104 protein-coding genes and 1 tRNA gene (1 of these 105 cut by a window edge) are annotated in these 114,415 nt (G+C 62.2%); 58 read left to right on the top strand and 47 right to left on the bottom strand.

Going from position 1 to position 114,415, the window contains the following annotated elements:
• Window positions 1-1,144, bottom strand: the 5' portion of a protein-coding gene (oxlT, locus tag ACTJLB_RS12210) for an oxalate/formate MFS antiporter (RefSeq protein ID WP_020068051.1). Its footprint begins 203 nt before the window's first position; only the first 1,144 of its 1,347 coding nucleotides appear in the window; its start codon is at window positions 1,142-1,144; the stop codon falls past the left edge of the window.
• Window positions 1,145-1,507: 363 nt separating this feature from the next.
• Between oxlT and ACTJLB_RS12205 the strand changes: the two genes are divergently transcribed.
• Together ACTJLB_RS12205 and ACTJLB_RS12200 are read left to right on the top strand one after the other, a co-directional pair.
• Window positions 1,508-2,455 (top strand): LysR family transcriptional regulator, encoded by a 948-nt coding sequence (locus tag ACTJLB_RS12205; protein ID WP_027777430.1) that lies wholly within the window; start codon window positions 1,508-1,510, stop codon window positions 2,453-2,455.
• A 96-nt stretch (window positions 2,456-2,551) separates the two neighbouring features.
• Window positions 2,552-2,857, top strand: coding sequence for a hypothetical protein (locus ACTJLB_RS12200; RefSeq protein WP_131320457.1), 306 nt, complete (start codon window positions 2,552-2,554; stop codon window positions 2,855-2,857).
• A gap of 104 nt (window positions 2,858-2,961) precedes the next feature.
• Here the strand turns inward: ACTJLB_RS12200 and ACTJLB_RS12195 are convergent, their stop codons facing one another.
• The 7 genes from ACTJLB_RS12195 to ACTJLB_RS12165 all read right to left on the bottom strand — a co-directional run bounded on the left by ACTJLB_RS12195 (window position 2,962) and on the right by ACTJLB_RS12165 (window position 11,738).
• Window positions 2,962-4,008 (bottom strand): NAD(P)(+) transhydrogenase (Re/Si-specific) subunit beta, encoded by a 1,047-nt coding sequence (locus tag ACTJLB_RS12195; protein WP_440783402.1) that lies wholly within the window; start codon window positions 4,006-4,008, stop codon window positions 2,962-2,964.
• 63 nt (window positions 4,009-4,071) lie between these two features.
• Window positions 4,072-4,893 carry a fumarylacetoacetate hydrolase family protein gene (locus ACTJLB_RS12190; RefSeq protein ID WP_408163569.1) on the bottom strand — a complete coding sequence of 274 codons (822 nt, stop codon included), beginning with the start codon at window positions 4,891-4,893 and terminating at the stop codon, window positions 4,072-4,074.
• Between the two features lie 82 nt (window positions 4,894-4,975).
• Window positions 4,976-7,171, bottom strand: coding sequence for an acetate--CoA ligase family protein (locus ACTJLB_RS12185; protein ID WP_020068046.1), 2,196 nt, complete (start codon window positions 7,169-7,171; stop codon window positions 4,976-4,978).
• Window positions 7,172-7,272: 101 nt separating this feature from the next.
• On the bottom strand, window positions 7,273-8,520 hold the full coding sequence (frc, locus tag ACTJLB_RS12180) for a formyl-CoA transferase (RefSeq protein WP_020068045.1): 1,248 nt from the start codon (window positions 8,518-8,520) through the stop codon (window positions 7,273-7,275).
• Window positions 8,521-8,544: 24 nt separating this feature from the next.
• Window positions 8,545-10,308, bottom strand: coding sequence for a thiamine pyrophosphate-binding protein (locus tag ACTJLB_RS12175; RefSeq protein WP_020068044.1), 1,764 nt, complete (start codon window positions 10,306-10,308; stop codon window positions 8,545-8,547).
• 514 nt (window positions 10,309-10,822) lie between these two features.
• Window positions 10,823-11,542, bottom strand: a complete 720-nt coding sequence (locus ACTJLB_RS12170) for a GntR family transcriptional regulator (RefSeq protein WP_027777423.1) — start codon at window positions 11,540-11,542, stop codon at window positions 10,823-10,825.
• Window positions 11,520-11,738 (bottom strand): hypothetical protein, encoded by a 219-nt coding sequence (locus tag ACTJLB_RS12165; protein ID WP_020068042.1) that lies wholly within the window; start codon window positions 11,736-11,738, stop codon window positions 11,520-11,522. The genes ACTJLB_RS12170 and ACTJLB_RS12165 overlap by 23 nt, the downstream gene beginning before the upstream one ends.
• A 353-nt stretch (window positions 11,739-12,091) precedes the next feature.
• Here ACTJLB_RS12165 and shiA point away from each other — a divergent pair, with 353 nt between their 5' ends.
• The 3 genes from shiA to ACTJLB_RS12150 all read left to right on the top strand — a co-directional run bounded on the left by shiA (window position 12,092) and on the right by ACTJLB_RS12150 (window position 15,322).
• Window positions 12,092-13,408: a shikimate transporter gene (shiA, locus tag ACTJLB_RS12160; RefSeq protein WP_440783401.1), complete on the top strand. Its 1,317-nt coding sequence runs from the start codon at window positions 12,092-12,094 to the stop codon at window positions 13,406-13,408.
• A gap of 371 nt (window positions 13,409-13,779) precedes the next feature.
• Window positions 13,780-15,183, top strand: a complete 1,404-nt coding sequence (locus ACTJLB_RS12155; RefSeq protein WP_204523078.1) for an L-lactate MFS transporter — start codon at window positions 13,780-13,782, stop codon at window positions 15,181-15,183.
• A gap of 10 nt (window positions 15,184-15,193) precedes the next feature.
• Window positions 15,194-15,322 carry an MFS transporter small subunit gene (locus tag ACTJLB_RS12150; RefSeq protein ID WP_020068039.1) on the top strand — a complete coding sequence of 43 codons (129 nt, stop codon included), beginning with the start codon at window positions 15,194-15,196 and terminating at the stop codon, window positions 15,320-15,322.
• Between the two features lie 75 nt (window positions 15,323-15,397).
• Here ACTJLB_RS12150 and ACTJLB_RS12145 read toward each other — a convergent pair whose 3' ends face one another.
• From ACTJLB_RS12145 to ACTJLB_RS12135, 3 genes are all read right to left on the bottom strand, one after another.
• A complete protein-coding gene (locus ACTJLB_RS12145; RefSeq protein WP_440783400.1) occupies window positions 15,398-18,256 on the bottom strand; it encodes a YadA-like family protein in 2,859 nt (952 codons plus the stop codon).
• A 386-nt stretch (window positions 18,257-18,642) separates the two neighbouring features.
• Window positions 18,643-19,068, bottom strand: a complete 426-nt coding sequence (locus ACTJLB_RS12140; protein ID WP_440783399.1) for a DUF3830 family protein — start codon at window positions 19,066-19,068, stop codon at window positions 18,643-18,645.
• Window positions 19,069-19,574: 506 nt separating this feature from the next.
• A complete protein-coding gene (locus ACTJLB_RS12135) occupies window positions 19,575-20,498 on the bottom strand; it encodes a helix-turn-helix domain-containing protein (RefSeq protein WP_440783398.1) in 924 nt (307 codons plus the stop codon).
• Window positions 20,499-20,673: 175 nt separating this feature from the next.
• On the opposite strand from ACTJLB_RS12135, the gene ACTJLB_RS12130 reads away from it, so the two are divergent.
• Window positions 20,674-21,669 (top strand): helix-turn-helix transcriptional regulator, encoded by a 996-nt coding sequence (locus ACTJLB_RS12130; RefSeq protein ID WP_027804632.1) that lies wholly within the window; start codon window positions 20,674-20,676, stop codon window positions 21,667-21,669.
• 80 nt (window positions 21,670-21,749) lie between these two features.
• On the opposite strand, the gene ACTJLB_RS12125 is transcribed toward ACTJLB_RS12130, so the two are convergent.
• The gene (locus ACTJLB_RS12125; protein ID WP_020068034.1) at window positions 21,750-22,511 is read right to left on the bottom strand and encodes an ABC transporter permease; all 762 of its coding nucleotides are present in this window, start codon (window positions 22,509-22,511) and stop codon (window positions 21,750-21,752) included.
• Window positions 22,508-23,434 carry an ABC transporter ATP-binding protein gene (locus tag ACTJLB_RS12120; RefSeq protein WP_027804631.1) on the bottom strand — a complete coding sequence of 309 codons (927 nt, stop codon included), beginning with the start codon at window positions 23,432-23,434 and terminating at the stop codon, window positions 22,508-22,510. The genes ACTJLB_RS12125 and ACTJLB_RS12120 overlap by 4 nt, the downstream gene beginning before the upstream one ends.
• Window positions 23,435-23,847: 413 nt before the next feature.
• Here ACTJLB_RS12120 and ACTJLB_RS12115 point away from each other — a divergent pair, with 413 nt between their 5' ends.
• Window positions 23,848-24,234: a hypothetical protein gene (locus ACTJLB_RS12115; RefSeq protein WP_020068032.1), complete on the top strand. Its 387-nt coding sequence runs from the start codon at window positions 23,848-23,850 to the stop codon at window positions 24,232-24,234.
• Window positions 24,235-24,427: 193 nt separating this feature from the next.
• Here ACTJLB_RS12115 and ACTJLB_RS12110 read toward each other — a convergent pair whose 3' ends face one another.
• Both ACTJLB_RS12110 and ACTJLB_RS12105 read right to left on the bottom strand, forming a co-directional pair.
• Window positions 24,428-26,113: a tannase/feruloyl esterase family alpha/beta hydrolase gene (locus tag ACTJLB_RS12110; protein WP_440783397.1), complete on the bottom strand. Its 1,686-nt coding sequence runs from the start codon at window positions 26,111-26,113 to the stop codon at window positions 24,428-24,430.
• The gene (locus ACTJLB_RS12105; protein ID WP_408130023.1) at window positions 26,110-27,216 is read right to left on the bottom strand and encodes an OpgC domain-containing protein; all 1,107 of its coding nucleotides are present in this window, start codon (window positions 27,214-27,216) and stop codon (window positions 26,110-26,112) included. The genes ACTJLB_RS12110 and ACTJLB_RS12105 overlap by 4 nt, the downstream gene beginning before the upstream one ends.
• Window positions 27,217-27,757: 541 nt before the next feature.
• Between ACTJLB_RS12105 and ACTJLB_RS12100 the strand changes: the two genes are divergently transcribed.
• Window positions 27,758-29,002 (top strand): acyltransferase family protein, encoded by a 1,245-nt coding sequence (locus tag ACTJLB_RS12100; RefSeq protein ID WP_440783396.1) that lies wholly within the window; start codon window positions 27,758-27,760, stop codon window positions 29,000-29,002.
• Window positions 29,003-29,076: 74 nt separating this feature from the next.
• Window positions 29,077-29,331 (top strand): hypothetical protein, encoded by a 255-nt coding sequence (locus ACTJLB_RS12095; RefSeq protein WP_087753314.1) that lies wholly within the window; start codon window positions 29,077-29,079, stop codon window positions 29,329-29,331.
• A 43-nt stretch (window positions 29,332-29,374) separates the two neighbouring features.
• Here the strand turns inward: ACTJLB_RS12095 and ACTJLB_RS12090 are convergent, their stop codons facing one another.
• Window positions 29,375-31,279 carry an AAA family ATPase gene (locus tag ACTJLB_RS12090; RefSeq protein ID WP_088175845.1) on the bottom strand — a complete coding sequence of 635 codons (1,905 nt, stop codon included), beginning with the start codon at window positions 31,277-31,279 and terminating at the stop codon, window positions 29,375-29,377.
• A gap of 525 nt (window positions 31,280-31,804) precedes the next feature.
• On the opposite strand from ACTJLB_RS12090, the gene ACTJLB_RS12085 reads away from it, so the two are divergent.
• Entirely contained in the window at window positions 31,805-32,428 is a 624-nt protein-coding gene (locus ACTJLB_RS12085; protein WP_440783395.1) for an ABC transporter ATP-binding protein, read from the top strand.
• A gap of 38 nt (window positions 32,429-32,466) precedes the next feature.
• On the opposite strand, the gene ACTJLB_RS12080 is transcribed toward ACTJLB_RS12085, so the two are convergent.
• The 3 genes from ACTJLB_RS12080 to ACTJLB_RS12070 form a co-directional block, all read right to left on the bottom strand.
• Complete coding sequence (locus ACTJLB_RS12080) at window positions 32,467-33,474, bottom strand: zinc-dependent alcohol dehydrogenase family protein (RefSeq protein WP_440783394.1); 1,008 nt, start codon at window positions 33,472-33,474, stop codon at window positions 32,467-32,469.
• Between the two features lie 120 nt (window positions 33,475-33,594).
• Window positions 33,595-34,554, bottom strand: coding sequence for a hypothetical protein (locus tag ACTJLB_RS12075; RefSeq protein WP_440783392.1), 960 nt, complete (start codon window positions 34,552-34,554; stop codon window positions 33,595-33,597).
• A 133-nt stretch (window positions 34,555-34,687) separates the two neighbouring features.
• The gene (locus ACTJLB_RS12070) at window positions 34,688-36,241 is read right to left on the bottom strand and encodes a tetratricopeptide repeat protein (RefSeq protein ID WP_440783391.1); all 1,554 of its coding nucleotides are present in this window, start codon (window positions 36,239-36,241) and stop codon (window positions 34,688-34,690) included.
• Between the two features lie 259 nt (window positions 36,242-36,500).
• On the opposite strand from ACTJLB_RS12070, the gene ACTJLB_RS12065 reads away from it, so the two are divergent.
• Together ACTJLB_RS12065 and copM are read left to right on the top strand one after the other, a co-directional pair.
• Complete coding sequence (locus ACTJLB_RS12065; RefSeq protein ID WP_408190099.1) at window positions 36,501-36,704, top strand: heavy-metal-associated domain-containing protein; 204 nt, start codon at window positions 36,501-36,503, stop codon at window positions 36,702-36,704.
• A gap of 42 nt (window positions 36,705-36,746) precedes the next feature.
• Window positions 36,747-37,145 (top strand): CopM family metallochaperone, encoded by a 399-nt coding sequence (gene copM / locus ACTJLB_RS12060; protein WP_440783390.1) that lies wholly within the window; start codon window positions 36,747-36,749, stop codon window positions 37,143-37,145.
• An 80-nt stretch (window positions 37,146-37,225) separates the two neighbouring features.
• Here copM and ACTJLB_RS12055 read toward each other — a convergent pair whose 3' ends face one another.
• The 4 genes from ACTJLB_RS12055 to prpC form a co-directional block, all read right to left on the bottom strand.
• Window positions 37,226-37,690 carry a hypothetical protein gene (locus ACTJLB_RS12055; protein WP_440783389.1) on the bottom strand — a complete coding sequence of 155 codons (465 nt, stop codon included), beginning with the start codon at window positions 37,688-37,690 and terminating at the stop codon, window positions 37,226-37,228.
• A 255-nt stretch (window positions 37,691-37,945) separates the two neighbouring features.
• Window positions 37,946-39,127, bottom strand: coding sequence for a 2-methylaconitate cis-trans isomerase PrpF (gene prpF, locus ACTJLB_RS12050; RefSeq protein ID WP_440783387.1), 1,182 nt, complete (start codon window positions 39,125-39,127; stop codon window positions 37,946-37,948).
• Between the two features lie 25 nt (window positions 39,128-39,152).
• Window positions 39,153-41,750 carry a Fe/S-dependent 2-methylisocitrate dehydratase AcnD gene (gene acnD / locus ACTJLB_RS12045; protein ID WP_440783385.1) on the bottom strand — a complete coding sequence of 866 codons (2,598 nt, stop codon included), beginning with the start codon at window positions 41,748-41,750 and terminating at the stop codon, window positions 39,153-39,155.
• Between the two features lie 190 nt (window positions 41,751-41,940).
• Window positions 41,941-43,110: a bifunctional 2-methylcitrate synthase/citrate synthase gene (gene prpC / locus ACTJLB_RS12040; protein ID WP_310068771.1), complete on the bottom strand. Its 1,170-nt coding sequence runs from the start codon at window positions 43,108-43,110 to the stop codon at window positions 41,941-41,943.
• Between the two features lie 222 nt (window positions 43,111-43,332).
• On the opposite strand from prpC, the gene prpR reads away from it, so the two are divergent.
• Window positions 43,333-45,348: a propionate catabolism operon regulatory protein PrpR gene (gene prpR / locus ACTJLB_RS12035; protein WP_440783384.1), complete on the top strand. Its 2,016-nt coding sequence runs from the start codon at window positions 43,333-43,335 to the stop codon at window positions 45,346-45,348.
• Here the strand turns inward: prpR and ACTJLB_RS12030 are convergent.
• From ACTJLB_RS12030 to ACTJLB_RS11985, 10 genes are all read right to left on the bottom strand, one after another.
• Window positions 45,305-45,715, bottom strand: a complete 411-nt coding sequence (locus ACTJLB_RS12030; RefSeq protein WP_020071310.1) for a helix-turn-helix domain-containing protein — start codon at window positions 45,713-45,715, stop codon at window positions 45,305-45,307. The two genes, prpR and ACTJLB_RS12030, sit on opposite strands and share 44 nt — an antisense overlap.
• Window positions 45,712-46,881, bottom strand: coding sequence for an NAD(P)/FAD-dependent oxidoreductase (locus ACTJLB_RS12025; protein WP_440783383.1), 1,170 nt, complete (start codon window positions 46,879-46,881; stop codon window positions 45,712-45,714). The genes ACTJLB_RS12030 and ACTJLB_RS12025 overlap by 4 nt, the downstream gene beginning before the upstream one ends.
• Window positions 46,878-48,269 carry an FAD-dependent oxidoreductase gene (locus tag ACTJLB_RS12020; RefSeq protein ID WP_440783382.1) on the bottom strand — a complete coding sequence of 464 codons (1,392 nt, stop codon included), beginning with the start codon at window positions 48,267-48,269 and terminating at the stop codon, window positions 46,878-46,880. Before ACTJLB_RS12020 ends, ACTJLB_RS12025 begins: the two co-directional genes overlap by 4 nt.
• Window positions 48,254-48,568, bottom strand: a complete 315-nt coding sequence (locus tag ACTJLB_RS12015; protein ID WP_440783380.1) for a (2Fe-2S)-binding protein — start codon at window positions 48,566-48,568, stop codon at window positions 48,254-48,256. The genes ACTJLB_RS12020 and ACTJLB_RS12015 overlap by 16 nt, the downstream gene beginning before the upstream one ends.
• Window positions 48,565-50,409, bottom strand: coding sequence for an ABC transporter ATP-binding protein (locus ACTJLB_RS12010; RefSeq protein ID WP_440783609.1), 1,845 nt, complete (start codon window positions 50,407-50,409; stop codon window positions 48,565-48,567). The genes ACTJLB_RS12015 and ACTJLB_RS12010 overlap by 4 nt, the downstream gene beginning before the upstream one ends.
• Entirely contained in the window at window positions 50,409-51,356 is a 948-nt protein-coding gene (locus tag ACTJLB_RS12005) for an ABC transporter permease (protein WP_408416035.1), read from the bottom strand. The genes ACTJLB_RS12010 and ACTJLB_RS12005 overlap by 1 nt, the downstream gene beginning before the upstream one ends.
• Complete coding sequence (locus ACTJLB_RS12000; protein ID WP_020071316.1) at window positions 51,353-52,306, bottom strand: ABC transporter permease; 954 nt, start codon at window positions 52,304-52,306, stop codon at window positions 51,353-51,355. The genes ACTJLB_RS12005 and ACTJLB_RS12000 overlap by 4 nt, the downstream gene beginning before the upstream one ends.
• Before the next feature lie 134 nt (window positions 52,307-52,440).
• Window positions 52,441-54,057 carry an ABC transporter substrate-binding protein gene (locus ACTJLB_RS11995; protein ID WP_408416037.1) on the bottom strand — a complete coding sequence of 539 codons (1,617 nt, stop codon included), beginning with the start codon at window positions 54,055-54,057 and terminating at the stop codon, window positions 52,441-52,443.
• 71 nt (window positions 54,058-54,128) lie between these two features.
• Entirely contained in the window at window positions 54,129-55,403 is a 1,275-nt protein-coding gene (locus ACTJLB_RS11990) for an NAD(P)/FAD-dependent oxidoreductase (protein ID WP_440783379.1), read from the bottom strand.
• A 27-nt stretch (window positions 55,404-55,430) separates the two neighbouring features.
• Window positions 55,431-56,099: a haloacid dehalogenase type II gene (locus tag ACTJLB_RS11985; protein ID WP_088175860.1), complete on the bottom strand. Its 669-nt coding sequence runs from the start codon at window positions 56,097-56,099 to the stop codon at window positions 55,431-55,433.
• A 482-nt stretch (window positions 56,100-56,581) separates the two neighbouring features.
• On the opposite strand from ACTJLB_RS11985, the gene ACTJLB_RS11980 reads away from it, so the two are divergent.
• The 4 genes from ACTJLB_RS11980 (at window position 56,582) to ACTJLB_RS11965 (ending at window position 60,551) form a co-directional block, all read left to right on the top strand.
• Window positions 56,582-57,460, top strand: a complete 879-nt coding sequence (locus ACTJLB_RS11980; protein WP_440783378.1) for a GNAT family N-acetyltransferase — start codon at window positions 56,582-56,584, stop codon at window positions 57,458-57,460.
• A 6-nt stretch (window positions 57,461-57,466) separates the two neighbouring features.
• Window positions 57,467-58,393, top strand: coding sequence for a 2-hydroxyacid dehydrogenase (locus ACTJLB_RS11975; protein ID WP_440783377.1), 927 nt, complete (start codon window positions 57,467-57,469; stop codon window positions 58,391-58,393).
• A 185-nt stretch (window positions 58,394-58,578) separates the two neighbouring features.
• Complete coding sequence (locus tag ACTJLB_RS11970; protein WP_440783376.1) at window positions 58,579-60,000, top strand: aspartate aminotransferase family protein; 1,422 nt, start codon at window positions 58,579-58,581, stop codon at window positions 59,998-60,000.
• Window positions 60,001-60,053: 53 nt separating this feature from the next.
• The gene (locus tag ACTJLB_RS11965) at window positions 60,054-60,551 is read left to right on the top strand and encodes an Lrp/AsnC family transcriptional regulator (RefSeq protein WP_020071324.1); all 498 of its coding nucleotides are present in this window, start codon (window positions 60,054-60,056) and stop codon (window positions 60,549-60,551) included.
• 6 nt (window positions 60,552-60,557) lie between these two features.
• On the opposite strand, the gene ACTJLB_RS11960 is transcribed toward ACTJLB_RS11965, so the two are convergent.
• Window positions 60,558-61,481: a LysR substrate-binding domain-containing protein gene (locus tag ACTJLB_RS11960; protein ID WP_020071325.1), complete on the bottom strand. Its 924-nt coding sequence runs from the start codon at window positions 61,479-61,481 to the stop codon at window positions 60,558-60,560.
• Window positions 61,482-61,616: 135 nt separating this feature from the next.
• Here ACTJLB_RS11960 and ACTJLB_RS11955 point away from each other — a divergent pair, with 135 nt between their 5' ends.
• From ACTJLB_RS11955 to ACTJLB_RS11925, 7 genes are all read left to right on the top strand, one after another.
• Complete coding sequence (locus tag ACTJLB_RS11955) at window positions 61,617-62,699, top strand: tartrate dehydrogenase (protein ID WP_027780318.1); 1,083 nt, start codon at window positions 61,617-61,619, stop codon at window positions 62,697-62,699.
• Between the two features lie 33 nt (window positions 62,700-62,732).
• Window positions 62,733-63,722: a succinylglutamate desuccinylase gene (locus ACTJLB_RS11950; protein WP_440783375.1), complete on the top strand. Its 990-nt coding sequence runs from the start codon at window positions 62,733-62,735 to the stop codon at window positions 63,720-63,722.
• Between the two features lie 35 nt (window positions 63,723-63,757).
• Complete coding sequence (locus tag ACTJLB_RS11945) at window positions 63,758-64,102, top strand: cupin domain-containing protein (RefSeq protein ID WP_440783374.1); 345 nt, start codon at window positions 63,758-63,760, stop codon at window positions 64,100-64,102.
• A gap of 349 nt (window positions 64,103-64,451) precedes the next feature.
• The gene (locus ACTJLB_RS11940) at window positions 64,452-65,810 is read left to right on the top strand and encodes an MFS transporter (RefSeq protein ID WP_440783373.1); all 1,359 of its coding nucleotides are present in this window, start codon (window positions 64,452-64,454) and stop codon (window positions 65,808-65,810) included.
• 136 nt (window positions 65,811-65,946) lie between these two features.
• The gene (locus ACTJLB_RS11935) at window positions 65,947-66,153 is read left to right on the top strand and encodes a hypothetical protein (protein WP_440783372.1); all 207 of its coding nucleotides are present in this window, start codon (window positions 65,947-65,949) and stop codon (window positions 66,151-66,153) included.
• 86 nt (window positions 66,154-66,239) lie between these two features.
• Window positions 66,240-66,569, top strand: coding sequence for a hypothetical protein (locus ACTJLB_RS11930; RefSeq protein WP_440783371.1), 330 nt, complete (start codon window positions 66,240-66,242; stop codon window positions 66,567-66,569).
• Window positions 66,570-66,854: 285 nt separating this feature from the next.
• Window positions 66,855-68,330 (top strand): NAD-dependent succinate-semialdehyde dehydrogenase, encoded by a 1,476-nt coding sequence (locus tag ACTJLB_RS11925; protein WP_088175868.1) that lies wholly within the window; start codon window positions 66,855-66,857, stop codon window positions 68,328-68,330.
• 14 nt (window positions 68,331-68,344) lie between these two features.
• Here the strand turns inward: ACTJLB_RS11925 and ACTJLB_RS11920 are convergent, their stop codons facing one another.
• The gene (locus ACTJLB_RS11920) at window positions 68,345-69,064 is read right to left on the bottom strand and encodes a haloacid dehalogenase type II (protein ID WP_440783370.1); all 720 of its coding nucleotides are present in this window, start codon (window positions 69,062-69,064) and stop codon (window positions 68,345-68,347) included.
• Window positions 69,065-69,143: 79 nt separating this feature from the next.
• On the opposite strand from ACTJLB_RS11920, the gene ACTJLB_RS11915 reads away from it, so the two are divergent.
• The 5 genes from ACTJLB_RS11915 to ACTJLB_RS11895 all read left to right on the top strand — a co-directional run bounded on the left by ACTJLB_RS11915 (window position 69,144) and on the right by ACTJLB_RS11895 (window position 73,645).
• Window positions 69,144-70,043 carry a LysR family transcriptional regulator gene (locus ACTJLB_RS11915; RefSeq protein WP_440783368.1) on the top strand — a complete coding sequence of 300 codons (900 nt, stop codon included), beginning with the start codon at window positions 69,144-69,146 and terminating at the stop codon, window positions 70,041-70,043.
• Window positions 70,044-70,170: 127 nt separating this feature from the next.
• The gene (locus ACTJLB_RS11910) at window positions 70,171-71,493 is read left to right on the top strand and encodes an MFS transporter (RefSeq protein ID WP_440783367.1); all 1,323 of its coding nucleotides are present in this window, start codon (window positions 70,171-70,173) and stop codon (window positions 71,491-71,493) included.
• A gap of 36 nt (window positions 71,494-71,529) precedes the next feature.
• Window positions 71,530-72,570, top strand: a complete 1,041-nt coding sequence (locus ACTJLB_RS11905; protein ID WP_440783608.1) for an amidohydrolase family protein — start codon at window positions 71,530-71,532, stop codon at window positions 72,568-72,570.
• Window positions 72,567-73,235 (top strand): RraA family protein, encoded by a 669-nt coding sequence (locus tag ACTJLB_RS11900; protein ID WP_440783365.1) that lies wholly within the window; start codon window positions 72,567-72,569, stop codon window positions 73,233-73,235. The genes ACTJLB_RS11905 and ACTJLB_RS11900 overlap by 4 nt, the downstream gene beginning before the upstream one ends.
• Before the next feature lie 11 nt (window positions 73,236-73,246).
• On the top strand, window positions 73,247-73,645 hold the full coding sequence (locus ACTJLB_RS11895) for a hypothetical protein (RefSeq protein ID WP_087753008.1): 399 nt from the start codon (window positions 73,247-73,249) through the stop codon (window positions 73,643-73,645).
• A 36-nt stretch (window positions 73,646-73,681) separates the two neighbouring features.
• Here ACTJLB_RS11895 and ACTJLB_RS11890 read toward each other — a convergent pair whose 3' ends face one another.
• The gene (locus tag ACTJLB_RS11890; protein WP_394340551.1) at window positions 73,682-74,644 is read right to left on the bottom strand and encodes an ABC transporter substrate-binding protein; all 963 of its coding nucleotides are present in this window, start codon (window positions 74,642-74,644) and stop codon (window positions 73,682-73,684) included.
• A 1,005-nt stretch (window positions 74,645-75,649) separates the two neighbouring features.
• On the opposite strand from ACTJLB_RS11890, the gene ACTJLB_RS11885 reads away from it, so the two are divergent.
• From ACTJLB_RS11885 to ACTJLB_RS11815, 15 genes are all read left to right on the top strand, one after another.
• Window positions 75,650-75,823 (top strand): Flp family type IVb pilin, encoded by a 174-nt coding sequence (locus ACTJLB_RS11885; RefSeq protein ID WP_020071341.1) that lies wholly within the window; start codon window positions 75,650-75,652, stop codon window positions 75,821-75,823.
• A 109-nt stretch (window positions 75,824-75,932) separates the two neighbouring features.
• Complete coding sequence (locus ACTJLB_RS11880) at window positions 75,933-76,106, top strand: Flp family type IVb pilin (RefSeq protein WP_027805140.1); 174 nt, start codon at window positions 75,933-75,935, stop codon at window positions 76,104-76,106.
• A 94-nt stretch (window positions 76,107-76,200) separates the two neighbouring features.
• Window positions 76,201-76,725 carry an A24 family peptidase gene (locus tag ACTJLB_RS11875; protein WP_440783364.1) on the top strand — a complete coding sequence of 175 codons (525 nt, stop codon included), beginning with the start codon at window positions 76,201-76,203 and terminating at the stop codon, window positions 76,723-76,725.
• An 89-nt stretch (window positions 76,726-76,814) separates the two neighbouring features.
• Entirely contained in the window at window positions 76,815-78,200 is a 1,386-nt protein-coding gene (locus ACTJLB_RS11870; protein WP_440783363.1) for an ATP-binding protein, read from the top strand.
• Between the two features lie 39 nt (window positions 78,201-78,239).
• Window positions 78,240-79,076, top strand: a complete 837-nt coding sequence (cpaB, locus tag ACTJLB_RS11865) for a Flp pilus assembly protein CpaB (RefSeq protein ID WP_020071345.1) — start codon at window positions 78,240-78,242, stop codon at window positions 79,074-79,076.
• Window positions 79,077-79,154: 78 nt separating this feature from the next.
• Window positions 79,155-80,882, top strand: a complete 1,728-nt coding sequence (locus ACTJLB_RS11860) for a type II and III secretion system protein family protein (RefSeq protein WP_440783362.1) — start codon at window positions 79,155-79,157, stop codon at window positions 80,880-80,882.
• Window positions 80,883-80,903: 21 nt separating this feature from the next.
• The gene (locus ACTJLB_RS11855; RefSeq protein WP_408163522.1) at window positions 80,904-81,248 is read left to right on the top strand and encodes a hypothetical protein; all 345 of its coding nucleotides are present in this window, start codon (window positions 80,904-80,906) and stop codon (window positions 81,246-81,248) included.
• A gap of 72 nt (window positions 81,249-81,320) precedes the next feature.
• Window positions 81,321-82,532, top strand: a complete 1,212-nt coding sequence (locus ACTJLB_RS11850) for an AAA family ATPase (RefSeq protein ID WP_440783360.1) — start codon at window positions 81,321-81,323, stop codon at window positions 82,530-82,532.
• 19 nt (window positions 82,533-82,551) lie between these two features.
• On the top strand, window positions 82,552-83,919 hold the full coding sequence (locus tag ACTJLB_RS11845) for a CpaF family protein (protein ID WP_204523115.1): 1,368 nt from the start codon (window positions 82,552-82,554) through the stop codon (window positions 83,917-83,919).
• 41 nt (window positions 83,920-83,960) lie between these two features.
• Complete coding sequence (locus tag ACTJLB_RS11840) at window positions 83,961-84,944, top strand: type II secretion system F family protein (RefSeq protein ID WP_440783359.1); 984 nt, start codon at window positions 83,961-83,963, stop codon at window positions 84,942-84,944.
• Between the two features lie 40 nt (window positions 84,945-84,984).
• Window positions 84,985-85,941 carry a type II secretion system F family protein gene (locus ACTJLB_RS11835; protein WP_440783358.1) on the top strand — a complete coding sequence of 319 codons (957 nt, stop codon included), beginning with the start codon at window positions 84,985-84,987 and terminating at the stop codon, window positions 85,939-85,941.
• A gap of 63 nt (window positions 85,942-86,004) precedes the next feature.
• Window positions 86,005-86,487, top strand: coding sequence for a TadE/TadG family type IV pilus assembly protein (locus ACTJLB_RS11830; protein WP_440783357.1), 483 nt, complete (start codon window positions 86,005-86,007; stop codon window positions 86,485-86,487).
• 59 nt (window positions 86,488-86,546) lie between these two features.
• Window positions 86,547-87,599 carry a TadG family pilus assembly protein gene (locus ACTJLB_RS11825; RefSeq protein ID WP_440783356.1) on the top strand — a complete coding sequence of 351 codons (1,053 nt, stop codon included), beginning with the start codon at window positions 86,547-86,549 and terminating at the stop codon, window positions 87,597-87,599.
• A gap of 254 nt (window positions 87,600-87,853) precedes the next feature.
• Window positions 87,854-88,435, top strand: a complete 582-nt coding sequence (locus tag ACTJLB_RS11820) for a DUF3005 domain-containing protein (RefSeq protein WP_440783355.1) — start codon at window positions 87,854-87,856, stop codon at window positions 88,433-88,435.
• 129 nt (window positions 88,436-88,564) lie between these two features.
• A complete protein-coding gene (locus ACTJLB_RS11815) occupies window positions 88,565-90,394 on the top strand; it encodes an ABC transporter ATP-binding protein (RefSeq protein ID WP_440783354.1) in 1,830 nt (609 codons plus the stop codon).
• Window positions 90,395-90,438: 44 nt separating this feature from the next.
• Here the strand turns inward: ACTJLB_RS11815 and ACTJLB_RS11810 are convergent, their stop codons facing one another.
• Window positions 90,439-90,642, bottom strand: coding sequence for a hypothetical protein (locus ACTJLB_RS11810; protein ID WP_227471264.1), 204 nt, complete (start codon window positions 90,640-90,642; stop codon window positions 90,439-90,441).
• A gap of 258 nt (window positions 90,643-90,900) precedes the next feature.
• On the opposite strand from ACTJLB_RS11810, the gene ACTJLB_RS11805 reads away from it, so the two are divergent.
• The 10 genes from ACTJLB_RS11805 to ACTJLB_RS11760 all read left to right on the top strand — a co-directional run bounded on the left by ACTJLB_RS11805 (window position 90,901) and on the right by ACTJLB_RS11760 (window position 100,058).
• Window positions 90,901-91,797 (top strand): LysR substrate-binding domain-containing protein, encoded by an 897-nt coding sequence (locus ACTJLB_RS11805; protein WP_440783353.1) that lies wholly within the window; start codon window positions 90,901-90,903, stop codon window positions 91,795-91,797.
• 209 nt (window positions 91,798-92,006) lie between these two features.
• Window positions 92,007-92,756: an SDR family NAD(P)-dependent oxidoreductase gene (locus tag ACTJLB_RS11800; protein ID WP_131320231.1), complete on the top strand. Its 750-nt coding sequence runs from the start codon at window positions 92,007-92,009 to the stop codon at window positions 92,754-92,756.
• A 76-nt stretch (window positions 92,757-92,832) separates the two neighbouring features.
• Complete coding sequence (locus tag ACTJLB_RS11795) at window positions 92,833-94,161, top strand: MFS transporter (protein WP_288830123.1); 1,329 nt, start codon at window positions 92,833-92,835, stop codon at window positions 94,159-94,161.
• Between the two features lie 38 nt (window positions 94,162-94,199).
• Window positions 94,200-95,045 (top strand): transketolase, encoded by an 846-nt coding sequence (locus tag ACTJLB_RS11790; protein ID WP_440783352.1) that lies wholly within the window; start codon window positions 94,200-94,202, stop codon window positions 95,043-95,045.
• Window positions 95,042-96,043 carry a transketolase family protein gene (locus tag ACTJLB_RS11785; protein WP_408172535.1) on the top strand — a complete coding sequence of 334 codons (1,002 nt, stop codon included), beginning with the start codon at window positions 95,042-95,044 and terminating at the stop codon, window positions 96,041-96,043. The genes ACTJLB_RS11790 and ACTJLB_RS11785 overlap by 4 nt, the downstream gene beginning before the upstream one ends.
• A gap of 110 nt (window positions 96,044-96,153) precedes the next feature.
• The gene (locus ACTJLB_RS11780; protein ID WP_392394718.1) at window positions 96,154-96,474 is read left to right on the top strand and encodes a DUF1330 domain-containing protein; all 321 of its coding nucleotides are present in this window, start codon (window positions 96,154-96,156) and stop codon (window positions 96,472-96,474) included.
• 111 nt (window positions 96,475-96,585) lie between these two features.
• A complete protein-coding gene (gene selD, locus ACTJLB_RS11775) occupies window positions 96,586-97,650 on the top strand; it encodes a selenide, water dikinase SelD (RefSeq protein WP_440783351.1) in 1,065 nt (354 codons plus the stop codon).
• A gap of 126 nt (window positions 97,651-97,776) precedes the next feature.
• Entirely contained in the window at window positions 97,777-98,844 is a 1,068-nt protein-coding gene (gene mnmH / locus ACTJLB_RS11770) for a tRNA 2-selenouridine(34) synthase MnmH (RefSeq protein WP_440783350.1), read from the top strand.
• A 24-nt stretch (window positions 98,845-98,868) separates the two neighbouring features.
• On the top strand, window positions 98,869-99,927 hold the full coding sequence (locus tag ACTJLB_RS11765; RefSeq protein WP_408416084.1) for a permease: 1,059 nt from the start codon (window positions 98,869-98,871) through the stop codon (window positions 99,925-99,927).
• Window positions 99,924-100,058 (top strand): hypothetical protein, encoded by a 135-nt coding sequence (locus tag ACTJLB_RS11760; protein WP_020071366.1) that lies wholly within the window; start codon window positions 99,924-99,926, stop codon window positions 100,056-100,058. The genes ACTJLB_RS11765 and ACTJLB_RS11760 overlap by 4 nt, the downstream gene beginning before the upstream one ends.
• 82 nt (window positions 100,059-100,140) lie before the next feature.
• Here the strand turns inward: ACTJLB_RS11760 and ACTJLB_RS11755 are convergent, their stop codons facing one another.
• Both ACTJLB_RS11755 and ACTJLB_RS11750 read right to left on the bottom strand, forming a co-directional pair.
• Window positions 100,141-101,445: an MFS transporter gene (locus tag ACTJLB_RS11755; RefSeq protein ID WP_020071367.1), complete on the bottom strand. Its 1,305-nt coding sequence runs from the start codon at window positions 101,443-101,445 to the stop codon at window positions 100,141-100,143.
• A gap of 163 nt (window positions 101,446-101,608) precedes the next feature.
• Entirely contained in the window at window positions 101,609-102,352 is a 744-nt protein-coding gene (locus ACTJLB_RS11750; protein ID WP_440783349.1) for a GntR family transcriptional regulator, read from the bottom strand.
• Between the two features lie 163 nt (window positions 102,353-102,515).
• Between ACTJLB_RS11750 and ACTJLB_RS11745 the strand changes: the two genes are divergently transcribed.
• Complete coding sequence (locus tag ACTJLB_RS11745) at window positions 102,516-103,820, top strand: MFS transporter (protein ID WP_440783348.1); 1,305 nt, start codon at window positions 102,516-102,518, stop codon at window positions 103,818-103,820.
• A 2-nt stretch (window positions 103,821-103,822) separates the two neighbouring features.
• On the top strand, window positions 103,823-104,713 hold the full coding sequence (locus tag ACTJLB_RS11740) for an amidohydrolase family protein (RefSeq protein ID WP_440783347.1): 891 nt from the start codon (window positions 103,823-103,825) through the stop codon (window positions 104,711-104,713).
• Between the two features lie 92 nt (window positions 104,714-104,805).
• Here ACTJLB_RS11740 and ACTJLB_RS11735 read toward each other — a convergent pair.
• The 8 genes from ACTJLB_RS11735 to ACTJLB_RS11700 all read right to left on the bottom strand — a co-directional run bounded on the left by ACTJLB_RS11735 (window position 104,806) and on the right by ACTJLB_RS11700 (window position 112,509).
• Window positions 104,806-104,882, bottom strand: a tRNA-Val gene (locus ACTJLB_RS11735).
• 82 nt (window positions 104,883-104,964) lie between these two features.
• Entirely contained in the window at window positions 104,965-106,464 is a 1,500-nt protein-coding gene (locus tag ACTJLB_RS11730) for a M81 family metallopeptidase (RefSeq protein ID WP_440783346.1), read from the bottom strand.
• Complete coding sequence (locus ACTJLB_RS11725; RefSeq protein ID WP_440783345.1) at window positions 106,461-107,759, bottom strand: Zn-dependent hydrolase; 1,299 nt, start codon at window positions 107,757-107,759, stop codon at window positions 106,461-106,463. The genes ACTJLB_RS11730 and ACTJLB_RS11725 overlap by 4 nt, the downstream gene beginning before the upstream one ends.
• Window positions 107,760-107,791: 32 nt before the next feature.
• Complete coding sequence (locus ACTJLB_RS11720) at window positions 107,792-108,493, bottom strand: ABC transporter ATP-binding protein (RefSeq protein ID WP_088175899.1); 702 nt, start codon at window positions 108,491-108,493, stop codon at window positions 107,792-107,794.
• The gene (locus tag ACTJLB_RS11715) at window positions 108,490-109,257 is read right to left on the bottom strand and encodes an ABC transporter ATP-binding protein (protein WP_020071374.1); all 768 of its coding nucleotides are present in this window, start codon (window positions 109,255-109,257) and stop codon (window positions 108,490-108,492) included. Before ACTJLB_RS11715 ends, ACTJLB_RS11720 begins: the two co-directional genes overlap by 4 nt.
• Window positions 109,254-110,318, bottom strand: a complete 1,065-nt coding sequence (locus ACTJLB_RS11710) for a branched-chain amino acid ABC transporter permease (RefSeq protein WP_440783344.1) — start codon at window positions 110,316-110,318, stop codon at window positions 109,254-109,256. The genes ACTJLB_RS11715 and ACTJLB_RS11710 overlap by 4 nt, the downstream gene beginning before the upstream one ends.
• Window positions 110,315-111,175 carry a branched-chain amino acid ABC transporter permease gene (locus ACTJLB_RS11705; RefSeq protein WP_027780285.1) on the bottom strand — a complete coding sequence of 287 codons (861 nt, stop codon included), beginning with the start codon at window positions 111,173-111,175 and terminating at the stop codon, window positions 110,315-110,317. Before ACTJLB_RS11705 ends, ACTJLB_RS11710 begins: the two co-directional genes overlap by 4 nt.
• A 125-nt stretch (window positions 111,176-111,300) precedes the next feature.
• Window positions 111,301-112,509, bottom strand: coding sequence for an ABC transporter substrate-binding protein (locus tag ACTJLB_RS11700; protein WP_087752980.1), 1,209 nt, complete (start codon window positions 112,507-112,509; stop codon window positions 111,301-111,303).
• 242 nt (window positions 112,510-112,751) lie between these two features.
• Between ACTJLB_RS11700 and ACTJLB_RS11695 the strand changes: the two genes are divergently transcribed.
• Entirely contained in the window at window positions 112,752-113,600 is an 849-nt protein-coding gene (locus ACTJLB_RS11695) for a FadR/GntR family transcriptional regulator (protein WP_440783607.1), read from the top strand.
• Between the two features lie 131 nt (window positions 113,601-113,731).
• Complete coding sequence (locus tag ACTJLB_RS11690) at window positions 113,732-114,196, top strand: hypothetical protein (protein ID WP_440783606.1); 465 nt, start codon at window positions 113,732-113,734, stop codon at window positions 114,194-114,196.
• Window positions 114,197-114,415: the final 219 nt, after the last annotated feature.

Below are 114,415 nucleotides of genomic sequence, written 5' to 3'. Positions count from 1 at the left end.
ACAACACCGACGCGACCGGCACCAGCAGCGAAGCCGTGCCCTTCGCCGTGTAAAGCGTGCCGGCATTCGCCGCCGCGTACTTGCTGCCGAACGTGTCCGCGCAGATTGCCGGGAAGATCGAGAAAATTTCGCCCCAGAAGAGGAAGATCAGCGCGGCAAACGTCATGAACGCATACGGGTTCGTGCCGTACTCCATCATGCCGAGCAACGCGAGCCCTTCGCCGATAAAGATCGCGAACATCGTGTTTTCACGGCCGATCTTGTCGGAGATGAAACCGCACAGCGGACGCGTGAAGCCGTTGCAGATATTGTCGATGGAAAGCGTGGCTGTCAGCAGCGGCAGCGTAACGCCGAAGATTGTCATGGGAATGCGCGCAAGACCCCAGTCTTTTGCGATCGGGCCAATCTGCGCGGTTGCCATCAGGCCGCCGGCAGCCACCGCCACGAACGAAACGTAGATCACCCAGAACACTGGCGTCTTGATCATCTGGCCGGGCGTGAGGTCCACCTTCGACACCGCGAATTTCTTCTTTGCGGGCACATGCTTGCGCAACACAGGCTTCACCAGCAGCATGGCGAGAAGCAGAATCGCGACGCCCTGCAAGATACCGAAGAAGAAGAACGTGTGCTCGTAGCCGGAGCGGGTGATCATGTTCGCGATCGGAATCACCGTCACTGCTGCGCCCGCGCCGAAGCCGGCCGCGGTCAGGCCCGCAGCGAGGCCGCGGCGGTCGGGAAACCATTTCAACGCGTTGCCCACGCAGGTGCCGTACACGCCGCCCGCGCCAATCCCGGCGATAACCGCGGAGACGTAAAGCATCGGCAAGGTCGTCGCGTACGAATTCATGACCCATGCAATGCCCGCGCACACCGCGCCGCCCGCCACCACTGGCCGTGGACCGAACTTGTCGACGAGCCAGCCTTCCAGTGGAACGAGCCAGGTTTCCGTAAGGATGAAGATCGCGAACGCCATCTGAATCGAGGCCTGGCCCCAGTGATGCCGCGCGTCCATCGGCGCGACGAACAGCGTCCACGCGTACTGCAGGTTCGCCACCAACGCCATGCACACCATGCCGATGACGAGCTGCCACCAACGGTTCGCCCAGAATACGCGGGCCGTGGTCTGTTGAGTGATATCGTCCATGTGCCTTGTCTCCGCAATTATTTAGTGCAGCCGGCCAATGCGCCGTGCTGTATGTGTCCCGCCTTATCGTTATGACCCGAAAAGCCTTGCAATTCGGGAATTTTTAATCTCTGCGTCTTTAAATCGCTTCTTTTAATTAGCGAATTAATCATCGCCTTTTGGGAAGTTCTTAATTCCGACCAATTCTTTCTGCTGCTTTCCGCCGATCCCCTATCGGTCCCGCCACGCCTGAATCCAAGCGTTAACCCGAGTGTGAGGCCGGCAGCTTCGTTTTTCTTTACAAACTCATGCTAGGGTCATTGCTGAATTACTAATAATTAAAGTTTGTTATTATGTTGATTCACGTTTGCTTATACATCGGCCATGACGATGCGCAATGCCACGCTCCGGCAGTTGAAGGTATTCGAGACCGTGGCGCGCCACCTGAGCTTTTCGCGCGCCGCCGAGGAGTTGCACCTCACGCAACCCGCCGTTTCCACACAGGTTCGTCAGCTTGAAGAGCACGCCGGCTTGCCGCTCTTCGAACAGCTGGGCAAGAAGATTTACCTCACGCCAGCCGGCACCGAAATGCTGCACTACAGCCGCGCGATCATTCAGCAGTTTCACGAAGTCGACGAAGCCATGAGCCAGTTGAAAGGCGTCTCCGGCGGCAAGCTGAATGTGGCGGTCATCAGCGCGGGCGACTACTTCTTTCCGCGGCTGCTCGCCGAGTTCACGCGGCGCTACGCGGGCGTCGTGCTGAATCTTGCGGTGCACAATCGCGAGGAGTTGCTGCATCAGCTCGCGACTAACCAGACCGATCTCGCGGTGATGGTGCGCCCGCCGCATGAAATGGACGCCACGAACGAGCCGTTCGCGCCGCACCCATATGTGATCGTGGCCGCCCCTACGCACCCGCTCGCGCAAAAGCGCAACATCAGGATGAGCCAGTTGGCGAACGAGGCATTTATCGTACGTGAGCGCGGCTCGGACACCTGGAACTCCATGGAGGAAGGCTTCGCCGGTCGCCTCTCCAATCTGAAAATCGCGATGGAGATCAAGAGCACCGAGACGATCAAGCAGGCGGTCATTGCCGGCATGGGCATCGCATTTCTGTCCGCACATACGATCAGTCTCGAGTTGCAGTTGGGCCACCTGGTCGTGCTCGATGTCGAGAGCTTCCCGGTCATGCTCAACTGGTATGTCGTTCATCGGAAGAACAAGCGTCTGCCGCCCGTTGCCGTGGCGTTCAAGCGCTTCCTGATGGAAGAAGGCGCGAGCCTCATCGAGAAGATCACTCGGGTGAAGGAACTGAGCGTGTATAAGCAATAGCCTATGGAAATCCAATAAAACTTTAACTATTGCAAATCGATCAGTACTTCTATGCTGCAAGCGAGTTCCATCACTTGTCAGCCCAGGAGGCCGATCATGAACCACGCTTCGGTTGCGACTCATGCCAGCGCACGGACAACCCGCGCTACCGCCGACCATCCCAACGACCCGCATCTGAGCGCCTACAACGCCGCGTTCAGTGATCTGGGTCTGCGCTTTCGCTGGGACCACGCCACACTCGACATTCTTAGCGAGTTCAACAGCGAAGCCGCTCGCATCACCGCTTTTATCGAGCGCTTTCACGCGCATCTTCACCGCGCTTATGACGCCGATTTCCTCGCTCAACTGATCCTGCAGAAGAAAGCGCAGTACTACAGCGAATTTGCCGCTACTGGCGAATGAGCGGCACGGCGGGAACATGTTCCCGCCGAATAGAGACTCTGTGGTTCCCGTTCCCTCTGCTGACAGATAGGCCGTCGAGGTCTGTGCTTTCATCGTGGCGGGCTTCATGGCTGTCGGCTTACCGGGAATCGGTTGGGCAGGCGGCGCGCCGCAGATGCGCGAGTGTGCGGTTGCCCGTTGCCGCTGTTATGCCAGCCTCGACGGTGACGGTATGCTGCCGCGCGCACCATGCCGGCGTCCCACACCTCACGCATGTCTTCGGGCTGTGCGTCATGTCGCCACTCCGACGCGACAGCCATGCTGCGAACGCCGCGCGCGGCATGGGCATGCGCGTGGACGTTCGGACACTCGCAAAACTCCGAATACCCGGAACACTCGGAATACTCGGAACGCTCGGAATACTCGCGACTGAGCATCGCATGCACGCCTATTGACGATGCAAGCGCGCTGATTGCGAGCAGCGCGGCGAGTCCGAACGGCTGTACCGCTTCGGTCGCGAACCCGTAGCCGAGCCATCCACATAACAGAAACGCAGCGACGTTGACGACGTCGTGGCCCCGACGCGCCGCCACACGAAGCGGCAACACACCGCGAAATTTGCAGAATGCAATCGCCGATGTGGCAAAGATCAACGCGCCGGCGAACACGGCCATGCAAAGCTCGATCCGCCCCAAGACCGCCTCGATCGACGACGGTAGTGACGATGGCGGCGATAAATAACGGACAACGCCGACGACCACGATCGCCAAGCCCATGCCGCTCGCCACCAGCGCGACGAGCGCGGGCTGCCGTGCTAGAAGATTGCGCCGACGCACGAGCTGCGCACCGGCAAGGGCGCCTGCAACTGCCGCGCAAATATCGGCGACACCAGCACCCAGGCCCGCGGCGAACACGCCGGAAACGGTGGCGGCCAACGCGGCGGCACGCCAGCAAGGCTGACTTCCGGACGCCGCATTCGAGCACGACCGCGAGCGCGAGTGATGAATCGGCATCCGCGGCAAGGGCCGCAGCATCTCAGGCAGTCCGTGTAACGGCAATTGCCCGAGCGCCGCGAGCACCGAGCCGAGCGCACAAGCCAACAGCCCGGCGAGCGTCGCCGTCAACGGTACGAACATCCCCAGCCACACGGTACTGTCTGACGCTTGCGACACGCGTGCTCCTTCGTGTTCTCGATGCAACTCCGCGCGCTCGTGGCCCGCGGACCGACCCACCGTTCAAACGAGTCCCGCTACGACGCCTGGTTTCGGCGTCTCTGAACCGGCCGCGCGTGCCGCGTTCAGTGTGTTGCGCAACGTGCCGATCCCGTCGATAGAAACCGACACCGTCGCTCCGTCCTTGATCGAACCCACGCCTATCGACGTACCGCATGCGATGACGTCGCCGGGTTCAAGCGTGAGGTCTTGCGAAATGAGGCTCACCTGCTCGGCCGGCGAAAACACCATGTCGGAGAGCGGATAGTTCTGCCGCTCGACGCCGTCGAGCATCGTCACCAGACTCGCGCTTTGCCAATCGAAGCCTGAGACGATCGCCGGGCCAATGCAGCAGAAAGTATCGAAGCCCTTGGCGCGGCACCATTGCGGAAAATGCGGATTCTCGTTGAGCAGATCCGCAGCGGTTACGTCGTTGACGAGCGTGTAGCCGAAGATCGCCTGAGCGGCCTCTTCGACGTCGGCATCCCGGCAACGCCGGCCGATCACGATGCCCAGCTCGCCTTCATAGACGATCTTGCCCGCGTAGCTGGCCGGGCGGCGGATCGGCTCATCGGAGCCGATCACCGAGCCCGCCGGTTTCAGCAGAAAGAGCGGGTGCGTCGGCACCGGCTTCTCGAGCTTTGCGGCAAGCGCGTGATAGTTGTTCCACAGCGCGACGATCTTGCCGGGCGCACAAGGTGCGAGCGGCGTCAGTGCGCGCGTGGACAACACCACGCCGGTCGGCACCGGCTGATCGAGACTTTCGTACTCGTGCAGATAGGCACCTTCGACGCGGCCGAACACTACACCGCCGTCGTTCGACATGAAACGCATCCACGTATCCATATGCCGCTCCTTGAGCGCTTCGGCACGATCTTCGTCGCTCATCGCGATGAAAACCGTGCCGCCTCCCGTTTTACGCGTCAGGTCAGATCAACCCGGCACCGCGCGCCCACTGATACTTCGCACCCAGCACCGCGACAGGAATTTCCGTCGAATACGCGTACGCGGGAACACCATGCGCATACAGGTACTCGGCCGCCTCTTCCACCTGCACGTCGCCCGCAAGCGATGCGACGATCGGTTTCTCGATGCCGCGCGCTTTCATCTCTTCCTTCACCTCGACAACGAGTCGCGCGAACACCATCGGCGGCGTGATGATCGTGTGCCAGTAGCCGAGAATGATGGAGTGAATGCGCGGATCTTCGAGGCCGAGGCGTATCGTGTTCTGATACGTCGACGGCGGCTCACCGCCTGTGATGTCGACAGGATTCCCTGCGGCACCGAACGGAGGAATGAACTTGCGGAACGCGGCGTCGAGATCGGCCGGCATGGTCATCAGCGACAGGCGGTTGTCCACGCAAGCATCGGACAACAGCACGCCCGAGCCGCCCGCCCCGGTGATGATCACCACGTTCTCGCCCTTCGGCGTGGGTAGTTTCGGAATGCCTCGCGCAAATTCCAGCAGGTCGCGTAGAGAGCGGGCGCGTATCACGCCGCACTGCTTGAACACGTCTTCGTAGATGCGGTCGTTGCCCGCAAGCGCGCCCGTGTGCGAGCTCGCAGCGCGCGCACCGAGACTCGTGCGGCCCGCTTTCAACACCACCACCGGCTTCTTCTTCGAGACACGCGCCGCCGTCTCCGCGAATGCGCGACCGTCTTTCAGATCTTCGCAATGCTGCGCAATGATGTCGGTGTTCTCGTCCTGTTCGAAGAAGGTCAGCAGGTCGTCTTCGTCGATATCGGACTTGTTGCCGAGACCTACGATTGCCGACACGCCCATCTTCGCCGAACGGGAGAAGCCGATGATCGCCATGCCGATACCGCCGGACTGCGAAGACAACGCCGCCTTGCCCTGCACATCGTACGGTGTGCAAAACGTTGCGCACAGGTTCTTGGGCGTGTAGTAGAAGCCGTAAATATTCGGGCCCATCAGGCGAATGTCGTATTCGCGTGCAATCGCAACGATTTCCTGCTGGCCCTCCACGTTGCCCGTTTCCGCAAAACCCGAGGGAATCAGCACCGCGCCGGGAATGCCTTTCTTGCCGACTTCCGTCAGCGCGCCGGCGACAAATTTTGCCGGAATCGCGAATACGGCAACGTCGATATCGCCCGGCACGTCCAGCACGCTTTTATAAGCCTTGCGTCCCATGATCTCGTCGGCCTTGGGGTGGATCGGATAGATCTCTCCCTGATAGCCGCCGTTGATCAGGTTCTTCATGACGGAGTTGCCGATCTTGCCGTCTTCCGCCGACGCGCCAATGACAGCGACGCGATCCGGCTTCATGATGCGGTTCATCTGCCGCACGATGTCTTCCTGACTCGGCCGGTAGCGCTCGACTGGCGGCTCGAAGTCGAGCACGATCCGTACGTCGGCGGCAATCGCGCCACGCTTGCTCGCGAACACCGGGTTCAGATCCAGCTCCGATATCTCCGGGAAGTCGGATACGAGCCGCGACACGTTTTCAATCAAGCCCGCGAGCGCCTCGCGATCGACCGGCTCGCCGCCGCGCACGCCTTTGAGCATCTCGGCTGCCGCAATGCCGTCGAGCATCGAACGCGCGTCGTCGCGTGTAGCCGGGGCGAGGCGGAACGTAATGTCCTTCAGCACTTCGACGAGTACGCCGCCAAGGCCGAACGCCACCAGCTTGCCGAACGACGGATCGGTGACTGCGCCGACAATCACTTCCTGGCCGCCGCCGATCATCTGCTGCACCTGCACGCCGAGCAGGTTCGCCTGCGCGTTATAGCGCTTTGCGTTCTCCATGATCGTCGCGAAGCCCTGCACGACATCGGCAGCATTCTTCACGCCGACGAGCACGCCGCCCGCCTCCGTCTTGTGGAGAATTTCGGGCGAAACGATCTTCAGCACGACCGGGAAGCCGATCTCGGTCGCAAATTGCGCGGCTTCGGCCGCGGTCGTGGCGAGCGCTTCTTTCGGCACCGAAATGCCGTAGACGTCGCACACGAGCTTGCCTTCCGGCGCGGTGAGCGAGGTGCGGCCTTCCGCTTTGGCGTGATCGAGAATATGCCGCACGACGTCCTTGTTGGCGACCTGCGCGTGGCCGTCGGGCGTATGGGCGGTGCCGCGTTCTTTCAGTGAGAGCGTGTCTTCGTATGCCATGTCCTGCCGTCTCCAATGCGGGTTCGAAAGGCGCCGCCCGGCACCGCGCTCGCCTGAATGGCGAGCGGCGGGCGGCTTGCACTACGGTTTTTCTAATGCGCCTAGATGGCGCCGGCGGTACGCAATGCGCTGATCTGTTCGGGTGAATAACCCAGTTCAGCCATGACTTCGTCGGTATGTTCGCCAAGCAGCGGCGAGCGCTTGACTTCGGTGGGACTGTCGGACAGTTTGATAGGATTGCCAACCGTCAGATATTTACCGCGAGTCGGATGATCGACTTCGACGATCGTGCCGGTTTGACGCAGCGAGGGCTCTTCCGCGATCTCCTTCATCGAAAGAATCGGCCCGCACGGAATGTCGTACTTGTTGAGGATCTGCATGGCCTCGAACTTGGTCTTGGTCATGGTCCAGCGTTCGATCTCCGCGAAGATATCTTTCAAGCGCGGCAGCCGCGCGGCGGGCGTCGCGTAGTCGGGGTCGGTGGCCCACTCTTCCTTGCCGATCACGTTGCAGATCTTCGCCCACACCGGCGCCTGCGTGATGAAGTAGATGTATGCGTTCGGATCGGTCTCCCAGCCTTTGCACTTCAGAATCCAGCCGGGCTGACCGCCGCCGGACGCATTGCCCGCGCGCGGCACCGCTTCGCCGAACTTGCCGTTCGGATACTGCGGATACTCTTTCATCACACCGGTGCGTTCGAGCCGTTGCTGATCGCGCAGTTTCACGCGGCACAGATTGAGCACGCCGTCCTGCATGGCGGCAAGCACGCGTTGCCCCCGGCCGGTTTGGGTACGCTGATAAAGCGCGGTGACAATGCCGAGCGCGAGATGCAACCCCGTGCCGCTGTCGCCGATCTGCGCGCCGGTCACGACAGGCGGGCCGTCGTCGAAGCCCGTGGTGGATGCCGCACCGCCCGCGCATTGGGCGACGTTCTCGTACACCTTGCAGTCCTCATACGGACCAGGGCCAAAGCCTTTCACCGACGCAACGATCATGCGCGGGTTCAATTCCTGAATGCGCTCCCACGTAAAACCCATGCGATCGAGCGCGCCCGGCGCAAAGTTCTCCACCAGCACGTCGCATTTCTGGATCAGTGCTTCGAGAACCTGTTTGCCTTCGGGGTTCTTCGTATCGATCGTGACCGAACGCTTGTTATGGTTGAGCATCGTGAAGTACAAGCTGTCCACGTCCGGAATGTCACGCAGTTGTTCACGCGTGATGTCGCCTGCTCCGGCTCGCTCCACCTTGATCACGTCCGCGCCGAACCACGCCAGCAATTGCGTGCATGTCGGGCCCGATTGCACATGCGTGAAATCGAGAATGCGCACGCCGTCGAGTGCTTTGCCCATGTCGTGTCTCCTAAGGTGTCCGTATTACTTGTACATGGTCTGGTTCTTCGTGCCCGGCGCGTACTCGCGCGGGTCGACCCAGATGTTGACGACAGCCGAGCGCCCCGTGCGATGAATTGCTTCGCGTGCACGCTGCAATGCGCCTGCGATCTGCGCTGGGTCGCGCACTTCCTCGCCGTGGCCGCCGAGCATTTCGGCAAACTTGCTGAAGGGGACGTCGCTCAGCAGGTTGCCGACATTGCCGCGCTCGTCGCCGTATTTCGCGAGCTGGCCGTAGCGGATCTGGTTCATTGCCGAGTTGTTGCCGATCACCGCGAGGTACGGTGCGCCGAAGCGGTTCGCCGTTTCCATGTCGAACGCGGTCATGCCGAACGAACCGTCGCCGTAGTAGCACAGCACTTCTTTCTGCGGATGCGCGATCTTGGCCGCAAGCGCGAATCCGGTACCGACACCAAGCGAGCCGAGCGCGCCCGGGTCCATCCATTGGCCAGGACGGCGCGGACGAACGGCTTGCGCGGAGATCGTCACGACGTCGCCGCCGTCGCCGATATAAACGGTGTCGTCGGCGAGAAACTCGTTGAGCTCGTAAGCCACGCGATACGGATGAATCGGCGTGCTGTTCGACTTGAAGAGCGGCATGAGTTTTTCAGTTGCCGTCGCTTCGGCGTCCTGCAACTGCGCCATCCACTTGCGGCGTGCCTGGCGTTTGTCGTCCTTCAGGCGGCCGCTTGCGGCTTGCAATACAGCGGCGAGGATCGCACCCGGATCGCCGACCAGACCGAGGTCGATATCGCGGTTCTTGCCGACAGTCCGGTAGTCCATGTCGATCTGCACAAGCGTCAGTTCCTTACTGATGCGCTTGCCATACCCCATCCGAAAATCGAACGGCGTGCCGACGACGATGAGTACGTCCGCATTGGCAAACGCCTGCGAACGCGTCCGGTCGAAGTGATGCGGATCGCCCGGCGGCAGCAGCCCGCGGCTTGCGCCGTTGAAATAGCCGGGAATGTCGAGGCCGCGTAGCAGCGCGATCGCTTCCTCATGACCGCGCGCGGTCCAAACCTGCTGTCCGTACAGAATCGCGGGGCGCTCGGAATTGACGAGAATATCCGCGAGTTTCTCGATGTCGCGCGGGTCGCCAATCGATTTGGTCGACGCGCGATAGTGACCCGGCTGCGGCACGACCGCGCGCGAGAGGTCGACTTCGCGGTCGAGCACGTCACGCGGAATTTCCAGGTATGCCGGACCGGGCGCGCCGTTGAAGCACTCGCGCGCGGCCATCGAGATCATGTCGGCGACCCGCTCCGTGCTCGACACGCTGGCGGCAAACTTCGTGATAGGCGCCATGATGTCGACGTGCGGCAGGTCTTGCAGCGATCCCATCTTGTGTTGCGTCAGAGCTCCCTGTCCACCGATGTGCAGAATCGGGCTCTCCGAACGGAACGCGGTCGCGATGCCCGTCACGGCGTTCGTGCAGCCGGGCCCCGCGGTGGTGACCACGCAGCCGAGCTTGCCGGTCTGCCGTGCATAGCCGTCTGCCGCGTGCGCGGCGACCTGCTCATGGCGCACGTCGATGATGCGAATCCCTTCGTCCACACAACCGTCGTAAATGTCGATGATGTGGCCGCCGCACAGCGTGAAGATAGTATCGACCCCTTCGTTTTTCAGCGCCTTCGCGACCAGATGGCCGCCCGAGACGACGCCCGCGTTGCGCGTCTTCTGCTTGAGCGTGTCTTCGGCGGTGGTGCTGGCTGTGCTTGGGTTCAGGGATGAAACAACTGCAGACATGGTCGTCTCCTGTGTGTCGACCGGAGCCCGCGCTCTTGCGCTCGGTCCGGTCCCATGCTTTGGCATCGATGGAGGTCTACGCGTGAGCGCTTACTCCGGTCCCATGAAAGACTGCTGCTTGGTGGTTCTGTAACGGTTATCGACTGATGCCCCGTTCCGGGACTCGCCCTCGCGTTTTAGCCCGACCTCTCCACATACGGTATGTGATATATCAACAAGAGGCAAGAGTTATCCAACGGCCTTTTCAACATCTACATTTCCCTGCAGAGCCTTACGGGACAAGCGATTTCCGCTTATCGCGGCTCGTCCCGAACACCGGTTCGAGGGAAAACACTGAGCGGACCTCATAAACGCTCACTGTTGATATATCACATACCACATTTCACAAGCCGTCAAGCGCGGTGTTTCCCTACGCGCCACGCGCCAAATGAAAAAAGCCCGCGGCGTGCGAACACCGCGGGCTTTTTGCTACTGATGCAAGACCGCTGGCAGCGGCCTCGTCTAACTTAAGTTGTCAGTCGAGAAAATCGCAATTTTTTTCCACGAATGCCGCCAGGTCGAGCGAATGCTGACGCGTGAGACGTTCCGCCAGTTCCGTGTCCCGCTTTTCCAGGGCCTCGATGATGCGTAAATGGTCGACGATCGACCGCGACGCGCGATCGCTCTGTGAGATCGTCATGCGCCGGATCGCACGCACGTGGATAAAAATATTCTTGATGGTGTCGAGAATGATTTGAGACTTCGACAACTCGACGATCGCCTGGTGAAAGGCGATGTTCGCGTCCGAATACTCGGCAATGTGCTCGGCCGGCGTCGCGTCGCGGAAATTGTCGAACATGTGCCGCAGGCGGGCGATTTCCTCGTCTGTAGCGCGCTGCGTCGCGAGACGCGCAGCCATGCTTTCAAGCGCGGCCCACATGTGGATCATTTCGACGATCTCGCGCTTGCTCTTGCGCACGATGTAAATGCCGCGACGCGGGACCATGCGCAGAAAGCCCTCCTGCTCGAGCAGCGTCATTGCCTCGCGCACTGGTGTCCGGCTTACTCCGAGCGTTTCGCTCAGCACGCGCTCGTCCAGACGGATTTCATCCCGAGTCTGGTAGATGTCCGCGTCGGCAATAGCCTGACGCAACATTGCGTAAGCCTGATCGCGCAAGCTCGCGCTTGCGCCGATAGGCTGTAAAGACAATGTCAAAGGTGTTGCCACTGCTTCAGTTTGAAGTTCCGACGACATTCATCGCCTCTTGTTGAACATGCATACGATAAGGCACCGCCGCTTCCGCGCGCTGCTCATCAAGGCCGATGAAGCGGCCATGTTGCGCTGCAAGTTGTGCGACCGGCTGCGGAATCCAGCGGGCCAGCAGAACGGTGGCGGCAGAGCCCAAGCCAACAACAGCGGCAGCCAGCAGCGAGAGAGGAACAAATTCCATTTGTAGCTCCAAACGATTGAGTGAACGAATGACTCAATCATATGCTGCATCGCCGCAAAAATCAATATTCGGTATGTGGTATATCAGTTACTGTTGTTTTCACATCACCTCTTACGGTAGCACGCACCGCTCCGTCCCGCCTGCCCTTCAATTAAACTCGCGCCGCTCCGTGTATACGCGGAAAACGCGCGCTATGCGCGCAGCAGCGTCCGATCGCGCAATATCGCCGAATTGCGGATCGTTCGGCGCCTGCCTCGTATTAATCTTCCGCACATCCTGCAACCGATCAGCCACGCCCGCATAAGCCGCGACGGCGCCGGTCGGCAGTCGTTTCGAGAACCCAAGGAGACCGTATGAGCACCACCCTCTCGCCGGCCGCAGTGGCCGACAATCGCGCGGCGCGCAACCGGGCACGCAAAGCGGCGCTCGGCAGCTTTGTCGGCGCTGTCGTCGACTGGTACGACTTCCTGCTGTACGGGATTGTTGCAGCACTGGTCTTCAACGCCGAGTTCTTTCCGAAAGTAAGCCCGGCGATGGGCACGCTGGCCGCCTTCGCCACATTCGGCGTCGGCTTTCTGTTCCGCCCGCTCGGCGGCTTTGTATTCGGCCACTTTGGCGATAGGCTCGGTCGCAAGCGCATGTTAGTGCTCACTGTCATGATGATGGGCCTTTCTACCGCTGCAATCGGCCTATTACCGTCGTTTTCGACGATCGGCTGGCTCGCGCCGGTGCTGCTCGTCACGCTGCGCGCGATTCAGGGCTTTGCGGTCGGCGGCGAATGGGGCGGCGCAGCGTTGATGGCGGTCGAAAGCGCGCCGGAAAAGAAAAAGGCGTTTTACAGCAGCGGCGTTCAGGTCGGTTACGGCGTGGGCCTCGTGCTGGCGACGGGCCTCGTCGCGCTGATCAGCCGCTCGATGGATAACGCGTCGTTCATGAGCTGGGGCTGGCGCTTGCCGTTCCTGTTCAGCGTGGTGCTGGTGCTGATCGCGATGTGGATTCGCTCGAGCATGGAAGAGTCGCAGGAGTTCGTCGAAAAAGTCGGCGCGCGCGGCGAGCGCAGTGTGCGGCTGCCGATTGTCGAAGCTCTGCTGCGTCATCCGAAGGCGTTCCTGCTGATCATTGCGCTGCGTCTCGCCGAGCTGTTCACGATGTACATCGTGACCGCGTTCGCTCTCAACTACTCGACGGCGAATCTTCACATGCCGCGCGAATTTTTCCTCACGATCGGCCTGCTCGTCGGCGCCGTGAGCTGCGTGACGATTCCGCTGTTTGCCATGCTCGCCGACCGTTTCGGCCGCCGCCGCGTCTATATTGTCGGCGCGCTCGTCGGCATGTTCAGCGCGGTGCCGTTCTTCCTTGCTCTCGAAGCCCGCTCGACCGTATGGATCGTCGTGTTCGCCGTGATGCTCGCGAACATCGCGCACGACATGGTGGTAAGCGTTCAGCAGCCGATGTTCACCGAACTCTTCGGCACCGAATATCGCTTCAGCGGCGCGGGTGTCGGCTATCAGGTAGCAAGTGTGGTCGGCGGCGGCTTCACGCCGTTCATCGCGGTCGCGCTGGTCAGTTTTGCCGGCGGTTCGTGGCATCCGGTGGCGGGCTATCTCGCGATCGGCTGCCTGATTTCAGTGCTAGTCGCCGCGAAGATGAAAACCGGGCGCACTGTCTGAACGACCGACCGCAGTTAAGAAAAGCCGGCGTGGCGCGATGGCCACCGCCGGCTTTTTTTACTTTATGCACCAGGTCGAACGGCTCTCTTCGGTAGGCCGTACCTCGAGTTGACTCGTTGGCTGCCGCGATGTGACAGATCTCCGTCGCATTTCCTCGGGCAATGCCTTATGCAGTTCTATCTCATATTGCCAACCCGGGCCTGCCGCCCTATCGTTCGACCAAGCAAGTTTTCAGCGAAATTTGCGCGCGTTCATATGAAGCTCAGCCGCATATATGAACCAGCATCCGATAGCAATTTTTACGCCGCCAACACTAAAGCATTCGGTCTGATGCGCCGATAACAAAGACTTCGCTTTCCGGGAGACCGACCATGAGCAGTATCACCGAGCCGCAGCACAAGTCAGGCTCCGCGCCATTCTTTTCCAAGGAAGCCACCATCGCAAAACCCGGGTTTTCGCGCTGGATGGTTCCGCCCGCGGCACTTGCCGTTCATCTCTGTATCGGCCAGGCCTATGCGTTCTCCGTGTTCAACGGCCCGCTGACCAAGGTTATCGGCATCACGCAATCCACTGCGGACGACTGGTCGCTGACCTCTCTCGGCTGGATCTTTTCGCTCGCGATCGTATTCCTCGGCCTGTCGGCGGCGTTCGCCGGCAAGTGGCTCGAACACGTCGGCCCGCGTCGCACGATGTTCACGGCTGCCTGCTGCTTCGGCGGCGGCTTCCTTATTTCCGCGCTGGGCGTGTACTTGCACCAGATCGTGCTGCTGTATCTCGGCTATGGCGTGATCGGCGGGATCGGGCTCGGCTTGGGCTACGTATCGCCGGTGTCGACGCTGATCCGCTGGTTTCCGGACCGCCGCGGCATGGCGACCGGCATGGCGATCATGGGCTTCGGCGGTGGCGCGATGATCGCGGCGCCGCTGTCCGTCGCGCTGATGAATCACTTCCGCAGCGCAACGAGCATCGGCGTAGCTGAAACGTTTATCGTGCTCGGCATTGTGTACTTCATCTCGATGTCGATCGGCGCGTTGGCCATTCGCGTGCCGCCGGCGGACTGGAAACCGGCAGGCTGGACTCCGCCGCAAACCTCGCAACAGAAGATGATCACGCGCAACCACGTGCACATCGACGAGGCCCTGAAGACGCCGCAGTTCTATCTGATCTGGCTCGTGCTGTTCCTGAACGTCACTGCGGGCATCGGCATTCTCGGCCAGGCTTCGGTCATGATCCAGGAAAGCTTCAAGGGCACCGTGACGGCGGCCGCCGCAGCCGGCTTTGTCGGCCTGTTGTCGCTGTTCAACATGGGTGGCCGCTTCGTGTGGGCATCGGCTTCGGACTGGATCGGCCGCAAGAACACCTACTTCATCTTTTTCGTGCTCGGCGCGGTGCTGTACTTCCTGGTGCCGAGTTTCGCCGCGTCCGGTCAGATGGCGCTCTTCGTGCTGGCCTACTGCATCATCCTCACGATGTACGGCGGCGGCTTCGCGACGGTGCCCGCCTATCTCGCCGACATGTTCGGCACGGCATTCGTCGGCGGCATTCATGGACGTTTGCTGACCGCGTGGGCCGCGGCTGGCGTTGCGGGCCCGGTGCTGGTCAACTACATCCGCGCCTATGAAGTCGCGCACGGCGTGGCAAAAGCCGACGCCTACACGATGACGGTTCACATCATGGCCGTGCTGCTGGTGATCGGCTTCATCTGCAATCTGTTGGTCAAGCGTGTGGACGACAAGCATCACATGACCGACGCACAAGTCGCCAAGGGCGCATAAGGAGACTCGCATGTCGACCGTTCAACCCGTACACCCGACCAACAAGGTCAAGCTCGCCGTATTCTGGCTGTATGTGATGGTTCCTCTTGCGTGGGGCGTGTACAACACGCTCGCGCAAGCGATGAAACTGTTCCAGTAAGCCGCACCCGCACCCCGCCGTTTGCACGGTGGGGTGCCCGCCACCGGCACCCTCTCGCCGCTTGGCTTCACCTTCTCACCACTGATACGCGGCGCCGGCGCCCACCGAGGTCGTCACCGAGCTAATGCCCGCGCTCAGCTTCACCTTGAAATTCTGCGCGACGCGCGCCGACAGGCCTACCGCCACCGCCTGATAACCCATGTAGCCCGCTGTGCCCACGCCGATTGCGAGGTTCTTCGTCGCATCGACTTCGGGAACCATGTTCATCGCCATTGCCGAAGCCGTTCCGGCATAGGCGCGCCGGGCGAGATCGCCCATGCCGCTTTGGAGCTGCTGCATGTTGACGGCGTCGCCCGCCGCCTGTCCCGGCGCGAGGTTGGTGATACGTCGCTCGTTGCCCGGCGAGCCTACGGAGACCGTGTCCGGCTGATCCGCGACCGACCCTTCGCCAAGCGCGACCGTGTTTGCAGCCGATGCTTTCGCGCCGCCGCCCAACGCCAGCGAACCGTTTCCGGTGGCCTGCGGAGCTTCTGCGGAACTGTTGACGGCCATGTAGGCATTGCCAGTGGCCGCATAGTTCTTGACGCTCTTGTCGATACTGCTGATCTGCTGGTTGGTTTGCCACAGCTGCGCGCCGGTGACCGCGTCGCTGCTGGTTGCCGAGACCTCGCCGTTCTTCAGGTTGGTCAACTGCACTGTCGGAGCGTTAGCAGATATGCCGCCGAGCGTCACCTTGTCATGGGCCGAGCCGTCGTACTGAAGTGCGTTCGCGACCGTTCCGCCGATGCGGCCGACCGCGCTTTGCAAGCCGGCGATATCACCGCTGTTCTGCGTGACGCGGCCATCGAGATTGCTGAGCGCGCCGCCGACAGTGTTCACCACCTGGCCGCCCACCCTGTACGACGGCGCGCTAATCGAGCCGTCGGCATTTACCGTGGACCCGCCGCCTAGCGCCGTGGCCGTACTCGCCGCCTGCGCGAAGAGTTGCGAGCCGTTGACCGCTTCGGTACTCGCCGCGTTCAGCGAGCCCCGCGCGACGCCGGTCACCACGCGATTGCCCAGCGTGCCCGCCACGCTGATTGCCCGGCCGTCCGCCAACGCACCGATCTGGATGACGCGCGAGGCCGGGTCTTGCGTTACGAGGCCAATGCCGCCCACCTCGACTTTTTGCTGCAAGGTGGTCAACCCGTTGTCGAGCGAGCCGAGCGCATCGCCGACGTTGCTCTGCGTCCTGCCTTGCACGTGATACGACGGAGCAATCACCGAACCGTCGATGCCGATCTGTGCGCCGCCGCCAAGTCCGGCCACGACCGGACTGAACTGCGCGAAGTTGATCGCCGACGTGTCCGTGCGGCCCGCCGCGACGCCCGTCAATTGGCGTGCGCCGCCGGTGCCCGCAAAATCGACGCGTGCGCCATTCGTATTCTGTCCAACGCTGATGATGCGCGACACCAGGTCTTGCTGCACGACCCCGATCTCGCCGTTCGTGATCTGGTTCGCAACGTTTGTGAGGTTGCCCTCGAGCGTGGTGGTGCGCGTGTCCAGCCCGGCGATTTTCGTTGTGTTCACGTTCACGCGCTGATCGAGATTGGCGATATCCGTCGTGTTGGCGCCGACGCGCCCGTCGAGGGTCGCGATGTTGTCGCTGTTCAACGCGATCGCCCGATTGGCTGCGAACAGTTGCCCGCCGTTTACTGCGTCCAAGCTGTCGCTCGTGAGTTGCCCAGCGCTGACGTTGGTCACGCGAACCGGCGCGCCGGCGCTGCCGAGCGTCATGCTGTCGTGCACGGAAGAGTCGTATTGGACCGAATTGGCGGTGGCCGCCGCGATCGCGCTCGCGCCTGCCGCCGTACTCGTCGCGGTACTGGTTGCAACGCTCGTCGTGACGGCTGCCGCCAGGGCCGATCCGACGTCGCCATATGTAACTCCGCCGATGTTGTACGCAGGGGCCTTTGCGGTGCCATCTACATTGACCGCCGACCCGCCGCCCAGCGCCGCGGCCACACTCGCCGCGTTGCCGTACAGTTGCGCACCGTTCACGGCGTCGGTGCTCGACGCGCCGATCGCGCCGCGCGACAGGCCGGTGACCGCGCGGTTGCCGTTCAAGCCCGCTACGTTGACCCGAATACCTGTAGACGACGGCCCAACCAGGATGTCGCGCGTACCAAGATCCTGTTTGACGAGGCCGATGCTGCCGGACACGATTTGCGACTGCAGCGACGTGATGCCCGCGTCCAACGAAGTAAGCGCGTTGCCCACGGTGGTTTGCGTGGCCGACTGCACGTAGTACCTCGGGCCGACTGTCGAGCCGCTTGCACTGACGGATGCGCCGCCGCCCAGTGTCGACACGACCTGCTTGAGTTGGGTCACATTGACCGCCGACTGCGCTCCGGTGCCCGCCGCGACGCCGACCAGTTCACGCGGCCCGCCGAGTCCGCTGAAGTCCACGGAACGGCCGTCAATGCCTGCGCCAACGGTGAGATTGCCTGTACCGAGGTCCTGCCGAACCAGCCCGATCTGGCCGTTGTCGAGATTGCTGGCGAGGCTGGAAAGGCTTGCCGAATTCTGCGAGACCGCGTCATTCGTTGCGTGGAGTTGCGCGCCTGTTACCGCATCGGTGCTGTTCGCGTTCAGCGCGGCTTGCGCCAGGTTGGTCAGCTTGACGGGAGTACCCGAGTTGCCGAGCGTTACCATGTCATGTGCTGCGCTATCGTAGAACAACGCGTCGGCCACATTCGCGCAGCCGGCTGGCGCGCATTCCTGAGCGCCAGCCGGCTGCGCAAACACCAGCGCGCCGACCAGACCAGCGCTCGCAGCGGCCACGGCCCGGCATACCGAAGCGCATCTCGCGCCGCCGCTCCTCGCTGCTTCAGACGCCGCCACATACACGCGCCTCGCTTCGTTCCATACAGTTTTATAGGTCTTGTTCAACATTCCTCCCACTCGGAATCGATTAATTTTTGCCAATATTTTCTTATGTCATCCTAAGTATCATTTGCAATAAAGAGACTCAGGACGCCCCGGATTAACCGGCAAACAAGGCTTAAACCGCGAGTGTGCAGTCGCCTCCAGGATTCGCGAATACGATTAATCCTAAAAGCTAATTTTTAGCTTTAATTAGCTAAAAGGCATAATGCGATTCAGACGGAAACTGCCAAATGTCTTAATCCGGAATCTGCGTAATTAAGCGGCTTTAAGTGGAATGCTGAGAGTGGCCGAGAACCGGCCTGGAAGAAATACGAGCCAGTCAATGCTGGCTCGTAAGTAGAAAAACTGTGGCGCTGCGAGCGTCGCGGCGCGGTGCCAAATGTTGGACGCGCTCAGATCTTTTCGAAGAGTACGTCTTGCGCGCCTTCCCACAGCACTTTGACGCCGACTTCGCGCAAGTTCTCCTTGCCTTCGACAATGGTCAGGAAATGGTTGCCCGCGAGTTGCCCCATCTTGCTCGCGAAGCAACACGAGCCATAGGCGATGAGGAGTTCCGTTTCGCTGTAGCCGCCCGGATAAAACAGAACGTCGCCGACCGACGGATGGCTCGTGTGATTCTCGAAACCGACCACCGCGCCGTCGTTCTCGAGCTTGAACTCGCCGAGCGGCACCCAGCAGCCTTCGCCACTCCAGCGCACATGGATGATCTTCTGCCGGTACGGCAACAGCTTCAGGAAGGCGGCCACGGTTTGCGGCGCGTCGGGATTCGTTTCGGCGATAAAGACGTGGCCGCAGGAGGTGATTCGAAGTCGGGTCATCGCTAGGTATCCGGTAAGTCGGTGAGATGAGGTGAGGATGAGGATGGTCGGTCGGATGCGGCTCGGGCCAAGCCGTGGGCCGGTCATTCTGTCGTCCCGTGCAAGGCTTAGACAGATACAGTTCGCAACCCGCCTGTCAGGCCAGTTCGACCCGCAACGCCCGGCGCCAATCACAGCGTGCGCGGGTGGCGGCGGCACCCCCCGTGCCAGATTCGCCCTCCGTAGCGCCACGAATGTTCGTAGTTTGCAAGCCGCGCAATGCACAGCACACTTCGAAAGGTGCGTGATTCCTACAGACGGCATTCCGGCTAAGCCTTCCCTTGCACGGCGCAGTCGACCGGCCGCCAACCCAAAGCGCGAACGAAAGGCGCAGCGCCGCCAGGCTTCGGAGGGCGCCGCTTGCACCTGCGAGTGCAGCGGTCCCCGTTTCTCACCGGCCGTTGCCGGAACCCCGCCTACGGCTACACTGTCCACTTGCCCGCCGTTGCTGGCGCGCCATCCGCCTGTCAGCCGCGCAGCCGGTAGCCAAGCGGTGTGACGCCGTAATCGCGCTTGAACTGTACGGAGAAGTGACTGGCATTCTCGTAACCAACCGCAATCGCAATCTGCAGCACCGTCTGATCGGTCGAACGCAGCAGCTTCGCCGCTTGTTCGAGTCGCAAGCGCGTCACGTACTGGTGCGGGGTTTCGCCAGTTTCACGGCGAAACACGCGGGCAAAGTGGAAGCTGCTTAAACCAGCCTGCGCGGCGAGACCGCCAATGGCCAGATCCGCGCCAAGGTTCGCGCGTATGTAGTCGGTCACACGGCGGATGCGGCGCGGCACCAGCCGTTCGGGCTGCGCGAGGCGCGCCGTCCCCGCTTGCCGGCCGCCTGAATAATGTTGAAGAAGATGCGCGGCAAGCGCGTGGATCAGCGCATCGACATAAAGCCGCGAGTCGGCCGGATCGCTGGCGGCGCGGTGCAATGCGTTCAGCATGGCTGCGACCAGCGGGTCGCGGAACCGCATTGCCTCGCTGAGCGATAGCTCGCGGCGCGATCCGTCGAGCTCCATCTGATCGGCCACGCTGTCGATCAGGCTGCGCTCAATATGTAAATGGACGGTCGACAGCGGCTTATCGCTGATCGAACGCCACCGCCAGGAGACCGGCGCGGGCGGCACGTACCAGACGTCGCCCACTCGAAGGTCGGCGCTTTCCCAGCGCCCGTTCAGATTGCGCTCGAGATGCTCGGCGCCGCTCGCGAGCGTCATCAGCGTGAGGTCTTGCAGACCGGGTGCTTCCAGCAGTTCCTGCTCGTCCGGTTCGAGATAGGAGCGCAACACCAGGTGCCGCCACGGGCGATCCACGCTCGACACCAGTTTTTGGCCCGCCATGTAGCGGTCGTAGGCAAGCGTCGTTGTCAGCTTTGGAATTCGTGTCATCACGTCCATTCCCAAGGAGGTGCCGTATGCAAATGAGAGAACTCTGTCACACCCGCGTTACCGGTCGGCTGTCAGCGCAAGATCGCGAAAATGATAGCAAGGAACCGGCTACCGCAGTTTTCGGAAATAGCTAATCATTAGGGTGTCGTCTTTCACGCGTTTCGAACGCCGGAGCTACCGTTTCATGGAACACGAATGCGATACGCTGCCGCATTGGCTGACCGGTTCGCCGCAGGGCGAATCCGGCCATGCATCCGCAGCATACAACCCGGCGGTCACCGCACAACCGGCCTACCCGGCCGGCACGCGGCAGCCCGCCAAGTCAGCCCACGCGGCTGACGCATCGATGGTATCGAGCCGCGCGGCAACAGGCGCGGCGCCCGCTGGTTTCCTGACCCTCTTCACCGAGGAGGAGATCGGCACGCCCGCGCCCGCCGCACGGCGCGCGCCCGTCATCAGTCCGCTGGTGCGTTTTGGCAGTGCGCAGGACCGCATCGAATTCGTGCGGCAACGCATCAGGCAACTGGGCTTCAACTCGTTCAGCTATACGGCCACGCGCACGTTCGCGCATCGAAAGACCATGTTCGTGCTGACGAGCTACGAGTCGCAAAGCTGGCTGACGCGCTATTTCCGCGAGCGCTATTTCGAACTCGATCCGCGCGTGGCGCTGGCCTCGCCGACCGGCATGCCGTTCCTCTGGAACACGGTCGACATGCGCGCAGACCTGCCGCGCGCGCAAATGCGCAGCGAGCGGCTCGGCGGCCTGATCGACATGCTGGAGGAGACCGGCCGGAAGAGCGGCATTCTCACGCAGATGCCGCTGCCCGAGCCGGAGTTGAGCGCGAGCCTGTGCTTCAATTCGGAGATCGGCAACCCACGCTGGATGACCGAATCGATCGTCGCGGAAACGCTGATGTTCGCGCACACGATTCATGAATTCATCTGGACGCACGCGAAAAGCGTAATCGGCATGACGCCCGAGCAGCAACGGGTCACGCTGAGCGAGTTGCAGCACGCGGTACTGAAGGCGGTAGTTCAGGGGCAGCGCGACAAGGAAATTGCGTATTTCCTCGGGCTGTCGCCGCATAACGTCGACTATCACTTGCGGCGTCTGCGGCAATTGTTCAATGTTCGCAACCGCGTGCAGCTGATCAATGTCGCGAAAGCGTACGTGTCGTAGATCGGGGCGGTACTGCAGCAACGCATGCGAACGGCATGACGGCGAGCGCCGTCATGCCGTTCTCTTTTCAGCAGAAGTAATCAGCTCTTGAGCCGGTAACCCGTCTTGAAGATCCACGCAACGATCGCAAGAAACACGGCCAGAAAGAGAGCCGTCATCGCGAGGCTCACCTCGACATTGACATCTGCGAGACCGTAGAAACTCCAGCGGAATCCGCTCACCAGATAGACGATCGGATTAAACAGCGTCACGACTTTCCAGAACGGCGGCAGCATGTTCACCGCATAAAAGCTTCCGCCGAGAAACGTGAGCGGCGTAATGATCAGGAGCGGAACCAGTTGCAGCTTCTCGAAGCTATCCGCCCATATGCCGATAATGAACCCGAGCAGGCTGAAGGTAACCGCCGTCAGCACGAGGAACAGGATCATCCAGAAAGGATGCTGCACTTGCAGCGGCACGAACAGGCCCGCTGTCGCGAGAATGATGAGCCCTAGCAGAATCGACTTGGTCGCCGCCGCGCCCACGTAGCTCACGACGATTTCCAGATACGACACTGGCGCCGACAACAACTCGTAGATCGTGCCGGTGAAACGCGGAAAGTAAATGCCGAACGACGCGTTCGAAATACTCTGCGACAGCAACGACAACATGATTAGTCCCGGCACGATGAACGCGCCGTAGCTAATGCCGTCCACTTCCTTGATACGCGAGCCGATGGCCGCGCCGAACACGACAAAGTACAGCGATGTGGAGATCACCGGCGCGATGATGCTTTGCATCAGCGTGCGCCAGGTGCGCGCCATCTCGAACTTGTAGATCGCGCGAATGGCGTAGAGATTCATTGATTACCTCGAAGCAGACTCACGAAGATGTCTTCAAGCGAACTCTGCGTGGTGTGCAGGTCCTTGAAACGGATGCTGGCGTCGTCGAGCGCCTTCAGCAGCGCAATGATGTCGGTGCGGCCGCCGTCGCCTTCATACGTGTAGATCAACTCGTTGCCGCCCTTCGCGACGTCGAGGCCGTAGCCTGCGAGCGCCGCCGGCAACGCGGAGAGCGGGGTTTCCAGCTGCAGCGTCAACTGCTTTTTGCCGAGCTTGCGCATCAACTCCGTTTTCTCTTCGACGAGCATGATTTCGCCGCCGTTGATCACGCCGATGCGGTCAGCCATTTCCTCCGCTTCGTCGATGTAATGCGTAGTGAGGATGATCGTCACGCCGCTTGCCGCAAGCGAGCGCACGAGCTTCCACATATCGCGGCGCAATTCGACGTCGACGCCCGCCGTGGGTTCGTCGAGGAACAGTACGCGCGGTTCGTGCGACAGCGCCTTTGCGATCAGCACGCGGCGCTTCATGCCGCCGGACAGCGTGATGATCTTGCTATCGCGCTTTTCCCACAGCGACAGGTCGCGCAGCACCTTCTCGATATATGCGGGGTTCTTCGGCTTGCCGAACAGGCCGCGGCTGAACGACACGGTCGCCCATACGGTTTCGAACGAATCGGTGGTGAGTTCCTGTGGCACGAGCCCGATTAGCGAGCGAGCGCCGCGATAGTCGGCGGCGATATCGCGGCCGTCGACCGTCACGCTGCCTTCGCTCGCGTTGACAATGCCGCAGACGATGCTGATGAGCGTGGTCTTGCCCGCCCCGTTCGGCCCCAGAAGGGCAAAGATTTCTCCCCGGTTGATCGCCAGATTGATGTTTTTTAGCGCCTGAAAACCGCTGGCATAGGTTTTCGACAGATTCGTGACTGAGACGATTGGCTGCATGGATTCGACGATGGCAGACACCGCTGTGAAAGTGGAGAAAATGACGCGCAAGCGCGACCGCACCCGCAATGTAATGGAATCTGCGAAAGCGTGCAGCGAAAGGATCGCGCCGCAGTGAAAGCCTCCTCGACGGTGCATGCTGCGATTCTCGGCGCCGAGGCCTTCGCTGCGCTGCAAGAAAGTTCGGTTTCCGTAGCGATATCAGCTGGGCGCAACGGCAATGAGAGCGCCGGTCCAGGACGTGCATAACACATGGCCCGCGCCGTCCCAGGAACGCGTCATGCTCGATTCCTCGCCATGCTGCTGCGCCGGCGCATCTAGCGCCGGCACTTAAGGCACAGTGCTTGCGGCAGTCTTGGCATGTGAGTGCGACGCGCTCGCGTGACATCGATCGACTCTAATGGAGATGAACCATGAAACGCTTTACCAAGACGATTTTCGCTTCGGCGCTTGTAGTGGCACTCTCGGGCGGAGCCTTTGCCCAGGCGGGCGGCGGTGCCGGTGGCGGCGGTGCGGGCGGTGGCGCTGGCGCGGGGGCAGGCGGCTCGGGCGGTAACGGTGTGGGCGCCGGCGGCGGCACTACGGGCGGCGCAGGGGGAACTGCAACCCCGGGTGTGGGCCCCGGCACGATGAAGCACCCGGGCGACTCGGGCTATGGCTCGCCGGGCGTGACCGGCACCGGTGGCGGCATGGGCACGGGTACCGGTGCGTCGCCGAATAGCGCGACCACCAACCGCTCCAGTAACGGCATGAGCAACGGTACGGGCAGCACCAACGGCACGATGAAGAACGGCCAGTAACGAAGGTCGATGTTCGTGCAGCTTATAACGCTGCACGAGTGGCGTTAAGAAGGACGGCGGTGCCGCTGCGCGGCATCGCCGTCCTTTTGTTTTTTGAGCTGCGCTGCGACGCTTGCAGCCAGTTAGTGGATTTTGCAACGGCTCCAATGTAAAGAAGTCGCGCGTTGCATCGAAGCAGAATCGCAGAACATGGTCAGGGTTCCGTGCACACGAAGCTGCTTGCGAGATTCACATTGCCCTTACCCGTATAGCGTGGAAACAGCGGATAGCGGCACAGTGGGCGCGAGCGTCCATTGGTCGCCGCGGCGATGTCGGTGGCGATCAAAGTCTCCGGCGACGCGCCGCGCGTCACCCAGCTATCGAGCGCACCGAGCAGGTCCACCGAAGGAATGAATGCGCCGCTACCGTGCTGAAAACCCGGCACCATGTAAAGACGCATGAAACGATTGACCTGGTCCACGCCGTAGCGATCGACCAATGCCTGATGGTAAGCAATCGTCTGATTCGGGCTAATGACTTCGTCGGCGAGACCTTGCAGCGTAATGAGCTTGCCGCCGCGCGCGATGTAGCGCGCAACGTCCGGATTCATCGCGCCGATGGTTTCGGAAAGCGCGGTCAACTGTGCGCGATATTTGCCCGGACGTTGCGGGTCGAATCTGAGCGAGTCGAAGCCCGCGTCACGCGCAACGAAGTAGCGTATGTAGCCGTCGCCTTGCGCGAACAGATAACCGTTAGCAAAAAACCTGGGCACGGCGAGACGCTCCGCTTGATGTCCCAACCCGAGCGAGCCTGTCAGGTGCGTACCTTGGAACACGTTGTAGCCGCGATAGCCGGCGACATCCCAGGCGAGTTTGTACGGCAGCGACAAGCCGTCGCGCATCACCATCAACGTGGCAAGTTGCGACTCGCTCAGGCATTGCTCGTTCGAAGGCGAGCGTCCCGCGCAACGCAACGACTCGATGATTTCCGATTCATGCTCGCGGCAGGCGGGGACGTCGCTCACAATACCGTCCGCGGCACCGTCCAGCCTGTCGCAAACGCTGAGCGTGCGTTGATAGACCTGCTCCAGCAGCAACGGCGGAACATAGCCGCCCGGCGTTGCATATTCCGCCTGGCCGAGCTTGACGCCGATCAGACGAACGCCCGAAAAGTTGAGCGCGGGCGAATTGGCGATCACGCCGTCGTAGTCGTCGGGAAAGCGCTGTATCACCGTGTAGCCTTCGCGGCCACCCGTTGAGCCGCCGCCAAAGTACATACGCTGCGGCGGCCGGCCGTAAGCGCGCGCAATCAATGCGAGCGCGGCGTCGTGTGTCTTCTTCAGATGCGCATAGCCGAAGTTCGTCACGGCTTCGTCGACGAGACCGAACACCGCGAGCGAGGAATCGCCGACATGTCCGGAATCGTCGCCGAAGGTCGCATAGCCTTGCGCGAGCGGCGCGCGATCGGGCGAGAACGGCATCACGCCCGTGCCGCTCACCACGACGCCGTTATAGCCCCCTCCGCCGATTTGCAGCGCGCGGCCATTCCAGCGCCGCGGCAGATTCAGGTCGAAGCGGATGTCGGGTGTAGTCGCTTTGAGCGCCTTGATGCGACCCGTGATGCGGCAATACTCGCCGCCTTGCTGATTGCCCGGCGCGGTTGCGCCGACCATCGACGCGCTCTCGATCTGCGCGCCGGCCGTGGGCAACGCGATCACTTCCGGCGGCAACACGGCACCCGCGAATTCGGCGCAACGCATGGCGAGCGGCGCATCCTTCTGCGCGGCGAACACCGTATGAGCGCGGGGCCCGAACAGAGTACCGGCAACGGTGGCCGCGAGCGCGCTGGCGCGGACACTTCGAATTCGCATGAAACGCATGCGGCGCGACAACGCCCTCATCCGCAACGCGCGCCGCTCGCAGCCGCACGCAACTGCTGTCCCTTCCAGCCGTGCCAGCCGCGCGCAAGCATGAGCAGCGCACCAATGGCGACGAAGTCTCCGGCCAGTCCGATCAACACGCCGCGAAAGCCGTGAAACGTATGCGGCGTCGCTGTGTCCACGATCAACGACACCAGAGTGCCGCCGACAAAACATACGAGGCCGGTCCGGCCCACGGTGACCACGGCGGGCAACCGCTGCGCGAGCCGCGCTATGGCGCCCATGCGCACGAGCCGCGCGGCAAGCCAGGCAATGACAATGAAGTTGATCACGCGATCCACGGAAAGATTCTGTTTAAGGGTGCCGGCCAACGGCTGCGTCAGCACGAACAGTTTGACGGCGGCAAACGCGAGCACCGCGGCAACGGCGGCACGCGTGAACCAGCGCGCCGCCTCGCCGGCATGAAACTGCTCGCTGATGGGTGCGAGCCGGCACACAATGCCGAGCACGAACATCAGTTGCCATGCAAACGGATTAAAAGCCCACTCGGCCATGTCGTCAATGCTCAATAGCCCGGCCAGCGGCCGCGCGAGCCACCACACAACCGTGCTGAGCAGGAGCGCCGCGATGCGCGAGCGCAGCGCCAGAGGCACCACGAGGGGCACGCAGAGCGCGAAGAACAGGTACATCGGCAACACGCTCGACAGGTAGGGCTGCCGTCGCAACACCGCGATTTCAAACGTCTGATGCAGCGGTTGGATGGCGAACGGCGGCCAGCCGGTAAGCTCGACCATCGGGTGATTCAGTCGCAGAAATGCCAGCGCCGCGCCCGAGAGCAGCGTGAGTACTGCCGTCAACAGATAAGCCCGGTAGATTTCCCAGCAGCGTCGCACGAAGCGCAGCTTGGCGGCCCGCTCTCCGCGGGCCGCAACCACCGCTGTATATGCCGCCGCCGACGCATAGCCGCCGAGGAACACGAACACCTCGGCCGAATCGCACAATGCGTACGCATGCAGCATCAGATGAGAAAGCGTGCTGCTGGGCATGTGGTCCAGCACGATGACGATCAGCACGACGCCGCGAAAGAAGTCCACTTCGAGGGAGCGTCCGCGGCGAATTTCCATTCATGTTCTCGCAGGAAAGTTATCCAGCAACGCGTCAAGATATCGCCTTCCTGCCGATGCCGTGCGGTCACGTTGTATGTGCTGACAAGCAGCCTGTCTTTTCGGGCGCCGCGCTGGCAATCTGAAAACCGCTTGTCGGCATGCGGTAAGAGTGATTCGCCGCGCATTGGATTTGCAGCAACTTTTGCGGCTTTCATGTGGAACGAGCAAAGACGGCCGACTCGCGTCGTAGAAAAAAATCGGCTCATCGCACGATGCGATTTTTTTCGCTTTTTTTCCATCGTAGGATGAATTCATGCATGACCGTCGGAGTTCGCGCAACCCGCGCGACAGGTTTCTCCGCACGGCGGCCACTCATGTGGACCGGACACACTTGCCCGCCGACCTGCGTCTGGCGGGCGCGTTGAGCGTCAGTGCGACGCCTTCTTTTTGCCGCTGCTCGTTTGCGTGATCGAGCTTTCATTTGCGCGGCACCGGTCCTTCCATTACCGACCTGAACGGTCGCGCGCCGCGCACCGCCCTCGCATTGGAAGACACTCACATGAACAACAGAATTGCCGGCTTCGACGGACTGCGCGCCATTGCAGTCCTGATGGTCTTTCTGCAACACCGGCTATTCGGCGATATCGGCGAGATAGGCCATCTGGGCGTATGGATCTTCTTCGCGCTGAGCGGCTTTCTGATCATCCGCATTCTGTCGGCCCAGCGGCAGCGCATCGAGCAAGGCGGCAGCGGTTTCGGAGCAGAACTCAAGCGCTTCCTGTTTCGCCGGACGCTGCGAATCTTTCCGATCTACTACCTGATGCTCACGGTGATGAGCGCGCTGATGCTCGTGGGCATGGCGAGTCCGGAACTCGCGAGCGGCATGCCGTATCACTTTGCCTACCTGTCGAACTTCTGGATCGGCTCGGTGCTGCACTACTGGCCGGGGCGCTACTCGCATTTGTGGAGTCTTGCCATCGAGGAGCAGTTCTATCTCGTGGTCGCACCGCTCCTGTTGCTGCTCGCAGCGCGGCGGCATCTGGCGATATGCACGCTGATCGTCATGACGGGACTGGTTTCGCTTCTGGCGATGCGCGCCGCGCATTGGCAGGAGATCACGATCTACACGCATCCGTTGAGCAACTTCTGGTTGCTGGCGCTCGGTGGAATGGGCGGCTTGATGATTTCGGAGAACGCCGGCGGCGCAGACGGTGCACGCGGTTCACGCGGTTCACGCGGTGCACGTGGTGTGCGGGCCTTGCTCGGACACGGCGCCACGCTGTTTGTTTTAAGCCTTTGTCTCGTGGGCTTTTGTGCAACCGAGCCGGCGTGGAGCGACATCGAGAATCCTTTGGTCTTTACCGTCGTCAGCGGCGCGTATGGGCTGTGCATAGCGGCGCTGGTGTGTTCGATTGCGTGCTGCCGGAATACGGTCGTGCTGGCTCTGCTGGAAGCGCGCTGGCTTGCAGGCCTCGGACGCATCAGCTATGGCTTCTATCTGTATCACAACCTCGTTCCGGACCTGACGCGCAATCATCATGCGCAAGCGCTGTTCGGCGGTGTGGTACCGCTGTGGGCGCATGTGGCCGGGATTGGGGCGTCGTTTGCGATTTCGCTCGGCTTGGCGGTGCTGTCGTGGCGAATCATCGAAGAACCCATTCTTCGTTTGAAGACGCGGCGTGGCGCTTCGGACGAGGTAAGTGCTGATTCGAGGCACGCGGCAACGCTTACGTCCGCTTCACCGGAGAAGCAGCATAGCCGGCGTGCGTTGACAGACGAAGGAACCGCTTCGGACGCCGCATGAGGTTGCATAAGGTCGCACTCGTGGCACAACGGTTGCTGACAGATGACATGACCGTTACCAACTGGAGATGCGCCGTGGCCACTCAGCCCAATAGCCCGAACGAGCATGACCAGGACAAATCGGCAGACCCGGGCGGTCCGCCCACCGAGGTTTCGAAGCCCATTGGCGATGCAATCCCGACACCGGTCGAACCGGGGCTCGACCAGCCTCTGCCGGAAAAAGGCGCCGACTCGCTGCCTGCCGACGACGACGAAGCCAAGCGCGACCCTTTGGGTGAGACAGAAACGCCTCCCGGCGTTCCGCCTCCAGGACCGTCGGACTTCGCGTAGCGCGGTGGTGTCTAGCCGCTCAACCGTGGTAGTGCGTGGCCGCTCAGGCCGCCTCGGGCTCGTGCACGATCTTCAGCGTGCTCTTGTGCTCCTTGATCAGGCGGTACACCGTTTCGCCCGGCACCGTTTCCTGCTCGAGAAGTTCGTCTGCGATAGCGCGCAGCACTGGTTCATACGCGTGCAGCAGGCTATAGCACTGCTCGTTCAACTCCTTGAGCAGCACGTTCGCCTGCTCGATCGCGCCCTTCATCTGCAAACCCGCGTACTGCGAGGGCAACGCGGCGAGGCTAAACAGATTGCCGTCGCTGTTGAAGCCGAACTTCGACACCATGTCGAGGCTGATACGCGACGCTTCCTGCAGATCGGAGGCCGCACCGCTGGATGCTTCGGAAAACGCCAGGATCTCCGCGTTACGGCCGCCGAGCAAGACCTTCACTTCATTGCGAATCTCGGTCTCACGATAAAGATGCTTGTCCTGCGCCTTGGTGATAAGCGCGACGCCCAGCGCGCCGCCACGCGGCAGAATCGTGACCTCCTCGAGTACGCCGGTGCCGAGCAGCGCCGCAACCAGGCCATGCCCGGCTTCGTGCACGGCAATACGCGTGCGTTCGTCCTCGGTCAATGCGCGTTCCGCGCCGCTCACGTCGCCGATCCGCGCGATCTTGATCGCCTCGATGAAATGCTTCGCCGCGATTTCCGTGTCGCCGGCTTTGCGCGCGACGAGCCCCGCCTGATTCACGACCATCGCGACGGTCGCCGGCGACAAGCCTGTGGTAAGGCGCGCGAGTTGATCGTAGTCGATGTCCGCCGCCTTCGACTTCAGCCTCTCGGCATAGAAACGGAAAATCTTCGCGCGGTCCTCGCGATCGGGCAGGCGAACCTGCACGGTGCGATCGAAACGGCCGGGCCGGCGCAACGCCTCGTCCAGATTGTCCGGATGATTGGTGGCCGCAACGATAATCACGCCTTCGTTCGAGGCAAAGCCGTCCATTTCCGCAAGCAACTGATTAATGATGCGGTTGCTCTCCGCTTCGACGGGACCGCCGCCCGTGTCGGTGCGCTTCGCGAGGCCGTCGGCTTCGTCGATGAAGATCACCGTGGGCGCGTTCTTGCGCGCCATTTCGAACAGATGTTTGACCTTCTGGATGCCCACGCCGTAATACTTTGCGCTGAAATAGCTGCCGGTGATCGAGATGAAGCTCGCGCCGCATTCTCCTGCCAGCGCCTGTGCGAGCCGGGTTTTGCCCACGCCGGGGCCGCCCACCATCAGGATGCCGCACGGCGCTCGTACGCCCATCGACGTGAACTGCTTCGGGTTCGACAGATAGCCGCGAATGTCCGCGAGCGCCGCCTTCGCTTCCCCGGCGCCGATCACGTCGTCAAAGCGCAGCGTGGGCGCCTTGCCGAGCAGCGTCGCGCCGCCGCGCATCTCACGGCGCATGAACCACACCATGCCGCCGATCAGCAGCAACGGCAACAGCAGGCTGATTACGTCGCGCGTCTGGTCGAAAGCCTGCACCCAGTTCGAACCGCCCGTGCGGATGTCCGCGTCGGGCAGCCACACCAGCTGGTATGAAGCCGCGTCGCCGTTCTTCGGCTCGCCGAGTAACAGCGCGTGCGAAAAGGTCGCGTTGTGGTCGGTCACGAAATACTTGGAGCCGTCGCGCTTCGACACGAGAATCGCACTGGGACTCACGCCGATTGCGGCAACCTTCGCGTCATGAATGTCGCGCAGCATTTGCGACGCGTCTTTCTCCTCGCGCGTCCAGGCCGACGTGTCATGGCGCATCTGGTTGGCGACGCCGGTCAGCGCGGGCGCAACCTGCGCGGAGCGCTGCTGGTAATGCCACAAACTGAATGCGAGCGTCAATGCGACAAGCGCCGCTGCCGCCGCAATGACGAATTTGCGCGTGCGTGTTTTCCCAAGCGAATTCTTTCCCGGCTTCATGAGTCACTTCCAAAAACGGGCTCAAGCGAGCCCCGATACATATCGAATTAGAGAGGATGAGCGGTTGGGAGAGGAATCGGCAATTGCGACGCCATGCCTGCCTGGAAGAAAGGACACCCAACCATGCGTCCCTTTTTCACCCACCGCGTATAAGCCAGTATGCCGTGCGGCTGCTTCTTCCAAATCGCAGAAAAGGCCTGTTTCTACCGCTTATCCCGCAGGTTGAGGCTGGCGGAAATTGGGGGCGCGAGTGGCGCATGGGTGCGGAAGAAAACTGCTCCGGCGCACAGTTTAGCAGCGCAAAAAAGGCCGCGTATTCTGTAGACCTATCATTTCACCCCGCCCTATTTTTTGTGAAAGCGATGCAGTTTTGAGATTAAGGGCTAGCGGTATGGCGATAACGCCGTCAACACGCGGAAAATCGGAACAATCGTCCGGTTTTTGATAGGCTTCGCCATCCGTCTAAAATCGCGCGCGCTCCTCACAATGGACGTTGCGTAGCGATTCACACTACACGTCACACTCATGCTTCGTTTCGAAAACCTCAGCAAGCGCTATGGCGACCTCGTCATCTTTCAGCGACTGTGGCACGACTCTGCCGCAGGCTGCGTGGCGCTCAACGACGAGTCCGGCAGCGGTAAATCGACTTTGCTCGGCATGCTTGCCGGCGTAATCGAGGCTGATGAAGGGGAAATCTGGATCGGCAACCTTCCACTGCGCACGGCGCGTAAAGCCGCGCAATCGCTGCTGACGTACGTGCCGGAGGATTGCATGCCGTCGCCTGATCCGACCGGTCGCCAATATCTGCAACGCGTGGCTTCGGCGAGAAACGCGGTGGTCAGCGACGCGACGCTGGCGCTTGCCGACCGCTTCGGACTCACGCCGCATCTGGAAAAGCGCTTTGAACAGATGTCGTTCGGCACGCGCAAGAAGTTTTTTCTGACGAGCGCGGTGATTGGCGAAACGAAAGTGCTGATCGCGGACGAGCCCGTTGGCGGACTCGACGCCGCCGCGCGTGCGGTGCTGGTGGATCTGTTCACGACGCTCGCGCAAACCCGCACCGTGTTCTTCTCCAGCTACGACGAAGCGTTCACCGCAGCATGCGCGGCCAGAAGCGTCACATTCGCAGATCTCGCGCAGCGCGGTTGAGCGTCACCGCGTTGCGCGGACGCTCAACCGCGTCGTGCTCAGATCGATACGCAAATCTTTCCGAAGTGTGCGCCCGCCGCTTCATGCCTGAACGCGTCGCCGAGCTTCGCGAGCTCGAACGTGCTGTCGATGACAGGCTTGATGCCGGTCACTTCGAGCGCGCGGGTCATGTCGCGCTGCTCCTGCCGGCTGCCGACAATCAGCCCCTGCAGTCGCTGTTGCCGTGCCATCAGCGCCGCGGTGGGCACCGGGCCCGCGCGTCCGGTCAGCACGCCGATTAGCGCGATATGACCGCCTATCCGGCAGGCGGTGATCGACTGCGGTAACGTGCCCGGACCGCCCACCTCGATCACGTGATCGACGCCTCTGCCCCCGGTCAATGAGCGCACCGTTTTGCCCCACTCGGGATTCTCGCGATAGTTGATCGTATGATCGGCACCGAGCGCGCGAAGCTTTTCGAGCTTCGCATCCGACGAGGACGTCGCGATCACCGAGGCGCCCATCGCCTTGGCAAGCTGCAAGCCGAAGATCGACACGCCGCCGGTGCCGAGCACGAGCACCGTCGCACCGGGTTTCAACTGACCGTCGACGATCAGCGCGCGCCATGCCGTCAGTCCGGCCGTGGTGAGCGTCGCGGCTTCGGCGTGGCTGTAGCCTTTCGGTGCATGCGTAAAGTAGTGGCTCGGCAGCACGACGACTTCGCGCGCATAGCCGTCAATGCCGTCGCCGGGTGTGGTTTTGAAGTCGCCAATCGTGGGCGTACCGTTCTCCCAGAACGGGAAGAAGCACGACACGACATGGTCGCCAGCCTTGAATTCGCCGACGCCTTCGCCGACTGCTTCGACGACACCCGCGCCGTCCGCCATTGGGATACGCCCGGCGTCGGCGGGCAACACGCCGCTTACGACGCCGTAGTCGTGAAAGTTCAACGAGCTGGCGTGGATACGCACGCGGACCTGGCCCGGGCCTGGCTGTCCCGGATCGTCGATATCGACCAACTGCAGATTGTCGACGCTGGCAGGCGTTCCGATCTTGACGGCTTTCATGTTGCGAGTCCTTTGTGATGTGCTTGAGCGCTCAGTGCGCGGCTTGTCACAAAAGCATATCGCAAGCCGCTCGAGCATGTCGCGAGGTCGGGCAGTCGCGCGGGGTCAGCGACGCGGCATTCAAGCCGCTTTGTCGTGCGCCGCCTGCTCGAGCCACAGCCGGCTGTCGGGAAACCAGAACGCATCTGGCCGCGGTGGAGCGACGAGCTTGACAGGCAGCGCCGGGTTGAAGATTCGCGACCACGCGGACAGATAAGATGGCGTTTTGACCAGATAGCCGCAGCGCGACAAAAGCAGACTGGACACCAGCGCTTCGCGCCCGACTTCCAGCCCCGGAAAGCCGCTGAAATGAACCGGCGTCGCACCGTTCGCAAGCAGCCTCGCGGGCGCGACGCTCACCGGCTTGCTGAACGGCCATGCGACGAAGTAATCGACAAAGGCCTGTTCGTCGCTTGAAATGAAAACGTGGTTCAAACACGGATTTTCCGCTAACGTCGTTTCGACGTGACGGCAAAAGTCTTTCCACGAAACGGGAACCGCTTCGAGCGTTTTGTCAGTGCCTCTGAAGTGCGCGCCCAGTGTGAAGGCGCCGATGCCGAGCTGCTCGCAGACTGCATCCACCTCGCGAAGAATATGCTGCGCCGGCCGATAGTATGCAAAGAACAGTTGACTCGCGCTGCCGAGTTCCAGCAAGTGCTCGTAACGTTGCCGGAAGCCCAGCTGCACGAGGTCACGAACAGTCGAAGTCCTGAGCTTGCGCGCGAGCGGCAAGGCAGCCGGAGCGCGTACCGGTTCGAAGAACGCGGAGAACCAGTCGACCTTTCCATCGGCATCGCCATACAGGCCGCCGCGAGCACTAATGCGCGGCGTCAGGCATTTTTCCTCACAAAACATGAGGATGAACAACACCATTTGCATGACGGAGAAAAAGCCGGAGTTCTCCTTGATTTCGATCGCAAAGACGCCCCGGTTGAGGCGCTGCATCGCATGAAGCGATATGCGGCGAGGCGTGGCGACGGAATGCTTGAATCGCTCGCTCCTTCGGATCTGTTTTGCCCTGTCGACGACTTTTCTCAACATGCCTGGCCCCTGTTAATCGATTATTTTGGCAAACGGCACCCGCCTCACCGGCGAGAGAAACCACAACACGACAGCGCCCGAGCTTAGCACCCCGAACTCACCATCCAGTAAATCTGGCGCGGCGTTGAGTTAGCTAGCGCACAAAGGAACGGTAAGTTATGCCCGGTTCATAACGCTGCTTCAATTGCGCCGCGACGCGCTCGATTACTTCGTCCCAATTGCCCCGTTGCGGTTGCGTGAAAATGCGCACTGTCGGATACCACGGGCTGTCCTCGCGATTGCGCAGCCACCGCCAGCAACCGGCAAAACGATTCAGCAACCAGACCGGCTTGCCCATGGCCGCTGCCAGATGAGCGACCGACGTATCGACCGAAATGACGAGGTCCAGGTTGTCGATGATCGCGGCAGTGTCCGCAAAGTCCGACACGCCGTCCATCCAGTCGGTGAGATACGCTTTTGTCGAGGGGCTCGCACGCTTCGCGAGGTCGTCGGCTTTCTGCAAGCTGATCCAGCGAATCCGCGACAAAGAAAGCAATGGGGCGAACTGCGCCGATGTGAGGCTGCGCGCACGATCTTCGGCGAGCCCGGAGTGGCCGCCTGCCCATACGACACCGACGCGCGGCAGGTCCGGCCGGGACAACTCGCCGAGTTTTGCACGCCACTCGGCGGAACGCTGCGGCTCTGCGCGCAGATACGGCTCTGCTGGGATGTTGTCGAGGCGCGTGCCGAATGCGAGGGGCAACGACATCAACGAACATTGCCAGTCCCACTCTTTGGCATCAGGCATGACGTCGTCGAGCATGACGAGGCCCGGCCAGCGCGCACACAACGACTCTTCATAAAGGCGCCGCAGCGAGGGCGGGCAGATGTAGCCCACCTGGGCAAAACGTTCGAGTGCGAGCGGCAGGTAACGCACGAATTGCAGGCTGTCGCCGTGACCTTGCTCCGGCAGAACGAGCAGGCGCGCGCCGCCCGCCACGCCGGGGTCCGCGCCCTTCCACTGCGGCCATGGGAGTTCCGGCCGCTGCGATACGGGCTGCCCGTCGGCATCGACGAAATTGGCCCAACGGTCTTCGAAGTACGGCCACGCTTCTTCGTATCGGCCCGCTGCCAGCAGCACCTGACTGAGACTTGCGCGGGCGCCGCGATTGGACGGGTCTAACGTCATGGCGTGCCTGAGGTGCTGCTCGGCCTTGCTCAACGAGCCCAGGTCTTTCACGACGACGCCCAAGTTAGCGTGCGCCTGCACATAGTCCGGCTTGAGTTCGATCAACCTGCGATAGACTGCTGCCGCCTCTTCCGCGCGCCCTTGCAACTGCAGCGCGACGCCGAGGTAATAGTGAAGCGAAAGCGAATCCGGCTGATACGTCAGCCCCGCGCTGGCAGTGTGCACAATGCTCGCGAACGCGCGCAGTCTGATCTGGACGAGGCACAACATATCGAAGAACGGCGGCTGCGGCTCGACTTCTACCGCCCGCTCGATCCAGCGTTGCGCCAATGGCAGCTGGTCCTGTGCGAGCGCCACCAGTCCGCGCGAGTAAAGCGCGGCCGCGTGCGCCGAGTCATGCACAATGATTCGATCGAGAAGCGCCTGCGCCGTGTCGAAGCGACCTGCGAGGCGTGCTTCTTCCGCTTCGTTGAACCAGAGCGAAATGGCTTGGGGTGATACAGGGGACTGGTTTTGCATGAGCGCGCGAATGATTCTGCGTGGATGAGTCTGCGTGGATGAATCGTGAGACCTCGACTGGCGCAGGCTGCGAACGCTGGCCTGCGCATGAGGTGACGCCGATTATCGACGTCCAAGACGAGCGCCTGTGTAGGACCGTTCCCAATGACGGGCACAGATTGGCGTCAGCGGTAAAGGTAAAGACGCATGCTCGCAGGCTTGACCTTACCGCCGTGGGAAGGTGCAAGATCGTCTTGAGACTTGTCTCAGGAGATTGGAAATGAAATTGGAAATAGCCGTTCCGGATATGTCTTGCGGTGGATGCGCAAACGCGATTGCTCGAGCGATTGCCGGTCTTGATCCGGCTGCCGCGGTCGACATCGACGTGTCCACGAAGATCGTCAAGGTCGCGTCGACGCTAACATCCACGCAACTCACGGAAGCAATCGCGGCGGCGGGGTTTCATCCGTCGGTGAGGGACTGATAGCCGCGCGTCGCTCGAACAACTTTTTAATGGGAATCGACTATGAAGAAACTTCGCGCTTTTCGTGCATTGTGCGTGTTCGGCGGTGTGGCATGTGCCGTCGCCACTGCGCCTGTTCACGCGCAACACACGGCCTCCATGCCCGGCATGGACATGTCTTCCTCTGCCGGTGCAGCGTCCGGCGACTCGACGCCGGCGTTCAAAGCCGCCGACGAAAAGATGATGAACGACATGAGCGCGCCGACCTACACCGGGGACGCCGATAAAGACTTCGTCGCGCACATGATCCCGCACCATCAGGGCGCGATAGACATGGCGCAGGTCGAACTCAAGTACGGCAAAGACCCTGAGTTGAAGCGCCTGGCGAAAAACATCATCAAGGCGCAGCATGACGAAATCGGCTTCATGCAACGCTGGCAGGCCAAACACGGGTCGAAGTAAGGCTGCGAAGGCGACGTGCAGTCAGACGGACATCCGCACGGAGAACGGCGGCATTCAGTCGCCGGCAACGCTGTGTGTGTTCAATGGCGCGTGACGTCGGCGCCGGGTCCGGCCTCCACGTCGTCGCTTGACGCTTCATCGAGGCAAGCGGTTTCTTGCGGACCGGTGCTCATGTCGGGCACCCGCGGCGCGGGCTCCTTTGCTTCCTGAAGCAGGCGCGCCGCCCGGCTCGCCGTGATGCGCTTCTTAGCCACTCCTTTTGCATCGAGTGCGATCACCTGGAAGAGTTCGCGGTCGCACGCAAGCTCCTGCTGATATTGCTCGCCGGTGCTGATGAGCAATTCCAGCATGGTCTGCTGCCGGCGGCGCTCGTCAATCGTGACGGCAGGATTCCTACATATCGTGGACGCAAGCGTGATCAACGAGTCGAGCTTGCTCATCTGCCGGTCACAGAGATGGAAAGCCGAGAGCGCAAGCTTTTCGTACTGGAGAGCGTCGACGGGTGGCCGGGAATCGGCTTGCGATCGGCGTTTATTCTTACTCATTGTGCGATCTCGCTAAGACTTCAGTAGGTCGGCGGGCATTCGGTTGAGACGGGCAACACAGCCCAGCAGAGGCAGACGCATGCCTCATGTGCGTGGTTACGATCACAGCTTCCAGACCTGACCGTTGAGTGTTTCTCGATGGCCCGGGGATTATAACCAGTGCGAAGCCACGCACGTTCAACCGGGCGCGCTAAAAGTCCACGTCCGAGTCTGAGTTCGACGCCACGCGTCCGGCCAGCACCGGAGCGCCTCTGCCTAGCCCTGCACCCTGACCCAACCCTCCATCAAAACTCTCGCACTGCGACTCATCACCGCCTTCCTGACAACCCACTCGCCACCGACAACTGCAGCCTCCGCCCCCACCCGCAGCGTGCCCGACGGATGCCCGAACCTCACCGCTTCACGCTCACCGCCGCCAGCCGCCAGATTCACCAACGTTCCCGGAATCGCCGCCGCAGTACCGATCGCCACCGCGGCGGTGCCCATCATCGCGTGATGCAGCTTGCCCATCGACATCGCGCGAACCAGCAGATCCACGTCGCCCGAGCCGATCCGCTTTCCGCTCGACGACACGTAGTCGGCCGGCTTGGCCACGAACGCGATCTTCGGCGTGTGCTGGCGCGTCGCGATCTCGTCCAGATGCTTGATCAGCCCCATGCGCAGCGCGCCGTGTGCGCGAATCGTCTCGAACATTGCGAGCGCCTTTTCATCGCTATTGATGGCGTCCTGCAACTCCGTGCCTTTATAGCCGATCGCCTCGGCGTTCACGAAGATCGTCGGGATGCCGGCGTTGATCATGGTCGCCTTGAGCGTGCCGACACCCGGCACCTCGAGATCGTCGACGAGATTGCCGGTCGGGAACATCGAGCCGCCGGCGCCGTCTTCTTCCGCGGCAGGGTCCATGAATTCGAGCTGCACTTCCGCCGCCGGAAAGGTCACGCCGTCGAGTTCGAAGTCGCCCGTTTCCTGCACTGCGCCGTCGGTCATCGGCACGTGCGCGATGATCGTCTTGCCGATGTTCGCCTGCCAGATCCGCACGGTCGCCACGCCGTCGCGCGGAATCCGGTTGGCCTCGACCAACCCCGCGTTGATCGCGAAAGGGCCCACTGCAGCAGAAAGATTGCCGCAATTGCCGCTCCAGTCGACAAACGGCTTGTCTATCGACACCTGTCCAAACAGGTAGTCCACATCGTGATCGGGCTTGCTGCTTTTAGCGATGATCACCGTCTTGCTCGTGCTCGACGTCGCGCCGCCCATGCCGTCAATGTGCTTGCCGTACGGGTCCGGGCTGCCGATTACGCGCAGCAGCAGCGCGTCGCACGCGGCGCCGGGCATTTGCGCCGCATCGGGCAAGTCCTGCAAGCGGAAGAACACGCCTTTGCTCGTGCCGCCACGCATGTAAGTGGCCGGAATTCTGATCTGCGGTTTATGCGCCATGAAACAGTGTCCTGAACGATATTGATTAAGCCGCCGCCTTCGACGACTCCAGAAAGTCCTGCGCAAAACGCTGCAGCACGCCGCCGGCCTCGTAGATGGAAAGCTCTTCGGCCGTGTCGAGCCGGCAGGTCACCGGCACCTGGACGCGCTCACCGCTTCGGCGATGAATGACCAGCGTCAGATCCGTGCGCGGCTTGCGTTCGCCGATTACGTCGAAGGTTTCGGTGCCGTCGATTGCCAGCGTAATGCGGTTCACGCCCGGCTTGAATTCGAGCGGCAACACGCCCATGCCGACAAGATTCGTGCGGTGAATCCGTTCGAATCCTTCGGCGACAATCGCTTCCGCGCCGGCAAGGCGCACGCCCTTGGCCGCCCAGTCACGCGACGACCCCTGGCCATAGTCGGCTCCGGCGATCACGATCAGCGGCTGCTTGCGTTCCATATAAGTTTCGATCGCTTCCCACATGCGCGTGATCTTGCCCTCCGGCTCGATGCGTGCAAACGAACCGGCCTTCACCTTGCCGTCTTCAATCACCATTTCGTTTTTGAGCGTCGGGTTCGCGAACGTGGCGCGCTGCGCCGTCAGATGATCGCCGCGATGCGTCGCGTACGAATTGAAGTCTTCTTCGGGCAAACCCATTTTCGTCAGGTATTCGCCTGCTGCGCTGTCCGGCAAGATTGCATTCGACGGCGACAGGTGATCGGTCGTGATGTTGTCGCCGAGCACGGCGAGCGCACGCATGCCCTGCAGCGTGCGCTCGCCCGCAAGCGCGCCCTCCCAATACGGCGGACGGCGTATGTACGTGCTCATCGGACGCCAGTCGTAAAGCGGGTTCGCTTTCTCCTGCGTGTCCACCGACACCGCGAACATCGGCTCGTACACTTTGCGGAATTGCTCGGGCTTGACGCTCGAAGCCACGATTGCGTCGATTTCTTCGTCAGACGGCCAGATGTCCTTCAGCGTCACGTTATTGCCGTCGGCATCGACACCGAGCACATCCTTCTCTATGTCGAAGCGAATCGTGCCCGCAATCGCATAAGCCACCACCAGCGGAGGCGAAGCAAGAAACGCCTGCTTCGCGAACGGATGAATGCGGCCGTCGAAATTGCGATTGCCCGACAGCACGGCAGTCGCATACAGGTCGCGCTCCACGATCTCCTTCTGGATCGCCGGGTCGAGCGCGCCGGACATGCCGTTGCACGACGTGCACGCATATGCGACGACGCCGAAGCCAAGCTGTTCGAGTTCGGGCAGCAAGCCGGCTTCTTCCAGATACAACGTGACGGCTTTCGAGCCAGGCGCGAGCGACGTCTTCGCCCACGGCTTGCGCGTGAGCCCGCGCCGGTTCGCGTTACGCGCGAGTAGGCCGGCCGCGATCATGTTGCGCGGATTGTTGGTGTTCGTACAGCTCGTGATTGCCGCGATGATCACCGCGCCGTCCGGCATCAAGCCCGGCTCGTTCTCGACCTTGCCGCTGATGCCGCGCGCCGCCAGTTCGGAAACCGGCAAGCGCCGGTGCGGATTCGACGGCCCGGCGAGCGTGCGCACGACCGTGGACAGATCGAACTTCAGCACGCGCTCGTACTCGGCATGCGTGAGGCTGCCGGCCCACAAGCCGGCTTCTTTTGCGTAGGTTTCGACGAGCTTCACGAGTGCGTCGTCGCGGCCGGTCAGCTTCAGGTACTTGATGGTCTGCTCGTCGATATAGAACATCGCGGCCGTCGCGCCGAATTCGGGCGCCATGTTCGCAATCGTCGCGCGGTCGCCGAGCGTGAGCTTCGCCGTACCCTCGCCGAAGAACTCAAGGTATGCGCCGACAACTTTTTCCTTGCGCAGGAACTCGGTCAGCGACAGTACGACGTCGGTTGCGGTAATGCCTTCAGCAGGCTTACCCTTCAACTCCACGCCGACGATATCCGGCAGACGCATATACGACGCGCGGCCCAGCATCACACTTTCCGCTTCCAGTCCGCCGACGCCGATCGCGATCACGCCGAGCGCGTCGACCATCGGCGTGTGCGAGTCCGTGCCCACCAGCGTATCGGGAAACGCGACGCCGTCGTTCACCTGCACGACCGGACTCATGCGTTCAAGGTTGATCTGATGCAGGATGCCGTTGCCCGGAGGAATCACGTCGACGTTCCGGAACGCCCGCTTCGTCCAGTTGATGAAATCGAAGCGGTCTTCATTGCGACGGTCTTCGATTGCCCGGTTCTTCGCGAACGCGTCCGGGTCGAAGCCGCCGCACTCCACGGCAAGCGAGTGATCCACGACGAGTTGCGTCGGCACCACTGGATTGACCAGCGCGGGGTCGCCGCCTTGCGCGGCGATCGCGTCGCGCAAACCGGCAAGATCGACCAGCGCGGTCTGGCCGAGAATGTCGTGACATACCACGCGCGCCGGAAACCACGGGAAATCCAGCTCGCGCTTGCGTTCCACGATCTGTTTCAACGACGCGACGAGCGTCACCGGATCGCAGCGCCGCACGAGATTTTCGGCAAGCACGCGCGACGTGTACGGAAGCTTGTCGTATGCGCCGGCCTGGATTGCGTCGACGGCGGCGTGCGCATCGAAGAAATCAAGCTGGGTGCCGGGAAGGCGTTTGCGGTAGGCAGTATTCATGGCGTGGGGACCAACAGTAATGATGCGGGAACAAGGGCGGCGGCCATCGCATTGAGCGGGCGTTTTTAACGGCGCGTTCCTGCCTGGGTGAAGCAATCGGTCTAGTGTAGCTCGCTACGGCAAAGAACGGCCCTGGCTCGGGGTATCGGCGAGCCAGGGTCCACGTGCTTGCGCGAGGGCTCTGACGGCGTTAGCCGCGCTTCGCGAGCGGCACGAACGGCAGATCGTCGGGACCGGTGTAATTCGCGCTCGGGCGAATGATCTTGTTGTCGATCCGCTGTTCGATGATGTGCGCGCTCCAGCCAGCCGTGCGTGCAATGACGAAAAGCGGCGTGAACATCGCCGTGGGCACGCCCATCATGTGATACGACACGGCGCTGAACCAGTCCAGGTTGGGGAACATCTTCTTCGCTTCCCACATCACCGATTCGAGTCTTTCCGCGATGTCGAAAAGCTTGTTGTTGCCCGCTTCCTTCGAAAGCTTCTTCGCCACTTCCTTGATGACCTTGTTGCGCGGGTCCGAGATCGTGTAGACCGGGTGACCGAAGCCGATCACCACTTCCTTGTTCTCAACGCGCCGGCGGATATCGCTTTCCGCTTCGTCCGGCGTCTGATAGCGCGACTGGATCTCGAACGCGACTTCGTTTGCGCCGCCGTGCTTCGGTCCTCGCAGCGCGCCGATTGCGCCCGTGATTGCCGAGTAGATGTCAGAACCGGTGCCCGCGATCACGCGGCCCGTGAACGTCGACGCGTTGAACTCATGCTCGGCATACAGGTTCAGCGACACATGCATTGCATCGACCCACGACTTCGACGGCTCGACACCGTGCAGCAGATGCAGGAAATGGCCGCCGATCGAATCGTCGTCGGTTTCCACTTCAATGCGTTTGCCGTTGTGCGAATAGTGGTACCAGTACAGCAGCATCGAGCCGAGCGACGCCATCAGTTTGTCGGCGATATCGCGCGCGCCGGGCAGGTTGTGATCGTCCTTCTCCGGCAGCACGGTGCCGAGCACCGAGACGCCGGTGCGCATCACGTCCATTGGATGCGCGGCTGCGGGAATCCATTCGAGCGCGGCCTTCACATTGGCGGGCAGGCCGCGCAACGCCTTGAGCTTCGTCTTGTAGGCGGTGAGTTCGGCCTGTGTCGGCAGTTTTTCGTGCACGAGCAGATACGCGATCTCCTCGAACTCGCAATTGCCCGCGATGTCGAGAATGTCGTAGCCGCGATAGTGCAGATCATTGCCGGTCTTGCCGACCGTGCAGAGTGCCGTGTTGCCCGCGGTCACGCCGGACAGCGCGACGGATTTCTTCGGTTTGAATGCGCCCGCGTTCGGCGTGCTGTTGTCTGCTTCGCTCATCAGTCTGTCTCCAGTTGCGATGCTACGTTTTTGAACGGGTCGTTAAACGCAAAGATCGGGCCATGCGCTGCGGCGGGCGCTAAGTGCCTGTTTCGAAGAAGATCCCGCCTTCTGCGAAATGCCGATGATTTCACTCATGAAATAGGAGAATTTCATTTTTGAAATGGATGCGAGCATAATGACGGCGTCTAGCCAACCGAGAGCGCACCGCGCGCTACTGCCGTGAGCACTGGCCCCTTCGACCCCGTCCAGCGCCCGCGCATCTGGGCGCTCAGCATCAGCCGCCTGCGCGACCTGTTTTTCGACATCGCCGGCGAATATGTGGAGCGCGCCGACCTGCGCATCGTTGCGCAAGGTTTCGAAGACGCCGTTCGTGAAATCGAGGCCGCCGGAGCGTCGCGTCCCGATGTCGTCATCGCGGGCGGCTCGAACGGCGCTTATCTGAAGACGCGCGTCGCCGTGCCGGTCGTGATGATCACGCCAACGGGCTTCGACGTAATGCACGCGCTCGCGCGCGCTCGCCGCGACGGCTCGAAAGTCGCATTGGTCACGCACGGCAATACGCCCGACGAGGTTCGCCGCTTCGTCACCGCATTCGGGCTCGACGTGACGTTCGCCTCGCATCAGTCGGCGCAAGACGCGGAAAGCGTCGTGCTCGATCTACGCGACCGGGGCGTGGACGTGGTGGTCGGCCCAGGCCTCGTGACCGACCTGGCCGCGAACGCCGGCATGGGCGCTGTGTTTCTCTACTCACGCGCGTCGGTGCGTGCGGGTTTCGACACGGCGCTCGAAGTCGCGCAAGCCACGCGGCGCGAAACGATCCGCCGTCAACGGCTCGACAATCTGCTGCAACATTTGCGCGACGGCGTCGTCGCGCTCGACTCGCAAGGCCGCGTAGAAGCGATGAACCAGCGTCTTGCCGCCGTGCTCGGTATCGACGCGGCAAATGCAGTGGGCCGCACGTTCCTCGACCTTGCACCGGATCTCGACGGCAGCCTGCCCGATTCGGACGGCGACGCGTTCTGCACGGTACGCGGCGCGAGCTATGTCGTACATCGCGGGCCGCTTGCAACGAGCGGAGCCGCGGCGGGCACGGTGCTGACGTTCCAGGAATCGCGCGCGGTCGAGCGGCTCGACCGCACATTGCGCTCGCGTCAGCGTGTGCAGCAGTTCAGCGCGCGGTATCGGCTCGAAGACATGGTCGGCGCGTCGGAATCCATGCAACGGGTGCGCGCGCTCGTGCAGCGTTACGCAAGGTCGGACGCTACCGTGTTGATTCTCGGCGAGAGCGGCACCGGCAAGGAGATGGTCGCGCAAAGCATGCATCACCTGAGCGCGCGGCGCGACTTCGCGTTCGTCGCCATTAATTGCGGCGCCTTCCCCGAAGCTTTACTGGAAAGCGAGTTGTTCGGCTACGAAGAAGGCGCGTTCACCGGCGCGCGCAAAGGCGGCAAGGCCGGGTTGATTGAAGTCGCGCATCGCGGCACGCTGTTTCTCGATGAAATCGGCGAAATGCCGCTCTCGTTGCAAAGCCGCTTGTTGCGCGTGCTGCAGGAGCGGGAAGTCGTGCGGCTCGGCTCGACCGAACCCACGCGCGTCGACATTCGTGTTGTCGCGGCGACGCACCGTGCGTTGACTGCGGGCATCGAAGCCGGTACTTTCCGCGCCGATCTGTACTACCGGCTCAACATTCTCAGCATTGCGCTGCCGCCGCTGCGCGAGCGTCCAACGGACCTGATTCCGCTCGCCGTCGAGTTGTTATTGCAAGCCGCAGCGCGTGAGCCGAGGCTCGCCGCGCGTCTGCCCGACGCCGCCGCTGCTGAACGCGTTCTTGCCGGGCTCGCGGAGCCGTTGCAGCGCTATGCGTGGCCCGGCAACGTGAGGGAATTGCAGAATGTGGTCGAGCGCATCGCGGTCGAGCTTGCCGAGATGGAGACCGAGACGAACGTGGGCCTACATGCGGACGCCGCAGCACAAACCAGCCCAAGCCGGAACGCTGCAATCGCGCAACCGCTCATTACACGCGACATGCTGCGCACCATCGCGCCCGAGATCACCGAGCCGCACCACACGCGCTCGAAGAAAGCCGCGCTCACGTTGCGCGAACGCAGCCGTCATGTGGAAGCCGACGAGATCCGTGCCGCCCTTGCCGCGCACGGCGGCGACCGCGACGCCGTTTGCGACGCGCTCGGCATCAGCAAGACGACCTTATGGCGGAAGCTGAACGCACCGCGCTAGCTTTCGCGCTCACGTTGCACTGCTTGCCCGCAGTGCCAGGATTGGCCGTCGCGCGTTGAATAAACATGCTGGGCGTCATGCCGCAGCATCGTTTGAAGTGCCGGCCAAAGTGGCTTTGGTCGAAGAAACCGACCTCGGTGGCTACCACCGAGCCGGGCACGCCTTCAAGCAGCATCGTCTGCGCACGCTGAATCCGCACGCCGCACAGATAGCGATACGGCGAAGAACCGTATTGCTGCCGGAACACCGTCGCGAAGCGCGACACGCTGAGCGCGGACAGTGCCGCGAGTTGCGCGAGCGTCACCGGCTCGTTGAAATGAGCTTCGATGAAGGCCCGCGCGGCATTAAGGCTGATGGACTGTTTCATGACGTCACGATGCTCGAGCGAGGCGCCGCTTCTTTTGCGAAACGCTGAATGGCGAACTTGTCCAGTGGAATCGGCGTGCTGCCCGTATCGACGAGCTCCGCCATCGTCTCGCCGACACCCGGGCCAATCTGAAACCCGGCACCGTTGAAGCCGAATGCATAGAAAAGACCGTCGACCTTGCTGCTCGGACCGATCACCGGTTCGCCGTCGGGCAGATAACTTTCGACGCCGCTCCACACACGAATCACATGCAACGGCGCCAGCGCGGGGACGAGGCGCCGCATCTGCGCGAGCTGACGCACCGTGTTTTGAGGCAGGACCGACGCGCGGCTCGTCACCGGATCGGCCGGCCCGGCAGGACCGCCACCGACGATGATGTTGCCGCGCGGAATCTGCCGGAAGTAGATGCCTTCCTGCTTGATGGACGTGAACACACCCATCGACGATTTGAACACGTAGGGCACCGGCTCCGTCACGCACATTTGCGGGCCGCTCACAGTAAGCGGCGCACCCTCGCCGAACTGTTCGGTCAGACGCGTCGCCCAGGCGCCCGCACAAATGACCAGTTGCGCGGCGCGGTACACGTCGCCCTGCGCGCTTTCCACGCGAAAACGGTCGCCGTCTTTTTCGACACGCACGATCTCCGTGTTCTCGATCACCTGCGCGCCGAGCCGCGCCGCCGCGCGTCCGAATGCGGGCGCGGCCAGTCGCGGATTCGCGTGGCCGTCGAGCGGCGAGATGGACGCAGCCAGCACTTCGCGTCCAAGAAACGGAAAGCGCCGGAACATCGCTTCGCCGTGCAGCACTTCGAGCTCAAGCCCGTGAGCGCACGCGTCGATCGCGTACTGCTCGAAATTCTCGACGTCTTTCTGGTGATAGCACACGCGCGTATGGCCGACCGGCAGAAACTCGACATCGTCGCCGAGCAATTCAACCGAACGCTGCCACGTACGCAACGCGCGGTTGGCCATCGCCAGTTGCGGCAATGCGCGGCCTTGCCGCCGAATGCCGCCAAAGTTCACACCGCTCGCCTGCTGCCCCGTCAGACCGCGTTCCAGCAGAATCACCGAGCGATTGCGCCGGCTCAGGAAGAACGTCGTCGTGGTGCCCATGATGCCGCCGCCGATCACGATGACGTCCGCTTCGTTGCGATTGGCCGCGCTCATTGCGTCACCTCCTCGGTGAGTGCCTCGGTCAGTGCAACAGGCAGCGGCTTGACGGGCGCCTGGCCGCGCAACCGTCCCACCGACGACAACGGCACGCAAGCGGCCGCCGCAATGATCTCCGCGCCCGCGTGAGCGCAATAGCGCCCCTGGCAGCGCCCCATGCCAACGCGCGAAAACGCCTTTGCGCGATTGGCTTCCCGCGCGCCCGCCTCGCATACGACGCGACGCAACTCGCCCGCAGTAATCGCTTCGCAGCGGCAAACAATGGTCTCGTCCGGCAGCGACGCAGCGAACTTCGTCGGCCACGGAAACGCTTCGCGCAAGCCCGCAGCAAAGCGTGAGAAGCGCGCCAGTTCAGCGCGCAAGCCTTCCATGTCCTGCATGCTTCCCGTCTGCATGCCGTGGTCGTGCATGACGGCGAGCGCCGCGAGGCGGCCGGAACGTTCCGCTGCGTCCGCGCCGCGCACGCGCGCGCCGTCGCCCGCGAGATAGACGCCTTTGACGCTACTGCGGCCGTCGTTGTCCACTTGCGCGAGCCACTGCTGCGCTTCGTCGTCGAAAACAAAGCGGCAACCGGCCAGATCCGCAAGTTGTGTTTCCGGGCGCAAGTGATAGCCGAGCGCGACCGCATCGCACGCTAACTCGATGCGCTTGCCGCCCGGCAGCGCCGCTTCCACGGCGCTCACGCCCGTTTGCGGGGAACCTTTGATCTCCAGAGGCTGCACGCCGCGATAAACCGGCACGCGGGCTTTCGACAACACGCGCGTCAACGCAATGCCCTTCTTGAGCGCTGCGGGAATCGCGAGCAAGCGCGGCAACGCGGCGACGCGCTGCATGAAGGTCGACGTGTCGAGCACCGCCGCGATCTGCGCGCCCGCCTTCACATATTGTGCGGACACGAGATACAGCAGAGGCCCGCTGCCCATCATGACGATGCGCGAGCCGATTGCGCAGCCTTGCGATTTCAGCGCGACCTGCGCGCCGCCAAGGCTATACGTGCCCGCCTGATGCCAGCCTTTGACGGGCATCAGCCGATCGGTTGCGCCGCTGCAAATGATCAGCGCGTCGAACGGCAGCGTGCCGTAACGTGTGCCGCTCACTGTGTGCACCGCATTCGCCGAGATATTCCAGACGAGCGTTTCAGGCAGATAATCGAGCCTGCTTCTCAGCGAATCGAAGCTCTGATGCAACGAAGCGGCGCGCTCCGACTCCGTGCCATAAAGCGTGTCATAGCTGCGCGAGAAACCTTCAGGCTGACGCCGGTATATCTGTCCGCCGTCGCGCCGGCCTTCGTCGATAACGGTTGGACGCAGCCCGGCTTCGACAAGCGCCTCAGCGGCACGCACCCCCGCCGGTCCCGCGCCGATCACGATTACACGCGGGGCCATACGCCCTCCCCGGCTTCGGCCAGTCTGGTCACGATCGACATGCCGGGTGCCGCCGGCGTGCTGCATGCGCGCACACGCTCGCCTTTCGCGGTCCACACCCAGCAGTCCTGGCAGGCGCCCATCAGACAGAAACCGGCGCGGCGGCCATCGCCGAATTCGGAATCGCGCAACGTGCTTCCGCTCGTGAGCAACGCGACCATCAGCGTGTCGCCTTCAGCGGCTTCGCGTAGCACACCGTCGACGGTAATCGGGAAGGTCTTGCGACCGGTTTCCGCGAGCCGCACAAATCGCTGGTTCATGCCGGGATCGTCTCCAGGGTCTGCAAACGGCTGAGCTCGGCCGCCGAATGATGGCAAAGAATCTCAGCGCCGGAAGGAAGTTTCTTGAGCGACGGCGCGGTCATATTGCACATACCGTCGATTCGCACGGGGCAACGTGACCGGAACGAACAGAGTTCGGGCACGTCGGCGCTCTCGCCCATCGCGGGCAATGCGCAAGCAGCCACGTGACGGCGCGCGTCGAGCCAGCCGGGCCTCAGTTCGGGCACCGAATCCACGAGCAACTCCGTGTACGGGTGATACGGCGGCGCGGCGAGCACGTCGCGCTGTCCTGCTTCGACGCGCTGACCCGCGTACAGCACGATCACTTCGTCGCAGATCGCGCGCACGGTGGAAATGTCGTGGCTGATGAACATGTACGACACGCCAAGCTCGCGCCGCAACTCGGCGAGCAGATCGAGAATCGCCGCGCCGACCACGGTGTCGAGCGCGGAGGTCACTTCGTCGCAGAGAATCAACGCGGGATCGGCGGCGAGCGCGCGCGCCAGATTGACGCGTTGCTTCTGGCCGCCGGACAAACCGGCAGGCGTGCGAGTCGCGATGGAAGCCGGCAGCTTCACCAGATCGAGCAGCGCGAGCATGCGTTTCTTTACAGCAGCGCCACGCAGATGGTGATAGAACGCGAGCGGCCGGCCCAGAATGTCCGCAATCGAATGGCTCGGGTTCAGCGCGGTGTCCGCGTTCTGGAACACGATCTGGATCTGCCGGTACTGCTCGGTCGTGCGCCGCGACAGTTGCGCCGGCAGTGGCTCGCCATTGAACAGCACGTCGCCGCGTGCGCGGTCGACGAGCCCCGCAACCACACGCGCGAGCGTCGTCTTGCCCGAGCCCGATTCGCCGATCACACCGAGCGCGCTACCGCGGGCAATGGTGAGACTCACGTCGTCGAGCACCCGCACGGCGGGTACGCCGGAACGGTCGATGCGGCCATAACCCGCGGACAGTCCGCGGATCTCCAGCAGCGGCGCCACGCGCTTTGCCTCTTCTGGCGGCGTGTCGAATGACGCTTCCGGGCGGCGCGTCGCGGCGAGCAGCTGACGAGTGTAGGCGTCGACGGGCGCGTCGAGCACCTGGGCGACCGCGCCGTTCTCCTTCACCGCACCGCCGTTCAGCACGACGATGCGATCGGCCATCTGCGCGACCACGGCAAGATCGTGCGACACATACACAGCAGTCGTGCCGAGTTCGCGCACCACCTTCTTGAAGGCGGCAAGCACTTCGATTTGCGTGGTGACGTCGAGCGCGGTAGTCGGTTCGTCGAACACGACGACAGCCGGATCGGTAATCAGCGCCATCGCGGCCATCAAGCGCTGCAATTGCCCGCCGGATACCTGATGCGGATAACGTTCGCCGATGGTTTCCGGCGCAGGCAACGCGAGCGCGCGAAAGAGCCCGATTGCCTTGGTCCGCGCGGCGTCTTTGGTCATCAACTGATGCAGCAGCGCAGGCTCGGTGACCTGATCCATGATCGTGCGCGCCGGATTAAAGCCGGCCGCCGCGCTCTGTGCGACATACGCGACGGTGCGTGCGCGCAATGCGCGGCGTCCCCGGGCGTCGAGCGACAGCACGTCGACGTCGCCGATGCGCACCGAGCCGCCGCTGATCGAGCAGCCCGCGCGAGCATAGCCGAGCAGCGACAGCGCAATGGTCGTCTTGCCCGAACCGGACTCGCCGATCAGCGCGAGCACCTCGCCCTTCGCCACCGAAAAGTCGACGCCCTTGACGATCTCCGTCACCGGCCCGTTCGCCGCGCCCGCGACGACACGCAACCCCTTCACTTCAATCATGTGCCGGTCGGCCATCATGCGTCTCCGTGGCTACGGCTGCGACGCCGCAAGTTGTCGATCAGCAGATTCATGCCGATGGTCAGCGTGGCAATCGCCACCGCCGGCATCAGGACTGCGGGTGCGCCTTCCGACAAGCCGCCGATGTTCTCGCGCACGAGCGAACCCCAGTCGGCGTTAGGCGGCTGCACGCCGAGGCCGAGAAAGCTCAGGCCGCTCAACAGCAGCACGATGAACACGAAGCGCAGCCCGAAATCCGCGAGCATCGGATGGATCATGTTCGGCAGCACCTCGACGCGCGCGATATACAGCAGGCCTTCGCCCCGCGCGCGGGCCACCTGCACGTATTCCAGGCCCATCAGGTTCAACGCGAGCGAACGCGAGATACGAAACGCGCCTGGAATGTAGGCGAGCGCGGCAACCGTGGTGAGCATCGTGATCGACGATCCGAACGCGGCGATCACGACGAGCGCGAGCACCTTGCTCGGAATCGAAATCAGCGCATCGAACAGGCGGCTCAACACTTCATCCATCCATTTGCCGGACACCGCCGCGAGCAGTCCGAAGAACGTGCCGATTACGCTCGCGAGCAACGCGGCGGCGAGCGCGAGGCCCACCGTATAGCGCGCGCCGTACAGAATGCGGCTTAGCATGTCCCGGCCGAGATAATCCGTGCCGAGCGGATAGGCCGCGCTATAGCGGCCGAAGATTTCCGTCGACGTCAGCGCGCCGCCTTTGTATGGCGCGACCAGCGGTCCGACGAACGCGACCAGCAGCCAGAACAGGACCATGAGCAGGCCAAGCAGGCCGAGCACCGAAAAGCGCTGCACGAGGCGTTGCAACACATTCTGCTTAGCGCTCACCACTTCGACGGGTGGCGTCTCGGCGACGAGTTCATCGCGGCTGACGTCGTATAGCTCGGTGCCGGCGTGAGGAACGTGGGGATTGGTAGGTCGGCTCATCATCGACGCAGCCTCGGGTTGGATACGATCTGACACAGATCCGCGATCAGCACGAGCGCGAGATACGCGGCGCAAAACACCATCACGCAGCCTTGCACGAGCGGCATGTCGCGATTCGTCACGGCGTCGACCATCAGGCTCGCAAGGCCCGGATAATTGAAGATCGACTCGACGATCACTACGCCGCCGAACAGATACGAAAGGCTCAGCGCGACCGCATTGGCAATCGGCCCAATGGTGTTCGGCAGCACATGGCGCAACACCACGCGGCCCGGCGACGCCCCCTTGAGCAACGCCATTTCCACATACGACGAGTTGAGTTGATCGAGCACGGCGGCGCGCGTCATGCGTGCCATCTGCGCGACGATCACGCAGCACAGCGTCATGACCGGCATCGCGTAGATGCGCAGCAGCGCGCCGAACGAATTCACCTCGGACAGGTACGACAGCGCGGGCAGCCAGCGTAGCTTGACGGCGAAAATGAGCACCGCGACCGTCGCGACGAGAAACTCGGGAACGGCCACGGTCGACAGCGTCAGCACATTGAGCGCACGGTCGAGCAGCGAGCCGCGAAACATCGCCGACGCGATACCGATTACCAGCGCGACCGGCACCGACACCACCGCGGTCAAACCGGCGAGCACGAGCGAGTTCGGCAGGCGCGTCGCGATCAACTGGCTAACGGGCAGATTGTTCGACAACGACGTGCCGAAGTTGCCGGTCACAATATGAAGGAGCCACTCGAAGTAGCGTTGCAGCGCGGGCTGATCGAGCCCGAACTGATGCCGCAGGGCGGCGACGGCCTCCGGCGTGGCCGCCTGGCCGAGCGCCTGTTGCGCGGCATCGCCGGGAAGCAGGCCCGTCACGCCGAACACGATTGCCGAGACCAGCAGGAGCGTGAGCAGCGCGAGGCCGAGGCGCGCGGCAATGAGTCGTTGCGCGTGTGCTTTCATTGAAAGTCGCCTCCTTTTTTGCAGCATGCGCGCCGCGTCGCAACGGCGAGCCGTGCACGTTTGGCGCGGATTGCGCGCATTGCGTATTGCGGGGGAAACGGCGCCCCGGTTCAGCGAACCGGAGCGCCTTTACATTACGCCTCTAGCCAGACGTTTTCAGCAAATGCAAAACCCATCAGACCTGCAAGCGGAATCGAGCCGAGGCCCTTGAGCTTGCTCGTATAGGCGTCGAGCGAACTCTGGAACAGCGGAATGCCGATGCCGCCGTTTTCATGCACGAGCACCTGGATGTCGCCGTAGATCTGCTTACGCTTGGCGTCGTCCGGTTCACCACGCGCCGCAACCAGCAACTGGTCGAACTTCGCACTCTTCCAGTTCGCCTCGTTCCATGGCGCATCCGACTTGAAGAACTGCGTGAGCAGCACATCGGCGCTCGGGCGCGCGTTGACGGAACCGTAACCGAGCGGATGCTTCATCCAGTGATTCGACCAGTAGCCGTCCGCCGGCACGCGCGTGACCTGCAGGTTCAAGCCCGCTTGCGGCCCGACCTGCTGAAGCAGCATTGCCATTTCAACCGAACCTTCAGCCGCCGGCGAAGCGAAAATCTGGATCGGCGTGCTGCCGACCTTGGCCTTCTGGAAGTGATACTTCGCCTTGTCCAGATCGAATTTGCGTTGCGGCAAACCGGCCAGGTAGTACTTGTTGGTCGGATCGATCGGCTGATCGTTGCCGATCGCGCCGTAGCCCTGAAAGACCGCGCGGCGAATCTGCTCGCGATCCTGCAGGTACATCATGCCTCGCCGAAAATCGTCGGTGCCGGTAATGCCGCCTTCGTCGCGAACGACCAGATCCGTGTACTGGCCGGTTTTCGTTTCCAGCACGGAGAAGCCGGCCGTGCCCTTGATGCGCGGCGCCGAGCGCGGGCTGACCGCGTTGATCAGTTGCACGTCGCCGGAAAGCAGCGCGTTCACGCGTGCCGATTCGTCGCCGATGCCGATCAGTTCTATCTCGTCCAGATGCGGCAGGCCCGGCTTCCAGTATTTCTCGTTCTTCACGCCGACCGTGCGAACGCCCGGCGAGAATTCCTTGACCTTGAACGGACCGGTGCCCACAGCCGTCTTGAAGTCCTTGGTGCCGTCCTTGATGATAAGGAAGTGCGACGTCGCGAGGATCACCGGCAAGTCGGCGTTCGCGCCTTCGAGCGTGATCGTCACTTCGTCCGGACCCGTGGCCTTTACTTCCTTGATCTGATCGGCGAGCGTCTTGGCCTTCGACGCTGTCGCCGGGTCCTTATGGCGCATGATCGAATAGACGACGTCGGCGGGCGCGAGCGACTTGCCGTCGTGAAACTGCACGCCGTTGCGCAGCTTGACGACCCACACGGTCGCGTCTTTCGTATCGAGCGACGTGGCGAGCGCCATCTTCGCGCCCAGATGCGAGTCGAGTTCGGTCAAGCCGTTGTAGAACATGTTGCAACGAACGTAGTCGGTCGCGAGCGCCCCTTTCGCGGGATCGAGCGTGTCAGACGCGGACGCCGACTGTGTCGCCACGCGAATCTTGCCGCCCTGCCTGGGCGCCGCCTGCGCGAGAGCAGCGCCGCTTGCGCTCAGCAGCCCGGCGCCCGTCATCGACATCATCCCGGCCGCGGCCATCGCGCGCAGCACATCGCGTCGCGAGGCGCCCCGGGCTGTTAATTGCTCCAACCCGTTACCGAGGTCATAAGCGCCATGTTTCGAGTTTTCCTTATCCATCGAACTTCTCCGCAAGGGTGGGCAGTTGTGATGACTGCGTGGGGCTCAATAACAAACACAAGAACAGGACTTCAATAAAAGATGTCTTTGATACGGTAGTACGTCCCCACGAGCGGCAGGAACCAGGGCTTGCCGGTGTTGCCCGGTATCGCGGCCCATTCCGACTCGCCCCACGGGTTGCGGTCTTCGCGGCCGTCCATGACGTCCGCCATCACCTGACCCATGTGTGTGGACATCTGCGTGCCGTGGCCGCTGTAACCCATCGAAAAATAAATGCCGTCGTGTTGCCCGGCGTGCGGGAGACGGTCGGCGCTGATGTCCACCAGACCGCCCCAGCAATAGTCGATGCGCGCACTCGACAGCATCGGGAACATCGCGGCCAGACCTTGTTGCAGGATGCGCCCGCTCTTCGCATCGGACGGGCGTTCCGACGCCGTGAAACGCGCGCGGCCGCCGAACAGCAGACGCGAGTCGGGCGTCACGCGGAAGTAGTTGTGCATCAGGCGCGTGGTCGTATAAGCGCGCCGGTTCGGCAACACCTTCGCCAACAGTTCGGGCGGCAAAGGCTCGGTGACCACGATGAACGACCCGACCGGAGCAAGACGCCGCCGATACCAGCCGAACGGTCCATGGCGCGACGGGCCGGTTGCGATCAACACCTGCTTTGCACGCACTTCGCCGCGCGTGGTGACGACGCGATGCGCGCCGCCGTCTTTCACGATCGACGTGACCGCCGCGTTTTCATACAGCTTCGCACCGCGACGAACCGCGGCCTCGGCGAGCCCGACCGTGAACTTGCCCATATGCATCTGACCGCCGTGACGTTGCAGCAATCCGCCATGAAAACTGTCGGACTGAACCTCGCTGCGAATACGTTCTCCGTCGATCAGTTCAATGTCGGTATCGACCGTGCGGCGAATCAGATCGGCGGTCTTTTCCAGATGCGCGAGATGATGCGGCTTCGACGCGAGCTTCAGCTTGCCGGACGCCAGGTAGTCGCAGTCGATCTGCTCTTCGCGGATCAAACGCTCGACCGTGTCGACGGCATCGGCAAACGCGCGGTAACACGCGCTGGCGCGCTCGATACCGAGTTGCGCGGCGAGCGCGACAAAGTCTTGCGCGACACCCGTATTCACCTGCCCGCCGTTGCGGCCGGATGCACCGCCGCCAACGCGCCCAGCGTCCACCACCGTTACCGACGCGCCGCGCTTACCCAGCGCGAGCGCCGCCGACAAGCCGGTGAAACCCGCGCCGATCACCACCACGTCGGCGAGGCCGTCGACCGGGCCTTCACACGCCGTGACGAACGGCGGCGCGGTGTCGAGCCAATAGGATTCGAGCTTCATCCGGTGTGTCCTCTGTTCGGCAGATGCTTACAGGCCGAGTTCGGCGGCCAGGCCCGGAATGCCGTCGACTTCGTAGTACTGGTAATACGGCGTCGACGGTTCATGACCGCGGTTGATGAAGGCCTTATGTTTGACGCCCATGTCGTGCACGGTCATGAGGTCATAGCGCAGGCTCGACGACACGTGCAACACGTCTTCCGGATTGCAGTTCAGCTTGTCGAACATGTACTCGAAGCCTTGCATGCGCGGCTTGTACGATTGCGCCTGCTCTGCCGTGAACACCGCATGGAACGGCGCGCCGAGCTTGTCGACGTTGCTCTGGATCTGGTCATTCGACGCGTTCGACAGAATCACGAGCTTGTACTTCTTTGCAAGGCGCGAAAGACCTTCGGGCACGTCCGGATGCGGACCCCACGTCGGCACTGCTTCATAGATCTTCTGCGCACCGGCTTCATTGAATTCGACATTCATGCGCGCGCACGCACGGCGCAGCGCATTCACCACGACATCGCGATACGGCTTCCATGCGCCCAGCACTTCGTCGCGGCGATAGCCGGCGTAGAACGCGACCAGCTTTTCGAGGTCGTCGGCCTTCAGAATGTGGCCGTACAGTTCGCGCGTCATCTCGGCCATGCGGAATCTGGTCAGCGTGCCGTAGCAGTCGAAGGTAATGTATTTCGGTTCGAATTCGATCATGGTGCAGTCCTATCGTGATGGTGAACTCGCGTCGAGCTCATTGGCGAAAACAGGGAAAGCTCATTCCTGTAAAAGATTTAATCAGCGCAAAAACATAGATGTTCCTGATTCGCGCGCTGCTTGTGACACAAACCATTCGTTTTGAGGCCGTTGCGCAGCACAGTCTGCGGTTACCGGCTGGAAGCCTTGCCAGGCTTGGCTCGCGTGGGCCGGGCGCGCACGCCGGCGCCCTGGTGACTGAATCAAACCGCCTGCGCTGCGTTGGTAGCAGGTCATCGCAATGACAAAATCGTAGAGCCGCGTGCCCGGCATATGTCGCCGACAAAATTCGCCCCGCAGCAGAACCCGCCTGTAATGCATGTGCAGACCTGGTGTTTTGCATCGAATTGCAATGCGGCCCTCTGAAGCGCGTCACATAGAAAGATCGTCCTAGTCACACCGCGCCCTGGATGACAAAGTGACGCGTAAGCCTTTAGCCATTCATGGAGTGCGGCGTGCCCGATTCGATTACCTATAGACGCTTTACCCTCGACGACATAGACGCCGCTCATGCGTTGACGGTCGAACTCAAATGGCCGCATCGCGCCGATGACTGGAGATTCGTCGTGCAACTCGGCGTGGGTTTCGTCGCGGAAGACGCGAGCGGCGTGATCGGCACTGCGCTCTGCTGGAAGTACGGCGCGGACCGTGCGTCGCTCGGCATGGTGATCGTGTCGCCGGCGCGGCAAGGACACGGCATCGGCAGAAGGCTGATGGAGCTTGTGTTGGAAGAACTCGGCGGCCGGATCACGTTCCTGCACGCAACCCCCGCCGGTCAGCCGCTTTACGAGAAGCTCGGCTTCCGCGCGGCCGGCACGCTCGACCAGCATCAGGGCGCGGCGTTTCAGCCACCGCTCGTGTCGTTGCCGCCCGGCGAGCGTCTGCGTCCGTTAGGTTCAAGCGACACCGCGCGGCTCGTGGAACTGGCTTCGCAGGCAAGCGGCCTCGATCGCAGCGAGGTCCTGCCCGCGCTGCTGGAGAACGCCGACGGCATTGCGCTCGACCGCGACGGCGAACTCGTCGGCTTCGCGCTCTTTCGCCGCTTCGGACGCGGCTTTGCGATCGGCCCGGTGGTCGCGCCTCATTCCGGCGACGCGAGCCGCGCGAAGGCGCTCATCAGCCACTGGCTCGCGCTCAATGAGGGCGTCTTCGTGCGCGTCGATACACCGGGCGATAGCGGTCTGACCGAATGGCTCGAACAGCTCGGCCTGCCGCGCGTGGACACCGTCGTCAGAATGGTGCGCAACGCAGCGCCGGAAAGCGTGGCGGCCAAGGCGACAGGTTGCGTGCAGTACGGCATCATCAATCAGGCGATTTTCTGACCCGTCATGGCCTTCCTCTATAAAGCAGACCCGGCGCGTGGGGCGCAATGGGCGAAACTCTTCGCCGAGAAGGCGCCCGACCTACCGTTTCATATCTGGCCCGATCACGGCGATCCCGCCGCGATCCGCTATCTCGCCGCCTGGCAACCGCCTGCCAATCCCACGCTCACGTTTCCCAATCTGGAAGTGGTGTTTTCAGTGGGCGCGGGCATCGATCAATTCGATCTGTCGGGCGTGCCGGCGCATGTGCCGGTCGTGCGGATGATCGAACCGGGGATCGTGGAAGGAATGGTCGAATACGTCACACAGGCCGCGCTGACGATTCATCGCGATCTGTTCGACTACGGTCTTCAGCAACAACAGCAAGTGTGGCGCGAAATGCCGCTGAAGCCGGCTGCGCAACGGCGCATCGGCGTACTCGGACTCGGCGTGCTCGGCACCGCGGTTCTGGAACGGCTGCGCCTTTTCGGTTTTGCATGCGCGGGCTGGAGCCGCTCGCCGCGTGAAATAGAAGGCGTCGAATGTTATGCGGGCGAAGGCTCGCTCGACGCGTTTCTCGCGCGCACCGACATACTGGTTTGCCTGTTGCCGCTCACCTCCGCCACACGCGGTCTGCTCGACGCGAGCCTGTTTGCCAGGCTGCCGCGCGGCGCATCGCTGATTCAAACCGGGCGCGGCCCGCAACTGAATCAGCCGGATCTGCTCGCAGCACTCGACAGCGGTCAACTCCTCAACGCGATTCTCGACGTGACGGATCCCGAGCCGTTGCCGGCCGGCCATCCGTGGTGGACGCATCCACGCGTGCGGATCACGCCGCATATCGCCAGCGCCACGCGGCCCGATACCGCCGTCGACGTGGTGCTCGACAACTTGCGCCGTCATCGCGAAGGTCTGCCGATGCTCGGTCAGATCGACCGTACGCGTGGCTATTAAGCGGCACACATGTCACTGAACACATGCCCGGCGGCACTTTTCAACGTCCGCAGCACAAAATGCTAAGGGCATGCATCAAAACGCGTCGCGCGCGCTTTTCAGGCAATTGTTTAGGCAAGCGGGCGATCGCCCCGGATCAGTAGTATGGAACCGTCAACAGCCCTTTCCCGCGACGAGAACCCACCATGCCGATTCAATCGCTCATTGAAGCCGACCGCCAGCATCTGATTCACCCTGTCATCAACTATCGTGCGCACGAAGCTCGCGGCGTCACGGTTCTCGAATCCGCCAGCGGCGCGTTTCTGCGCGACGCGGCCGGCAATGAACTGCTCGACGCCTTCTCCGGCTTGTGGTGCGTGAACGTGGGCTACGGCCAGCAGAGCATTGTCGAAGCCGCCACCGCGCAAATGAAAAAGCTGCCCTACGCGACGAGCTATTTCCATTTCGGCTCTGAACCTGCGATCGAACTCGCGCAGAAACTGGCGAGCGTGGCGCCGGCGTCGCTGCAACATGTGTACTTCACACTCGGCGGCTCCGACGCGGTCGACTCGGCAATCCGCTTCATCACGCATTACTTCAACGCGACGGGCCGCCCGTCGAAGAAGCACATCATCGCGTTGCAACGCGGCTATCACGGGTCGTCCAGCATGGGGGCGGGGCTCACTGCATTGCCCGCGTTCCACCGCAATTTCGATCTGCCGTTGCCGAACCAGCATCACCTGCCCTCGCCGTATGCATACCGCAGCAATTTCGCCGACGACGCCGCGCTGATCGCCGCCTCGGTCGCCGCGCTCGAAGCGAAGGTCGCGGAACTCGGCGCGGACAACGTCGCCGCGTTCTTCTGCGAGCCGATTCAAGGCTCGGGCGGCGTAATCGTGCCGCCGGTCGGCTGGCTGAAGGCGATGCGCGAAAGCTGCCGCAAGTTGGGCATTCTCTTCCTGGCGGATGAAGTGATCACGGGCTTCGGCCGCACGGGTCCGCTCTTCGCATGCCAGGGCGAAAGCGTCGAGCCGGACCTGATGACCGTCGCGAAGGGTTTGACCGCCGGTTACGCGCCGATGGGCGCCGTGCTGATGTCTGACGAAATCTATCAAGGCATTGCCGATGGCGACGCCGAAGCGATTGTCGGCCACGGTCACACGTATTCCGCGCATCCGGTCAGCGCGGCAATCGGTCTCGAAGTGCTGCGGCTTTATCACGAAGGCGGGCTGCTGGCGAACGGCGCAGCGCGTGCACCGCGTTTCGCGCGTGGTCTCGACGCGTTGCTCGAGCATCCTCTGGTGGGCGACTCGCGTCACCGCGGCTTGCTCGGCGCGCTCGAACTCGTCACCAACAAGGACAGCAAGGCGCAATTCGACCCGGCACTCAAGCTGTCGGAGCGCATTGCCGCTGCGGCGTATGAAAACCGCCTGATTTTCCGCGCGTTCGGCGACAACATTCTCGGCTTTGCACCGGCGCTCTCGTACACCGAATCGGACTTCGACATGATGTTTGAGCGGCTCGAAAAAACCCTGGACGACGTGCTCGCGCAACCCGAGGTTCGGGCCGCGCTAAGCGGCAAAAACGCGGCTAACAACCAGGTCAAAAGTACTGCCGCTGCATGCTAGAGTAGAGGGCGCCTTAAGCCCCTTACCCCAACCGCCGGAGCTACAACGTTACGATGAGCAGCGATTGCAAGCTGGACCGTATTGACCTGCGCATACTTTCGCAGTTGCAGAAGAAAGGCCGCATAACCAACGTCGAGCTTGCCGATGCGGTTGGCCTTTCGCCCAGCCCCTGCCTGATTCGCGTCAAGCGCCTGGAGAAAGCCGGCTACATAATCGGCTATGGTGCGCAGATCCAGCTCGAAAAGCTGGGCGACGTGCAGATCGTTTTCACCGAAGTCACGCTCGCCGATCACCGGCGCGAAGACTTCACGAAGTTCGTGAATGCGATTCGCGACGTCGATGAGATCGTGGAGTGCCATCTCGCAAGCGGCGGCTACGATTACCTGCTCAAGTTCGTCACGCGCAGCGTGAGCCATTACCAAAGCATTATTGAAGGCTTACTGGAACGCGACATCGGCATTGAAAAGTACTTCAGCTACGTGATCATCAAGTCGCCGTTTGTGAAGAGCCACTATCCGCTCGAAACGTTGTTCTCGCAGAATCATCACTAGGCAAAGTCAGGCGCTGTGTTCCGGCGGGCTCCACTGGGCGAACTCCTCGCTGAGGAAGTCCACGCAGACCCGCACTTTCGCCGACTGCGCGAGCCGCGCCGGATACACCGCCCACAAGTTCGCCGGCTGCGTCACCTCCGGCAATACCTGCTGCAACTGCCCGCTTTCCAGCAGCGGCCGCACGTCCCACATCGAACGCAGCACGATGCCGCGTCCGGCCAGCGCCCATTGCACCGCCACCTCGCCATGATTGGTCGACAACGGTCCCGTGACCTTGATCGACGCCGCTTCGCCGCGCACGGTCAAGCGCCACAATCCGAACGGATGATCGCGCTCCTTGATCGCGAGACACGCATGCGACGACAGATCGGCTAGTTGACGCGGCGCGCCATGCCGCGCGAGGTAGTCGGGCGACGCGCATAGCACGCGGTGATTCGATGCGAGCCGCCGCGCGATCAGATGCGGCGCGATGTCGTCGCCAATACGAATGTCCAGATCGAAGCCTTCGCCGGCCACATCGACGAGCCGGTCGAACAGGTCGAGGCGCACGCTCAACTGCGGATAACGTTCGGAAAACCCCGCGAGTGCGGGTGCAACGAAGCGCCGGCCGAAACCGAAGCTGCTGGATATACGCAGCTTGCCGCCAGGAATGCGGCGCGTAGTCGACACGTCTTCCACCAGCTGATCGACGTCGTCGAGAATCTTCTCGGCCCACGTATAGACGCGCTCGCCGGCTTCCGTGATCGCCACGCGCCGCGTAGACCGGTGCAACAAACGCGTGCCAAGCGTAGTCTCCAGCACATTGATCCGCTTGCTCACATAAGCTGCGGACACGGACAACGCCTCCGCCGCCGCGCTGAAACTGGCTTTGCGCGCGACTTCGCAAAACACGCGCAAATCGCCGAGATCGGGTGACGGGGCGGCGTTCATAGGTCGCTCACTGGCGTGGAGGTTTGTACACGAATCGTGCACAGTGGCTTAACTAAAGCGATCATTTTAGAGCCAAACTGCAGGAATAGAATAACCGTTATCGAATCAGTACTAGCCCTAATGGAGGAGCACAACATGTCGAAAAAATATCGAATCGCTGTCATTCCCGGCGACGGCATCGGCGTCGAAGTCATGCCCGAAGCGCTTCGCGTGCTCGACACGGTGAAAGCGCGCTTTGGCATCGAACTCGAGTATCAGCACATCGAATGGGCGAGCTGCGACTACTACGCGAAGCACGGCCAGATGATGCCCGACGACTGGAAGGCGCAACTGCAATCGGCGGACGCAATTCTGTTCGGCGCGGTGGGTTGGCCCGACACGGTGCCCGACCACATTTCGCTGTGGGGCTCGCTGCTCAAGTTCCGCCGCGAATTCGACCAGTACATCAACCTGCGCCCGGCGCGTCTTTTTGCCGGCGTGCCGTCGCCGCTCGCGGGTCGCAAGGCGGGCGACATCGACTTCTGGATCGTGCGTGAAAACACCGAAGGCGAGTATTCGTCGGTAGGCGGCGTGATGTTCGAAGGCACGGAGCGTGAGTTCGTACTGCAGGAATCGGTATTCACGCGGCACGGCAGCGAACGCGTGTTGAAGTTCGCGTTCGATCTCGCGCAACGTCGCGAGCGCAAGAAGATCACCGTTGCGACAAAGAGCAACGGTATTGCGATCAGCATGCCGTGGTGGGACAAATGCGCGGCCGGCATTGCGGCGCAGTACCCGGACGTCACGTGGGACAAGCAGCACATCGACATTCTCTGCGCGCGCTTCGTGTTGAACCCGGATCGTTTCGACGTGGTGGTGGCTACCAATCTGTTCGGCGACATCCTGTCCGATCTCGGTCCCGCGTGCACGGGCACGATTGGGCTCGCGCCGTCCGGCAATCTGAACCCGGACCGCAAGTTTCCTTCGCTGTTCGAGCCGGTGCATGGCTCGGCGCCGGACATCGCCGGCAAGAACATCGCCAATCCGATCGCGATGATCTGGTCCGCGGCGATGATGCTCGACTTCCTCGGCAATCACGAGGGCAAAGAACGCGAGGCGCACGACGCGATTCTGGCTGCAATCGAAGCGACACTGGTTGAAGGCCCGCATACCGGCGACCTTGGCGGTAAGGCGAACACGACCGAAGTCGGTCAGGCCATTGCCGCGAAACTCGGCTGAAGCTCGCTAATCTTCCTGCCAGGACCCTTTCGCATGAGCATGGAAACCTACCCCATCGAGGTCGAGTTCCCCGACATCTCGGCACATGAACAATCGCCGTCGGGCATTGCCTACGTCCATACGTTCGACTCCGGCGTGCCCGGCCCGCACGTCATGATCAACGCGCTCACGCACGGCAACGAAGTGTGTGGCGCGATTGTCGTGGACGACCTGCTGCGACGCGCGTTGCGCCCGCGGCGCGGACGCCTCACGCTCGCGTTCGCGAACGTCGCGGCTTACCTGAGCTTCGATCCCGCGAAGCCTGACGCCGCCCGGTTCGTCGATCAGGACTTCAACCGCGTCTGGACCGCCGCCATGCTCGACGATGTGTCGCGAACCTCCAGCGAACTAACGCGCGCGCGGGCGATGCGGCCGGTTATCGACGGCGTCGACCTGTTGCTCGATCTGCACTCGATGCACGAGAAGAGCAAGCCGCTGATCGTGGCCGGGCCGCTGCAAAAAGGCATCGATCTCGCCACGCAACTCGGTACACCGGCCACCGTGATCTGCGACGAAGGCCATCCGGAAGGCCGCCGCATGCGCGACTATGAAGGCTTTGGCGACGCAGCCAGCCCGAAGAACGCGTTGCTGATCGAATGCGGGCAGCACTGGGAACAGACTGCCGTGGCAGTGGCGCGCGACACGACCGCGCGTTTCCTGCTGCTCGCCGGTGTGGTCGACGAGAGCGATCTGCCGCCTGACTGGCTCGCGCCGTTGCCGCCTGTGCAGCAAATCGTGCGCGTAACGGAACCGGTCGTCGCAACGAGCATGGACTTTCGTTTCGCCGGGCCGTACACCGGGCTCGAAATCTTTCCTGAAGCCGGCGCCGTCATCGGCTGGTCCAACGGCGAAGCCGTCACCACGCCTTACGACAACTGCATGCTCGTCATGCCTTCGCTGCGCCAACTGCGCCCCGGCGTGACGGTCGTGCGCCTCGGCAAGATCGAACAAACCATTGCCAACACTTTAACCAGCGGCCAGTAAGCGGGCGCGTGCATTTATATAAGGCGGCTAAAGCCATGAAGGTTCAACAAATCAAACAAAGCGTGAATCTGCAGAATCTGGAGGACTGGGGCACGGCTGGACTGCCCGGCACCACGCCGATCCGCGTCTCGGGCGTACAACGGGTGATCAAAGGAACGGAAACCATCGACACCGGCATCTTCGAATGCTCGGCCGGCACTTACCGCCGCTCGGTCAAGCAGGCCGAAGTGATGCACATCATCGCCGGGCATGGGCGCTTTACGCCCGACAACGAGGAGACGATCCACTTTGCGAGCGGCGACACGCTGTTTTTCGAGGCCAATACCGAAGGTCTTTGGGAAGTGGACGAGACCATGCGCAAGGTCTATGTGATCCTCTGATCGACTCTTGCAGTTTCTACCCGGCGCGCTCACACGCGCCGCGGCCTCCGCGCTATTCTCTGCTTCGTCACCGCCCTTTCCTTTCGACGCGCCCCGGCCACAGTGTCGGGTAATCCCGCGTTGACCTGCCGTTATCAAATTACTTACAGTGGCGCTTGTTCGCTGAGAGAATCGTAGTTCTATATACGAACAAATAAATTGATAGCGACGGCAACCCTGTCCGCATACCATGCATGGATGAAGCCGACAGAGTTGCAGGCGCAGGCATTGCGCGCCGCCCAACGGCACGCGATCGTAAAGTAAGACAAGGCTCGCTGCGACGGGCCTTTTTGCAGTCAGGAGACGCATCATGAATCGCAGCAACGCTGTGAACGTTCAGACCTTCCTCAACGAACATCCATTTTCACCGTTCCAGTGGCTGGTCTTTTTCATGTGTTTCGTGATCGTCCTGCTGGACGGTTTCGACACGGCCGCCATCGGTTTCATTGCACCGTCGCTACTCGCGGAATGGGGCATTGCGAAACCGGCGCTCGCACCTGTACTGAGCGCGGCGTTGTTCGGCCTTGCATGCGGCGCGCTGGTGTCGGGGCCGTTGTCCGACCGGCTCGGACGGCGGGGAATGCTGCTGGGCTCGGTGCTGCTGTTCGGCGCCGCCTGCCTCGGTTCGGCATTTTCGACGAGCATCGAATATCTGACGGTGCTGCGCTTCATCACCGGCGTCGGCCTCGGTGCGGCCATGCCGAACGCCGTCACGATGATGGGCGAGTACTGCCCGGACAGTCGCCGCGCGACCGTGATCAATCTGATGTTTTGCGGCTTCCCGCTCGGCGCGGCATTCGGCGGCTTCCTCGCCGCGTGGATGATTCCGCATTTCGGCTGGCGCAGTGTGTTGATGCTCGGCGGTATCGCCCCGCTTCTCCTGCTCGTCCTGCTGGTGATCAAGATGCCGGAGTCGGTTCGCTACATGGTCGCCAACAATCAGCCGGTCGCGCGGATTCGCGCCGCTCTGTCGCGCATTTCGAGCGAAGCCGCGCAGGCGGACTCGTTCATGATGACGGAAACCGCGCCGCAAACGGGCGGCAAGGGCGCGGGTGTAGTGCTGTCGCGCGCGTACATCGTCGGCTCGCTGATGCTGTGGATCACGTACTTCATGGGCCTCGTAATTTTCTACGCATCGATCAACTGGATGCCGATTCTGCTGAAGGACGCCGGCCTCACGCCGCAGCGCGCGACGCTGATTTCCGCGCTGTTCCCGCTCGGCGGCGTAGGCGCGGTTGTGTGCGGCGTGCTGATGGATCGCTTCAACGCGAACCGCATCATCGCGGCCTGCTATGCGTTGACCGCCGTGAGCGTGTATTTCATCGGCCAGGCGGTGGGCAATGTCGGCGCGCTCGTGTTTATCGTGTTCGTTGCAGGGGTGCTGATGAACACCGCGCAATCGTCGATGCCCGCACTCGCTGCCGCTTTCTACCCGACGCAAGGCCGCGGCACGGGCGTCGCGTGGATGCTTGGTATCGGACGCTTCGGCGGCATTGCCGGTTCGTTCCTCGTAGCGGAACTCGCGCGCCGTCACTTCACGTTCGCCGGCATTTTCGGGACGATCGCCGTGGCCGGCGTGATCGCGTGCATCGCGCTGCTGATCAAACAGGCGGCGCGGCCGCATGTGGCAAATGCATCGGTGCCTAAAGCGGAGTCGTTCGGACACTGAGCGCCTCGCACGGAAGTGCGTTGCTGGTCCAGACAAGCCGCCTTTCGAGGCGGCTTTTTCTTTTCAAGCTCCAACCTGCATTGCCGGGTTCGGGGCTTGCTGCAAGTGATGCCAACCATCTTATGGAGCACACGACATGAACCTCGATTCTCTTGCCAGCTCTCCTGCCTATTCGCTGCCCGTTCGCCATGTTCCAGTTTTTGGCATGGCGGCGGCATCCGATCCACCGGCTGATGAAAACGACGACGACCTGGATGACGAACTCGACGAAACGGGCGGGGTCACCAACAGGAGCAATGGCAAAACAGGCACCGACACCGAAGCCGAGCCGGACAAGAAATAGTCGCCCACAGCGACGAATCGACGCGGGCAGCAAGGGCTCGCTACCGCGTTAAACTGCGGCCTTTGCGCCCAACAGGATTCGTCGTCATGAAACGCGTGGTGATATCGGCATTGCTTGCGGGATGCCTTGTTCAAACGGCCGTTCAGGCCGTGGCACAAACGGTCAGCAATCAGTGCTTTGCGATTGGCGATATCGCCGGCCAGGTCGCTTCGTGGCGCGCGCACAAGAAGACCAAAGCGCAGGCGCTCGATCAGGCCGCAAAGTACTATCGCGACGATGCAGACCGCCAGACATTTGCCGCCATCATCGAGAAAATCTATGCGCCCAACGCGCCACGCATGACGCCGGACCAGGCCAGCATGGCGTTCACGTCCGAGTGCGCGACGGCGCGCAACGAACAGGCGTTAGCGGACTAACGCCTGCGACCGTGAATGCTACGCGGGCGGTCGCCACTTGTCGTGCGCGCGTCGACGGGTCCATGCCGCAGGCGCTAACGTTGCAACGCAATCAGCAGAATATGCTGTGGGCGCCCGAAAAAAACAATCTGCACACCGTGGGCCGCTTTTTGAGGCGATTCATTGATTGCCGGACGCGCGTAGCATCGGCTTATGGAACGAGCTTCGCGCTGCTCTACACCCGCTGCGCGCTTACAGAAACCGTACGCCCGATACTGTCAAAACGGCAACCCAAGGAGCAACGCAATGTCTCTCGCATTGACGCGCAATGAACTGATTCGCCCGCTGAATTTCATCGGCGGAAAATGGATCGCCGCCGCGAACGGCGCGCGCTTTCCCGTCACTAATCCCGCGACCGGCGACACCATTGTCGAAGTGGCGAACAGCAGTGCCGCAGACGCACGCGCCGCCACCGACGCCGCGGCCAGCGCGTTGCCCGCATGGCGCGGCAAGCTGCCGCGCGAACGTGCTGAGATTCTGCGCCGCTGGCACGCGCTCATCGTTGAGAACACCGAAGACCTCGCCAAGCTGATGTCGACGGAACAAGGCAAGCCTCTGGCGGAAAGCCGCGGCGAAGTCGCGTATGGCGCGTCATACGTCGCGTGGTTCGCAGACGAGGCGACGCGCATCTACGGCGACATCATTCCGCAGCAGCAACGCGGCAAACGCATGAGCGCGGTGAAGGAAGCCATCGGCATCGTGGCCGCGATCACGCCGTGGAATTTCCCGCTCGCGATGATCGCCCGCAAGATCGCGCCGGCCCTTGCGGCCGGTTGCACGGTGGTCGCCAAGCCCGCCGAAGACACGCCCCTCACCGCACTCGCGCTCGCCGCCCTCGCACAGGAAGCCGGCGTGCCCGACGGTGTGCTGAACATGCTGTCCGCTTCGCGCGACCAGGGCATCGAAGCGGTGGCCGATTGGCTCGCCGATGCTCGCGTTCGCAAAATCACGTTCACCGGTTCGACGCCGGTCGGCAAGCATCTTGCGCGCGAGTCCGCCGCCACGTTGAAAAAGCTCTCGCTCGAATTGGGCGGCAATGCGCCTTTCATCGTATTCGACGACGCCGATCTCGACGCCGCCGTCACCGGTCTGATGGCAGCGAAGTTCCGCAATGGCGGCCAAACGTGTGTATGCCCAAATCGCGTGTATGTGCAAGCGGGTGTCTATGAGCGTTTCGCCGATCTGCTCGCGAAACGCGTGGCGGCGCTGAAGGTTGCGCCTGCAACGGATCCGAGCGCGCAGATCGGCCCGATGATTAACGAACGCGCAATCGACAAGATCGCGCGTCACGTGGAAGACGCCGTAAAACAAGGCGCAAAAGTGTTGACCGGCGGCAAACGCCTAACGGAACTGGGCCCGAACTACTATGCACCGACTGTGCTGACGGACGCGAATGACGGCATGCTGGTGTGCTGCGAAGAAACCTTCGGACCGGTTGCGCCGCTGTTCCGCTTCAGCGACGAAGCCGAAGCGGTGCGTCTCGCGAACGACACGCCGTTCGGCCTCGCCGCTTACTTCTTTACGCAGGACGTGCGGCGTATCGACCGTGTCGCCGCCCGGCTGGAAGCAGGCGTAATCGGTATCAACGAAGGCGCTGTGTCGAGCGAAGCGGCGCCGTTTGGAGGCGTAAAAGAATCGGGCTATGGCCGCGAAGGCTCGAAGTACGGACTCGACGATTATCTGTCGATCAAGTACCTGTGCCAGGGCGGCTTCGACCAGTAAGCAAACGGCTTGCGTTAAATCAAAGCGTTGCGATGGGCTTCCACCAGTTCTGCCATGCTGTTAAAGCGAAAGTCGATCTTCGGCTGGGAGCCCGGGTCCATTGTCGCGCCAAAGCCCTCTTTGGCATGCCGGCGATAGATCCAGCACGACGCAAGTCCGAACTCATTTGCCGGCTTGTGATCGTGAAAGAGACTTTCCGCCGTGTGAAGAATCTTGTCCTTGGAGATGCCGCGTTCACCGAGCTTCTCCAGCATGTACTCGAAATTGCGCGGTGACGGCTTATATGAACCGATATCTTCAGCGGTGAAGATTGCATCGAATTCGACCTGCAGCTTTGCGTTGCTATAGCTGAAGCTCTCATTGTCCACGTTCGAAAGAATGACCAGCTTGTAGTTCTGCTTCAGGTACTGCAACGCCGCGGCTGAATCGTCGAATGCCGGCCAGTTCTGAATTGATCTGCCATAAGCCATGCAGTCGTCGAGCGTGTACGGCACGCGCCATTCTTCGGCGAGGCGCTTATAGACGATCGGCAACAACTCCTGATATCGCCGGTAAGGCGTGTACTTTTGCTGCGACGACTCGTGTCGCGCGTGTGCTTCGAGTACCTGGTCGCGTGTCAGCGTTTGCTCGACGCGTTCGAGAAGCGGCCGCAAGCCTTCGAAAATGCCTGTTTCCCAGTCGATTAGCGTGCCGTAGCAATCGAACGTCAACGTGTCGAAGTCAGTCAGTCGCATTGATTGCGCTCCTCATTTTCGCGGATCATAGGCAACAGTGTAGGGTATTCTGCGCGTACCGACGTCAAACAGAATCGCTATGAATCTTAGGGCCCTGCAGTGCTTCGTGATTCTCGCCGAGGAGCTTAATTTCAGCCGTGCTGCTGAACGGCTTCACATTGCGCAGCCCGCGCTGAGCCAACAGATCCGCTCGCTCGAAGAGCGGCTCGGCACGCAACTGGTTGATCGCGCTCGACGGCCGCTCACGCTCACCGAAGCGGGACTTTACTTGTGTACAGAGGCTCGCCAGATACTCGGCGCCCTCGAGCAGGCGAGCCTCGCGACGCAGGAAATCGGCATAGGCCGGCGCGGCTGGCTCAGCGTCGGCTTCACGCGCTCGGCGATGTACAGCATTCTGCCGCCCGCGCTCAAAGCGTTTCATCAAGCGTATCCGCAGGTGGACCTGAAGCTCTTCGAAATGCTCACCGAAGAACAGACCGATGCGCTTCGCGACATGCGGATTCACATCGGCATTGGCCGTCAGCCGCTCGCAATCGAAGGATGCACGTCGTACCCGCTGCTGCGCGAACGGGTGGTGGCCGCGTTGGAGCCGGGCCATCCGCTCGCCGCCCGCAAGAGCTTGAAGATCACCGATCTCGCCGACACACCGTTGATCCTTTACCCGAAGCATCAGAATGCGCAGTTCAAGCGCTCGGTTCTATCGTTGTATCGCGATGCCGGACTGACGCCGTTCGTCGCTCATCAGGCGTATGAGATTCAAACCGCTATCGCGCTCGTGGCCGCTGGGCTGGGTGTCACGTTCATTGGCGAGTCGGTAGCGCGTCTGGGCCGGAGCGACGTTGTCTATCGCCACCTGACAGGACCGGCTTCCAGATATCGCTCGACGCTTGCCGCGACTTTCCGCTCCGACGACGCGTCGCCGCACTTGCGTGCGTTCCTCGCCTGCCTTCCGCCGCCCGTCGAAAACGCCGCACTATAAGCAAAAGCCTATAGAAGCATAAGCAACCGGTCTTGGACTGCTCACCCGCCCGTTCTTATCATTGCCTGCACATATGACAAGAACGCAGGGACGGCGCACTCGCCGTCGCCGCAAGGTAGGAGACAACATGAACCCGATCGACGAAGCCGCAACCATGCGAAAGGTATATGGGCGTCTGATGCCCCTGCTTTTCGCCATGATGTTCTTCAATTACCTCGACCGCATCAACATCGGCTTCGCCGCACTCGACATGAACAAGCAGTTGGGCTTTAGTCCCGCTGTGTTCGGTTTCGCGGGCAGCATTTTCTTTGTCGGCTACATGTTGCTGGAAGTGCCGAGCAACCTGCTGTTGCATCGCGTTGGCGCACGGCGCTGGATCGCACGCATTCTTCTGACGTGGGGCGCCGTGGCCGCGGTGACTGCGTTCGTGTTCAACGACACGAGCTTCTACGTGCTGCGCTTTTTGCTCGGCGTCATGGAAGCAGGCTTTCTGCCGGGCGTCGCGGTGTATCTGACGAAGTGGTTTCCGGTGCGCTACCGGGCGCGAGCGGTGGGCGGCTACATCATCGCCGGGTCGTTTTCGGCAGTGCTGGGCGGACCTATATCCACGGCGCTCATGACGTACGCGGACGGCATTCTCGGTTTGCACGGCTGGCAGTGGATGTTCATTCTTGAAGGCGTGCCGGCAATGCTGCTCGGTCTCCTCACCCTGCGCATCATGACCGAGCGCCCGGCCGACGCCGAGTGGCTCTCCGTCGACGAAAAGCGCTGGCTCGAATCCACGCTCGCCGCAGAACGAGAAGCCTTGGGCGGCAACACGCACTTCCCGCTCCTGCGCGTGGCGGGCGACATTCGTGTGTGGAGTCTGGCTTGCCTGTTCGGCTGCGCACTGGTCGGCATTTATGGATTGTTCCTGTGGTTGCCGCAGATCGTCAAAAGCCTTGGACACCTTACTAATCTTGAAGTCGGCTTTCTGTCCGCCGCGCCGCCTTTACTGGGCGTGCTCGGCACTTTCCTGATCAGCCGCAGCTCGGACCGCACCGGCGACCGGAAGAAACACCTTGCTTTCGTGTACGGGATGAGTGCGCTGGCCATTGCCGGCAGCGCATATGCGCCGAATCCGGTGATCGCCTACGTGCTGTTGTGCGTGACCGGTCTGTTTATCTATGCGGGCAATCCGCTGTTCTGGAGCCTTGCATCGTCGTTCAGAACCGGTGCGGCAGGCGCCGCGACTATCGCGCTCATCAACACCATTGCGCAGTTCGGCGGCCTGGTCGGCCCATGGAGTATCGGTCTTGTGCGCAGCGCAACCGGCAACTTCAAGCTCGCGTTGCTGACGATTGCAGCGTTCCTGCTCGTGGCCACGGTCATCGCACTGGTGATGCGTGTCACGGCATCGGAAGACGAAGCAGAATCGCTCGCCACAGGCGACGCCGCGCCGCGTGCGTAACGAACATCGCGACAACAAGCAAAGGCATTGCAAACCATGATCATCGATTGTCACGGGCATTACACGACCTCGCCGCCGCAGCACGAAGCCTGGCGCACGCAGCAGATTGCCGCGTTAAAGGACGGCCACACGCCGCCCGCACGCCCCAACATTAGCGACGATGAAATCCGCGAGAGCATCGAAACGGGCCAGTTGCGCATTCAACGCGAACGCGGCACCGACCTCACGATCTTTTCGCCACGTGCCGCGGGCATGGGTCACCATCTCGCCACCGCGCAAGCAAACGCGCAATGGTCACGCGAATGCAACGACCTCGTGCATCGCGTGTGTTCGCTGTTTCCGCGCAACTTCGTGGGCGTATGCCAGTTGCCTCAAGCGCCAGGCGTGCCGCCCGCGAACTGTATTGACGAATTGCGGCGCTGTGTCGAAGAACTCGGTTTCATAGGCTGCAATCTGAATCCCGATCCATCCGGCGGACACTGGTCGGGTCTGCCGCTCACGGATCGCTCGTGGTATCCGCTCTATGAAGCAATGGTCGAACTCGACGTGCCCGCGATGATCCACGTGTCGTCGTCGTGCAACCCGAACTTCCATGCAACCGGAGCGCATTACATCAACGGCGACACCTCCGCGTTCATGCAGTTGCTGACTGGCGACCTGTTCGCGGACTTCCCCACGCTGCGTTTCATCATTCCACACGGCGGCGGCGCAGTGCCTTATCACTGGGGACGTTATCGCGGCCTCGCGCAAGACATGCAGCGACCGCTGCTGCGTGATTACCTGCTAAAAAACGTGTTCTTCGATACCTGTGTCTATCACCAACCGGGCGCTGAGTTGCTCGCGAAAGTGATCCCCGTCGAAAACATTCTGTTTGCATCGGAAACGATAGGCGCGGTGCAAGGCATCGATCCGGAGACCGGACACCATTACGACGATACGCGCCGCTATATCGATGCAATCGAATGGCTTAGCGACGCCGAGCGCCAACGTATATATGAGGACAACGCGCGTGCCGTCTATCCGCGGCTTTCGCGTCAACTCGACCGGCAACTCGCGGCGCAAGGAGCTATTGTATGAACCCAATCGGATGGCGGGAGTATGAGTCGGCACCTCAGCCTGGAGCGGCGACTCTCGTCGCATTGCGCGAACTTGCGGTGTCCCTCCTCAGCGACAACATGGCACGCGCGAGTGGCATGCTCGGATTGCGACCGTATCATCGGCCAAAGCCGCTTGCGGGCACCGCGGTCACGGTGCATACCCGGCCTGGCGACAACCTGGCGATTCATCGCGCGTTCGATTTCTGCAGACCCGGCGACGTGCTGGTGATCGACGGCGCCGGCGACCTGACCCAGGCGCTGATGGGCGAGATCATGGCGAGCTTCGCTCAGAGTCTGGGCGTGGAGGGACTCGTGATAGACGGTGCGATACGCGACGTCGGCGCGCTAGGTCAGCGCGACTTTCCGGTGTACGCACGCGGCGTCACGCATCGTGGTCCGTACAAGAACGGACCTGGCGAAATCAACGTGCCTGTCACCGTCGGCGGCATGGTGGTCCATCCAGGCGATATCATTGTCGGCGATGAAGACGGCCTGCTCGCAATCGCGCCCGCCGACGCCGAAGCTGTTATCGAAGGCGCGCGCCGCCAACAAGCGAAAGAGATGGCAGCCTTGAAGTCGATTGCCGAAGGCAACTTCGACCGCTCGTGGGTTGCCCCTCAACGCGACAGGATGATGAACACCTGACAGTGAGCCTCATGGCGCAATATCTGAACGCTGAAATGCTTGTTGAACTGGCGCGTGCCGCAGAGGCGCGCACCATCGGGCCATGCGCGTGCATGAAAACGCCGCTCGACGGCTGGCAGTCGCAACCGCTTTCTCTCGACGAAACGCAGTTCGAGGAAATCGGCACGCTGCTGCCGCAAGACTATGTCGAGCCTACTTTCAGCGAGTACTTGCCGGACAAGACAAGCTATTGGTCGGCCGACGCGCCCATTGCGCCGCGCTACTTTCCGTACAACCGCTGTGCAGTGTGGAAGTGCGTCTTATGCGGACGTCTCTATCTGCACTACACCGAAGGCGGCGGCTATTTTGTCGATCGCAGAATTCGCGCGGTGAAAGCCGATTTGATTGAAGACGTGCCATTGCTTCCATAAAGCCCGAGCGCAATAACGCAGTAACGCTGTAGCGCCCTATCCGCTGACCAGTCGAGCAATCTGTGTCTCCGATATCGCGCGAACGTCCACGCGGCGCGGCAAAATCGCGTCGCGGTTCGCACTGTCGGCCACTTTCTGAAGCGCGGCAATATCCTTATCGTTGACGAAATGCTGTTTGAGCGACGCGCGCCGCGTGATTGCTTTCGCGGCATCGAGCGGAGAGCGCGTCAACGTCGCATAAATCTGTGCATATGCATCGGGGTTCGCCAATGCCCAGTCGCCCGCACGTTGCAGCCTCAACAGCACGTCGGCGATAGCCGCGCGTTTGCCCGCGTCCGCAAGCGACGCCCCTGACGCAGTAATAAAGCCTAGCCCGCTATTGATGCCAGTGCCGTCGCGCAAAACGCGGGCGCCGCGTTGGACGGCAATGCCGTAGTACGGATCGAATGTCGCCCACACCTCGATGGATCCGGAAGCGAACGCCGCAAATGCATCGACGGGCAAAATGAAGCGCACCGTCACGTCGTCTTTTGATAGGCCCGCTTCGGCGAGCGCGCCATACAACTGGAATTGCGAAATGCTGCCGCGTGCCGACGACACAAACACGGTGCGCCCTTTCAGGTCGGCAACCGTGCGTATCGCAGAGTTCGGCGGGACAAGGATGCCGAGTTGCGCACCCGAACCCACGCGGGTCGCCACGATCTTCAGCGTCGGATCGCCAACCGCCGCCGCGAGTACCGGCAGATCGCCTGCCGGTGCGAGATCGACGGCGCCCGCGCGTTGCGCTTCGAACAGCGGCGCCGCCCCCTGAAAATTCGCCCAGCGAAAAGCGTATGGCGCACCGTCGAGCACTTTGGCCGCCTCGACGAGCGCGCGCGTGCCGCCGGCCTGGTCACCGAGTACGAGCGTGGTCGATGCAAGATCCGCAGCCAGCGTATGTTGCGAATGCAAAGCGCCGGTTGCCGCGAAGGCGGGCACGGCACCCAACAGTTTCAGCATGCGCCGTCGCGTTGAAAAAGAAGTTGGAGCGGAATGAGCCATAAGCCCTCACGTCAGGTCGATACGTCAGCGTATCGAGCCGCGCGCGGCATGGGAATGAATCGATTTCGATAACGTTATTTGCTGGCGCGCTTTGGCGTCGGGCGCGCGCTATGACCGTCGAAGTTGAAGGGCATGCAGGTCGTTGCGAGGCTTGTATGTGAGTGCTCCAGTACACGCAATAAACCGCCACTGTGTCGTTTGAAGTGCCGCTTTGACTACCCGCGATTCAAAGTTGAAACGAATCGGTCCGACGCCGGCCAAAAAACCACCTCAATTCGTCGGGGAATGCCGCTAACAACGCACCTGGGTCAAATCCCTAAATTTGGGCTGCACAGCACAGCCATGGCCTGAAAGCGCGATTTTCCATCGCGGCAAGAATGACCTGCAGATGAGGCACAAATGATTCAACTCGGTCAGAACTACGCGAGTCGGCATCTTGCGAAGTGCGATCAACGGGCTGCAACCCCGGCGCGCTATGGAATCGACCACGACTGGCCCACTCCTTGCTTTTACCTTTTCATACAGCCGGCGACACGACCATCGACCAGGTCTTGCCAACGGGGGCTTCTCTTATAGCTCGAGAACGAGCAGCGAGAAGAACGATCCGGCTGCGAAATAAAAGAATGCGAGGAGTACCAGAAGATGCAGTCTCTAATCCTCATTCGAACGGGCTTGCGGTGTGCCGTGCGCATCGCGCGTCGTCTTCTGGCATCGCATCTCGCGGTCATATTCAATGCGCCGCTTACGTTCCCTGTTTCCCGCAAGCTAATCCCGCTGACAGTCGCGCCGCGGCACAGCCACCACACAAATCGTAGCGGGCCGTTTTCGGCTCCTGCCCGGCCGCTCTCATCCGCAGCGCCCGGACGCCATTTTCTGTAGCACCCTTGTAGTGAGCAGTACGTTGTACCCAAACCGTAGTTATTCGATGCCATTTAAGTTAGCCATCCTAAAGGGAGATCAATCATGAAATCGTTTATCAACAGCGCCAAGGCATTCATTCGCGACGAAGACGGCGTGACCGCCATCGAATATGGCCTGATCGCCACGCTCATCGCGCTCGCCATCATCGTTGGCGCGACGGCCGTTGGTACCAATCTCAACGCGAAGTTCAACTTCATCGCAGGGAAGCTCGCGTAAATACGGGCCGGTGCCGGCGGACGAATCGTGCAAGCGTACCGTCCGCCGCCACCGCCGTTAGCCGCTGCCCGGCCCGCAAGGCCGCCATCCAGTTGAACGGGAGTTGATCATGCAATCGCTCATTGAATCCATTGACGCATTCGCCCACGACGAAGAAGGCGTCACCGCAATCGAGTATGGCCTCATCGCCACGCTCATCGCGCTCGCCATCATCGTTGGTGTGACGGCCATCGGGACGAACCTCGAGGCGAAGTTCATCGCGATCTCCGGCTATCTGGCCTAGTTTCGCGCGAAGTGCCGATGGGCGTGCCGCGTTCGCGCCGTCGTCCATCGCACCGCCCTTTTTCAGTTTGCGGTATTGCCGACGAGAGCTTGCCATGTTGATTACCAGCAACGTCCTGCCACCGATCGCCCCGTGCGTCATCGCGCTCGTTGTCGCTGCCGCCAGTACGGACATCCAGTGCCGGCGTATTCCGAACATGCTGGTCGGCGCCGGTCTGCTCGGCGCGTTTTTTGTGCAGTGCTGGCTCAAGGGATTAGGCGACGGCGCCGGCGCGTGGTTCACGGGCGCCGTTGTGGGAGTCGCGCTGTTTCTGCCGTTTTATCTCGTGCGCGGCATGGCCGCCGGCGACGTCAAGCTGCTCGCGATGGTCGGCGCATGGATTGGGCCGCTGCTCGTGTTCCATGCGGCTCTCGCCACGTGCGTGATCGGCGGCATATGGATGCTTGCGCGCACCGGGCGGCGTCATCAGTTGGGAAAGGTGTGGGCAAATCTTCGCGTCATTGTCCAGCCCGCGTTGCGCAAAACAGGCGCGGCTTCCATCGAATCGGTGGGATCGGTGCCCTACGGCGCAGCCATCGCAGCAGGAACCATTTCCGTCTTGCTGACGGCAACGGCATAACGGAATCACAACCGCGTGCCGGACGACGATCCGGCATCAGAAGCGATAAAGCCGTGCTCGACGTAGCGCGCGGCACCGGGGAGCAGGACATGAACACGAACGTTACGGCCACAGCCCAGGCAGCGAGCGCACCTCTCGACATGGACGCCGGCCAGAGCTGCACGAACGACATGGTATTGCGCGCGCCGCGCACTGTTGCGGACACCGGCTTGCCCGCGCTCTTCGTCGCGCATCTGGTTCTGAAGTCCCTTTTGCAGAACGGCAAATCGTCGCTCGGCGATCTCATTTTGCGGCATTGCCTGACAGCAGCGGCACTCGAAGAAACGATCGGCTTCCTGGTGCGCGAACATCTTGTCGAAATCGCCCATCGCGGTGCCGCCGATACCGATGTCTATCTGCGCCTCACCGATGCCGGCCGCGCTCTGGCAGCTCACGAAGCGAGCCGCTCCAACTATTGCGGCCCCGCGCCGGTCACGCTCCAGGCGTATGTGAGCATGGTCAACGCGTATTCGGTAAAACGCATCCGCATTGCGCAGCACGACGTGCGCGCCGCGTTCCCGGACCTGATCGCCGATATGCCGTTGATCGATTCCGCAGTCGCCGCGTTGAACGCCGGCCGCCCGGTCATGCTCTATGGCCCGGCGGGCGGCGGCAAGACCTACCTTGCCGAACGGCTTGGGGAATTGCTGCAAGGCGCTGTGCCGGTTCCCTATGCGATTCATGTAGCGGGCGATGTCATCCAGTTGCACGATCCGCTGATTCATCGCGACGCTTGCGCTAACGCCCTGCCTCACGTAACCGATCGCCGCTGGCGAGTATGCGAACGGCCGGTGGTGATGTCCGGCGGCGAACTGACATTGGCGATGCTCGATCTTCAGTACAACGCGAACAGCGGCTTTTATCAGGCGCCGCCGCATATGAAGGCGAACATGGGCATGTATGTCGTCGACGATCTCGGCCGCCAGCGCGTCGCGCCCGCCGATCTGCTTAATCGCTGGATCACGCCGCTCGATCGCGGCGTCGATCAGTTCTCGCTGCAGTCGGGTGCGCGCTTCGTGAGCCCGTTCGATGTGTGGCCCGTCTTCTCGACCAACCTCACCCCCGCCGAACTGAACGACAACGCCTTTCTGCGCAGGCTCGGCTCGAAGCTCCATGTCGGCCCGCTGTGCCTCGACGACTACCGGCGCCTCTTCGACGCTCAATGCGCAGCCCACGACATTGAACAGGCACCCGGCGTGTTCGAGTACCTGCTGCACCAATTGCATCTGCGCAGCCGGACACCGCTTCTCGCCTGTTATCCGGCCGATCTTCTCGCCGTGCTGCGTTCGTTCGCGCTCTATCACGGCGATGTACCGGTCGTCACCGAATACCGTCTGGCGCATGCATGGCACAGCTATTTCGGCAGCGCGCCGGAACATGAAGACACGCATTTATCCCATGCCGGGGAAGCCGGCAAACGGTACGCCGGCGTCTGATCAGCAGGTGCCATCGCAACTCATGAAAGGAGTATCAACATGAAGACCAGTCGCGCAATTGTGATGTTAGGAATGGCTCTGCTCGCGGGTCTTGCCGCCGTCGGTTTCGCCTCGCGATGGTTGCTGCAGGCGTCGTCGTCGGCCGTCACGCCGGTTGCGGTGGCCACCGCCGAAGTGAGTCTCGGGCAGCCGCTGAATCCGAACATGATCCGCACGGTGAACTGGCCGTCCGCAAGCGTCCCGCCCGGCGCGTTCAAGGATGCCAAAGCACTTGACGGACGTGTGGTGCGCACGAGCCTCGAACCCGGCGAGCCGGTGATCGAATCGAAGCTCGCTCCGCAAGGCACCAAGGGCGGCCTCTCGGCGGTGATCGGCGAAGGCAGGCGTGCGATCACGGTGCGCGTGAACGATGTCGTGGGTGTGGCGGGTTTTGCACTGCCCGGCAACTATGTGGACGTGATCGTCAACACTCAGGAACCCGAAGCGAAGAACTCTGACCCGCAGCAGAGCATCTCGAAGATCGTCCTCGAAAAGATTCTCGTGCTTGCCGTCGCGCAGCAGGTCAGCCGCGACGACACGCAGCCCAAGGTCGTCAACGCAGTCACGCTCGAAGTGACGCCTGACCAGGCCGAAAAACTCGATCTCGCGCGCAGCGTCGGCAGCCTGTCACTCGTGCTGCGCAACCAGATCGACGACCGCGCGTTGCCCACCGGCGGCGCGACCAAGGTCACGCTGCTAGGCAGGCCCGCCGCGCCGGCATCCGCGCCCGTTGTCGCGGCGGCGCCCGCTCGCGTCAAATACACGGCCCGCCCTGCGCCGAAGCGCGACTGCGTCGGCGTGCTGTCGGGAACGCAAGGTAGTCAGGAATGCTTTTGATCACATAACAGTCGGGCAATGCCGCCGCGTGTCGCGCACGACAGTTCGCTCGCAACGGGGCTACGGGGAGATAAAGAAATGAAATCGAGTCAACGGAAACTCATGAACGGCTGCGGGATGCGCGCCGCGTTGCTGACCACAACGATATGCGCATCGCTGCTCAGCACGCAGGCGGTGCACGCCCAGGAAGCGCTCGATCCGGGCATGTCCGGCAAAGGCGTTGCTGTGCCCATGCCACGCGGTCCAGTGCAAATGACCATCAGCATGAATCCAACAGCAGCGCAGCCCGCGAGCGCAATGCAAAGCGCCGCCGCCCGCGGTCCTGCATGCAGCCGCACGCAGAACGAGCAGAGCACGGTGGTAGTGCCAATCGGCAAGTCGACGCTGATGCACACCGCGGAACCGGTGCGCAATCGCACGCTGGGCAACCCGTCGATCGCGCAGGCCACCATGGTGTCGCCGCAAACGCTGTACGTGGTCGGGATGGCGGTCGGCACCACCAACATGATCGTGCAAGGCAAGAGCGGCGCGTGCGAGGTCATCAACGTGGTAGTGAACGCGGATTCAGGCGGCCTGCAGACTTCGCTGTCGCAACTCATGCCCGATGAGCCGAACATCCGCGTCTCGACGGTCGCGGGAGATCTCGTGCTCGCCGGCCGCGTGTCGAATGCACAGGCCGCCAATCAGGCACAGGAAATCGCCAAAGCATACGCACGCAGTTCGCTGCCGGCAGCCAACGGCGCGTCGAATGGCAACGCCAAGGCCGCGACGGTGCTCAACATGATGAGCGTCGACTCGCCGCAACAGGTGATGCTCGAAGTGAAGGTCGCTGAAGTGTCGAAGACAGTGCTCAACCAGTTGGGCTCGGCAATGAACATCCAGGGCGGCTTCGGCTCGTGGAGCGGCGCGTTGATCAGCAGCCTGCTCGCGGGCGTGTCGAGCATCGTCGACGTGAACAAGGCGAATAACCGGCCATTCAATGTCGCGATCGACGGACAGCACGGCGATAACCTCGTGAAGATTCTGGCCGAGCCGAATCTCGTCACGTTAAGCGGGCAGGAGGCGACATTCCTCGCAGGCGGCAAGGTTTTCATTCCGATTCCGCAAAGCAACCTGAACGGCGTGGCGACCATCGTCCTGCAGGAAGAGGAATTCGGCGTCGGCCTGAAGTTCACGCCGACTGTACTCGCCGGCGGCCGCATCAATCTGAAGGTGGCGCCGGAAGTGTCGGAGCTGTCGTCCACCGGCGTCACGGTCGGTGCGACGAATACCAACAATCTGACGATCTTGCCGCTGATCACCACGCGCCGCGCTTCCACGACGGTGCAGATGAACGATGGAGAGACTTTCGCGATTGGCGGCCTGATCAAGAACAACGCGTCGGGCACGTTGAAGGCGATACCGGGTGTCGGCGAAGTACCCGTGTTGGGCGCGCTCTTCAGAAGCACGTCGTATCAGCAGGACCGCACCGAACTCGTGTTCATCATCACGCCGCACCTCGTGAAGCCGTTGCAAACGGCGGCGAATCTGCCGCTGCCCACCGACCGCCTGAGAACGCCGAACGAGGCCGACGTTTATCTGATGGGCAACATGGAAGGCCGCGATCCCGCTGTCGACAACAAGCCCGCGCCGCCGATGCCTGCCCCTGCGCCGTCGCCGACGATGGCTCCGGCACCGTCGCAACCGCAGGTTCCGGCAGTCGTTCCCGCCGCGGAGCCGCCCGTCTCCGCCATGGTGCCGAATCCGGCAGCGGCGAGCACACCGCTGCCTGAGGCGAAAGCCGCGCAAATTGCTGCTCACAACTAACGCAACCCCTCGGAGAACGTCATGACAAACCACACCATTTCCTCCTTGCGCTGGGCTGCGTTACTCCTGCCGGCGTGCCTCGCGCTCAACGGCTGCATGTCGACGACACCCGACTTCGACCGGCACTTCGGCGAATCGGTGCGCAGCTACACCGAGGCCCAGATCATCGACCCAGACGCGGCCTCCAAAAATCCGTCGACGGCGGGCGTGGACGGCAAGGCTGCGGTCGCGGCGATGTCGAACTACAACGCGTCGCTGAAGGCACCGACAACGTCCGCCAATGCATTCGTAATCGGCGTGGGCCGCAGCTCTGCCGGCGGTGCGGGCGCGGGCGCGGCCATGCCTTCGCCTACGAACGGCGAGTAGGCAACGCGAGCCTTGCAACGGCGCGAGCCGTCGCAGGGCCAACCCGGCAACGATTCCGCGGACGACAACATCATGATCAATATCCTCATCAACTCCGAGCACACGGGCCGAATGTCCGAGGTCGTTCGCCTCGTCACGGACTGCGTCAATTGCACGACGACCCGCATGCAAGGCGCGCCCTCCACGTTGCTGGAGCGCGGCGACAGTCTCGATGCGTTCGACGTGCTGATCATCGACGCGGCGTCGATCGAGCGCGCCGAACTCGATTCGGTCAACCTGCTGGTGCACCGCTATCCACGCCTCACGTGTCTGTTGCTGTTGCCGCAGACGTCGCCCGACACGCTGATCGCCGCGATGCGCGCGGGCGTTCGCGACGTGCTGAACTGGCCGCTCGACGCACGAGCGCTCGGCGCCGCCGTGCAGCGTGCCATGGCCCCGCACGCCGACGAGGCTCGCCACGAAACGCATATGGTGTCGTTCATTTCGTGCAAGGGCGGCGCAGGCACGAGCCTGATCGCAGCGAACGTGGGTCACGCGATCGCGACGCTGCACGGCAAGCGGGTGCTGCTCGTCGACCTGAACCAGATGTTCGCCGACGCCGCGTTTCTCGTAAGCGATCAGGAACCGCCGTCGACGTTGCCGCAAGTCTGCGCGCAGATCGAACGCATCGACGCCGCGTTTCTCGATGCGTCGCTCACGCACGTCACGCCCGGCTTTCATGTGCTGGCCGGCGCGGGCGATCCGTTGAAGGCGCTCGAGATTCATGAAGAGCAGCTTGAATGGATTCTCGGCGTGGCGGCGCCGCGTTACGACGTCGTGCTGTTCGATCTCGGCCAGAGCATCAATGCGCTGTCCATCGTTGCGCTCGATCGCAGCGCCGAGATTCACCTGGTGCTTCAGGCAAGCATGCCGTATGTGCGCGCGGGCCGCCGTCTGCAGGAGATGCTAGTGTCGCTCGCGTATTCGCCCGACAGGATGCGCCTGCTATTGAACCGGCACCGCCGCCACGACGAGCGAGCCGCGAGCGCGCTCGAACAGGTACTCGGCAGGCGTCCTTCGCATCTGATCGCCGACGACCCGCAAGCGGCGGCCGAGGCCGTCAACCTCGGTGAGCCGTTGCTGAAAAATGCGCGCAACAGCGCGCTCACGCGCAGCATACAGGCGCTCGCACAAAGCATCGTCAATCAGTCGACAGGCGTCGTCCCGCAGAAGAAGCGCGATGACCCGTTGCTCGCCCGGCTGTTCGGCCGCTCGGCCACGCAGCGGCAGTCGACGGCGTCATAACGTCAGCCAGGAGAATCTCATGTCACTACGCGAACAGATGTCGTCACAAACGGTCCATGCGCTGCCGGAACGCCAGGCGGGCATGCGCGCGCCGCTCGGTCTCGCGCGAGCCGCTTACCAGACGCTCAAGCGCAAGGTTCACGAAGCCGTGCTCGATCGGGTCGAACTGGAACGTCTCGCGCGGCTGCCGGCCGAGCAGGTGCGTCAGGAAATCGGCGGGCTGATCGCGCGCATCCTCGAAGAAGACAAGGCGCCCGTCAACGACCTCGAACGCAGGCAGTTGATGACCGACATCCACGACGAGATGTTCGGTTTCGGTCCGCTCGAAGCGCTGCTGCGCGACCCGAGCGTATCGGACATTCTGGTCAACACGTACCGCACGACGTACGTCGAACGCGGGGGACGGCTGGAACTCACGGACGTGACCTTTTACGACGACGCGCACCTGATGAAGGTGATCGAGAAGATCGTCTCGCGGGTCGGGCGGCGCATCGACGAATCGAGTCCGATGGTCGACGCGCGCCTGCCTGACGGCTCGCGCGTCAACGCGATCATTCCGCCTTCCGCCGTGGACGGGCCGCTCATGTCGATCCGGCGTTTCGCAGTGAACCCGCTGCAGATGAGCGACCTGGTGGCGTCGCAAAGCCTCACGCCACCCATGGCCGAGCTGCTCGATGCGCTCACGCGGGCAAAGGTCAACGTGCTGGTGTCGGGCGGAACGGGCAGCGGCAAGACCACGCTGCTGAACATTCTGTCGGGCTTCATTCCCGAAGGCGAGCGCGTGGTAACGATCGAAGACGCAGCCGAGTTGCAACTGCGCCAGCAACACGTGCTGCGTCTGGAAACGCGGCCGCCGAATGTCGAGGGACGCGGCGAAGTCACCCAACGCACGCTCGTGCGCAACGCGCTGCGGATGCGGCCGGATCGCATCATCCTCGGCGAAGTGCGCGGCGCCGAAGCGCTCGACATGCTCAATGCGATGAACACCGGCCACGAAGGATCGCTCGCGACAATTCACGCCAATACGCCGCGCGACGCACTGACGCGCCTCGAAAACATGATCAGCCTTGCCGGCCTCGCGCTGTCGCCGAAGAATCTGCGCCAGCAGATTTCGTCCGCGATCTCGGTGGTGGTCCAGGTGGCCCGCTTGACCGACGGCCGGCGCAAGGTCGTCAGCATTCAGGAATTGACGGGCATGGAAGGCGAGATGGTGAATATGCAGGAGATCTTCACGTTCAAACGAACGGGCATCGATCAGAACGGCACGGTGCGCGGCCACTTCTGCGCGACCGGCGTACGGCCGAAGTTCACCGAGCGGTTGCAGGCGTTCGGCATTGCGCTGCCCGACCAGCTCTACGATCCGGCACGGCGCTTCGATACGGCGTAACGGTCGGCGCGGCGCACGCGGCTCATCTTTGTGAGGCATCTATGAATCCGATCTTTTACGCCTTCGCTTTCCTGCTGTTCGTTGCGGTGGTTCTGGGTATAGAAGGGGTGTATCAATGGTGGAACAGCCATCATGGGCCCGCCGCGCGACGCCTCGATCAACGGATCAGAGCGCTGTCGGCGGGCGCGCATGTGCACGGCGAGCGCCTGTCCATCCTGAAGGAGCGCATGCTCAGCAATTCCGCGCCGCTCCATGCGCTGATGTTACGCGTGCCGCGCATCCACGCGATCGACCGGATCGTCGTTCAGTCGGGGTTGAACCACACGGTCGGGCGGCTCGTGATGCACAGCGTGGTGGCCGTTATCGTCGTGCTGCTCGCGGCCAATTTCTCTCCAGTGCCAGTGCCGACGCTCGTCATGGTGCTCGCCGTCGCGGCGGCCCTCGCGTTCCCAACACTGCGCGTGCTGCGCGCTCGCGCTAGGCGCCTGCGTGTTCTCGAGCGGCAGTTGCCCGAGGCCGCCGACATGATCAGCCGCGCATTGCGAGCGGGCCATTCGTTTTCAAGCGCCATCGGCATGCTCGGCAACGAGTTCGCCGAGCCGACGGGCGGCGAGTTCCGTACCGTCTTCGACGAAATCAATTACGGCGTCACGATGAACGAAGCACTGCTCAATCTTGCAACGCGCGTGCCGGTTCGCGATCTGCGCTACTTCGTGATCGCGGTGCTGATCCAGCGCGAGACCGGCGGCAATCTCGCCGAGATTCTCGACAGCATTGCGTCGCTGGTTCGCGACCGGCTGCGTCTGTTCGATCAGGTGCGCGTGCTGTCCGCCGAAGGGCGCCTGTCGGCATGGATCATCGGCCTGTTGCCGTTCGCAGCGGCGGGCGCGATGAATCTGTTGAACCCAAGCTTTCTCTCGGTGCTCTGGGAAGATCCCGCCGGGCTCAAGGTCATCGAATCGGTGTTCGTGTCGATGCTGTTCGGCGTGCTGTGGATGCGGCGGATCGTGCGGATTCGCGTATAACGCCGGCCGTGCGTGAAGAGAACCCAATTGGAGAGTCACGATGGAAACGCTCGATTCAGGGATCATGTTGCTGCTCGGCGGCGTGTTCGTCGCCACATTCGCCGGCGTGGTCGCGCTCATGTGGTGGATGACGCCAAAGGATATGCAGCGCCGCATCCAGCAGGCCGGAGGCGTGTCGCTGTCGCGGCAAACGCAGTCTTCGGCCGGCTCGGGATGGGCCGAGAAAATCGCGGAGATCTCGCGGCCGATCTCGCAACTGTCCATTCCAAAGGACGGCTGGGAAGACTCGCCGTTACGGCTGCGTTTGATGAACGCGGGCTGGCGCTCATCGACGGCGGCCGGGCTTTATTTCGCGGCGAAGACCGTGCTCGCACTGCTGCTGCCGCTTGTCGGCCTCATCGCATTGATGCGCACGCCGGTCGTCAACGGACAGTACGCTGTGAGCGCAACGATTCTCGCCATACTCGCGGCGATCGGCTACTACACGCCGAACATCATATTGGCGCGCTGCCGTGCGAGGCGTCAGCGCGCGATTGTCGAAGGCTTCCCGGATGCGCTCGATCTGCTGACGGTTTGCGTGGAAGCGGGCCTCGGCATGGACGCCGCACTGATGCGAGTGGCCAACGAAATGCAGCTCGCAAGTCCCGAAGTCGCAAGCGAACTGCAATTGATGCTGCTCGAACTGCGTTCCGGCTTCACGAAGGAAAAGGCGCTGCGCAACCTCGCGTTGCGCACGGGTGTCGAGGACGTCGACAACTTCGCTTCGATGCTGGTCCAGGCGGATCGCTTCGGCACGAGCATCGGCGCTTCGTTGCGCGTGATGTCCGACACGCTTCGCACGCGCCGCAGAATGCGCGCAGAGGAACGCGCCGCCAAGATCGCATTGAAGCTGTTGTTCCCGCTGATCTTCTGCATCTTCCCCGCATTGATGACGGTGCTGATGGGACCGGCGTTCATCCACATCTACCGCATTTTGCTGCCGACGCTCGGCACGTGACGCATTCATCGGCACGCGGCGCACGCATTGGTTGAAAACAACAACGCGCACAGGGGACGAGAAATGAGCCATAAAACAACGCACTTTTCATCATTTTCCGAAACGCGCCCGGCCTCGCGCAGACGCGGGCGGCGCCGCGAGGCGGGCGTCGCGGTGGTCGAGTTCGGACTCGTCCTGCCTCTGCTGTTGCTGATCGTGTTCGGCATGGTCGAGTTCAGCATTGCGCTGTACGACAAGGCGGTGATCACCAATGCGAGCCGCGAAGCTGCACGCGCCGGCGTGATGTACAAGGTACCGCCACTCACGGCCGCTCAGATCACCACTGTCGCGCAGAACTATGCGTCGACGTATCTGATCAGCTTTGGCGCGTCGCCGTCGCCGTCGCCGGTGAGCGTAGCCGTAGATCAATCGTCGGGCACGACGACCGGTCAGCCGCTCAAGGTCACGCTCACCTATTCGTATAGCGGCGTGGGGCTCGGCACGATCGTCAGTCAACTGGTGGGCTCGGTGCCCATCACCGCCATCACCACGATGAACTACGAATAACGACGCGCAACCGGCAGGCCGCCACTGCCCGGCGCAATCCACACGCGATGGAGGTTCACATGAGACCCCGAAGAAATCCTGCGCCGGCGCGGAACCGGCAACGCGGCGCCGTAGCGGTGATGACCGCGCTGTGCCTGACCGTGCTGATCGGCACGACTGCGCTCGCGGTCGACCTGGGCCGCGCGTGGGTCGTGCGCAACGAACTGCAGAACGCTGCCGATGCGGCGGCGCTTGCCGGCGCTGGAGCGCTCGGGCCGAACTACGCGACCCCGAACTGGACGCAGGCGGAAACGAAAGCACAGTCCGCGATCACGCTGAACCGGACCGAAGGCTCGCTACTGCTGACGGCCCAGGTTCAGAGCGGCTACTGGAACGTGACGGGCACACCCGCCGGCTTGCAGTCGCTGCCTGTGCCCTCGCCGGGCGCCTACGACAAACCCGCCGTGCGAGTGACGGTAAGCCGCGCGGCCGGGCAGAACGGCGGACCGCTTCCGCTCGTGCTGGCGCCGATCATCGGCATCAACACAATGCCGATCAGCGCAACGGCTGTGGCGGTCATCTCGGCGCCGGGCTACGCCGCGCCCGGCGCACTTTTTCCGACAGCCATCTCGAAGTGCCTCTATACGGCCTACTGGAATGCAACGACGGGACAACCGGTAAACGATCCCGCAACCGGCCGCCCTCAGGAGTTCAGCATAGGATCGACTTACCACTATGCCGGCTGCGCGGCGAGCGTGGGCTCCGGGCAATGGACATCGTTTCAGTACAACGTTCAGGACGTGACATCGATCCGCAATCTGATCGCCAACGGCAATCCGCTGCCGCTCAATATCGGCGATACGACATGGATTCAATCCGGCGTGAAGAATACGATCTACAACTCGGTGCCCGCTCCCGCCGATGTTCTGCTGCCGGTGGTCGACACGCTCGATACGGGCAGCCCCGTGCCCATCGTCGGGTTCGCGCCTTTTCATATCGACGGTGCGGTGAACGGCAGCAACCCGTACATTTACGGCCATTTCATTGCGGGCTACAAGGCGCCGTCGGCTAGCGGAGGCTCCGGCGCCGCGACCTATTACGGTGCCGTCACAGCGCCGAGTCTCGCCAACTAGCGAACATTGCCCAACCTCGCATGCCGCGAATCCACCTGCCGGGAACGTTCGCTGCGACTGTATAGCCTGGCGCCCGCCATCGCGGTGACATACGTCGTCCGCGAGACCGGCGCCGGTCATTTTTTTCAACGCTTCAAGTAACCCTTTCATACGATGCGTTTACACGAGGGTTGCAGCGGACTTCGCGGAACGGAAAGAGCGGCAGACATTGCGCGCGCTCCGACCGGGGAGTCCCCAACGGCAGGAGTAGCGACATGCAAAACGCGGAAGACAATCCCACGCAGAAACAGCAGAACGAAATGGCCGCAAAAAGTCCGGTGCATACCCCTGCAGCCGGAACGGCTTCTCCAGACGCTCATACGCAAGCGAAAGAGTTCGGCAGCTCGAGTAACGCTGGCGCGGCCGAGCCGACGCGGCGCAGCGACAACGCGCAGAATCTGCCGCCTATCGATCTCGACGCGCTGACCGCCGATTCGCCCGACCCCGTGCACCGGGCGAACAGCCGCACGGTCTCGGTGGACGCGGCCAACACGGCGTCAACGGATAACACCGTCGACACCGACGGCAAAGGTCTTGAAGCAAAGCGAGGACTGTCGCCGTGGCACGACAACGTCATCTCGTCGAATGCGACGCTCGAAAACAACGTTCCCGCGCCCGCAATGGGCCTGGGTGGCATAGACAGCCGCGCCGGCGGAAACATGCCGCTGATTGCGGCGCGCGACGGCTGGCAAGTGTCGTATCGCGGCACTGTCTACATCGAGCGAAGGAACGGCTCGCTCGCAGAACACGTCATACAGTTCGACGCCCGCAGGGCAAGCGGCAACGAGCCAACGTAAGCTGCGGTAATCCGGCGGGACTGCGCAAGGCATGGACCTTGCGCAGCGTTTTCGCCGGACACATGGCGCGCCTCCCTCCCCGGAAGCACACCGCTGTCGCCTGCCGGCGCACCAGTTCGGGAAGGCACCATGGAACTCGTCGATCGGAGCGATCGGAGTCGCGCTAGCCGCGTGCGCGGACGGCGGCGCTCACGCGTTTTATCCCGCTATGCGGGTCGGCCGGTTCGTCTCATCTGGCGCTATGTCGCGCGTCACAAAGTGGCTCACGTCATCATGCTCGTCAGCGTCGTGGCGGCGGTCGGCTTCGCGCTCGCGTCGCAATACGGTATCCGCAATCTGATCGACGCGCTGCCGCAAGGGCGCGCGCATCCACAGACGGTCGAGTACGCGTTTGCCGTGCTCGTCGGCCTCATTCTCGCGGACAACCTGATGTGGCGCGTAGCCGGCTGGGTCGCGGCCCGCGCATTCGTGCGTGTGACGGGCGACATCCGCCAGGACATGTTCGAGTATCTGACGGGACATGCACCTTCGTTTTTCGCGGACAAACAGCCGGGCGTTTTATCCAGCCGTGTGTCGGCCACGGCGAACGCGGTGTACATCATCGAAAACACGGTGGCATGGACCGCTTTGCCGCCGACGCTGACCGTGATCGGCGCGATCGTGATGGTGGCCACCGTGAGCGTTCCGATGAGCGTCGCGCTCGTCGCCGTTTCGGCAGCCCTCAGCGCGTGTCTGTTCTGGCTCGCGCGCAAGGGCACGTCGCGGCACGAGGCGTTCGCGAGCCAGGCGGCTTCCGTAGACGGCGAACTGGTCGATGTAATCGGCAACATGGGGCTCGTGCGTGCGTTCAGCGCGGTCAACGCGGAGCAACGGCGCTTCGACGGCCATCTCGAAGCCGAGGCCGTTGCTCGCAAGCGCAGTCTGCTGTATCTGGAGAAGCTGCGCCTGCTGCATGCGTTCGCCACCGTGGTGCTGTCGGCGGGTGTGCTCGGCTGGACCGTGTGGCTTTGGACGCAAGGTAGAGCGAGCACCGGCGACGTGGTCCTCGTCGGCTCTCTGGGCTTTTCAATTCTGCATGGTTCGCGCGACGTGGCGGTCGCATTCGTCGATTTAACGCAGCACGTGGCGCGCCTCGCGGAAGCATCGCAAACTTTGCTGACGCCCTATTCGATGCCGGAACCGCCCAAAGCAATACCGCTCGCGGTGCGCGAGGCGACAGTCGATTTCGACAACGTCTCGTTCGCTTATCCGGGCCGCAGGCCGGTATTGAACGAGTTGACGCTGCACATCCAGGCAGGGGAACGCGTGGGACTGGTCGGACCGTCCGGCGCGGGGAAATCGACCGTGCTCGCGCTGCTTCAGCACTTCTACGAACCGGCCACCGGATGCGTACGCATTTCCGGCCAGGACATCTCGCAAGTGACGCTGGAAAGCCTGCAAGCGGCGATCTCGGTGGTGCCGCAAGACGTCACGCTGCTTCATCGCTCGTTGCTCGACAACATCCGCTATGGCTGCCCCGATGCAAGCGAAGCCGACGTGAGGCGCGCGTGCGAAGACGCCAGCTGCATGGATTTCATCGGGGCATTGCCGGACGGCTTGAACACGATAGCCGGTGACCGCGGCGCGAAGCTCTCCGGCGGACAGCGCCAGCGCGTCGCAATTGCGCGTGCAATCCTGAAGGACTCGCCGATACTTCTGCTCGACGAGGCGACCTCGGCGCTCGACACCGCTTCGGAAATCGTCATTCAGGCCGCGCTCGAACGTCTCATGCAGAATCGCACGGTGATCGCGATTGCGCACAGGCTGTCGACGTTGCAGTCGTTCGACCGGATCATCGTGATGAACCGCGGCCGCGTCGTTCAGCAAGGCACGCCCGCGCAACTTGCCCAAGTGCCGGGCATCTATCGCGATACGCTGGCGCGGCACGGCCGGCGCACCCCCGCCCCTACGCTGAACTGACCTGCCCGCGCCCCTGCCGCATTCAAACGACTTCGCGGCAAGGGCTAGCCGTCCATGCGCTCACCTTGTGTCCTGATCAACTCGACGAGACGCTTCGCGGGCATCCGGTAACTGGTCTGCTGTTGAATACCCCATTCGGAGCGCTCCGTTTCGACGAGCAAAACGTACTTGCCGTCCGGGCTCGCTTCCAGGTGCTGCATGTTCAGCATTTCCTCGCCGGCAATATCTGTTTCCTGCCCGAGCGTCATGACACCTTTCGCGCCACATCCCATGCCACGCCTCCATGCCGTTGCCGCCGGCGATCGCAGGTCCGCTTCGTCGCCTGCATCGATCCAGCAAAGCGCGTACCGGCGAAGCAGTCACTGGCAATTGACGGATAATCGGGGCTGCGTCTCGCGCGCTCGCTGCGTTGCGCCAGACCGGTTCATGGTTTACCGCACTACTCTGCTTACCTTCGTATGGCGAGCATCGGAACACTTTCACAACCGCACTGAGAAGACTTCACCATGCGCATACCACCCGTCAAAGCCATCATCGCTTTTGAGAGCGTGGCTCGAACTGGGAGCGTCAATCGTGCGTCGGAGGAGCTTGGGCTGACCGCTTCGGCGGTGAGTCATCAGATCAGCAATCTGGAGTCGATCATCGGCCAGACGCTGTTCTACCGCTCAGGCCGTGGCCTCGTGCTTACGCCGACAGGCGAGCGCTATCTGTCGGACGTCACGGGTTCTCTTGCGGACCTGAGCCGCGCGACCGAGCGCGCGTCGAGCCGCACCGAGGTCGACATTCTGCGCGTGCATTCGAGCCCCAGCTTCGGGCTGATGTGGCTGCTGCCGCGGCTCGCATCGTTTCAGGAAGCGAACGGGGACATCCAGTTGAACCTCGCATGCTCATATGAAGATGTGTCGTTCACGAGCGGCTATTACGACATCGACATTCGCCACGGTTATGCGAACTGGCGCGATCTCGAAGTGCGGACGCTGCGCAACGAGTTCATTGCGCCGCTGGCGTCGCCGGCCTATTTGCGGAGCCACCCGGTGAAGACGCCGGAAGATCTGCTCGCCCATCGTCTGATCTACTCGGAAACGCCGCTCGTTCAGTGGAAGCAATGGTTCGGGCGTACCGGCGTCTCTGCCGCGCACAAGACGTTCGATTTCTCGTTCGACCGCTCGTACATGTCGCTCGAAACGGCGGCGCTCGGACTCGGCATCGCGCTCGAAAGTCTGATGCTCGCGTCGGTACGGATCAAGGAAGGCGCCCTCGTGCCGGTGTTCGATCACTCGCACGCGGTCGAGGTCGGCGCGCATCATCTGGTGTGCCCGCCGCAGAATGCGGAGTTGCCACGGGTCGCGCGATTCATCGCGTGGATCGACCGGGAAATCGGTCAGAGAGAATGCGCGGCTTAAAAACACCGGCAGATCGACACCAGGGTATTCCAGCACCGTGCTCATTCGGCGGATTGCTTCGCAGGCCGCCAACCCGCGCGCAGCAAGCGTCGCGTCCGCCCTCCCGAACACCTGAAAATTTCTCAAGCATAGTTGAGCCGTACTGCGTTGATGCCACGCGCGGCGTGCCGGACACTGGCTCCATCACATCAACATTCAGGAGACAAGTGATGCTGCTCGAGAACAAGGTGGTTATCGTCACGGGCGCGGCTTCCCCGCGTGGCATCGGCAAGGCGACGGCGAAGGCACTGGCCGCCCAGGGTGCGCGCGTCGTGATTCTCGATCTGCGCGAAGAAGACGCGAAAGCGGCCGCCGCCGATCTGGGCGCGGCACATCTCGGCCTTGCTTGCGACGTCACCAACAAAGCTGCATGCGTGCAAGCTGCAACCGCCACGCTCGAACGTTATGGCCGCATAGACGGCCTCGTCAACAACGCCGGCATCACGCAGCCAGTACGCACGCTAGACATTAGCGCCGAAGGTTTCGACGCAATCGTCGATGTGAATCTGCGCGGCACGCTCTACATGTCGCAAGCCGTACTGCCTGCAATGAAGGAGCAGAAGCACGGCAGCATCGTGTGCATGTCGTCTGTGTCGGCGCAACGCGGCGGCGGCATTTTCGGCGGCCCGCATTACAGCGCGGCGAAAGCCGGTGTGCTCGGTCTTGCGCGTGCGATGGCCCGCGAATTCGGTCCCGACAGCATCCGCGTCAACTCGATCACGCCGGGGCTCATCCAGACCGACATCACCGGCGACAAGCTGACTGCGGAAATGCGCGTGGACATCATCAAAGGCATTCCGCTCGGCAGACTGGGCGACGCCGCCGATGTCGCGAACGCGTGCCTTTTTCTCGTGAGCGATCTCTCGACGTATCTGACGGGCGTCACGCTCGACGTCAACGGCGGCATGCTCATTCATTGACGACAGCGCTCGCCCGCGAGGCGGCGCTGTGTTCCTGGCACCCGGGCGAACCCGGGGCCCATGGAAGGAGACAAACATGAAATCGAAATACACCGCTTCTGCTATCGACGGCGAAGTGTTGGCGCACTCAGACGCGACGAGCTTCGAATCGCGCACCTACGCCAAGGTAAGCCGCAGGCTGATTCCGTTTCTGATGCTGTGCTATCTCGGCGCGTATCTGGATCGCGTCAACGTCGGCTTTGCGAAGCTGCAGATGCTGAACGATCTGCGCTTTAGCGAGACCGTCTACGGCATGGGCGCGGGCATCTTTTTTCTCGGTTACTTTCTTTTCGAGGTGCCGAGCAATCTGGTGCTTCACCGTGTCGGCGCGCGCAAATGGCTTGCGCGAATCATGCTGACGTGGGCGGTGATTTCCGCGTCGTTCGTCTTCGTGAAGTCGCCCACCGCGTTTTATGTTTTGCGCTTTCTGCTTGGCGTTGCAGAAGCGGGTTTCGCGCCGGGCGTCATTCTTTATCTGACGTACTGGTTTCCCGCTGCCCGCAGAGCCAAGGCGTTGTCGCTCTTTTTCATGGCGATTCCGCTTGCGGGCATAGTCGGCGGTCCGCTGTCGGGCTGGATCATGCATTCGCTCCACGGCGCAATGAATATGGCCGGCTGGAAGTGGCTGTTCATGCTTGAGGCTCTGCCGTCGCTCGTGCTTGGAGTCGCGATTCTTCTGTATCTCGACGACGGCATCGCCAAAGCGAAATGGCTCACCGAGTCGGAGAAGAATCTGCTGGCGCGCAATGTCGCCGGCGATAACGCGCACACCACTGCCCATATTTCGATTCGCTCGTTCATTGGCGACCGTCGCTTGTGGCTGATGGCAGCGATTTATTTCTGTGTCGTGCTCGGTCAGTACGGGCTGACTTTCTGGCTGCCGACGATCATCCGTAAATCAGGCGTCGCCGATCCGCTGTGGGTGGGTGTGTTCACCGCGATTCCTTATCTTTGCGCGATCGTCGCGTTGCCGCTGATCGGCATGAGTGCGGACCGCCGGCGCGAACGCAGACTTCACCTGGCCATTCCAATGCTGATCGCGGCGGCGGGCTTTGCGGTCCTGCCTACGCTCGGCAGCGTGCCGGCGTCGATCGTGTGTTTGAGCATTGCGGCTGCCGGCATCCTCGCGTCGTCGTCGCAGTTCTGGTCGCTGCCCACGGCGCTGCTCGGCGGCATGTCTGCCGCAGCCGGCATCGCGGCTGTGAACTGCTTCGCCAATCTTGCGGGCTTCTTTTCGCCCGCCATCGTGGGCTGGCTCAACGACATGACAGGCCGTTCGACAGCGGGACTGATCTTCATCTCGGTTGCGGTGACGCTCGGCGCATGCCTGGTCTTCCTCGTGCCCGCGAAATCCGTGAACCGCTGACCTTTTCCAACTATTCCGCTTAAACCTCAGGAGACGACATGAACAGTCCATCCAATGCGTCGACGGCATCGCTTGCCGAACACGCTTACCGCATCCGCAGAAACGCGCTCTTAATGGGCGAGGTGCAGGGCCAGGGTTATATCGGGCAGGCGCTCGACATCGCCGATGTACTGGCCGTCGCGTACTTCGGCGCAATGCGCTATCGCCCGGAAGATCCCGAGTGGGAAGAGCGCGACCGCTTCCTGCTCTCGAACGGACACTATGCGATCGCGCTGTACGCGGCGCTGCTCGAAGCAGGCATTCTGCCCGCCGAAGAACTGGAGACCTACGGCAGCGACGACAGCCGTCTGCCCATGTCCGGCATGGCGAGCTACACGCCCGGCATGGAGATGTCCGGCGGCTCGCTCGGACACGGCCTGACGATTGCGGTCGGCCGCTGTCTCGGACTCAAGCGCAAGGGCTCGAAGTCGTTCGTGTACACGCTGTTCTCCGACGGCGAATTCGACGAAGGCGCGATCTGGGAAGGCATCATGTCCGCGAGCCATTGGAAGCTCGACAACCTGATCGCCGTTGTAGACGTGAATAACCAGCAGGCCGACGGACCGTCGACACAGATCATGGCGTTTGAACCGCTAGTCGAGAAGCTCGAAGCATTCGGGTGGTTCACGCAACGTGTGGACGGCAACGATATCGGCGCCGTGGCCGCCGCGTTCGACGCGGCCCGCAAGCATCCCGGCAACGAGCCGCGCATGATCGTCGCCGATACGCGCATGGGTTGCGGCGTGCCGTTCCTCGAAGAGCGCGAGAAGAACCACTTTATCCGCGTCGATGCGCACGAATGGCAATTGGCGCTCGAAGCACTGGAAGCAGGGAGACAAGCATGAGCAACGCAACCATGAGCAAACCGCGCCTGAAGACCTCGGCGATGATCGCGTCCATTGCGGGCGAAGGCCAGCTCACGCGCTCGGCGCCTTTCGGTCACGCGCTCGTCGAATTGGCTCGGCAGAAAACCAACGTTGTCGGCATGACGGCCGATCTCGGCAAGTACACGGACCTGCATATCTTCGCGAAGGAATTCCCTGAGCGCTACTACCAGATGGGCATGGCGGAGCAATTGCTGATGGGCGCGGCGGCGGGCCTCGCGCACGAAGGCGCGCAGCCGTTCGTGACTACCTACGCGGTGTTCGCGACGCGCCGTGCGTATGACTTCATGCACCAGGCCATTGCCGAAGACAACCTCGATGTGAAGATCGTCTGCGCGCTGCCGGGGCTCACCACTGGCTACGGTCCTAGCCACCAGGCCGCGGAAGACCTCGCGTTGATGCGCGCGATGCCGAACATGACCGTTGTCGATCCTTGCGATGCGCTCGACATCGAACAGATGGTGCCGGCCATTGCCGCACACAAGGGCCCTGTCTATGCGCGTCTTTTGCGCGGCAACGTGCCTGCGGTGCTGGACGAATACGACTACACGTTCGAACTCGGCAAGGCAAAGATGCTGCGCGACGGCGCGGAAGTGCTCGTGATCTCGTCGGGCATTATGACCATGCGTGCGCTCGAAGTCGCGAAAGCGCTGGAACGCGAGAACATCGGCGTGGGCGTGCTGCACGTGCCGACCATCAAGCCGCTCGACACGCAGACAATCGTGCGCGAAGCGAAGCGTTCGGGCAGGCTCGTCGTGGTGGCGGAGAACCATACGACGATCGGCGGTCTGGGTGAGGCCGTTGCGGCCGAACTGATGCGCGCCGGAGTGTCGTGCCCGTTCAGGCAGGTGGCGCTCCCCGATGCATTCCTCGCTGCAGGCGCACTGCCGACACTGCACGACCGCTATGGTATTTCGACCTCCGCAATGATCGAGTCGATCAAGGGCTGGCTCGGTTAGAACCGCACATTGCGGATTCCATTACCTGTGAGGTAATCGACGCGCCTCCGGGCGAGGGCAATCATACGCAGCATGCGAGTTCCGGTTTCTTCATGCATGGAGGAGTGAACATGACTGCGTATGCGATTGCCCATTTGCACGACGTTGAAATGTGCGCTGAGATTGTCGAATACCTCGAGGGTATCGACGCAACCCTTACGCCATTCGGCGGCCGATTCATCGTACACGGCGCACGGCCGCACGTCGTGGAGGGCGAGTGGCACGGCGACCTGATCGCAATTGAGTTTCCCGACCTTCCGACGGCGCGCGCCTGGTACGCGTCGGACGCGTACCGGCGCATCCTGCCGTTGCGCATGCGGCATGCTCGCGGACCGGTAATCCTCGTGGAAGGCGTGGACGGGAATCACAAAGCGACCGACATCCTGCGTTGAATTCCGCGTTGAATTCCGTCGACACCGCGGTTCGGCAGCGGGGAACTCCGAAGCGCACGGAGTCCACAACCCTCATAATGCGATCATTCGAAGCCACAAATTCGCGCCACAATGATCGACCTTCAAGCCCAAGCAAGCTCCTCGCCCCGCCTCACCAGCCTGTCGCACGGCGGCGGGTGCGGCTGCAAAATCGCCCCCGGCCTGCTCGCTGACCTGCTCAAACGCAGCGCGCCGCTGCCGTTCTTTCCAGACCTGCTCGTCGGCAACGATACCGCCGACGACGCCGCCGTCTACAAGCTGAACGACGAGCAGGCGATCGTCGCGACCACAGACTTCTTCATGCCGATCGTCGACGATCCGTTCGACTTCGGCCGCATTGCGGCGACCAACGCGCTCTCCGACGTCTATGCAATGGGCGGCAAACCGCTGATGGCGCTCGCCATCGTCGGAATGCCAATCAACGTGCTGCCGCACGACGTGATTGCGGCAGTGCTGAAGGGCGGCGAGTCGGTGTGTGCGGACGCCGGCATTCCGCTCGCGGGCGGACATTCGATCGACTCGGTCGAGCCCATCTACGGCCTCGTAGCAATCGGCGTGGTCGATCCGCGGCGCGTGAAGCGCAACGCGGGCGCGCAGGCTGGCGACGTGCTGATTCTCGGCAAACCGCTCGGCGTCGGCGTGCTTTCGGCTGCGCTGAAGAAAGACCGGCTCGACGCGAACGGCTACGCCGCCATGATCGGCGCGACGACCAAGCTCAACCGCCCGGGTGCTCAACTCGCCGGGCTCGACGGCGTGCATGCGCTCACCGACATCACGGGCTTCGGCCTGCTCGGCCATACGCTGGAACTGGCGCGCGGCTCGAAGCTCACCGCGCGCGTGCGTTACGCCGACCTGCCATGGCTGCCGGGCGTAGTCGACTTTGCCGAAGCCGGCGTTTTCACGGGCGCCTCCGGGCGCAACTGGGATGCTTACGGTAAAGATATTTCGTTGCCGGCAACATTGCAGCCGAGCGCGCGCACCTTGCTCACGGACCCGCAAACCTCAGGCGGCCTGCTGGTTTCGTGTTCACCCGACGCTGTGGACGACGTGCTGGCGCTCTTTCACGCCGACGGTTTCGGCGACGCTCGCGTGATCGGCGAAATGGTTGCAGGCGAAGGGCGCGTAGAAGTGATCTGAAAGAAGGCGGCGGCTGACAAGGCGCGGTGAAAGGCTGCAGAAAGCCGCGCGCTGCCGCCAATCGCGCCGCATGCGATAATTTCGGTCTATCCGGCACCGCTTTGTCCGCTTTTCCCCCGTACGCCCTTGAAAAACCTACTCGTCAGCCTCGATCAAGCAGGTGATTTCGATGAAATCATCGACGTACGCACGCCTCTCGAGTTTGCAGAAGACCACATTCCGGGCGCGATGAACGCGCCGGTGCTCAGCAACGAGGAGCGCGTGCTGGTCGGCACGATGTACAAGCAGGTGTCGCCGTTCGAAGCCACGAAGGTGGGCGCGGCGCTGGTGGCCCGCAATATTGCGCTTCATCTGGAAACGACGTTCGCCGACCGGCCGCGCAACTGGCGACCGCTGGTTTATTGCTGGCGCGGCGGCAAACGCTCGGGCTCCGTCACCACGCTCTTCAACATGATCGGCTGGCCCGCGCGTCAGCTCGACGGCGGATACAAGACTTACCGGCGCGCAACCGTCGAGGCGCTCACCACGCTGCCGAGCCAATTCCGTTACGTCGCACTGGTCGGTCCGACCGGGAGCGGCAAGACGCGGCTCCTCGCCGCGCTCCACGAAGCAGGTGCGCAGACGCTGGACCTCGAAGCGCTCGCCGCGCATCGCGGGTCGCTGCTCGGCGCATGGGCTGGGGTCGCTCAGCCGTCGCAAAAAGGCTTTGACACCCTGCTCGTGAGCGCGCTGCGCAGCTTCGATCCCGCGCGCCCGGTGTTCGTTGAGGCGGAGAGCCGTCGCATTGGCGCAATCACGCTGCCGCTCGCTCTGCTCGACACGTTTCATCGCGGCGATTGTGTGGAAGTGGCGGCGAGCCGCGAAGACCGCTCGGCGTTTCTGCTTCACGACTACGCGCAACTGTTCGACGACCCCGTGTCGTTAAAGGCGCAGCTGGAACGTTTGATCGGCTTGCATAGCCGCGAACGGGTCGCCGGGTGGCAAAAACTCGTCGACGAAAACCGGCGCGCCGAACTCGCGAACGAGTTGATCGAACTCCACTACGATCCGGCATACGCGCGCAGCAGCCATCAGCATTTCACGCAACTGCCGCAGGCGCTGAAAATCAGTTTCCGGCCGAACGACGCAGACGTCGTTGATCAGGCTAAAGCGCTCCTCGCGCAACTCGATAAGCGTTCAGTCGCGCTAGTCTGACCCAACCTTAACGTTACGAACAACATGCAATCAACCCTTCGGCAGCCCCGCGTCGCGCTTGGCTGGATCGTGTTCCTCGCGATCGCCGTCGTCGGACTCTTCTATGTGAAGTGGTTTCCGTATTACAACCGCGCGTTCGTCGCCGCGAGCCAGCATTCGATCGGCAAGTCGATCCTGATGGGTACGTCTGCGAGCGCGCCCGCCGCGTCGTGGCAGTCCGCAATCGACTACGCGTTTGCCTACGGCAAGGCCATCTGGCAGGCAATGGTGCTGGGTCTGTTGCTCGGCTCCGCGGTGCAGGCGCTGATTCCGCCGCAATGGGTCGCCCGCGCGCTCGGCCGCAGCGACTTCAGCAGCGTCGTGAAAGGCGGCCTGATGTCGTTGCCCGGCATGATGTGCACCTGCTGCGCAGCGCCGGTGGTGGCGGGACTGCGCGCGCGGCAGGCGGCGCCCGGCGCGGCAATCGCATTCTGGCTCGGCAATACGGCGCTCAATCCGGCCACGCTGATCTTCATGGGTTTCGTGCTCGGCTGGCAGTGGATGGGCTTGCGGCTCGCTCTCGGCCTGGTCATGGTGTTCGGCCTTGGCTATCTCGTGAACCGCATGGTGACGCCGAAGGAAGCCGAGGCGTCGCGCGAAGCCATCGCGCAACTGGTCACGACGGATGAACCGGGCACCGCATTTACGCGCTGGGTGAAAATACTCGGCACGATGACGCTGCGTCTCGTGCCCGAATACATCGTGCTGGTGCTGATTCTCGGCGCGGCACGCGCGTGGCTCTTTCCGCACGTTGGTCCGGACATCGACAACAGCGTGCTGTGGATCGTCGCGCTGTCCATCGCCGGCACGCTGTTCGTGATCCCGACGGCGGGCGAAGTGCCGATCATTCAGGCGATGCTGTCTTTCGGCATGGCAGCCGGGCCTGCGGGCGCGCTGCTCATGACGCTGCCGCTAATCAGCGTACCGTCTATGGCGATGCTGGGTCGCTCGTTTCCGAAGCGGGTCCTGACCGTCGTCGCGTTGGCCGTGGTGGTCTGCGGCATAGTGAGCGGCCTGCTCGCCGCGTCTCTGGGGTTCCGATGAAAAAGCTCGCGGCGTTTACGCTCGCGTCGTGGTCGGCTGCGGCGCTTCTCTACTTCGGCCAGCACTCGGTCGCGCTGATCGCGGTGACCGGCGTACTCGTGCTGGCGAGCTTCGACCTGCTTCGTCCTTGACGCGGGTTTAACAACGCGGGCTTAACAACGCGTGCTAGCGGCCATGCATAGACACGGCCGCGTCACACCGCGTCTAGTCGCGCTAACGTACCGTTGCTGCTGCAAGTGTCGTGCGACGGCGAGCGCTGATCAAAGCAGCGATGCCCGTACCAATTCCCAACGTCAGAAGACACGCAGTAGGCACCAGCATCGGCGCAATCTGGCTATGCGCCGCTTTGCCGACATAAGGCATCAGATTCTGTCCCGCGAAGCCGCCGAGATTCCCGATCGCATTGATCGCGGCGACACTCGCAGCGGCGCGTGCGCCCGAGAAAAAGCGCGGCGGCAGCGACCAGAAGCACGGATACAGTAACGGAATGCATGCCCCGCCCAGGCACAGCGCCGCAAAGCGCAGCGTTGGGGTCGGCAGCACGAGGCTCGACGCGAAGCCCACCACGCCGACCGCTGCAACAATGCTCATCGCCCTCAACACCACGCGCTCACGCTTGAGCTTGCCGGGAAGCCACAGCAACAGCAGCGTGGCCAGCGCCCACGGAATCATATTGAGCACGCCGTTAAGCGACGACGACACGCCGTCGCTCTTGAGCAGCGTCGGCATCCAGTAGGTCACGCCGTACAGCGACGTCGACATCAGCATGTAGGTCAGCGCGAACATCAGCACCTTGGGATCGAGCAGCGCGGCCCACGGATGCGTCGCCTTGGCATCGCCCGCTGCCTCGCGCTTGAGCGCGGCGAGCACCACATCCTTTTCCTGTTGCGAGAGGAACGGTGCGTCGCTCACCGAATTCGGCAGATACTTCAGCGCGACAAATGCAACCACCACAGCCGGCAGGCCGGTCGCGATGAACACCCACTGCCACCCGGCAAATCCCCATGTGCCGCCCAGCGTGAGTAACAGACCGCCGATCAGCGAGCCCAGCATATTGGCGAGCGAACTGCCGAGCGTGAAGAAGCCAAGCACTTTCGTGCGATAGCTCTGCGGGAACCACTGCGTGAGGTAATAGATCACGCCCGGATAGAACCCTGCTTCAGCGACGCCCAACGCAAAGCGGAACGAATAGAACACCGGCAGCGACCGGGCAAACGCCATCAGCACCGTTACGATTCCCCACGTCATCATGATGCGGGCGAGCCATGCACGCGCGCCGAAGCGATGCAGCGCGAGCGTGCTGGGCACCTCGAACAGCAGATAGCCGATGAAGAACAGCGACGCGCCCAATCCGTACGACGCTTCGGTCATGCCGAGGTCGTGCACCATCTCCAGCTTGGCGAAGCCGACGTTCTGGCGGTCGATGAACGAAATCAGGAACATGACGATGAGTAGCGGCATTAACCGCCACGCCATCTTTTTCATGACCTGCTGCTCGAATGCTAATTGTGTGGACATGATTTCTCCGCTTGCCCGACTGCACGGCAAATAAAAATTGATACAGTCATATATATGATTGTAGGAATTTCAGCCGGACGCCATGGGGTGATACCCGCATGACGGGCAACGCCACCTTGAGTAGGAAGCTGTGTTCAGCGGAAACAGGCGGGCTAACGCGGGTCTAGCGGATTTCGACCTGGTACTGGAATGTATCGGCCGCGCCACGCGTGCTGCGCCATTCGAACGGTGTGCCGGCGAAGTCGGAGGCGACGCGGTGAACCAGAATCACCGGGCTGCCGGTTTTCATGCCGAGCAGCGAAGCCGTTTCGGCGGTAGCCTGTTCTACGCGGAGAATTTCGGTCGCGGAGGCCACCATCTGCTTGCAGAGCCGTTCGTAGAGCGGGTACAGCAGGTCTTCGAATTTGTCGAGCGGCAACGCGGCAAGCGCTTCGAAACGGGCGCGCGGCAGCCAGATTTCCTCCGACAACACCGCCTGCCCTTCGATCATTCGCACGCGCGACAGATGAATTGCCTTCTCCGAGGCCTTCATACGCAAAGCGTTGCGGATCTCTTCGCTGGGCTTCACCACCTCGCGCCTCAGGACGCGCGCGGTGGGGCGCACCGGCTGCCCGTCGCGCGAGACAAAACGAAAGAAGCGGAACAGCGACGAGTCGAAGCGCGGCCGCCGCACGAACGTGCCTTTGCCTTGGGTGCGGGTGAGCACGCCGTCGCTGACCAGCAGGTCGATCGCCTTGCGAACGGTGCCGGTCGAAACGTTGTAGAACTGGCCTAGTTCCGCCTCGGTGGCGATGGCCTCTTCGGGCGCCCATTCGCCGGCGGCAATGCGGCTCACGAGGTCGTCGCGCAATTGCTGATAACGGGGCAGCCGGTCGTCCGGCCTGGACACGAAAGACGCCGTATTCATGGATTCATACAGTTATGCAGAGGAGTAACTACTGTACCGCATTGAATCGATCGAAAGCGAGCAAGGGTTATTACCCAATGACCCGCAGTCCGATTGGGCGCAAGATTCATACAGTCATATATATGAATCACCGAAACAGCAGGACGAACGGACGGAGATGGCTATGTTCAATTGGTACAGGCAGGGTACGCCTGTCGAGCGCAACACCTTCTGGGGGTGTTTCGCGGGATGGGGTCTGGACGCGCTCGACGTGCAGATGTTCACGCTTGCCATTCCAGCGATCATCGCGGCGTATGGCATCGACCACACGCAGGCGGGCGCGATCAGCGGTGTGACCCTGGTCTCGTCGGCGCTAGGCGGCTGGATTGCTGGCGCGCTGTCGGACCGCTTCGGCCGCGTGCGCACCTTGCAGATGACGATTCTCTGGTTCGCCGGCTTCACCTTCCTGTGCGCATTCGCCCAGAATTTCCCGCAGCTGTTGCTGCTCAAAGCGCTGCAAGGCTTTGGATTCGGCGGCGAATGGGCTGCCGGTGCTGTGCTCATGGCGGAGACGATCCGCACCGAACATCGCGGCAAGGCAATGGGCGCGGTGCAAAGCGCGTGGGCCGTGGGTTGGGGCGCCGCGGTGCTGGTCTACGCAGCCGTATTCTCATGGCTTCCCTCTGACACCGCCTGGCGCGTGATGTTCGCAGTCGGCCTGCTGCCCGCCGGCCTCGTGCTATTCGTGCGGCGCAATCTGAAAGAGCCGGTGCGCGTTGAGCCCGCCGGCGCGAGAGTCGGTCCCAAAGTCTCAGCGTTTGGTCAGATCCTGCAAGTGTTTCAGCCTCGCGTGCTTCGAACCACGATCATCGGTGCGGTGCTCGGCACGGGTGCTCACGGCGGCTACTACGCGATCATGACGTGGCTGCCCACGTTTCTCGCGAAGGAAAGGCATCTGTCGGTGTTGAACACTGGCGGTTACCTCGCCGTCGTGATCGTCGCGTTCTGGTGCGGCTGCATGCTGAGCGCGCTCCTGCTCGATCGGATCGGCCGGCGTCGCAACATCGCGTTATTCGCTTTCTGCTGCATCGTCACCGTGCTCGCATACGTCATGTTGCCGTTGACGAACATGCAGATGCTTGTTCTTGGCTTCCCGCTCGGCCTCTTTGCCGCCGGCATTCCGGCAAGCCTGGGCCCGCTCTTCAACGAACTCTATCCCGCCGACATGCGTGGCACCGGCGTCGGCTTCTGCTACAACTTCGGGCGCATTGCATCCGCAGGCTTTCCGGTTCTGGTCGGCTACATGAGCCATTCGATGTCGCTCGGCGCGGCCATCGGCATCGACGCAGCCATTGCCTACGGGCTTGCGATGACCGCGGTACTACTGCTTCCGGAAACGCGCGGCAAGCGTCTGCGCGATACCGCGCCGGAGCAGGCCGCAGATGCAGCCGATGCAGCGCGCCTCAACCTGAACTCTCCGCGCAGTTGAATATGAACGCACACGCATCCTTACCGTCGTTTGCACACGGTGGCGTCGACACCCACGCACACGTTTTCGAGCAGGGCTTGCCGTTGACCGGCGATCGCCGCTACGCGCCCGCCTACGACGCAACGCTCGACGACTATCGGCCGCTGCTGAACGCGCATGGAATGACGCATGCGGTGCTCGTGCAGCCGAGCTTTCTCGGCACCGACAATCGCTATCTGTTGCACACGTTATCCGCCGACACCGAGCGTTTGCGCGGCGTTGCTGTCGTTGCGCCGGACATAAGCGCGAATGAGCTTGATGATCTGCATAGGCATTGCGTAACGGGAGTTCGGCTTAACCTTATCGAGCAGCCGCTGCCGGATTTGCGCGCACGACCGTGGACGTCGTTGCTGGACCACGTTGCGCGACTGGATTGGCATGTCGAATTGCACCGAAACGCAGCCGATCTGGCACCGCTGATCGACCAGCTTCTGGAGCGCGGCGTGCGAGTCGTCGTCGATCATTTCGGCCGGCCCGATCCGGCATTGGGCACGCAAGACCAGGGTTTCAAAGCGCTGCTCGGCTATGGCAAGACGCGGCGGGTGTGGGTAAAGCTGTCTGGCGCATATCGCTGTACCGCACCGGACTCTGCGTTCGTTGCAGACGCGACACGGCAATTAATCGAGCAGTTTGGGCCTGACCGTTTGATGTGGGGCAGCGACTGGCCGCACACGCAATACGAAGCGGTGACGAGTTATGGTGACACCTTGTCGACGCTGCTCGACGCCGGTCTCGATTCGACCGCTCTCGGCGCGATTTTGCGCACCACTGCTCGCTCGTTCTATGGATTCGACGTTGAGTCTGTCGCGAATGCGTCCGCAACGACGGCAGCCGTGCAACGCGCGACGTACTGAATGCAGAGAGAGGAAAGCGAGGAGTTACAGCGACTGTTTTGACAGGACAGTGGACGAAAGCGGAGCCGCTTTCGTCCACCTCACTGATGCGTTGGTAGGCTCGATTGGATTCGAACCAACGACCCCCACCATGTCAAGGTGGTGCTCTAACCAACTGAGCTACGAGCCTGTAGAGGCGCGAATTATAGAGAGTCTGTCGAAACTGTACAAGAGCCGGACGGCATTCTTGTTGTCGACGCTCGCGCCACTCATTACGACGCGCTCCATTCGGCATCTGCATCGAGTGGAAAGACCGGGCGCCGGATATTCTGGAAAGCGAACAGGCCGTAGTCCGAACTCGTCACGCCCCGGCTATCGCACTCCACGAGCCCGGCGGAGATCGGCACGAAAACCGGACGGCAATACATGCGCGATTTGAGTAGCAGGAAACGCGCGCGACGCGGGTCGATACCAACGCTTTCGAACACGCCCAGGTCCCACGGCTCGTGCGTGTGTTCGGTCACGACCAGCTTCACAGTACCCGTATCGAGAACCGCGGCGCGTCCCATGTGGGCTCGCTGCCCGGTGTAAGTCGGCCCGCTGATCACATACTCGCCGTCGGTCAAGGCTCGCACGACACCGGTCATCGCGACGGGCGCGCGCGGCGTCACCGCACTGCTTCCAACCTTGTTGCCGATCGTGATGGTCACCGTGCTGCCGACGCCCGCGGCCATCAATGCGGCCATCGCCTGCGGATCGCACAACGGCCCGGTGACGATGCCGTCCAGATTCTGCCGGAGCGCTTCTTCGAGCAGATCCATCGTGTCGCACGTGCCGCCCGACATGCAGTTGTCGCCATGATCCAGCAGAAGCACCGGCTTGTCGGCGTCTTTTGCGAGAGCAGCGGCTTGCGCAACCGATTCCGCGAGCGGCGCGCTGCGATAGACGAACTCCTCGCGCTCGTTCCAGATTTGTTGCGCGATTCGCTCGGCCACTGCTTCCGCCTGCGCGCGCTCGCCATTGCCGACAACCACGACGCTGATACACGGCGCAGCGATATCCGCGAGCGAAAAGCCGGACAACACCGAGACCGCGAGCATGCCCTCGGCCTCGGCGGCGCGCGCCGCGTCGACAGCACGCTTCATCGCGCCCTCAGCGGTCGCGCTGCGCAGCGTGTGCGTGAGCAGAGGCGGCTGGCGCCAGGCGATGACCGGCTTCGCCTCGCCATGTATCAGATCAAACAGCAGACGCGCCGCGTGCGCGCCAGTCTCATACATATCGACGTGCGGATAGGTCTTGAAGCTGACGATCACGTCCGCGTTGTCGATCATTTTCTGCGTGACATTGCCGTGCAGATCCAGCGCGACGGCAATCGGGGCATTGGGCAATGCCGCGCGCACGCGTTCGAGGAGATCGCCTTCGCCGTCATTCGAATTTTCCGCGACCATTGCGCCGTGCAGGTCTAACATCACTGCATCGCATCCGCTCGCGGCGGCCAGAATTGCGTCGCAGATTGCGTCGTATGCGGCCGCTTCGACCGGCCCGCTCGGGTTGGCCGCCGCCGACACCGGCGTAACGATCTGCGCGCCTTCGCGTGCAGCGGCGTCGATGAACGCGGCCATTGCGGTCTGCATGCCCTTGTTGTCGTTGAACGCGTCGTCGTTGAAGCTCGGGCCGGCGTTCGCACCGTTCTGGCCGAAAGCGGACAACGGCGTCGGCACCGGCGAGAACGTGTTGGTCTCGTGATTCATCCGCGCGATGAGGATTTTCATACGTTCGAACCCTCCGACATCGGCGCTGTCTGGACAACTTGCGCCGCTCTCAACATGGCGTGCAGCAACACGTTGCAGCCGGCCTCCAGATGATCCGCGCGCGCGTCTTCGATTTCGTTGTGGCTGATCCCGTCCTTGCAGGGCACGAAGATCATCGCGGCAGGCGCGACGCGCGCGAGATACACGGCGTCATGGCCGGCACCGCTGATCACGTCCATTGACGAGAGGCCCAGCATCTCCGCGCCGTGTTTGACGGCGGCCACCAGTTCCGTCGCGAACGGTTGCGGCGCAAAGTACACGACCGGCTCGACCTCAACCGCGATGCCCGCTTTTTCGCTCGCGACCGTGCAGGCGTCGCGCAGCGCGCTGTCCATTGCGGTCAGCGTGGTGTCGTCGGCGGCGCGCAGATCGACCGTCAGCTTGACGCGGCCTGGAATCACGTTGCGTGAGTTTGGATGCACGTCGACCCAGCCTACCGTGCCGCGCCCATGCGGCGCATGGTCGAGCGCAATACGGTTCACGGCGTGAATGAGGTCGGCGGCAACGAGCAGCGCATCGCGGCGCAATTCCATCGGCGTCGGCCCTGCGTGCGCCTCCATGCCGTGCACGGTCACGTCGTACCAGCGTTGACCGAGCGCGCCTTGCACGATGCCGATAGTTTTGTCGTTTGCTTCCAGCACCGGGCCCTGCTCGATATGTGCTTCGAAATACGCACCAACGGTATGCGGTTTCGTGTTTTCTCCAACGTAGCCGATTGCGGTCAGCGCGTCGCGCACGGACACGCCGTCCCGATCCTGCTGCGCAAGCGCATGTTCGAGCGTGAAAGCGCCTGCAAACACGCCTGAGCCCATCATCACGGGAACGAAGCGCGAACCTTCCTCGTTGGTCCAGACCGCGACCTCGATCGGGGCGAGCGTTGTAACGTTTGCATCGGCCAGCGTGCGCAGCACTTCGATGCCGGCGAGCACGCCGTAGTTGCCGTCGAACTTGCCGCCGGTCGGCTGCGTGTCGATGTGGCTGCCGGTCATCACCGGAGGCAGCTCGTCGCGCAAACCAGCGCGGCGCGCAAAAATGTTGCCGATCGCGTCGATGCGAACCGTGCAGCCTATTTCCTTCGCCCAACTAACGACCTGATCGCGTGCTATGCGATCCAGTTCGGTTAGCGCGAGCCGACAGACGCCGCCCTTCTCGGTCGCTCCAATTTTCGCGAGCTGCATGAGACTGTTCCAAAGCCGTTCGCCATCAACGCGCAAACGACTCACTGCCTCGGTAGCCTGCGATTCATGAACTTGCATCAGTGCTTCCTCATAGTGAAGTCGGCGCGGACTCAGACAACGCCGACGCCCAGATAGCGGTCCTTGATCGAGTCGTCGGCGGCGAACGACGCATTGTCGCCCGAATAAACGATCACGCCCTGTTCGATGATGTAGTGACGATCCGCGAGTTGCGTGCAGACTTCGAGGTTCTGCTCAACGAGCAAGATCGCCACACCTGCCTCGCGAATGAGTTTGAGTTGCGCGACGATTTCTTCGACGATCACCGGCGCGAGGCCTTCTACCGGTTCATCGAGCATCAGAAGACGCGGATGATTCATCAGCGCACGGCCAACCGCTAACATCTGCTGTTCACCGCCGGACAGTTGTCCGCCGCCGTTCGTGCGTCGCTCTTTCAGCCGCGGAAAAATGCGGTAGATGTCGTCGAGTTGCCACGGCGAATCTTTGCGCGCGCCGAGCCGCAAGTTTTCTTCCACGGTGAGCAACCGGAAAATACCGCGGTGTTCGGGCACGAAACACACACCACGCGAGGCGATCTTATGCGGCTGCAGCCCGCTTATGGTCGCGCCGTTGAACGTCACGCTGCCGTTCTTCGGCGCGACGACGCCCGCGATCGCTTTGAGCGTGGTGGATTTTCCTGCGCCGTTGCGGCCCAGCAGCGTAACCGTCTCACCTTCCGCGATCTGCAACGAAACGCCTTGCAGGATGTGACTTTTGCCGTAGAAGCCGTGAATCTGCTGCACGTCGAGAATCATGCGCGGCCTCCGGTAATCATGTTGCCGAGATAGGCGCTGCGCACGCGCTCATCGCCGCGAATTTCGTCGGGCCGCCCTTCCACCAGCACGCGCCCTTGTTGCATGACGGTGATCGTGTCGGAGATGTCCATTACGATGCCCATGTTGTGCTCGATCAGGACGACGGTGTAGTCCTCGCGCAGGCCGCGAATCAGTTGCTTCATATCGTCGAGGTCGTCGATACCCATGCCCGACGTCGGCTCGTCGAGAAAGATCGCCTTGGGACGCGCCGCGAGTGCCATGCCGACTTCGAGCCGCCGCTGCTGACCGTGCGACAGAGCGCCTGCCGACACTTTGCTGAAACGCTGCAACGCGAGGCGTTCGAGTATGTCGTCGACGGTTTCAGTGTGAGCCAGTGCGCCGCGCGGCGGCGACCATGCATTGAGCGCACGCACGGAATCGACACCTTGCGCAGCGAGCCGCAAGTTTTCCTGCACGCTCAGATTGGCGAACAGACTCGTCACCTGGAACGATCTCGCGACGCCGCGACGCACACGCTTGTGATCGGGCTCGTGCGTCACGTCGTGTCCGTCGAAGACAATCGTTCCCGCGGTGATCGGCAGAGTGCCGGTGAGCACATGGAAAAGCGTAGTCTTGCCGGCGCCGTTCGGACCGATTACCGAGTGCACGGTGCGCGGCATGATGCTTAGGTTGACCTCGGAGAGCGCCGTGAATTTACCGTAGCGCTTCACGAGGCCGCTTGCGTTCAGAATGGCCTCGCTCATGCGCGCTCCTTTGCGGTGTCGTCGGCTGCTGCGTCTGCATCGGCTTTGTCATTTCGGCGCAGGGCGTGCCAGATGCGCTCGCCGAGTCCCCATAGACCGCGCTGCATGTACAGGCTCACCGCCATCAGTACGATGCCGAGCAACAGCAGCCAGCGCGGCCACAACGTCGAGAGCCAGTCGGCGAAGAGCACATAGAAAGCGGCGCCCAGCACGGACGCGAAGAGGTTGCCGGTGCCGCCGATCACGGTCATCACGAGGATCATCTCGCTCGTGTGGTAGTCGATGTTGGAAAGCGGCGCGATGCCGGTCATCAACGCATGCAATGCGCCCGCGAGTCCGGTTACGGCACCGGAGATGACGAACGCCATCAGCTTGAATCGCTTGACGTCGTAGCCGACGGCGGCGGCGCGCGCTTCGTTGTCGCGGATCGCAAGCAGCGTGCGGCCGAATACCGAGTGCGAGACGCGCATCAACAGCCAGAACACGACGAGGAAAAGTACCGCGACGAATCCGTAGTACTGCCACGGGGAAGCGAGCGGAATCAGCGCTTTGCCGGGCAACCCGAGCGCCGGCCGCCGAATGTCGAGCAGTCCGTTGTCGCCGCCGGTCAGGTCCGGCGTGGTGTAGGCGAGGAAGTAGAACAGTTGCCCGAATGCGAGCGTCAGCATCACGAAGTATGTGCCGCGCTGTCGGATCGAAAACCATCCGACCAATGCGGCTGCAATTGCACCAATCGCGATTGCCGCCAGCAGCGCGACGGGCACCGGCAACGCGGCCCTGGTCAGCACGAGCCCCGCGCTATAGCTGCCGAGTCCGAAGAAAATGCCCTGCCCGAACGACAGCAGTCCCGTGTGGCCGAGCAGAAGGTTGCAGCCCAATGCGGCGAGCGCGAATACGAGCACTTCTGTCGCGAGCGAGCCGGAGCGCAACGTCAGCGGCAAGATGCACACGACGAGCAGCGCGAGCAACAGGAACCGATAGCGATGCAGCGCGTGTCGCGGAACGGGCTGCGATGCACGCGTAACTGCTTTAGTGTCGGCGGCTTTGGAAGTATCGATCATGCGGCTCTCCCAAGCAGGCCATTGGGCCGCAGCAGAAGAACGGCCGCCATCGCGACGTAGATCATCAAGCGCGCGCCTTCGGGCCACAGCGTGCTCATGACGCTTTGCACGATGCCGACCAGCAGGCCGCCGACCAGCGCGCCGAGAAAATTGCCCATGCCACCCACCACCACGACCACGAACGCGACGCCGAGCGCCTCGATACCCATGAAAGGATCGACGCCGCGAATCGGCGCGGCGAGCACGCCGGCGAGCGCGGCGGTTGCGGCACCGAGCGCGAACACGAGGCTGAACACCCGCAATACGTTGATGCCGAGCAGCGAGACCATCTCCGTCGATTCGCTGCCGGCGCGCACCGCGCTGCCGAGACGCGTACCCTCGAGCACCCACCAGAGCAACGCCGCGAGCACTGCAGTGAAGCCGATCACGAACAGGCGGTACTTGGGATAAACAAAACTGCCCCAGATCACCACGCCGTTCAGCATGTCGGGAACGGCCACGTTGTCACCGAGCGGCCCCCACACGAGGATCGCGCATTCCTGCACGACGAGCGCGAGGCCTACCGTCACGAGAATATGGAACTCGTGCTGCTGCGCGTAGACGTGCCGCAAAATCAGCTTTTCGACGACCCATGCCAAGGCGCCGACCGCAATCGGCACGACGATCAGCGCTGTCCAGAAGCTCATCGACCACTGCATCGCCTGATAGCAGAAGTAGGCGCCGAGCAGATAGAAGGCGCCGTGCGCGAAGTTCACGAAGCGCAAGAGGCCAAACACAATCGACAAGCCGACCGCGAGCAGGAAATACAGCATTCCGACCCCGATGCCGTTGACGATCTGCAGCAGATAAACGTTCATGGCGTCCGTGTGAGGAATTGGCGAAATTCACTGCCTGTGCTTGTGCGTGTGCGTGCGCTCCGTGCTCTCCTGCGCTCGCACGTGTATGTGCTGCGGTGCGCGAGGCACCGCGGCGCCCGCGCGAATCAAGCCAGCTTGCAACCGGTCTTGTCGAGCGGCAGAAACGATTGTCCTGAACTGACGATATCCGCGTAGTCGTCGGCGTTTTTCATCTTGCTCTTCGCCTTGCCCTTTAACAGATAATAGTTCTTCAGCACCTGATGATCGCCCTTGCGAACCTCTTCAGGTCCTGTCAAACCATCGTATTTCATGCCTTCGAGCGCGGCGACCACTTTCTTCGGATCGACGTTGCCGGCCTTTACAATGCCGTCCAGCAGAATTTTCGTGCAGATGTACGAGCCGGCCAGGCTGTAGTTCGGATTCGTTTTGAAGGCCGCCTGCGTGCGTTTGACGAGATCGCGGTTGAGCGGCGAGTCGATTGCGTGCCAGTACTGCGCACCGAAATACACGCCGTCGCACAGGTCCGCACCGAGCGATTCGAACTGCTCGAGACCCGAAGCCCACGCGAGCAGAATCGTGCAGTTGTTCTTCATGCCGAAGCTGACCGCCTGGCGCAGCGTGTCGGAAGATTGCGAACCGAAGTTGAGGATGAGCAACACGTCCGGCTTGGCGGCGACTGCGTTCGTCAAATAACCGCTGAACTCTTTTTCGTTCAGCGAGTGATAACTGTTGCCTACGTGCTCGATGCCCTTCTCCTTGAAGACGGCTTTTGCGGCGGACAACAAGCCGTCGCCGAATACGTATTGCGGCGTGATCGTGTACCAGCGTTTGGCCTTCGGCATCATCTGGATCAGCGGACGCACGGTCTGTTCGATTGCGCCATACGTGGGCACCGACCAGCGGAAGGTCGCATCGTTGCAGTCTTTCCCAGTGATTTCGTCCGCACCCGCTGTGGTGATGAAGACGCCGCCGGCTTTCTGAACTTCCTTGCCCATCGCCAATGATTCGGACGACAAAATACCGCCCGCAAAGAATCGTGCATTCTTCTGTTGCGCGATTTCCTGAACGCGGCGTACTGCTGTTGCCGGCTTACCTTCCGTGTCGAGCACCGAATAGGCGAGCGGTTCGCCGAGAACCTTGCCATATTGTTCGATGGCGAGCTTCATACCGAGGTCTGCATACTTACCGTTGGCGGCGAACGCGCCCGACATCGGCACCGGACAAGCGAACTGCACGCTGCCTGCCTGTGCGAAGGCGCTGCGCGCGACGAGCGACCCCAGCGAGCCCGGAACGGCCGACAATGCGGCCAGCTTCAACATATTTCGGCGATTCAAAATGACGCTCCTTGGAAGAGACACGCACTGAACGACTGCGAAAGCTTGCTGGCCACGGTGAACTTTCCACCACGTCGGCTTTGTTCTATTTATCATGATAAATAGGTTGAATCCGATCGTAGGTACAATAAATTCCGGTGTCAATAAGGCAAAATTCCTGGCGGCAGCGAAGTAGCTTTGCTTGCAACGTAGTGGGCGCCGGCGGAACGTCGATGGTGCAGTACACAAATGGGAGCATGAAGATGGCCATGGATCGAACCAAGGCTGGCGCAGCGATTGAGATCAAGCAGCAGAAGCGCGGCGATCTGGTCGCGGAGGAAATCAAGCGACTGATCACGGAAAAGGATCTGAAGCCGGGCGATCGCCTTCCACGCGAGGTCGAGTTGCAGCAACTCTTCTCGGTGAGCAAAAGCACGATCCGCGAGGCGCTGAAGTCGCTTGAAGTTCAAGGGCTCATCAAGGTGACGACCGGCCCTGCCGGCGGCGGCATGGTGGTGGAGGTGCCGCTCGATCGGACGTTGCAGCTTCTGCAGAACTATCTGTTCTTCAAGGACGTTTCGATCGACGACATTTACACCGTGCGCAAACTGCTCGAGCCGGAACTCGCGGCAGGCGCGGTCCCGCACCTGACAGAGCAGGATTTCGAAGCGCTGGAGGCGAGCATTGCTTGCTGCGATAGGCCGGCTTCGGCGCACGGCGGGCAGGACATCGTCCGGCAGCGCCAGGAGGACGTGAACTTCCACGACATTCTGGCGGCGGCTAACCCGAACCCGTTTTTGCGTTTCAGCTGCGAGCTGATTAACGAGATGATCCGGCAGCTCATCGAGTTTCGTAACGATACGCCGCAGGCCGAGCACGAGCGGTTCGGCCAGGCCAACGTCAAGATTCATAAGGCGATCACGAAAGCAGCGCGCGAGCGTGACGTCGACAAAGTGCGCGAGCTGATGATGGTCCATATGACCGAGGCGCCGCGATACGTGAAACGGATGAAAGGGAAGCTGCGCGGGCGACTTATTCTAGACTCGGAGATCCGCCGCCGGGTGCGGGCGCGAAGCGCTGGTCCGGTGGAGGCGGAGGGAGATGGGGGGTGATGCTGCGGGGTGATGGGGTTGGTGGCGGTGCGGGGGCGGTGCCAGAGAAGTCGGCGGCTAACGACAAGAGGGCTCAACCTTTTGACGCGCGCGCCGTTATTGCATCTGCACAGCACGTTCACTGGACCTTCATGGCACAACCTATTCCGTTCTCCCGAAACACCGGCGCGGCACGCGCCCGGCATGCCAAGGCGATGCTGCTGCCGATGGCACGCCAAACCGCGGACGATCTCGCGCTGCGCGTGCATCTGGCGCTAGACGCGTTGCGACGAGGCGACGGCGGGATAAGCGATGCGCAGACACTGACGCAAGTAATGCTGCTGACGGGTTTTCTGGCCGAATCGGGTTTCGGCTCCGCGACTGGCGAGCAACTCGGCGAGGCCGAGCGTGCGATAGCCAAGGTATTCGACACCGGACGAGATACCGGCAGATGGATGCTCAATGAGAACGGATTCGCGATATTTGCACAGATCGCTACCAACTACGACCAGCAATTACACCGCGCTCCGCTTTGGGCAATTACCGAGGTCAGCGAGCGGCTGGACCGTTTTACCGCGGGGCTGCCGGATCAATTTGCGACGCGAAAGAGGGCTTAGTTGTCGCCCGATTACCGGAGTACTGAATAGCCGAGAATCGCTTCAAGCCGTATTCGTCCGATGACGACAGCGATTTGTTTGCTTGGCTGTTTTACCGCCGGTAAACGCAGAAACCCCACCTTTTGTGGGGTGGGGTTTCTGATGCTGCTGGGGAGCCTGACGATTACCTACTTTCACACGGGCAATCCGCACTATCATCGGCGTGGAGTCGTTTCACGG

The sequence above is a fragment of the Paraburkholderia sp. 22098 genome (assembly GCF_052045935.1).
Classification (GTDB): Bacteria; Pseudomonadota; Gammaproteobacteria; order Burkholderiales; family Burkholderiaceae; genus Paraburkholderia; species Paraburkholderia caledonica.
This window is presented reverse-complemented; position numbering and strand designations above follow the sequence as displayed.

Coding starts and splice junctions, on each gene's coding strand:
- ACTJLB_RS11905 (WP_440783608.1), top strand. CDS start 71,530: ATGATCATCGATTGTCACGGGCATTACACGACCTCGCCGCCGCAGCAC.
- ACTJLB_RS11690 (WP_440783606.1), top strand. CDS start 113,732: ATGGCACAACCTATTCCGTTCTCCCGAAACACCGGCGCGGCACGCGCC.
- ACTJLB_RS12015 (WP_440783380.1), bottom strand. CDS start 48,568: ATGAACCAGCGATTTGTGCGGCTCGCGGAAACCGGTCGCAAGACCTTC.
- ACTJLB_RS11840 (WP_440783359.1), top strand. CDS start 83,961: ATGAATCCGATCTTTTACGCCTTCGCTTTCCTGCTGTTCGTTGCGGTG.
- ACTJLB_RS11785 (WP_408172535.1), top strand. CDS start 95,042: ATGAGCAACGCAACCATGAGCAAACCGCGCCTGAAGACCTCGGCGATG.
- selD (WP_440783351.1), top strand. CDS start 96,586: ATGATCGACCTTCAAGCCCAAGCAAGCTCCTCGCCCCGCCTCACCAGC.
- frc (WP_020068045.1), bottom strand. CDS start 8,520: ATGGGCAAAGCACTCGACGGCGTGCGCATTCTCGATTTCACGCATGTG.
- ACTJLB_RS11935 (WP_440783372.1), top strand. CDS start 65,947: ATGAACCTCGATTCTCTTGCCAGCTCTCCTGCCTATTCGCTGCCCGTT.
- ACTJLB_RS11860 (WP_440783362.1), top strand. CDS start 79,155: ATGAAATCGAGTCAACGGAAACTCATGAACGGCTGCGGGATGCGCGCC.
- ACTJLB_RS11790 (WP_440783352.1), top strand. CDS start 94,200: ATGAACAGTCCATCCAATGCGTCGACGGCATCGCTTGCCGAACACGCT.
- ACTJLB_RS11975 (WP_440783377.1), top strand. CDS start 57,467: ATGGCCTTCCTCTATAAAGCAGACCCGGCGCGTGGGGCGCAATGGGCG.
- ACTJLB_RS11815 (WP_440783354.1), top strand. CDS start 88,565: ATGGAACTCGTCGATCGGAGCGATCGGAGTCGCGCTAGCCGCGTGCGC.
- ACTJLB_RS12145 (WP_440783400.1), bottom strand. CDS start 18,256: ATGTTGAACAAGACCTATAAAACTGTATGGAACGAAGCGAGGCGCGTG.
- ACTJLB_RS11980 (WP_440783378.1), top strand. CDS start 56,582: ATGGAGTGCGGCGTGCCCGATTCGATTACCTATAGACGCTTTACCCTC.
- prpF (WP_440783387.1), bottom strand. CDS start 39,127: ATGGCGCATAAACCGCAGATCAGAATTCCGGCCACTTACATGCGTGGC.
- ACTJLB_RS11945 (WP_440783374.1), top strand. CDS start 63,758: ATGAAGGTTCAACAAATCAAACAAAGCGTGAATCTGCAGAATCTGGAG.
- ACTJLB_RS12130 (WP_027804632.1), top strand. CDS start 20,674: ATGGAACACGAATGCGATACGCTGCCGCATTGGCTGACCGGTTCGCCG.
- ACTJLB_RS12140 (WP_440783399.1), bottom strand. CDS start 19,068: ATGACCCGACTTCGAATCACCTCCTGCGGCCACGTCTTTATCGCCGAA.
- ACTJLB_RS11915 (WP_440783368.1), top strand. CDS start 69,144: ATGAATCTTAGGGCCCTGCAGTGCTTCGTGATTCTCGCCGAGGAGCTT.
- ACTJLB_RS12065 (WP_408190099.1), top strand. CDS start 36,501: ATGAAATTGGAAATAGCCGTTCCGGATATGTCTTGCGGTGGATGCGCA.
- ACTJLB_RS12200 (WP_131320457.1), top strand. CDS start 2,552: ATGAACCACGCTTCGGTTGCGACTCATGCCAGCGCACGGACAACCCGC.
- ACTJLB_RS11780 (WP_392394718.1), top strand. CDS start 96,154: ATGACTGCGTATGCGATTGCCCATTTGCACGACGTTGAAATGTGCGCT.
- ACTJLB_RS11990 (WP_440783379.1), bottom strand. CDS start 55,403: ATGAAGCTCGAATCCTATTGGCTCGACACCGCGCCGCCGTTCGTCACG.
- ACTJLB_RS11765 (WP_408416084.1), top strand. CDS start 98,869: ATGCAATCAACCCTTCGGCAGCCCCGCGTCGCGCTTGGCTGGATCGTG.
- ACTJLB_RS11745 (WP_440783348.1), top strand. CDS start 102,516: ATGTTCAATTGGTACAGGCAGGGTACGCCTGTCGAGCGCAACACCTTC.
- ACTJLB_RS11950 (WP_440783375.1), top strand. CDS start 62,733: ATGAGCATGGAAACCTACCCCATCGAGGTCGAGTTCCCCGACATCTCG.
- ACTJLB_RS11985 (WP_088175860.1), bottom strand. CDS start 56,099: ATGATCGAATTCGAACCGAAATACATTACCTTCGACTGCTACGGCACG.
- ACTJLB_RS11750 (WP_440783349.1), bottom strand. CDS start 102,352: ATGAATACGGCGTCTTTCGTGTCCAGGCCGGACGACCGGCTGCCCCGT.
- ACTJLB_RS12030 (WP_020071310.1), bottom strand. CDS start 45,715: ATGAAACAGTCCATCAGCCTTAATGCCGCGCGGGCCTTCATCGAAGCT.
- copM (WP_440783390.1), top strand. CDS start 36,747: ATGAAGAAACTTCGCGCTTTTCGTGCATTGTGCGTGTTCGGCGGTGTG.
- ACTJLB_RS12120 (WP_027804631.1), bottom strand. CDS start 23,434: ATGCAGCCAATCGTCTCAGTCACGAATCTGTCGAAAACCTATGCCAGC.
- ACTJLB_RS11805 (WP_440783353.1), top strand. CDS start 90,901: ATGCGCATACCACCCGTCAAAGCCATCATCGCTTTTGAGAGCGTGGCT.
- ACTJLB_RS11890 (WP_394340551.1), bottom strand. CDS start 74,644: ATGCTGAAACTGTTGGGTGCCGTGCCCGCCTTCGCGGCAACCGGCGCT.
- ACTJLB_RS11800 (WP_131320231.1), top strand. CDS start 92,007: ATGCTGCTCGAGAACAAGGTGGTTATCGTCACGGGCGCGGCTTCCCCG.
- ACTJLB_RS12115 (WP_020068032.1), top strand. CDS start 23,848: ATGAAACGCTTTACCAAGACGATTTTCGCTTCGGCGCTTGTAGTGGCA.
- ACTJLB_RS11720 (WP_088175899.1), bottom strand. CDS start 108,493: ATGATTCTCGACGTGCAGCAGATTCACGGCTTCTACGGCAAAAGTCAC.
- acnD (WP_440783385.1), bottom strand. CDS start 41,750: ATGAATACTGCCTACCGCAAACGCCTTCCCGGCACCCAGCTTGATTTC.
- ACTJLB_RS11875 (WP_440783364.1), top strand. CDS start 76,201: ATGTTGATTACCAGCAACGTCCTGCCACCGATCGCCCCGTGCGTCATC.
- ACTJLB_RS11955 (WP_027780318.1), top strand. CDS start 61,617: ATGTCGAAAAAATATCGAATCGCTGTCATTCCCGGCGACGGCATCGGC.
- ACTJLB_RS12155 (WP_204523078.1), top strand. CDS start 13,780: ATGAGCAGTATCACCGAGCCGCAGCACAAGTCAGGCTCCGCGCCATTC.
- ACTJLB_RS12010 (WP_440783609.1), bottom strand. CDS start 50,409: ATGGCCGACCGGCACATGATTGAAGTGAAGGGGTTGCGTGTCGTCGCG.
- shiA (WP_440783401.1), top strand. CDS start 12,092: ATGAGCACCACCCTCTCGCCGGCCGCAGTGGCCGACAATCGCGCGGCG.
- ACTJLB_RS11855 (WP_408163522.1), top strand. CDS start 80,904: ATGACAAACCACACCATTTCCTCCTTGCGCTGGGCTGCGTTACTCCTG.
- ACTJLB_RS12110 (WP_440783397.1), bottom strand. CDS start 26,113: ATGAGGGCGTTGTCGCGCCGCATGCGTTTCATGCGAATTCGAAGTGTC.
- ACTJLB_RS12070 (WP_440783391.1), bottom strand. CDS start 36,241: ATGCAAAACCAGTCCCCTGTATCACCCCAAGCCATTTCGCTCTGGTTC.
- ACTJLB_RS11760 (WP_020071366.1), top strand. CDS start 99,924: ATGAAAAAGCTCGCGGCGTTTACGCTCGCGTCGTGGTCGGCTGCGGCG.
- ACTJLB_RS12100 (WP_440783396.1), top strand. CDS start 27,758: ATGAACAACAGAATTGCCGGCTTCGACGGACTGCGCGCCATTGCAGTC.
- ACTJLB_RS11960 (WP_020071325.1), bottom strand. CDS start 61,481: ATGAACGCCGCCCCGTCACCCGATCTCGGCGATTTGCGCGTGTTTTGC.
- ACTJLB_RS12025 (WP_440783383.1), bottom strand. CDS start 46,881: ATGAGCGCGGCCAATCGCAACGAAGCGGACGTCATCGTGATCGGCGGC.
- ACTJLB_RS11810 (WP_227471264.1), bottom strand. CDS start 90,642: ATGACGCTCGGGCAGGAAACAGATATTGCCGGCGAGGAAATGCTGAAC.
- ACTJLB_RS11705 (WP_027780285.1), bottom strand. CDS start 111,175: ATGAACGTTTATCTGCTGCAGATCGTCAACGGCATCGGGGTCGGAATG.
- ACTJLB_RS11965 (WP_020071324.1), top strand. CDS start 60,054: ATGAGCAGCGATTGCAAGCTGGACCGTATTGACCTGCGCATACTTTCG.
- ACTJLB_RS11870 (WP_440783363.1), top strand. CDS start 76,815: ATGAACACGAACGTTACGGCCACAGCCCAGGCAGCGAGCGCACCTCTC.
- ACTJLB_RS11715 (WP_020071374.1), bottom strand. CDS start 109,257: ATGAGCGAGGCCATTCTGAACGCAAGCGGCCTCGTGAAGCGCTACGGT.
- ACTJLB_RS12055 (WP_440783389.1), bottom strand. CDS start 37,690: ATGAGTAAGAATAAACGCCGATCGCAAGCCGATTCCCGGCCACCCGTC.
- ACTJLB_RS12085 (WP_440783395.1), top strand. CDS start 31,805: ATGCTTCGTTTCGAAAACCTCAGCAAGCGCTATGGCGACCTCGTCATC.
- ACTJLB_RS11820 (WP_440783355.1), top strand. CDS start 87,854: ATGCAAAACGCGGAAGACAATCCCACGCAGAAACAGCAGAACGAAATG.
- ACTJLB_RS11930 (WP_440783371.1), top strand. CDS start 66,240: ATGAAACGCGTGGTGATATCGGCATTGCTTGCGGGATGCCTTGTTCAA.
- ACTJLB_RS11920 (WP_440783370.1), bottom strand. CDS start 69,064: ATGCGACTGACTGACTTCGACACGTTGACGTTCGATTGCTACGGCACG.
- ACTJLB_RS11710 (WP_440783344.1), bottom strand. CDS start 110,318: ATGATCGATACTTCCAAAGCCGCCGACACTAAAGCAGTTACGCGTGCA.
- ACTJLB_RS11900 (WP_440783365.1), top strand. CDS start 72,567: ATGAACCCAATCGGATGGCGGGAGTATGAGTCGGCACCTCAGCCTGGA.
- ACTJLB_RS11910 (WP_440783367.1), top strand. CDS start 70,171: ATGAACCCGATCGACGAAGCCGCAACCATGCGAAAGGTATATGGGCGT.
- ACTJLB_RS12005 (WP_408416035.1), bottom strand. CDS start 51,356: ATGATGAGCCGACCTACCAATCCCCACGTTCCTCACGCCGGCACCGAG.
- ACTJLB_RS11695 (WP_440783607.1), top strand. CDS start 112,752: ATGGCCATGGATCGAACCAAGGCTGGCGCAGCGATTGAGATCAAGCAG.
- ACTJLB_RS12020 (WP_440783382.1), bottom strand. CDS start 48,269: ATGGCCCCGCGTGTAATCGTGATCGGCGCGGGACCGGCGGGGGTGCGT.
- ACTJLB_RS11970 (WP_440783376.1), top strand. CDS start 58,579: ATGCCGATTCAATCGCTCATTGAAGCCGACCGCCAGCATCTGATTCAC.
- ACTJLB_RS11885 (WP_020071341.1), top strand. CDS start 75,650: ATGAAATCGTTTATCAACAGCGCCAAGGCATTCATTCGCGACGAAGAC.
- ACTJLB_RS12170 (WP_027777423.1), bottom strand. CDS start 11,542: ATGTCGTCGGAACTTCAAACTGAAGCAGTGGCAACACCTTTGACATTG.
- ACTJLB_RS11940 (WP_440783373.1), top strand. CDS start 64,452: ATGAATCGCAGCAACGCTGTGAACGTTCAGACCTTCCTCAACGAACAT.
- ACTJLB_RS12075 (WP_440783392.1), bottom strand. CDS start 34,554: ATGTTGAGAAAAGTCGTCGACAGGGCAAAACAGATCCGAAGGAGCGAG.
- ACTJLB_RS12000 (WP_020071316.1), bottom strand. CDS start 52,306: ATGAAAGCACACGCGCAACGACTCATTGCCGCGCGCCTCGGCCTCGCG.
- ACTJLB_RS12175 (WP_020068044.1), bottom strand. CDS start 10,308: ATGTCTGCAGTTGTTTCATCCCTGAACCCAAGCACAGCCAGCACCACC.
- ACTJLB_RS11730 (WP_440783346.1), bottom strand. CDS start 106,464: ATGAAAATCCTCATCGCGCGGATGAATCACGAGACCAACACGTTCTCG.
- ACTJLB_RS12185 (WP_020068046.1), bottom strand. CDS start 7,171: ATGGCATACGAAGACACGCTCTCACTGAAAGAACGCGGCACCGCCCAT.
- ACTJLB_RS11795 (WP_288830123.1), top strand. CDS start 92,833: ATGAAATCGAAATACACCGCTTCTGCTATCGACGGCGAAGTGTTGGCG.
- ACTJLB_RS12190 (WP_408163569.1), bottom strand. CDS start 4,893: ATGGATACGTGGATGCGTTTCATGTCGAACGACGGCGGTGTAGTGTTC.
- ACTJLB_RS12165 (WP_020068042.1), bottom strand. CDS start 11,738: ATGGAATTTGTTCCTCTCTCGCTGCTGGCTGCCGCTGTTGTTGGCTTG.
- ACTJLB_RS11825 (WP_440783356.1), top strand. CDS start 86,547: ATGAGACCCCGAAGAAATCCTGCGCCGGCGCGGAACCGGCAACGCGGC.
- ACTJLB_RS12105 (WP_408130023.1), bottom strand. CDS start 27,216: ATGGAAATTCGCCGCGGACGCTCCCTCGAAGTGGACTTCTTTCGCGGC.
- ACTJLB_RS11835 (WP_440783358.1), top strand. CDS start 84,985: ATGGAAACGCTCGATTCAGGGATCATGTTGCTGCTCGGCGGCGTGTTC.
- ACTJLB_RS12090 (WP_088175845.1), bottom strand. CDS start 31,279: ATGAAGCCGGGAAAGAATTCGCTTGGGAAAACACGCACGCGCAAATTC.
- ACTJLB_RS11755 (WP_020071367.1), bottom strand. CDS start 101,445: ATGTCCACACAATTAGCATTCGAGCAGCAGGTCATGAAAAAGATGGCG.
- ACTJLB_RS12135 (WP_440783398.1), bottom strand. CDS start 20,498: ATGGACGTGATGACACGAATTCCAAAGCTGACAACGACGCTTGCCTAC.
- ACTJLB_RS12150 (WP_020068039.1), top strand. CDS start 15,194: ATGTCGACCGTTCAACCCGTACACCCGACCAACAAGGTCAAGCTCGCC.
- ACTJLB_RS11925 (WP_088175868.1), top strand. CDS start 66,855: ATGTCTCTCGCATTGACGCGCAATGAACTGATTCGCCCGCTGAATTTC.
- ACTJLB_RS12080 (WP_440783394.1), bottom strand. CDS start 33,474: ATGAAAGCCGTCAAGATCGGAACGCCTGCCAGCGTCGACAATCTGCAG.
- prpC (WP_310068771.1), bottom strand. CDS start 43,110: ATGAGCGAAGCAGACAACAGCACGCCGAACGCGGGCGCATTCAAACCG.
- ACTJLB_RS11895 (WP_087753008.1), top strand. CDS start 73,247: ATGGCGCAATATCTGAACGCTGAAATGCTTGTTGAACTGGCGCGTGCC.
- ACTJLB_RS12125 (WP_020068034.1), bottom strand. CDS start 22,511: ATGAATCTCTACGCCATTCGCGCGATCTACAAGTTCGAGATGGCGCGC.
- cpaB (WP_020071345.1), top strand. CDS start 78,240: ATGAAGACCAGTCGCGCAATTGTGATGTTAGGAATGGCTCTGCTCGCG.
- ACTJLB_RS11725 (WP_440783345.1), bottom strand. CDS start 107,759: ATGCAAGTTCATGAATCGCAGGCTACCGAGGCAGTGAGTCGTTTGCGC.
- ACTJLB_RS11850 (WP_440783360.1), top strand. CDS start 81,321: ATGATCAATATCCTCATCAACTCCGAGCACACGGGCCGAATGTCCGAG.
- ACTJLB_RS11830 (WP_440783357.1), top strand. CDS start 86,005: ATGAGCCATAAAACAACGCACTTTTCATCATTTTCCGAAACGCGCCCG.
- ACTJLB_RS11740 (WP_440783347.1), top strand. CDS start 103,823: ATGAACGCACACGCATCCTTACCGTCGTTTGCACACGGTGGCGTCGAC.
- ACTJLB_RS12205 (WP_027777430.1), top strand. CDS start 1,508: ATGACGATGCGCAATGCCACGCTCCGGCAGTTGAAGGTATTCGAGACC.
- ACTJLB_RS11995 (WP_408416037.1), bottom strand. CDS start 54,057: ATGGATAAGGAAAACTCGAAACATGGCGCTTATGACCTCGGTAACGGG.
- ACTJLB_RS11845 (WP_204523115.1), top strand. CDS start 82,552: ATGTCACTACGCGAACAGATGTCGTCACAAACGGTCCATGCGCTGCCG.
- ACTJLB_RS11880 (WP_027805140.1), top strand. CDS start 75,933: ATGCAATCGCTCATTGAATCCATTGACGCATTCGCCCACGACGAAGAA.